The organism is Rhizobium sp. PP-F2F-G48 (assembly GCF_004342335.1).
GTDB lineage: Bacteria > Pseudomonadota > Alphaproteobacteria > Rhizobiales > Rhizobiaceae > Ferranicluibacter.
The window spans coordinates 1-112594 of the sequence record NZ_SLVH01000003.1; the positions used below are offsets into that span (position 1 = coordinate 1).

The window sequence follows — 112594 nt, forward strand, 5'->3', positions numbered from 1 at the left end:
TCGCGTTTCCGCCGGTTGCTCCCACCCCGCCATTTGGCGTATCAAAAACCGCCCAGGCTCTAATCGCAGCCGGATGAAACTTCAGTGGCAGGTCACCGACCATCAAACGATGAGCGTAGACACCAATTTCGGCAACAACTTAATCAGCTTTGTCGAGTACTGTGGACTCGAGCCTCCCGACGGTCAGGCGACATGGAAACTCACGTATCACATGCTTCGGAAAGGCTTCGTCGTTGCGACCTTCCACGGAAATCTTTGGAACAGCTTTGATGCCACCAATAGATCGTTGAGGCATTGGTCAGGCGACAGCAGCCGCCATTACATGGACGACGAGGAGACGGGAGCTCTGTCCTTTCTTCGCAGAGAGGTCGCTCTTCTAACAAAGGCCGAGCTTGCCAACCTCGACCCCGAACAAGAACGGTATCTTAGAGATGCCAAGCAAGCCCTCCTACACAATGACACTCGTCGCCGTGTCTACAATGAGGGTCGACAGGAATTTTTTGTCGAGATGCACATGGCCGTGTTCGATGGGCTGGAGACTCCTATTGGAAAAGGCGCAATCAATCTACTAGACTTTCTTAAGGATGCGACAGATCGCTCATATGCTAGGATGCGTGTGGCAGCGGCACCTAGTAACGGCCCGACTGATGTCCGAGCTGACGTGCTAACGCAGGTTAAGGCGGCAGCCGCCGATGGCTCCCTTTATCCGGTTCCCGGCCTCCCGCTGTATTGCAACTACCAGAAGAAATCAAAAGGAACGGCGAGACAGCCAGTTTGTCTTCGTCTTGAAGATGAAGATCGTGCGCCTTGGCGCCACACCGGCATTCTCAAATCTGCTCCTTCGCAGACTTGGCCGAATTACGCTTACACTTCACTTTTCGCGTGCCTCGATTGCGATTTCTGCATCCTTTTCAACGCCAATCAGAAGGAGGTGGATCTCACGATCGAGAACAGAAAAGCTCAGATCCCGATGGCGGCTACATCAGCATGCGCAGACGACGCGCAGCGATACGTCAACGATCTCGTCAATTTGGTGATAGACGCAAGGAAAGCGGTAGATGGCAAGCAGCGTCCGTAAGAGACGGTCGCGGAAGCACACTAAGCGTCCACCGATCACCCTGACGACGGTCGTGCCAATCCCATTTCCGTCGGGAGCCCTATGGGACAAACTCTTGACGAGCGAGCAGCTCCGCGAACTGGCTTGGGACGACAAGGAACGCCATGTCCTCGAATCGCTCCGTAGAAAGGTAGCGATCATCGTGAAATTTGCAGAGAATCCATCGATGGTAGTTGCTGGATTGTCGATACCAAGAGAGAGAAAGCAACTGCGTGAATGGGTGGATCCAGAGCGCGGACTATGGCCGTGGAAATGGCCGGCACTCGACAATCCCGACCACCCAAAAAACGGTGCTCTCATAGAATTATTTTGGGCAGCTCTCGACAAGATCGACGCTGGCCCTCAAGACAGCCGCACCAATCTCCAACAAGATCTTAGAGATCGCGAAGCGATCATCGCAAGACAGAAACAACAAATTGCGGAGCTCACGGCTGAGAACGTAGACTTAAGGAAAAAAGCGTACGGCCGTCGATGAACTACTCAACAAGCAACTTCGACCTCGAGTTCGCTCCTCTTGGCTTCAAGTGGGGTGGCACACAGGTTACAGGTTTACCACTGATCAGCGAGCCCGACGGCGGATTGAGTGAGCCGCTTCTGGCTTTTTTCGGGTATTCGGTCGTCAGTGACAGGGTCGCAATTAGCTCGCTAAGACCCGAGGCATTCACACTGAGGCAGTGGCTCGTTTTCCTTTACAACAAAGGGCTCACACTCTTCGACGGCACCGACGAGTTGCTGATTGAATTTAGGAACGAACTCGGATGGTCCGTCGAGGCTGAGGTAGGAGCGAAGAACGAGAGTGGGAAGAAACGGCAATCCAATGAGAAATTCGAGAAGCGAAAACGCATTTCAACGAAGCTCGGCACCATCTTCACATTTTACCGCGACTTGCCCTTTGCCCTCCCCTTCATGTACGGCGGAAAACGAACACCTACGTTCGTGGGACAGAACAAGGATGATCGAAATCACCCGATCACGTTGAAGCTTGGCTGGGACCGGAAAAAGAAGCTTCACGTCCAGAAGTGGTTCTATGCTGTTCGAGTCAGAGTGACGCCGCGGACGCCGCGAGCTGTGAAACCTAAGGAGTCCGAAAGGCTATACTCCTACCTTCGCGGCCATGCCTTCCGGGTTCAGAAAAAACGCAGGCTTGCGGCCGCTCCCATCAAGGATCAGATAGTCGCGGATCGAAACTGGCTGATTGCGGTAGCCATGGTCGGAGGGGGCCTACGGTGTGAGGAGGTCAGTCGACTCAGTGTATATCAGCTTGCAGCGGCGCTGTTCGACGCAGGCATTACCAGTTCACTTATTGACCTTGACTCCATTGCCGAAGACAAAGACGCGAAGAAGCGCATTATCTCGAAGGTGCTCTCTTTGAAGGATAGAAAGGAATACGCATTCCTGTCAGTAAGAATCACAGGTAAGGGCTTGAAGACAAGATATGTGCCATTCCAGATTGAGACAGTATGCGATCTGCTCGAGGTCGGCGTATGGGGCTGCAGGCACCAACAGATGAAACTATGGAACCGAGCAGATCAGGATAAGCTAAGTCCAGAAATATTACTATCATTTCAGACAAAGAAGGCACTCGATTCAGGAACTATCGGCGACATTATTGCGAAAGGCTTCAAAGCATGCAAAATCCCTAAGAGCGCGCATCAGCTAAGAGGATTATTCGCTACAGTGACTGCCGCCGCAATGTGGCGTGAATATTTCTCACAAAACCAGTATCGCTTTGACCAAGTGCTTATTAATATGGCGCTTACTGATCTCGCCGCTGCGCTAGGACATTCTTCTATCAACACAACAGTCAGGTACTACGTAGATAAAGAACTCCACGCTAATCTTACCAAAATAGACTCTAAGTCAGCGAATCTGTTCCGAAAAATTTGGGATATACTTGTCATGGGCCGGAGAGAGCTCTCTGACGTGAGGACAAATATACTTATTCAATTTGTAGACAGGTTATCCCTTTCCGAGGACAGCTCCTTTTTTACATTAGCTACCTCCATGATGCTCAACGACCCCAGACTGATTCTGGACCAAACTCATCACCCAAGTAGGCCAACGCTCGCCTACGATGCCTCGTAACGCCGGAACCTGGTTACCCGCAACACCGATCGAAGAGGAGGCGATGGCACCCAGCAGGGCCCGAGCACCTTCTGCCCGCCTGAGTATCCCCACGGCCTTGCATCTGGACCGCATATTTCAAACGGCTGTGCCGTCTCTAACCAAATTGCCACCTCAGCAGCGAAAATGCAGAGAGTGACGAGGAGTGCGGGCCTGAGCCAGAACTGAGACAAGCATTTCGAACCATGCAGCTATGCGGGCGTTCCCTACAATCCACGGACAGCTCGCTCTGAAGCTGTGCAGATCGAGACGAACTAGGCACTTGGCTGCGCCGGGGCGTGATGAGCCTCCACGCCATAGCGACAGGCTCCCTCATCCAAAGAATCGTCCTGATCATCTACCTTTAGTTCAGTGACGATGGGCTGAATTGCCCGGACGAGCCGGAACCGTCTGAAGCCCTTCAACCGTGTCATCTCCTTCTCGACCATGGATACGACTTCCTTTATCCAGGGTCGCTCGACCTCGAGAGCGTCGTTTTGAAACGACCGCTTATGACGCTCGGCCAGAGTGTTTCCGATCCAGTACCAGCCCTCCTTGGGGGAATTGAGCCACGTCCGGACGAACTCCTCGGGATCGAGCTTGGAAAGAACGGGTACATATGCGTAAGGATTCTTCCCTGTGTAGGTCGATACCAACTTCTCAAAGAATTCCTTACCGTTTACGAGCTCATCGAGCAGCGCAGGCGCATCCATGGCGAGCTGCGCATCCAAAGCCTTCTCCATGTTCTGCCTCAAATGATTCCTGAGTTCCTGAAACCGCGGCTTCATAGCCTTCGACACCCAGAACGCGACGCCGCCAAATGCGTCGTTGATTTGCTGCTACGGAAACATGCTTCCTGATTCCTTCTAGTTAAGACAACAAAGCGCTTTCTCTTATCCTCGTGCGAACCTGTATTGTCGGCCATGGCATGCAAGAGGACTTAGATCGTCTGGTTCCGCTTCACTTCGGCCGGCCTGTACGCCATCGATTACGCCTCCGGCCGAGTATCGACACGCAGACAGAGGCCGGCGCGGCTGTCGACCAGACCGTGATCAGCGGCGGGGCGGGCCAGCACGATCTGGTCTGACAGATCCTCGCCGATGCCTGCGGCAAGCCAGTTGTCGGCACCCGCTCTGAAGAACCGGTCCTGCTCGGCTCCGCAATCCTTGGCGGCGTGGCGAGCGTATCCTTCATGTACACCGCTTCGGCCATGAAGGCTCTCAGCCACCAGGATTCGATATACACTCCAGCGCAAAGCGAGATCCGTGCAACCCATGATCTCCGCTACGAGGTCTTCAAGACGGTTCATGAGCAGGCGCGCATCATGCCAAGGTGCTGAGCGGCTCTTTGGCTTGAACACAGACACCGTTTGATCTCTTGGACCGCATGTCATTCGGTCGCTTAGGATCCTTGGACTGACCTGATTCAGGCCACCAACTTTGTGTACTCCATGGCATCGAGATCAGCGATTAGCCCTGGCCCGATTGGATTCCATCCAAGGATTTGGCGGGTCTTCGCACTCGATGCCGGGAAATCCAATCCTGCAAACATGGCCATCCAGCCAAAATGCTCGGCCGCCCTGTCCGGCTCGATGGAAACCACGGGCAGGCTCAAACCGCGCCCAAGCGCCTCTGCGATCTCTCCAGCTTTTACGCCCTCTTCGCCGACGGCATTGTAGCGCGCGCCGGGTTCTGCTCGTTCGATGGCCAGCCTGTAGAGAAGCGCCACATCCCCCAGATGCCCGGCAGGAAAGCGGTTGCCTCCGTCGCCCACATAGGCGGAAACTCCCTTTGTGCGTGCGATCTCGATCATCGGAGATATCAAACCCTGCTTGACGGTGCTATGCACCTGCGGGAGCCGCATGACCGAGACGTTCACGCCGATGTCCAGCAAGTCATTTGCAGCCAACTCAGAAGCTATCCGCGGGATCGGATGCTCGAAATTGGTGACATCCTCAAGAGCAGGCTGGCCCAACACTGCGCTTCCAAGTCCCGTCGCAGAGGTGATCAGCAGTGGGCGGCTCGATCCCTTCAGAACATCACCCATGGCGCGGATCACGCGGCCGTCCTTCTCGCAGTTCTCTGCGTAACGGGAAAAATCATGATCGAATGCCGTATGAATGATGGCGTCCGCACGCTCGGCACCGCGGCGGATGCTATCCAGATCTTCCAACGTCCCGTGATGAACTTCGGCACCAGCCGCTTCCAGAAAGCGGGCGCCTTCATCCGAGCGGGTCATCCCGATGACCTGATGACCCGACTTGAGAAGTTCGGAAACAACAGCTGATCCGATAAAGCCGGTGGCACCGGTGACGAGAATGCGCATGGGTATCTCCTTGTTGATCGGCCTCCTGTATCCCGCTAAAACCATGCTGTTAAAGTAGTGACCTTTTCCTAGTATAATGATTGACAGGATGCCGATGACCGAAAGCAATCCTCTGGGTTCGTTTCTGCGAGACCGTCGCTCCCGGCTCGATCCCGCGACATTTGGTCTGTCAGGCCGCAGGCGAACCCCTGGACTCCGACGCGAGGAGGTGGCGCAACGCTCAAACATCAGCGCGACCTGGTACACATGGCTTGAGCAAGGGCGCGGAGGCGCTCCATCCGCCGACGTTCTGAACCGCATCGCGAAAGGTTTGATGCTGACCGAGCCGGAGCGGGAACATATGTTCATGCTTGCGCTCGGCCGACCACCGGAAGTTCGATTCCGTTCTGTAGAAGGCATCAGCCCCCGCCTCCAGCGGCTTCTGGATACACTGGAGGTGAGCCCTGCAGTGGTGCGCACCGCCGCTTGGGACATTGTGGCGTGGAACCGCGCTGCGACGATCGTCCTTACGGACTATGACCGCCTTGGCCCTCAAGACCGAAACATCCTACGACTGCTGTTCGGCAACCACGATATCCGAACGCGTCAACACGACTGGGAAGCGATGGCGCGTTTCGTTGTAGGGTCATTTCGCGCCGATGCCGCGCGCGCCGGAGCGACATCGGAGATTGCCGAGTTGGTCAATGACCTCTGTGCGATTAGCCCCGAGTTCAAAGCGCTCTGGCAAGAGAACGATGTGATTTCGCACGGTGAAGGAACCAAGCGAATAAAGCATCCGATCCTTGGCGACGTCGAACTGGAGTATTCCGGTTTCACCGTGGATGGCAGGCCTGACCTCAATCTGGTCATCTACAATCCGGTGGACCCCAAGGTTGCGGACCGCATTCGCCATCTGGTCCAGTCAGGATGCTAACCTGCATTAGCGGGTGCGCTTACAGCAGCATGATAAACTAGGTTCTCGGGCGTAGATCGATATTTGAAGCGGTGAACCTACGCCCGCTTGGCGCCCTCGTGTCGGACATGGAGACGCAATTATCGGATCCCTGAAAGCAGACGTTTCCGCCCACCACTATGGAGGTCATGGTTGCGCCAGTAGCAGACGATGCGGTAGGGCCACAAAGCGGACCCTCGGGGATAGTCTCCCGGTGCTGCACCCTTGCGGCCAGCGCGCTAGAGCGTAGGCCCGATATCGAGAATGGGGTGCTGTCCAAACCAGTCTGTGAGCGTCGCCATCGCCGAAGGGTCCAGCTTCTGCGTAAACAAGAGCGCCAGACGACGCTTCGGACGAGACACCGCAACATAGAACAGGTTGCGATAGCGCTCATATGCGGCAGCCTTGGCCGCTATCTGAGCAGGATTCTTGGCCATTCCGAGATAAGCGTTGAAGTCATACTCATTCCAACCGCGGCCAAATACGACGAGCACGTTCTCGAACTGATCTCCCTTCACCCCGTGCTTGGTTTGAAACGGCGAGTGGCCGTCGAGGTAAGTACAAAGGGCAATGACGTCCGCGTAGGCGACATTGTGCAGCTTGCTTAGTTCCTTCTGGCGGCTCGACAGCTCCCCTCCAGCGGCGATGGCATGGGCCAGATCCTTCTCCTGACGCTGGACCGCGTCCGACAAGATCGGCAGACCCGCCGCCTGCAGGTGAGCAATGACTTCGCCGACCGTGCCGGTATTACGCAGCTCGCAAAGGCGCTTGAGCGCGCCCGCCCATTTTGCCTTGTCCGCCGGGCCAGACATGATCGGCCGCCGGGCATCAATGGCCTCGAACATCGCGCCGTACTTCCCGTCGAGATACGCGCGCGCCGCCGGCTCGAGATGCTCGTGGAAGTACGCGATCACCTCGTTCGCCTTCCTCGTATAGGAGTCGGCGTAGCTGAAGACGTCTCGCATGGAGCTGTAGCCCATCTCCGTTGCGAGTGCCCGATGGGTGAGCATCAGGATCTTGGTGTCGCCTGCGAAGTCCCAGCCATAGTCAGCCGCCAGCGTCGCGCGCACCTTCGTCAGCGCGCTTGCGGCCTTCGGCCCTGGCAAGTCTTGCTGCCAGTGGTTTCTTGTTTCCCGCGCCCCGATCCAGCCGTTCGTGTGGAAGATATGCACCGAGCCAGGCGCAGAAGGGTCCTTCACCGCTTGGGCAAGCTCTGGCCGCATCAGGTTCAATGAATCGACTATGGGCTTCGCGCTTCGGAAGTTGGCCTTCTTTCCGATACGCTTCAGCGCTTCATGCTCGATGGCTCCGCAGGTCTCATCGTAGATGCGCTGCCAGTGGTCGCCGAAGAATCCAAACTGCGGTGACTTCGGCTGGCCCAGGAAGTGAGATGCTAGACACTCGATTAGAGCCTTGTTGCTATCTTGGTACTCGTCGACCAGCACAATCGGGAACCGCGACGTCACTGCATTCCGAAACTTCTTCGATTCCATCAGCTCGATGAACATCGGGAAGATATCGTCGTGGTGCAGATTGGCGGTACCGTCCTCGATCGTACGCCGCCCGAGGGCATAACCGACACCAGTGATGTTCGCTGCCTCCAACTCCTCAACGCGGTCGACCCACCCGGAAAGCGTACGGACGAGCTCGACGAGGCGCTTCTGGAAGCCACTGATGAGCATCCACGCGAAGGCGTGGGTGGTATCGCAGTAGATCGCCGGGTGGCCGTCCGTCTGAGCGACGATCATGTCGCGCGCTACGTTGGTGTAGGTGATGCAGGCAACTTGCTGGTGGGATCGTTGGAGCTCGCGGGAGCGCTCTTTCAAAATGTGACGCAGCGCTTTGACCAGCGAAAAGGTCTTCCCGGCCCCGGCTCCTGCTTCGAAGACGAAGCTCGACCCATCATCGAGATAGCTGCGAAGCTCCTTCCACGAGAGAACCGCCGCCGCTTCAGCAGGATTGAGTTCCGCCTCGTCATTCATTCGGCGGCTCCCGTGATCGTCTCTTCTACAAGATTTTCGATCGGGTTCGCCGCCTGTGCTTCAGCCGCCAGCGCCACGCCGGGATCGACAACAGCCGCGTTGCTGTCGGCAAGCCAAACGATGCCATCCTTGATGTACCGGGGCGTTGTCCAATTCGTTTTGTCTATGGCGTAGGTCAGAGCAAATTTGGACTTCTTCTGCTTGGCCGCCTTATCGGCGGCAGCTTTCGCGAGCGCGTCGTTCGTGGTGCCGGTGATGCCAAACAAGCCTTGGTTCGCGAGGATGAAAGCGTCTTCGAACGTGCGGCCACACGGCCCCCCGTCCGCTTCTGGCACCTGATAGGCAATGCGGAGCGTGCCGCGGGTCTTCTTCGCGGCATCAGCCGTCATGGCGACTGCAAGATCGAATAGGGTTGTGCCCTCCTTCACCTCCTCCTCATCGTCATCAGCGAGATCGACGACCGCTTCGGCTGCGGCTTCGACTGCCGGCTCCGCCTGTCGCTCTTCGACTTTTTCAGCTTCCGGAGGGGGCGCAACCTCAGCGAACCAGCTCTTGATGCAAGAGTTACTGGTGCTCTCTCCCTCATGGACGAGACACGCTTCGAGCTTGCTCTTCTCGTTCTTCTTGACCGCATCGAGGTCGGTCACGATCAGGCTTCGCAGTCCAAGGAACTCCAGCAGGGGTATGAAGAGTTGGGCGTACGCACCGCCGACTTCCATGATCGTCGTGTATTGACTGCCGAGCTTCAAGGTTGGATCGGCCTGCTCTAGTGCCCGCATCACCTGCGGCAGCATCAACCGCTCCGTCGTGCCCTCGATCAGGATCGCTTTGTCAGCGAAGAACAGGTCGCATCGCGTTAGCGTGAGATACTGGTGCAGGAAGTTGGCGACCGGTCCTTTGAGGCCCGCGAGATCGCTACTTAAATCCTTCACCTGCGTGCAACGGACGCCGACAGGTCGATCCTTCGACGTGATCGCAAAATAGCGGATGGCATCGAAGCGCGCTTCGTTCGCGACGTGCGGAGAGTGGGTTGAGACTATGAACTGCACTGGCCAGGTGACGTTCTCACCCTCCAGTGCGCAGAGCCTTTCGACGATCAATGGGAGCTGCCGAATGAAGACTTCCTGCATCTGAGGATGCAGGTGCGCCTCAGGTTCTTCGATGACGATGAGCTGAAGGCCGGGCGCTCGAGCGTGCGCGCGGAATTCGCGGAAGAACCCAACGATCTTGAGAAGAATGTAGAGGAGGTTCCGATAGCCGAGTCCGTTGTAGGACTCCGGAAGCTGCACGCCGTTATGACCCGCATACTGAACCTTGGTGAAATTGGTCAGGAGCTTGCCAATTTCGAGCTTCGTCTCGGGATAGAGCGGGCCATTATCGAGTCCCGGATAGCCGAAATATTCGATGGCCGGCAAGAGCTTGGCCAGTTGGCCTTTGAAGTCTTTATCGATCCCCGTCTGGATTTCCTCGACAGCCTTCTTAAGCCCTTCGGCGATATCCTTTTGCGAGCCGTCGGCTGTCGAAACCGAAGCACTTTGGAAGAGACCCTCAAGTACCTTCGCCAGAACGTCGGTGTCACGTCCGCCGGTCGCATCAAGCGCGCGCTGCGCGTTCACGAAGCCAAGCGACAAGAGCTTCGTGATGGCCGCCGGCGTCACCTCATGCGTGTTGGTCGGGTCGTTAGCGTCTTCAGCCCACATACGTGTGGTGAAATGGCTAGGAACGCGTTCGGCTAAGCTTCGGAACAGCGCGAGCTTGTCCACTTCGGTGTGGCGCGCAGGATCGCCTTCAAGGACGATCTCCCCAAGGCCGTCGAAGAGTGAATCAATGCGGCCGTCAGCCAGAGCGCGCCGACAAACGATGACGGCCTCGGTACATGTGTCGTCAGTGTCAATTACGAATTCCTGCAACGGCCCGAATTCCGGAATGGCCGGGTCATATTTTACGTGAATGCGAAGCTCGATGGTCGGGACCAAAGCGCGGACTTCTCGCGGGTCCGCGTTATTGAGGTAGGCCAGGTGCGCGGCACAAAAATTTTCGTAGGACGCGCTGGAGAAGTCCTCGATCTCGAAGCTGCTCTTTTCGGAGAGAAACTTTTTAATTACGTCAGACAATGACGTTTTGCCGCAGTTGTTCCGACCCACAACAACCGTCGTCTCCGTTTCAAGCTGAAGAGAAACGTCATGTAGCAGGCGGAAGTTTTGGACTTTCATTAGACTTATTTTCACGCGGCGAGCCCCCCGATATTTCATTCCCCTACAGGAAACTAAACCATCAGTGCAGCCAGCGGTAGTGTCGAAACGACGCTGATCGAACAGGCGGCTGGTCGCTTTTCAGCGGCCGCCATGCAGTCGCCGATTTCGAAATCTCAGCTTAGGGCAGATAGCGCAAATCATTTCCGCATTGCGTCTTCATCTCCGACATTGGAGCGGTGATGGCGCCTACCTGAAAGCAGTCATCCCGCCGGCGGGGGATCACGTCGCCTCTGCGCCGCCAACAGCGGCCATGTCGGCCTAAGCAGACATCCGATATCAGGGAAGGATGCTGGCCACTACGGCTGACAGCACAGCAGTGGCGCCAACGGCCTTAGAGTCGCGTAACATTCAGTGGAAGCACAAGCGCACTGATGATGAGGTAATATCGCTAACCGGATCACGACGATTGACAAGATCCATGTATCCAGCAATACAGATACATGGAATCAGAGAAAGCCATCGCGGCACTTGCCGCCCTTGCCCAATCCACCCGCCTCGACACCTTCCGGCTGCTGGTCCGCCATGAACCGGAGGGCGTGCCCGCCGGTGAACTCGCCCGCCTGCTCGGCGTGCCGCAGAACACCATGTCGGCCCACCTCGCGATCCTGTCGCGCGCTGGGCTGATCAAAGGCGAGCGCCACAGCCGCTCGATCATCTACCGCGCCGAGGTCGACACGCTGCGGGACCTGACCCTCTACCTGGTCAAGGATTGCTGCGGCGGCAGCGCCGAACTGTGCGCGCCCCTGATCACCGCTCTCACCCCCTGCTGCGACCCGTCCGCTCCGGAGAACCTGCAATGACCACCGACCGCGTCTACAACGTGCTGTTCCTGTGCACTGGCAATTCCGCCCGCTCGATCCTTGCCGAGTCCATTCTCAACGGCGAAGGGAAGGGGCGCTTCAAGGCCAATTCGGCCGGTAGCCAGCCCAAAGGGCAGGTGCACCCACTGGCCCTCGATACGCTGCGCGCCCTCGGCTACGAGTCCACCGGCTTCCGTTCCAAGACCTGGGACGAGTTCGCCGAACCCGGCGCGCCGCAGATGGATTTCATTTTCAACGTCTGCGACAACGCCGCTGGCGAAGCCTGCCCGGTGTGGCTCGGCCACCCGATGACCGCCCACTGGGGCGTCGAGGATCCGGCCGCCGTCGTAGGCACCGAGATCGAGAAGGGCCAGGCGTTCTCCAAGGCCGCGCGCTTCCTCAAGAACCGGATCTCCGCGTTTCTCAGTCTGCCACTGACCTCGATCGACAAGCTGGCGCTGGAAACCCGCCTGCGCGAGATCGGCGAACTTGAAGGCAGTACCCGTCCGCAGGGGCAGGTCGCCTGATGTCCACGTTCGAGCGTTACCTGACCCTGTGGGTCGCCCTCTGCATCATCGTTGGCATCGGCCTCGGGCACCTCATGCCCGGCGTGTTCCAGGCCATCGGCACGGCCGAGGTCGCTAAGGTCAACCTGCCGGTGGCGGTGCTGATCTGGATGATGATCATCCCCATGCTGCTGAAGATCGACTTTGCCTCTTTGGCGCAGGTCGGCCGCCACTGGCGGGGCATCGGCGTGACCCTGTTCATCAACTGGGCGGTCAAGCCGTTCTCCATGGCGCTGCTCGGCTGGCTGTTCATTGGCTGGCTGTTCCGGCCCTACCTGCCGGAAACCCAGATCGACAGCTATATCGCCGGCCTGATCATCCTTGCAGCCGCCCCCTGCACGGCCATGGTGTTCGTCTGGTCCAACCTCACCAAGGGTGAGCCGCATTTCACGCTGAGCCAGGTGGCGCTGAACGATGCGATCATGGTGGTGGCCTTCGCGCCGATCGTTGCCCTCCTGCTCGGTCTCTCCGCCATCACCGTGCCGTGGGATACGCTGATCCTCTCGGTGGTGCTCTATATCGTCCTGCCCGTGATCGTGGCCCAGGTTCTGCGCCGCAGCACGGATGTCGAACGCATGGCCGGTCGTCTGCAGCCGCTCTCGCTGGTGGCGCTGCTGACTACGCTCGTGCTGCTGTTCGGCTTCCAGGGCGAGCAGATCATCGCGCAACCGATGGTCATCGCGCTTCTCGCCGTGCCGATCCTGATCCAGGTCTATTTCAATTCCGGCCTTGCCTATCTCCTCAACCGCGTCAGCGGCGAGGAGCACTGCGTGGCCGGTCCCTCGGCTTTGATCGGTGCCTCGAACTTCTTCGAGCTCGCCGTCGCTGCCGCCATCAGCCTGTTCGGGTTCACCTCCGGCGCAGCGCTTGCCACCGTCGTCGGCGTGCTGGTCGAGGTGCCGGTGATGCTGTCGGTGGTCTGGATCGTCAACCGCAGCAAGGACTGGTACGAGCGCGGCGCCGCCGTCCGCACCAATGCCGCCATCATCAGAAAGGCCTGAGACCATGGTCGTCACCATCTACCACAACCCCGCCTGCGGCACCTCGCGCAACACGCTGGAGATGATCCGCAATGCGGGCATCGAGCCGACCGTCATCGAGTATCTGGCCTCTCCCCCGAGCCGCGATCAGCTTCAAAAGATGATCGCCGACGCAGGCCTGACCGTGCGGGACGCCATCCGCGAGAAGGGTACGCCCTATGCGGAACTCGGTCTCGACAACCCGGACCTCTCCGACGACCAGTTGCTCGACGCCATGCTCGAGAACCCGATCCTGATCAACCGCCCCTTCGTGGTCACACCTCTCGGCACGCGGCTGTCACGCCCGTCCGAGGTCGTGCTCGACATCCTGCCGGAGACGCACAAGGGTCCCTTTACCAAGGAAGACGGCGAGCAGGTTCTCGATGCCGAGGGCAAGCGCATTGGCTGATCTGCCTGCCCTTGACCATAACCACCTGCGCCAGCCGGACCTCGACGCGCTGCGGCCGGCGTTCTCGACCCACAAGCCGCGTATCCTGATCCTCTATGGCTCGCTGCGGACCGTATCGTACAGCCGTCTGCTGGCGTTCGAGGTAGGCAGGCTGCTGGAGGAGCTGGGCTGCGACGTGCGGATCTTCGATCCCACAGACCTGCCTTTGCCCGACGCCGCGCCGGTCACCCATCCCAAGGTGCAGGAGCTGCGCGACCTGACCCAGTGGTCGGAAGGCCATGTCTGGATCTCGCCGGAACGCCACGGCGCCATGACCGGCATCATGAAAGCGCAGATCGACTGGATCCCGCTTTCGGCCGGCTCGATTCGACCGACGCAGGGCAAGACCCTTGCCGTGATGCAGGTGTCGGGCGGCTCCCAGTCGTTCAACACGGTCAACCACCTGCGCGTGCTCGGCCGCTGGATGCGGATGATCACCATTCCCAACCAGTCCTCGGTCGCCAAGGCCTTCCAGGAGTTCGATGCAGACGGCCGCATGAAGCCTTCGTCCTATTACGAGCGTGTCGTCGACGTCTGCGAGGAGCTGGTCAAGTTCACGCTGCTGACGCGCGACGCGTCCGGCTACCTCACCGATCGCTACAGCGAACGGAAGGAGGACGCTGAAAAGCTGGAGCAGCGCGTGAGCCTCAAGTCCATATGACCGCAAGACTTCCAGTTGCGGCTATCCTGTCACTCGGTGTCACCCAGATCATCGGTTACGGCACCCTCTATTACAGCTTCAGCATCCTGGCGCTGGACATGGGTGCCAGTCTCGGCTGGTCGCAGGAGTGGATCTTCGCCGCGCTTTCGATCGCCCTTTTGATCGGCGGCTTCACCGCGCCGTGGCTCGGCAGCCTCATCGACCGGGTCGGCGCGGGCGTGGTGATGACCGTCGGCTCTGCCGTGGCCGCCGCCGCCTTGGTTGCCTGCGCCTACTCTCCCGGCAGAACCACCTATGTTGCCGCCCTGATCGGCATCGAGGTCGCCGCCAACCTCGTCCAGTACGGGGCCGCCTTTGCACTCCTGGTTCAGCTTCAGCCGACGGTGGCCCAGCGCAGCATCACCTATCTGACCCTGATCGCGGGTTTCGCCTCGACGCTTTTCTGGCCGCTCACGTCGAGCCTTCATACCCATCTCTCGTGGCAGAACGTCTATCTGGTCTTCGCAGGACTCAACCTGCTGGTCTGCCTGCCGCTGCATGCCTGGCTGGCAACGAGGGTTACCCACAGCCGCAAGCAGGCCGCATCATCCCAGACCCAGCCGGTGATCGGCACACTGCCTATGGAACGCAGGCGCTTGGGATTCATACTCATGACCACGGCCTTCGCCTTGCAATACCTCGCTGGCTCGGCGGTGCTGGTACACATGGTTCCACTGCTGGCCGGACTAGGGCTCGGCGCAAGCGCCGCCATCGTCGGCACTCTCTTCGGCCCGTCGCAGGTTGCAAGCCGCCTGATCAACATGGTGTTCGGCAAGCGTCTCAATGCCCTGCATCTCGCCCTGATCTCAGCCGCGCTGATACCGGTCAGCGCGGTGATCCTGATCGTGAGTGCTCCCTCAATACCCGGTGCCATGGTTTTTGCCGTCATCTTCGGCATGGGCAATGGCTTGCTGAGCATCGTGTCCGGCACCCTGCCGCTGGCGCTGTTCGGCAGTGAAGGCTACGGCAAGCTTCAGGGTAGGATGATGGCGGCCCGCCTGGTGGCTTCGGCACTTGCGCCCTTCGCACTTGCCCTCACGATGGAGTGGTTCGGCATCCGTGTTTCGGTGGGCGGGATCATTGTATTGGCGCTACTGGCAGTTGCCGCCTTTACAACTCTGTTCCGCTTCCAACGGCAAGCCTGATCGAACCGAAGCTGAATCCATCGTTTATGACGACCACAAGGTTCCGGTTTGCCCGGAGGCGGCGTCGGCTTCGCGCCCTCATTTCAGCCATCCACCGGGCCTCGGCCGAATACCGAAAGCAGATCTTCTTTTTTGGTCGGTGCTACTGCCGAAATGGGGTGGTTTTCCGCCTGTCCGCTTACTGCTGCTACTCGTAGATAGCTGACATTCAGTTGCTCCCGACGGGTTCGGCGACACCCAAATTTGAGTCCAATCATCGGCCCCAGAGACAGCGCCATACGCAGCGAACATGCCACCAAGCCAATTCGGCGCGGACTGTTGCTCGCGGCGAAAATGGCGATTTTGGACCCAGCCGTCTCTAGCGGCTGGCGAGGACCGGGGTAGCCTTGCCCTTCAGACCCTCGACCACAACCAGCCGCGGCTCCTTGCCCGCCGTCGGCTCCCTGGGGGCGCCGATCGTGCGCACCGGGCCGATGCTGGAGGCCATGCCGGCGCCCTTGTCGTTGGTCTTCAGCACCACGACGGGCTCGTCCTCACCTTCGAAGAACATGCCGTATTCGGTCATCGGCTTCAGCTTGGCGACGCTGACGTCGATCGCATCGACGAGCCCGAGATTGCGCGAGACGACCATGCCGGAACCGTCCGCGCCCTCAGGCGCCTTAAGCGATAGCGTCAGGTTCTCTGGACCCGCCTTCAACGGCATGAGGTTCTCGGTGCCCGCGCCCTCAGGCACCGCGCCCGGCACGAAGACAAGGGCCTGCGGGGCCTGACCGATCGGGATCTCGGCCACAACCTTCTGCTCGGCCGTGTCGATCACGTCGACCTTGTCGCCGTTCTCCAGCCCGACGAAGATGCGGCTGCCGTCTTCCGATCCCCAGATGCCGTGCGGTAATGCGCCGACGGGGATGGTCGCGACGAGCTGCGTTGTCTCGCCGGGCTTGTAGACCTTCACGACGTTCTCGCCGCCGATCGTCACGTAAACCAGCGTCTCGCCGTCCACCGTGCCGAAGCCGAGATGGTTAGAGATCGGTCCGCTGTCGATGACCTCCTTCACCTCGAGCGTCCTGGCATCGACGCGCGTGACCTTGCCGACGTCCTTGTGCGTCAGCCAGACGTCGCTGCCGTCAGGGCTCACCTGTACGAAGGGCACGAAGGGCGAGACGACCGGGATCCGCTTCACCAGCGCATGGCTCGCGACGTCGAAGACCTCGAGCACCGGGTTGAACGAGTTGGCGACGAAGGCGAGCTTGCCGTCTCGCGAGAACTTGGTCATGCCGGGGCCGCTTGTCGTCGGGATACGGCCCATCTCCTTGAAGGTCGTGGCATCGATCACCGAGAGGTAGTCCTCGCCGCGCACCGTCGCCCAGACTTCCCTCCCGTCCGGCGTGAAGAAGGCCTCGTGCGGGTTGCGCCCGACATAGGTCGTGCCCTTCACGGCATTGGTCGCCGTGTCGATGAAGGTGACGGAGTTCGTCACCGTCGAGACGACGACGAGCGTCTTGTGGTCCGGCGAAAATCCTAGGCCGTGGACGTTGACCTCGCCCTTGTAGAGGGGGCTCAGAACGTCCGGCCGCGGATTGCCGAGCCGGATCTGGCCCAGAAGCTTGTTTGAGACGGGGTCGATGACCGAGACCGTGTTGGAGTTCTGGTCGGCGGTGTAGACGCGGTCTGAGGCGGCGGGCAGCGCGAAGGCCGATGTCGAGACGAGGAGCGCGGCGGCGAGAATGGCGGTGCGGGTCATGGGGTTGTCTCCGGAACGGGCTTTGGTTTGTTGGCAGATGCGGCGAGCATCGAGCGCATCAGCGTAATCTCGTAGGTCTGTTCGGTGATGATGGACTGCGCGAGGTTGCGGATCGCCGGGTCCCAGGTCGAGCCGAGGACGGCCTTGGCCATGTCGATCGCGCCTTGGTGATGCGGGATCATCTGGGACAGGAAGTCGTGCTCGGGATCCCCGGTCACCGGGGCCGACATCATGCCGGCGTGCATCCTCTCCATCGCCTCCGCGGTCGCTTCGGCATAGTGTGGACCGTCGGGCGTGGCCGGCACCATCGGCGAGTGCTGATGGGCGTGCGCGTCCTGCGCCTCTGCCGAGGAGAGTGACACCCCGGCGAAGGCCAGGGTCAGGAAAAGCGTCTTCAGCATGGAATCACAAGGTCCTCAAAGTACGGGTTCGACAAAAAGACGCTTGCGGAAGCCTTTTATTCCCGTGGCGGCAAAATTTATTCGGGGCGAAGCGCCTGAAGGATTAATCGCCTCCATCGATCGAAATGACCAAAACAACGCGTTGGATCGAACGATTCCCGTTGTGTATGGTCCCCAGCAGGATAAGGACCCCGCCAATGACCTTCGAACAGATGCGTGCCGTCACCCTCGGCCTCCAACCGCTGTCGCGCCTCGACAGCCCGCGCGAGGTCGTGCGCCAGTTCACCCCGAACTGGTTCGCCGCCACGATGGGCACCGGGATCCTGGCAATCGCGCTCTCGCAGTTCCAGGCAGACATGCCGATGCTGCATCCGGTGGCCGAGGGCCTCTGGATGTTCAACATCGCGTTGTTCACACTCTTCGCCGGTCTCTACGCCGCCCGCTGGATCTTCTTCTTCGACGGGGCCAAGCGCATCTTTGGCCATTCCGTCGTGTCGATGTTCTTCGGCTGCATCCCGATGGGCCTCGCCACCATCGTCAACGGCTTCCTGATCTTCGGCCTGCCGCGCTATGGTGAGGTCGCAGTCAGGATCGCAGGGACGCTCTGGTGGATCGACATTGCGATGGCAGCAGCCTGCGGGGTTGCCATCCCCTTCATGATGTTCACCCGGCAGAGCCACTCGATCGACCAGATGACGGCGGTCTGGCTCCTGCCGGTGGTCGCGGCCGAAGTCGCCGCCGTCTCCGGCGGCTTGCTCGCGCCGCATCTCGTCGACCCGCATTCACAGCTCGTGGTGTTGACGCTCTGCTATGCGCTCTGGGCGCTGTCGGTGCCGATCGCGCTCAGCATCCTTGTCGTGCTCCTCCTGCGCATGGCCATCCACAAGCTGCCGCACGCCAACATGGCGGCGTCGAGCTGGCTGGCGCTCGGACCCATCGGCACTGGCGCGCTCGGGCTGATGACGCTGGGCGGCGCGGCACCCGCGATCCTTTCCGCCAACGGGCTGGAGCGTTTCGGCGCGTTTGCGGAAGGGCTCGGCTTCTTCGGCGGTCTGCTCCTTTGGGGTTACGGGCTTTGGTGGCTGGCGATGGCTGTGCTCGTGACGCTGCGCTACCTGCGCGATGGCCTTCCCTTCAACATCGGCTGGTGGGGCTACACGTTCCCGCTTGGTGTCTATGCCGTGACTACGCTGAAGCTCGGCACCCTTTTGCCGATCGCTGCCATCCACGTCTTCGGCACGTTGCTCGTCGCGGTGCTGGCGCTGCTTTGGCTGATCGTCGGCACGAGGACGGTGCGCGGCGCCTGGAGGGGAGATCTCTTTGTCTCGCCCTGCCTCAAGGCCGACTGAGAGAAGGAGGGGCATCCGCCGGCGGTCGGTCGTTGAGGAACGCGGCGACGCCAGCCCGGAACCGGACGGCGCCGCCCTGGGCGGGGTGGCGCACGTAGGTGGCGGGGATACCGAGCCCGTCCGCCGCACGCTGCGCCACCCGGCCGATGCAGAGGATTCGGCGCGGCGCGAAGATCGCGACGATTATCTCCAGCACCTTCCGATGTTCGGCGATCTCGGTCCAGGTGGGCGTCCGGTTGCGCAAGGGCAGAACGCCGCGATGGGGATGGAAGAGCACCGCGTTCCAGAACAGCGGCAGCGGGTCGGGTATCGCGTTCCAGATCTCCAGGGAGGTTCCAGACTCCGGTGTCGGCAGGGTCTCGCGGGTCGCCCGCGCCAGCGGCGGATCGAGGCCGAGCCGCTCCGACAGGTCGGCGAGCCGCCGGTCACCGGTGAACGGCACGCCCGTCCGACGCGCTCCGAAGCGCGAGGGCGCTTCGCCGAGCCAAAGGTCACGGACGCCGCGATCCGCCAACGCGGCGAGATAGCGTTGAAGATTGCGACGGCGAGTCACCGGCGCGTCAGCGTCCTCAATCTCCGCGTCGAACCCGGCATAGGGGTTGAACAGGTTGGCCTTGCCGGGCAGCGCCGCGAGACGCTCGACGATCGCGTCGACTGAATGTCGTCCGGACGTGGTCGATCCATCGATCACGCCGGCGGCACCTTGATCGTCGGCAGCTCGGCGAGAAAGGCGGCGACCGCGCGGCTCGAGTGACGGTCCCTCGCCAACACCGAATAGAACCCGCGCGACGGCAGGTCGAAGGGTAGCGCCACCAGTGTCCCCGTGCGAAGGGCGGCATCCGCTACCACGGCGGGGAGGATCCCGACGCCGGCGCCCGCCTCGATCGCCGCGCGCACGGCCTCGTTCGAGGGCAGTTCGAGTTCGACCGACAGCGCGGTGAGATCGACACCGAAGGCTTCGAGCGCACCTTCGAGGATCGCGCGGGTGCCCGAGCCTCGTTCGCGAAGCACCCAGCGCGCCGATGCAAGATCCCCGGCCGCGACGGGAGACCCAGAGCCTCTGTGCCCTGATGCCGCGACCAGCATCAGCCGATCATCGGCGACGCGTTGCGTGCCGAGCCGGACATCGCCGAGCTCGTCCTCCACGAAGCCGAGATCGGCCGTGCCATCCAGCACCGCCTCGGCCGTGCGCGCCGTGTTGGCGATGCTCAGCCGAAGTTCGATGCCGGGATGGCGGGCCTTGAAGCCCGCGAGCACCGGCGGCAACCAGTGGTTCGCCACCGTCTGGCTGGCGACGATGCAGAGACGACCCCGCTTCAGTCCGGCAAGTTCGGAAAGCATGAGGCCGGCATCCTCGGCCAGCGCAAGCACCGCGCGGGCCTCGGGCAAGAACAGGCGCCCCGCTTCGGTCAGTTCGATCCGTCGTCCGACGCGGTCGAACAGCCGGACATCGTGGCGCTCCTCCAGCGCAGCGATAGCGGCGCTCGTCGCCGACTGCGTGAGGTTCAGCGCCTTCGCCGCCTCCGTTACATGCTCGCGCTCGGCCACGGCGACGAATACGCGAAGCTGGTCGAGCGTCACAGCGTATCGCCGGAAAGGCTCGGCGCCGAGCGGTTCAGGCTGTCGTAGACGGCGGTCGCCACCTGCATCAGCCGCTCGCGCGGTGCCTCGGCCGAGACAACGTAGCCAAGGCCGGCGTCGCGCCAGAAGAAGGCGGAGATGCCGTCCTCCTCGACGAACTGGAACGACGTCTCGGCCTTCTCGTCGGTCTTCACGAAGAGCGTCAGACGCGTGCCCTGGTCGTCATCGTACATCAGCATCGCGGCAGGACCTGCGCCCGCAGGCAGCAGGCGCCCACCCATCAGCCGATATCCGAGCCCTGTCAGGTCCGGAGCCGACAGCCGCGTTCCAAGCCGCTTCGACAGCCATTGCAGGAGATGCGCCTCCTCGTCCGCGCGGACTTCGACGGGATGGACCACCTCGACCACGAAGGTGCGATGCGCCGCGATTGCCTCGTCGGCCATGACCGCCACGCGAGGCATCTGCGGCGGCACGCGCAGGACGTCGTTCGCCAGCCACCCGCCGGAGCTGCCGAGGATCAGCCAGCCCATGACAGCCGCGAGGCGCAGACGCGTGACAGCAAACCGACCGCGCCGGGCCTCGCGGATGTTGGCGATGCGTAACCGCGCCGGGATCGGCTCCCCGGCCTTGAAGGCAAGGCGTTCGCGCAGTGTCCGGGCGATCTCGCGGTCGCGATCGAGGGCCGCGGCGATCTCCGGTCGCTCCGTGAGATAGGCCTCGACTGCGGACAGCCGCTCGGCCTCGAGCCGTCCGTCCACATAGGCTTGCAGGTCGTCCTCGCCGACGGGCGTGTCCCTGCGGCTCATTTGACTCTCCTCAAGGGCGCGCGGATCCCGGTCTCCAGGATGGCGCGCAGCTTCTCACGCGCCCGCGACAGGCGCGACATGACCGTGCCGACCGGAAGCCCGATCACCCGTGCCGCCTCGTCGTAGCTCATGTCTTCGACGCTGACGAGAAGGAGGACGGTGCGGTGCTCTTCGCTGAGCGCATCGAGCCCAGCCAGGACGTCGCGGAGCCCGGCGCGACCGTCCTGGTCGCCGTCCACCGCCGGCGGCGAGGCCATCTCGTCGAGCGCCACGTGGGGCCCACGCCGCTTGTGCTGGCGCAGGCCTGAGATGTGGAGGTTGCGCAGGATGGCGAATAGCCAGGCGCGCAGGTCGCCGTCGGGCCGGCGCAGGTGCCAGCGCCCGACGGCGCGCTCCAGGCAGTCCTGGACGAGATCGTCGGCGGCGTCGCTGTCGCGCACCAGCGCATAGGCATAGCGCCTCAGGCCCGGAATGAGCGGTTCGATCCGCGCCGCGATCTCGTCGGTGGACATGCCTTACTTCTCCAGCGCGGGGTCGATCTGCCAGATCTCATCGGTGAGCGTGCCGTCCCGGAACATCATGACGTAGCGCACCGGGATCTTGTTGTCGTTGGCGAAGACGACATCGGCGACGACGGTGGCGCCCTTCGAGTTCACGCTCTCGCGCATCTCGACGATGGTGGCCTTGAGGCCCGTCTGCGCCTTGGCGAACTTTGCCCAGGTCGCGGCGATCTCGGGGCCCGTGTAGGTGCCATCGAGCGGCCCCCCGACCCAGTGAAGCGTTGCCGACGGGGCATAGGCGGCGGTGACCGCGGCGCTATCGCCCTTGGCGATCGCTTCGATATGCGCCTTCGCCATGTCGCCGGCGGGACCCGCAAGCGCGGTCGAAGCCGCGGCGGAAAGAATGGTGATGGCTGCGAAAAGGGTCTTCATGGCTCGGTGTCCTTCGGTTCGGCCGCGATTGGCCAACGGAAGACGTTCTGCAACGGCGCTTATTCCCAAAGGACTAAAAATTAGAGACGAGCAGGTTCAGTTCGGCGTTCAGACGCAACGTCCGCTAACGGCGGCAAGCTGAAAGGGCGCCAAACGACTCCGAGGCGTCGGAATCGGTCATGAAGGTCTCTCACGCTCTATGGCAGCTAATTCTTCCTTGAGCTCCAGAACCAGTCGGTCTGCTCACGGCTCCTAACCAGCCTTTTCTTTTAATCTCAACTCCTACGAAAAGCTCTTCCTAGGGCTCCGCGCACGACGACGCGGCTCACGCAGAGTGCTCGGCGATTGCTCGTCAAGAATTTTAGTGCCCGGCTTCAGCCCGCCTTCGCCCATGGCGGCGGCCAGCGTTTTGCGGATGCGACGCTGACACGTCGTCGCTGCTGGCATCGACCGTTGCCAAAAAGAATAGGCCGCCTTCGAGAGATCTCAATGTTGCTGTCTGGCGCGTTCGCGCGCCTCCCGCAAACCTTCCACAAGACGTTCCAGCCTTCGTAGCGAACCGCCTGTCCAAACGTCCGCTAACGCATCCAGCTCAAATTGTTCAAGCGGTGTTGCCCAGCGGGGATCGTGACCCGCTTCGATGTAAAGCCGCTCGAGGATACGCGCGGAAAAGACGGCTAACTGGTCAGCTTCCGGATCTGGGAAACGCAGGATCCGGCACCTGTCCCGCAAAGCGCTTGGGATTGGCTCGATCGAGTTTGCAGTCATCAACCAGGATACGTGGGACAAATCACAATTGGCCTGAAGATAGGGGTCGTGCCAGCGTTCAGACGTCTCTAGCTCCAAAAGTCCGATCAGTACATCGTGAACGTTGCCATTATGTCGACTGGTTCCGATCTTCTCGATCTCATCGAGAATGACAATCGGGTTGGCGCATCCATGTTGGCACACCGCCATGACTGGTAGGCTAGGTTCGCCCGAGGACCATCGCCGAGCCGTTCCGCCGATGGCGCTGTCACTGAGTCCGCCGCACGAAACGAGGTTGTAGGGAGCGCCCATCTCCTCAGACAATCGCCGGGCGAAGCGCGTCTTTCCGCATCCGGGTGATCCGAGAAGAATGACCGGCCGCATGTGGACGGTCGACCTACCGCTCAGGTCCTCTAACAATTTGTCAGTAACTGCCGCAGCATGTGGAAACTCCGTAACCAGTCGCGAACGGACGCCGTTCAGCTCTGGCGTAGCCGACAGCGGCAACGGACGTTGGCTCAACTTCGCGAATTCCCTTGCTACTCGCTTACCGTCAGCCGTCCCCTCATTTCCGATGCCGCCGAAAACGACCACACCGTCGCGAGGGCGCTCGAGACCTTCCAACGACTCCTTTTCACATTTAGCTACCCCAAGCACGTCCAATGCTGAATCCAGGGCTTCTAACTCGTTGCCGGTTGCTTTGACGATTGCATTAGTGAAGTGGACTTCGTACGTCCTGATCTCTGGAAAGAACCAATCTGAATATCCTTGGACAGAGATACCAAGTCGCTGTCGCCGATCGAGTGCACGGGATTGTAGCGCCCAGCCAAGAGACCGTGAGAGAAGTTCATTCCCCCTTCCCGACCCAATATCCTCAGACGCGAGATGCGCAATTTCGCCGGCAATGAGCGCTGTCGCTTGGCCGTTCCCAAACACCGCGCGATAGAAACGGCACCGGAGGCGACATTGATTGATGGGTAATCGCTCGACCTCATCACTGTGATCAAGAGCGGCCTCCACGGCGAGCACACCTTCCTCACTCGGATCGAAATTGAGCATGTCCAAGCTGGCAGCAAGAAGCTCGAGTCCTCCGCCGTTGCGCTTCTTCACGCTCGCGGAAAGTCGTCCGGAATATTCGCGGATATCCTCAATCAAGTCGTCACGGAAGAACGCCATCCCTCTCAGCAACTCCTCGGCAGTCGGCAAATGCAACCCAGCGACTGCTGCCTTCTGGCGGCGTTGAAAATGGCGATTCAATAATGGCGATTCATTCATTACAGGATGATCCCTTGAAAGCATTATTGAGCAATGCAGCGAAGCAGCCGCGACGATGCTTAGGCATGTGGTGCGGTGGCAGGTTCACGCATCGGAATGGCGCCTTCATCCAGCAGTGTGTGCCAAGCAAGTACGCGAACTTCATAAAGTCTCTTACTTTTGATTCGTCCAAACCGATCGGATAGTGATTAGCGACTGATTCGCGTTTTTTTGCGAACTGAACGTCTTTTTTTGCGATTCAGTCGCAATTGTCAACATTTGTTTGCAGAACAAGTCGTTTGATGACACCAAAGCGGCATGAGGCCGCCGTCACGAATGCTTGCTGTCGCTCGACTAGTCCTTGGTCAGACCCAGGCCGAGGTTGCCGACGATTCCGGCATCAGTCCACGCACGGTCTATATGATCGAAAAAGGTTCGGCCGGTATCGCAAGCGTGGAAAAACTGGTCCGCTATTACGCTAGGCGAGGCATAAGTTTTCTTGCACCTAATGCGGCGGACGGCTGGGGTGTGCGCACGAATTTCGTAACTGGATCTTACGATGACGAGCGACCAATCGACTGACGAACTATAGCCCTCACTATGACGCCGAAGGCACCTGTCCGTCTAATGGAAGCTTGTATCCTCAAATTCGACAGTTTCGTCATGGGCAGCAGCGGCAGGTATTCTCTATGTTCATCTTACGCGTGAACTCTTCGTCCCTCCACGCTCGCCACCGCTGCCTAAAAATCTGAAAGCGGCACCTCGGATTAAATATCGGCATCTCTTCATACGCCACCGAGAAAGCTAAAGCCGAGCGACCTAAAGGTCGAAGCAGACGGGCTACGCCCGACACTTTAGTTTTTCGAATTCGCAAGTCGGTACTCGACCTGCTGTTTGGATAAGCGCTCGTACCTCCTTGCATTCGAATATCAAACGGAATCCGCTTTCAGCGGATACTTTTTCCAAGTCTTTAGGCTGTTAGGGACACCCAAGGGCTACTCCTTAACCACCATAGTTTTCGTGAATAAGTGAAAACAGTTGCGGCCATCCGCCCAGGCATCGAGATCGCCCGGAAAGGCCGGCTGCGGCCGCGCATCCCAGGTCCAGACGAACATGTGGTCGGGATCGACGCCCGCCGGCGCGTCCGCGGCCTGCCAGAAGGCATGGCCTGCCTCCAGAAACCGGCGCTGCAGCGCGTCGCTGCGGCCGCCGCCCGAAAAATACGGCACCGCGCTCTCGGAGGATTTCGGATCGGAAAAGACGTTCGGCTGGTTGGCGCCCTTGTCGATCGCCGGGCATCCGGTCTCGGTAAACCAGACCGGCTTCATGCGCGGCACCCAGGCCGTCGGTGCGGCCTGCTCGATGCCGCCGATGCGCGGGTGATGCGCGTTCGCCCACCAGGCGCCGATGTCCTTGGCGCGAAACACCCAGGGCTTGCCGGCCTGCCCGTCGCTGATCGGCGTGCGCCGCCGGGCCTCGCGATCGGCAGCATTCGCATAATACCAGTCGAAGCCCTCGCCACCGGCATGCATCGCCTGCAGCGCGTCGCCGTCCTCCGGCGTCCGCTGACCGTCCGGATTGCCCCCGGCGATATCGCCGTCCCGCCAATCCGACAGCGGCAGGTAACTGTCGATGCCGACCGCGTCGATCGCGGGCGAGGCCCAGAGCGGATCGAGATGGAAGTGGACGTCGCCCGATCCGTCGTCCGGGTGATAGCCGAAATATTCGCTCCAGTCGGCGCCGTAGGTCAGCCGTGTTGCCGGTCCCACCACGCCGCGCACCTCCTGCGCCAGCGCCGTCAGCGCCTCGACGAAGGGAAAGCCGCCAGTCCCGTCGCGCAGCGTCGTCAGGCCGCGCAGCTCCGAGCCGATGATGAAGCCGTTAACGCCGCCCGCGTCCCGCGCCAGCCGCGCATGGTGCAGCACGAAGGCCCGGTACCGCTCGTCAGCCGTGCCGGTCCCGCAAAAGGCGGCGATCTCGCCCCGCACGGCCGGCGTGTTGTCGCTGCTGCCGGGCCGTCCGGGCGCCACCGCGGCCGTGATCCGCCCGCGCCAGGGATAGGCCGCCTGCCGCGCGCCGCCATAGGGGTCGGCCAGCGCATTGTCTGTGGGAATGTCCATCATCACGAAGGGATAGAGGAACACCTCCAGCCCCCGTGCCTTCAGATCGGCGATGGCGGCGGCCACGCTCGCGTCCGAGGGTGTGCCGCCATAGGCCGGTCCGCCCCCGTTGCGGCTGACCAGATGCGCCGCGCCCCGCGCCACGCCGGCCACGGACCAGATCCGCGTCTCCTGCCCGCGCGCGCGCGTCTCCACGCCGGGCACGATCCGGCAGGCCCCGGCGCGGAGATCCGTGCCGAACCAGGAGACGACCAGCGCCACGCGCTTGAGGTTCGGGCAGAGTGCCTGCAGCTCGTCGAGCGAGGCCTGCCAATCCGTCTCGCCATGGAAGACGTGACGGTTGAGGATGCGGGCCTCGCCCGGCCGCGTCTTTTCCTCGACCGGCGCCGGGTCGTAGCCATGCTCGGTCGCACCGGGAATGATCGTCACGGCGCGGATCTGCCTCTCGAGGCGTCCGACCGGGCGGACGACCTCGACATGCAGCAGCGGAATCCGGTTGCCGTAGCTGCCGAGCGGCAGCCGCTCGAAGACGAGATAGGCAAGGCCGCGATAGGCCGGGGTTTCGCCGGCGGCCTGCTTGGCCGCGATCAGCGGATCGGGCGCCTGGGTCTCGGTTCCGGTGTAGAGCCGCATTTCCACGGTGGAGAGATCGAGTTCGCGCCCGTCCGCCCAGACGCGGCGGATGCCGGCGATCGGCCCCTCGCAGAGGCCGAGCGCGACATTCGCGAAATAGCGGAACGTCTCGACGCGCGGCCCGCTCGCCTTGCCGCCCTGCCGCTCGCGATGCACCTCTTCCTCGAAACGCGTCGCCCAGATCAGCGTGCCGCCGATCCGCAGCGTGCCGTAGACGCGCGGAACGGCCGTGCCTTCCTCGGCGCCGGGCACGCGGGCGTCGCCCAGCCGCGCGCCGGTCACGGTCGTCATGCCGTTGAGGATGGAGCGGTCGATGGCGGAGCCCGCCAGCGCGCCTGCCGCCCGCCCGACGATCGCGCCCAGCGGCCCGAACACGCTGCCGATCGCAGCCCCCGCCGCCTGCAGAAGAATGGTCGCCATGGCTAAAAGACCTCGGGAAAGCGGAAGACGCCGGCAATCCGCCGTCGCCAGGCGGGCACCAGCGCCGATTCCACGACGCTTGCCTGTTCGTAGGCATGAATGAAACGCGCCCCGCCGGATGCCGGCGGCGCCTCGTCCCGGCTGAGGATGCCTGCGTGCTTGGCCGGCATGCCGAGCCGCCAGCGGAAGAGGAGAAGGTCGCCCGGCCGCATCGCGCCAAGGTCGATCGGCGCCCCCATCACGCGGGTCGCGGCGTCCCACAGCCGGTCCTCGCCGCTGCGCTCGGCCCAGTCCGGCCGGTAGGGCGGCGGCGTCTCGGGCTCCCGCCCGTGGATCTCGCGCCAGATGCCGCGGATGAGCCCGAGGCAGTCGCAGCCCACCCCCTTCAGGCTCGCCTGATGCCGGTAGGGCGTGCCGATCCAGTCCCGCGCCGAAGCCAGCACCCGAAGGCGCATCGGTTCCTCACGCAAACAGCGGTCGTCCGTCATGCACCGTCTCCCCATCCGCATAGCCATAGGAAAAGTCGCTGCCCGGCATATGCGGGAAGCCGCGAAAATTGCGCGTGTTGGCAAAGCGGTCGCGGCAGGTGGCAAAGCTCTTGTCGCAGCCCATCGTCACCGTGAAGGTCTCGCCCGCCGACAGGGCCACCGGCGGCGGCAGCCAGAGGCTGAGCACCGCCGAAGCGCCCCCCGTCCCGACGGCGTGGTCCTCGATATCGCAGCTCCAGCCGGCATTCGCCCCGCTCGTCATCCGCAGCAGACCGTAGCGATAGGCCCCGGCTGCGGCCGAAAGCCCGGAGACACGCAGTCCCACATCGCCGGTGACCGCGAGGATCACCGCCGCCTCGCTGCGCCCGGCAAGGCTCGCGCCGCAGCGCGCATCCCCGAAGGCCGCGTCGCAGCGGCGTCCATAGCTGCGGCCCTGCACCTCGGACAACCGATGCGTCAGGCTGCGCAGCTCGGCGCGAAAGGCCCCGCCCGCCTGCGTCACCTCGCCGATGTCCTGCACGGTCAGGAGCATATACTGCTCGGGCGCCTGCCAGTTGACCAGAAACTGCTCGACGCGGGCGCCGTCGTAGCGCCCCGCCGCCACATCCGTCTCGCTGATCGCGACGCTCGAAAAACCGCCCGCCACCTCGCCGGCATCCGCCGCCAGCCCTGCCGCCGCCTCCGTTTCGCTCGCCCGAAAGCCGCTCGCCGCCAGAAAGGTCGTGCCGGCAAAGACGAGGTCGCGGTCATGCTCGGTAAAGCCGATCACGATGCCGTCGCGCCGCGTCACCCGCCAGCCATGGCAGACCGTCGTCGCATCGCCGGAGAGATGTGCCGCCAGCGCTTCGGGAATGTCTCTCATGGCCGGATCTCCACCAGCGGAATGGTCGGAATGCGCCCGGCCCGGAACTGCGCCAGATCGACGTCGATCCGGTCGGTGTCGAAGCGCACCGGCACGTCGAAGTCGAAGCCCGCCCGCACCACGGCGCCGATGGCGGGCACATGTCCGGGCGCAAAGGTTACGATGCCCGTTGCCGTATCGAGCGTCACCTGCCCGGCTGTAACCGCGATGCCGTTGACGGAGACCAGCAGCGTTCCCGCCACCGGCTTGACGATCTCGCGCACCGTGGCGCCGCCTGCATCGCCATAGGTCTTGGTCAGCTGGAAGCGCGCCGTCTGCCCGTCGCCGGTTCCGATCGCCTGGTCGCCCGCCGTCGCCGCCCGGCCCGGCGGACCGGAGCGGAAATCGAGCGGATCGCGGAAGCGAAAGCCGTGCAACTGGCCGGAGCGCGCCTCGAAAAACGCGATCACCGCGTAGAGATCGTCGATCCCGCGGATGCCGGACCCGGCATCGTAATGCCGGCGCGCATCGCGCCAGCGGCTGTTGCGGGTCTCCCGCCCGTTCGACAGGCTGACGATATCGGTGCGCCGCACCGGCCCGCCGCTGGTGCCGAGCGCCAGCCGCATCGGAAACCGCACCTCGTGAAATCCCTGATCCATGGTGAAACCCTTCTAACCGCCCCTCGTCAGACGCCGCGCCGCCCGCGCCCGACGGTGCGGGTCAGCATGGCGGCGATCTGCCCTTCCGAGCGGCGAAAACTCTCGGCATCGCTCGCCGTCACGTTGAAAACGACGGTCGGGCCTGCGCCTGCCGTCCCGCCCGCGCCCGGCATGCCCCCGGCCGCGTTTCCGGCGCCAGCTGCGTCCCCGCCGCCCGCCGTCCCGCTCTCGGAAACCCCGGCGAGAAACCGCGGCGTCGCAAGGCGTCCATCGCCCGAGAACGGCGCAACGCCCGTTCCGGCCGACGCGCCGCCGATCCCGGCGACCCCTCCGCCGAACACCGCCCCGATCCCGGTCGAGACCGCGTCCTGCAGCGGCTTCAGCCCCGCCGACAGCGCGATATCGACCAGCCGCAGACCGGCGCTCTTCAGGATGTCGTCGAGCCCCTTTCCGCCGCGCACCGCGCTCGACAGCGCGCTCGTCATCGCCGCGCCGAAGCGCCCGGCGCTCTGCTCCAGATCGGAGAGCACCGTGTCCAGCGCCTTTCCCTGCGCGATCATCTCCGGAAAATCGCCGCCCTTGCCCGCCCCGTCCGCCCTATCCGCCCCATTCGTCATGCCTGCCTCCATCGGTTTCTTCGGCCGTCACGCCGCATCGTCGGGAAATTGCCGCATCATCCGGACGAGCCCCGCCCGGTCGGGCGCGCCTCCTCTGCCGGCCGAAAGGCCGAGCGCTGCCGCGAGCTCGCGCGGGGTCATCCGCCAGAAGTCGCGGGCCGGAAGCCGCAGGCGCGAAAGACCGGCCGCCATGACCGCCTCCCAGGGAAAGGGCGCCGGTGCCGCGCTTTCCTCGCCGCCTGCGGCCGTCAGGGGTCCGTTCCCGTCGGCGCCTCCGCCGCATCGCTGCCGAAGGCCGCGGACAGGAGGTCGCCCACCAGCCGCGCCAGTCCGCCCAGCCCGCCCTCGACGCTCATGCCGGCGACGTCCTCGTCGGAGACAAGGTTGCCGCCGCCGCGCAGGCCCGCACCGAGGAGGACGATCAGGTCCTCCGCCTTCAGCCCGCCCACTGAAAAGCGCCGCGCCAGCCCCATGAGGCTGTCGGCGGCAAAGGCCGTCTCAAGCTCGGCCAAGCTGCCGAGCGTCAGGCAGAGGATGCGGCGTTCGCCGTCGATGACGGCCTCGACCTCGCCCCGGTGCCGGTTCGCGCGCCCGGCAGCGCCCCTGTCGCGCGGCCGCATCAGGCGACCGTGAAGGTCAGGGGGCCGGCCGATTCCAGCGCCGCCTCGAATTGCACCTCGCCATTGTACTGGCCGGTATAGGCGAGCGTCGTCAGCTGGAAGAGGCCGCTGACCGTGCCGAAATCCGGGATGATCACCTGCCAGGTGACGATCGCGCCGGAAAAGAACGTCGCGCGCACCAGCGCGTCGGAGGCCTGGTCCTTGAACAGGCCGGCGCCGGCGATCGAGGCCCGCTGCACGCCCGCCCCGCCCAGAAGCTCGCGCCAGCGTCCGCTGGACTCCGCGTCGGTCACATCGACCGTTTCCGCATCGAATGCCAGCCGCTTGGACCGCAGCCCGGCCACGGTTACAAAGCCGCCGCCGGTCTCGATCTTCAACAGAATGTCCTTGCCCTTCTGCGCCACCATCGGCCGATCCCTTTCCCGTTCGTTCTCTCGGTTGTTTCCCGTCCCGCACGGCCCAGCCGCTTAAGCTCCAAGCTCAGGCCACCGGCTCCGTCACGGCACGAAACCGCATCGCCGCCACATGCCCGCGCGCCGCGCCGTCGCGCGCCGTGCGCGTGGCCTCGTGCCGCAGGTTCACCAGATGCTGGCCGGCCAGCGACAGGCCCGCATCGTGCAGCAGCGCCCGCACCCGCGCGGCGATCTCCTGCACCACGCGGTTGCCGCCCTCCGGCCCGCGCACCTCGATGGCAAGGTCGTGTTCCTCGCCCGGCTCGCTCGCCGTCGACCAGTCGCGGCTCTCGATACCGGCAAGGCGCAGATAAGGATGCGCCGGGCTCTCCAGCAGCCGGTCATGGATGCCGCCCGGCCCGAGCAGCGCCAAGAGCGCTGAATCCCCCGACAGCTTGGCGAAGACCGCCGTCTGCAAGGCATTGGCCGCGCTCATGACCGCGCCTCCCGGCAGCGGCAGACAAGGTAGCGCCGCGTCTCGTCGGGATCGAAGGCCGAGAGGATCGCAAACAGCCGCGTTCCCTTGCGAAAGCGCATGCCGGGCGCGATATCGGCGCGGTGGCGGATCCAGACGTCGTGCTCGACATCCACCACCGTCTCGTCGCGCCGCTCCGCGATCAGCGCCACCCGCGGCTCGATCAGCGTCCAGAGCGCGCCGGCCGCCGCAAACGCGCGCGACGTGCCGCCCTGCCCGTCCGGCGTGTCCACCGGCACTTCCAGTTCCATCCGCGCCGTCATGCGGCCGGGGTCGATCGTGTCCGTGCGCATGGTCAGAGCCTCATCCGGCGAAAGGGCGCGACCAGACGGTCGTAGCCGGCCGGCACGTCGGCCGGCTGGTCGCCCGGGGAAACCGCGCCGCGATAGGCGTGGAGCAGTGCCAGATGCAGCAGCAGCGCCCGCTTCAGCGAGGCCGGCACCTCCGCCCCCGTCGTGCCGAAGCCGGCGGTGAAATCGATCTCGATGCCATTCACCGCCCGCGCCGTCTCGGGTGCCGCCGGCAGGAACAGGCGCGGCGGAGACGCCCCGCCATCCAGCACGAAGCCGGTCATATCCGTCTCGAACGGCGCCCCCAGCGCGTCGTAACCCGTGATCGTCTCGATGCTGCGGATCGGCCCGCGCCCGATCTCCAGCACGCGGCCCTGCGGCCAGCGATCGAGATAGAGCCGGAAGCTGCGGGCGATCAGCACGAGCCCGGTCGTGCGCTCCAGATGTTCGCGCACGGTGGTGATGAGGTCGGCGATCACAGGATCGTCGGCGGTATCGTCGATGCGCAGATGCGCCCGCGCTTCGGCAAGCGTCAACGGCTCGCCCACCGGCGGCGCCAGTTCGGCAATGGTCATGGATGTCTCCGGTCTCAAAAGGAAATGGTGCCCAGAGCACGCCCCGACGAAGCCCCTTCGCTCCGCCTTCTGGGACAATGCTGCGATAAAAAGCCGTGCGTTCGAAGGGGTGCGCGCGACAGGCCCGTCGTCGCCACCCAGGCCCGCCGTCATTCCGGCATCGAGCCCCGAAAACGCCCGCCGACGGCCGGGCACGCACCCCGCCCGCCGCCGCAACGTTCAACCGGTCAGTTGACCGCGAACTTCACCAGCTTGATCGCCTCGAAGTTCTGCACCCCGCCGCCGACGCGCTTGGTGGTGTAGAACAGCACGTAGGGCTTGGCGGAATAGGGATCGCGCAGGATGCGCACGCCCGTGCGGTCCACCACGAGATAGCCCGCCTGGAAATCGCCGAAGGCGATGGCCGTGCTGCCGGCGACCACATCCGGCATGTCCTCGGCCTCGGCCACGGGGAAGCCGAGCAGCGAGGCGGCCTGGCCGACCGTGGCCGGCGGCTGCCAGAGATAGTTGCCGTCGGCATCCTTGAACTTGCGGATATCGGCCTGTGTCCTGCGGTTCATCACGAAGCTCGCCTTCTGCCGGTGGCCGGCCTTCAGCGCGTAGATCGTGTCGATCAGCACGTCGGCGGGGCCGCTCGAGCGGAAGCCGTTGGCCGCGCCGGTGGCGATATAGCCGAGGCTGCCCCAGGCCCAGCCGGCTTCGGCGACGGAGCCGTAGCTCAAAAATCCCCTCGGCTTGTTGATGCCGTCGCCGGTGACGAAGGCGGTGCCCTCCTGCTCGCTGAAGGCGATGTCCACCTCGTCGGCGATCCAGCCCTCGACGTCCACCGCCGCATCGTCCAGAAGCGCTGCGGTCGCCGCCGGCATGGCGTAGAGTTCCATGGTCGGAAAGGTGAGCTCGGAGAGCTGCGGCGTCGCGGTCTGCGGCCGCGCCGCGGTTTCAGAGACCCAGCCGGAGGCGAGACCCGAGACCGCGAACGGCTTCTTCAGCACGCTGCCCGAGACCTGCCGCACGGTCGACAGAGCGCGGACCGGCGAGATCACCTGCAGCCGGCGGCCGATTTCCGTGTCGGTCTGCGCCGGCACGAGGTAGCCGCCGTCGCTGGCCGAGCCGATCGAAAACGCCTTCTCCTCCAGCGCGCGCAGCGCGCCCTCGTCGCCCCGGCGGATATAGCTGTCGAAGGCCGCCTTGTGCTCGGCCGCCTCGAAGCTCATCGCCTCGGCCTTGCCGCCCAGCGCCGGGCGCGCCTTCGTCAGCAGCATCCGGTCGAGCGCCCGCTTCTGCTCGTCCATGCCGCGCGAGATCCGGTCCACCTTGTCGCGCGTGATCACGTCGGCGGAGAGCTTGCTCTCGATCTCGCCCAGCCGCTGGTCGTTGGCTTCCTTGAACACCTCGAAGGCGCCCATGAAGTCCTCGAAGGCCGAGGCCATCGTGTCCGGGATCGTCTTGATCTCGGGTGCCGTCTTCGACGGATTGGCTGTCTGTGTCTGGGTCATCTCAGGAAATCCTTTCGTTCCACCATCATCCGGGCCGCCCGCCGCATCGTGCGCACGAGCTCCGTTTCCCTGTCGCGGAAGAACCGCGCATGCTTGACGTTCGAGACCCGCGCCGATGGCAGCATCGGAAAGGTCACGACCGAAATTTCCCAAAGGTCGGCTTCGAGCACGCGGCGGATGCCGCTCTTGGCGTCGGTGCGCGCCTTCACCGTCTGGAAGCCGATGGACAGCCCGTCGAGCGCGCCGCCCTTCATCAGCTGATGCACCTCGCGGGCCCGCGCCACGCCCTGGGAGAGCCGCCCCTCGACGAACAGCCCGCGCCCGTCCTCCCGGATCGTCGTCCAGGTGCCGATCGGCTCGTTCGGATCATGCTGGAACAGCATCCGCACGCCGCCCGCGCCACGCTTTGCCAGCGAGTGCAGGAAGGCGCCGCGCTCGATCGTGTCCTTGCCGAGATCGATCTCGCCGAACACGCTGGCATAGCCCGAAAACCGCCCCTCTCCCGTCATCCCCGCCAGCGTCAACCCGGCAACCGCCGTCGTCCGCCGAACCGCATACCGGTCAGTCGCCATGGAATTCTCCCGATGCTGTGATGTGTTGAACCGACGTTCCGACCGGACCTCCGACCAGAAAACGACCGAAAATGCCCGCGTCCGCTATTTCTGCCCGTAGCGCCGCGAAATCCGCACGGCGGCGCCCAGGGCCCACCAGGCCAGAAGGCTCGCCGCCGCCGATCCGGTCAGGAGCACCTCGGCCCCGGAGACGCGCCCCGCAATCCCCAGCCGCTCGACCGCCCACAATCCCGTCGGCCCGCCGAACACCAGCCCGCAGACCGTCCCGGTCAGAAACCGCGACGCCGCCTCGTGCCGGCTTTTGGGCAGCAGATAGATGAGCGAAACGGCAGCCCCCGCCACCGCCCCGATCCCGCGCGCGATCCACAGTCCCGGATCTTCCGCCATCGCCATATCCTTCACCTCGTCCCGTTTCGCCCGCCAGCTTGCCCGCCTGCCGGCCTGCTAGCCCGTCCGCCGGTGCCCGACCGGCCGCCTCAATACCCCACCGCCGCCCGCTTTTCCGCGTCCGTCAGGAACCCGGCCGCCCCGACGCGGGACCAGAGTTCGCTGCGCTCGCCGGCCAGGCCGCTCACCTGGTCGAGATCGGCCGCCAGTTGCAGCGGCGTGTCGAAGCGGTCGGAGAGGAAGGCGGAGAGCGCCGTTGCGGTGCGGTTGATCAGCGGCAGAACCGTCAGGCGGTAGAAGGCCCGGTGGGCCTCCTGATAGTTCGCATAGGTGTTGTCGCCGGGAATGCCGAGCAGCATCGGCGGCACGCCGAAGGCGAGCGCGATGTCGCGCGCCGCGCCGTTCTTCGCCTCCACGAAATCCATGTCCTTCGGCGAAAGGCCCATCGCCTTCCAGTCGAGCCCGCCTTCCAGAAGCAGCGGCCGCCCGGCCCGCATCGGGCCGCTGTAGCCCTCGTCCAGCTCGCTTTTCAGCCGGTCGTACTGGTCGGGCGAAAGATTGCCGCCCTCTTTCGGCTGGTAGACCAGCGCGCCGGAGGGCCGGGCCGAATTGTCGAGCAGCGCCTTGTTCCAGGTCGCCGCCGCATTGGACAGGTCGAGCGCCGTCTGGGCGGCCGCCAGCGGCGGAAACCCCAGATGATCGTCGAGCGGGTGAAACAGCTTCAGGTGCAGCAGCCCGGATCCCGCGGGATAGCGCCGCACCGCGCCGCCGGCACGATATTCATAGCCCTCCGGCCATCCGTCCCGCCCTTCGAGCACGCGCACCCGGTCGGGCCGCAACAGATGCAGCTCGCGCGTTTCCGCGCCGATCGCCACCGCCTCGATATAGGCATTGCCCGAGAGCAGCAGGTGGCCGTAGAGCGTTTCGAGAAAATCCGCCGCCGCCATCTGGGCGTTCGGCCGCGCCAGCAGGTGCCGCACCGGATGGTCGGTCACCTCGCGCCCGTCGCGATAGACGAGCAGCGGCACGGCGGCGGACGCTTCCGCGATCATCCGCACGGTGCGATAGGCCACCGGATTGCGCAGAAACCCCTCCCGCGCCAGCGCGGCATAGGATCGCCCCGTCCAGTGCGCCCGCCCCTCCTGCGCGATCGCCACGAACCCGGCCGCCTTGTTTTCGCGCCCGGGCCCTCTCGTCTCAGGCCCTCCCGTCTCAGGTTTTCCCGTCTCCCGCTTTTCCAAGGGCGTCCCGGCGGCGAACCCGGGCATTTTCAGGCCAAACGGCATCTTCATGACAGGACGATCCTTCTGATGGAGGAGAAACCCGCGGCGTCCAGCGCCGCATGATAGGCCCGGCCATAGGCCGCGATCTCCACGGCCCGGTCCCGTCCGTTGATGATCTTTCGCGCCCCGACCCAGTCGGTGCGGCCGGTGCCGAACACATCGGCCAGCGACACGCCGGTAAAGGCGCCCGTCTCCATGCCGACGAACAGGATCTCGACGGCCGTCGCGCCGTCCATGGCGCGGTCGGGATCGCCGAGAAGGTCGATGCCGATGAGACCGGACAGGTTTTCGTAGTTGCGCCGGTGCGTCAGCTGCACCAGCCCGCGGCCGAGCCAGGACTTGCCCTCCGCATCGCGCCGCCAATAGGGCATGCGCACCGACGGCAGGTGCCCGCGGGCAAAGGCCCGGTCCAGCCGGGCAATGGCCTGCCCGTCGCTCATTGCCAGGGTCTCGCGCACAGGCTGCATTTTTTGCCCTGTTTCGTGGTGCGCGGTCGCCAGGAGATAGGCGAGCCAGCGCGGATCATACGGTGCGACACGCGCCTGCGCGCTCGTCCCGGCCCGCTCGGCCCGGTCGAGGATCGCGCCGATCCCGGCCACCTGCCCGCTCGTCAGCCGCCCGGCAAAGAGCGTCCTGCGAATCCTGTCGAAGACCATCGCCCGGTCCATGCGGTCACCTCCTCCTCCCGCGGCGCACACGGACGCCCGGTTGTCATAAAAATGTCGAGATTCAATCGATTTAGAAAAATTAAATCGTTTAAATCCCATAAACCACTGATTTACTTTTCGTTTAGCATCTGCCAGCGTAAGCCCATCGGGCGGGACCGGCCACTTATGGTCGCATTTTAAACAATCGAACCAGTTTCAAACCTTCGGGATGGAGAGACGGCATGACCTCGACAGAGAAGACGCAGACCACCGTTCGCGAAACCATCCCGCCGCATCTCTTCAGCCGGATCGAAAACGAGTGGCAGCAGATGCGCTCCGTCGCCGTGGCCACGCCGCGCACGGACGACCGCTCTGCCGCCGCAGAGGTCTCCATCGCGCGCGGCTGACGCATCCCCGCGCTGCAGATATCTGCGGAACCATTCCGTCCCATGTGCGTTTTTGTCGCACTCAACCGTCGCGTTAAGGAGAGACCATGACCGTGAAGACGATTTCCCAGAGCCTTTTCGAACGCTTCGAAAACGAATGGCGCCAGATCCGCACCTCCAGCACCACCCCCGCCAAGCCGGCACCGGCCAGCGCGAAGTAGGCGACCGAGGTCGATCCCAAGGTTTGAAGAAGGCGCACAGGTTGCGCCTTTTTTCATTGACGCACCTGTCACCTCCGGCCACCCCGCATCCGCCTGCCGGTACCTCCTCCCCGCACGCGGGACGAAAGGAGATGTGGCAAAGCGCTCGCTCCAGGTCCCTTCTCCCCGCCGGCGGGGCAAAAGGAGACGTGGCAAAGCGCTCGCTCCAAGTCCCTTCTCCCCGCCGGCGGGGAGAAGGTCGCGGCAGCGGGATGAGGGGCCGCCACAGAGAACGACAAAGCCGTCATCTCCATCACAATACCCACGAGCCACGCGTTACCACCCGCCTCGCCCGGCAAGCACCCGCACCCATCACACCATCCGCAGCCGCGGCTCTCCGCCGCCCTCCAGCATCAGGGCCGTCAGCGCCCAGACCAGTGCGTCCAGCCGGTCCGGCGAGCGGCCCGAGGACAGTCCGTCGGCGCCGAAATCGCACATCTGGTCCTCGAGTGCGGGAAAGGCCCCCGCATGCACCACGCGGCCCTGCTCGTAGAGTGCGGCCACCGGTTCGGCGCGCAGCCATTTGCCGCGGCTGGCGCGGACATTGGTGATCGGCAGGCGCGCGTCGATGCCGCGCAGAACGGCGGCCACCATGTCGCCGCCCTGGTTGATCTCGGCGACGATCCGGTCGGCATCGAAGCGGCGGAAGGCGCGCACCACGGCGGCGGCCCAGGTGGCGGGGCTTGCGCCCTCCACCGAGCAATCTGCCAGCACCACGGCCCGGCCGCGCCCGTCGAGGCCGGCCACTACGATGCCGCAGCAGCTGTCGGCACCTGCGCCGGCCGGCGGATCGACCGCCACGACGATGCGGCCGAGCGGCCCCGTCTCCCGGAGCGAACCGGTATCGCGCAGCGTCAGCGCCTCGATGGCCGCACGGTTCCACAGCGCGTCTTCCCGGTCGGCGATCATCTCGCCGTCCAGTTCCTGCCGCCCGAGCCGCGTGCCGCCATAGCGGCCGTCCATCGCCTTCAGGAAGCCCGGCGCCAGATTGCCGGCATTGTCGGCCGTGCGGATGCGGCGCAGCACCGTTGCCGGGTCGGCGGCCAGCGCCTTCAGCATGGGGATCGGCCGCGGCGTCGTCGTCACCAGAATGCGCGGGTCTGCCCCCAGCCGCAGCGCGAACTGCAGCATGTCGAAGGTCGCCTGGGCGTGCTTCCATTTTCCGAGCTCGTCGCACCAGGCATAGTCGAATTGCGGCCCGCGCAGGCTTTCGGGATCTTCCGAGGAGAAGATCTGGGCGATCGTGCCGTTCGGCCAGACCAGCCGCCGGCGCGAGACCTCGAACTCCGGGCGATGCCGCGTCGCCACCCGGCAGATGCCGGAGACGCCGTCGATCATCACCTCGCGCGCATCACCCAGCGTTTCCGCCACCAGCGCGATCCGGAGACCCGGCCGGGCGCCGGGTGCGGTCGCCAGATCGTGCACCCAGTGCGACCCCGCCCGCGTCTTGCCGGAGCCGCGGCCGCCCATCAGCAGCCACACCCGCCAGTCGCCGGGCGGCGGCCGCTGCTCGGCCCGTCCCGTCAGCCGCCAGTCGGAGGCGAGCCGGGCCAGAATGACCGGCGAGAGATCGCCGGCGGTGGCCGCGAGCCAGGCGGCAAACCCCTCTGGCTGCGGCCGGCCGTCGCCGTCCGTCCTCGTCTCCGTTCGCGCATCCGCCAGGGGACGCACGCTCCGCGCCGCGATATCCGCCCGCACCGCATCGCGCACGGCATCGCGCACCGCGTCGGCGGACCGGATAACCGAGACTGACATCGCTGGCTTGTCCTCCTCCGAAGCGGCAGCGCCGTGCGCCATTCTCTGCCCCATGCCGCCCAGTCGTCCCAGAGAGCCCGTCAATCGTTCGTCGACCCGCGCCACGCCCACCTCAAGATCCGAAACGATCATCTCAAACAGCGCTGCGTGCGCCGCGTCGATCCGACGCCGCCGCACGGCGGTAGCGACAGAACGCTCATCCGTAGGGTGCAAGCGGGTTGCCGGCTCGGCAGACGACGGGCACGGAACCGTCGCCAGCCAGAGCGGCAGCGCCTGCGACAGATCCGGCCCCAAGCCGCCCGTCTCGGCCAGTTCCGTTTCCGCCAGGCGCGTCTCCGGCCTGCGCCAAAACGCTGTCCCGCTCCCGGAAACGCTCGACAGCGCGCTGCTCGATGACAGCCTCCAGCTTGACGAGAAGAGAGTGATAGCCGGCATCGTCCAGTGTCTCCGCGTCCCGCCGTTCCCGGTCCTGCGCCAGCGTCCGCTGCAAGCTGTCGATCTTTTCGAGCGTGCGCACGATCAGCGACATCGCCTCGATCGAGGCCTTGGCATCGGCCTGGGCGACCTTGCGGTCGATCTCCTCGCCGGCTTCCGCCGTCTGGCGCTCGGCCTGCCGGCGCAGCATCTGGAACATCTGCATCTGCTCGCGCAGTTCCCGCGTCATGCCGTTCAGCATGTCCACCAGCGCCTCGCCGGCGGGAATATCGGCGGCCTTCCGGTCGAGAATCAGCCGGATCTCGTCGTCGGACGGGTCCGCATCCACGGTCAGCGCCCCGTCATAGACGCAGCGCGTCGGCCACGCGCCAAACAGCGCCGGATCTGCCTGTCCGTCGATCATCGCATCGTCCTGTCGTGAGATCGTTTGGAGAAGAGGGAGGTTCAAAAAAAGCAAAAGGCCGGCTGCGCCCCGGCGGCCCCGCCGCACCCGCACATCTCCGACCATACACAAAACCTACCCGAGGACCGTCACGGCGTCAAGGACTATTTTCCTACATCGGGAAAATAATCAGCTCTTCTCACCGGAATTGCCATCCGTCGGCCAGTCGGCCAGGTAATCCTCGAAATCGTCGATATCGACATCGTCCTCGCTGATCGTGCGGCCGCGGGCGGAGATGCCGGCGGCGTGCACGGTGTCCGGGTCGCCGGACACCAGCGGGTGCCACCAGTAGAGGTCCTCGCCGTCGCGCACGAGGCGATAGCCGCAGGTGGGCGGCAGCCAGGGAAGGTCGCGCACCTGCTGCGGCGTCAGCTGGATACAGTCCGGCACCGTCGCCTGCCGGTTGGGATAGTCGCGACAGCGGCAGGTGTCGCCGTCGAGCAGGGTGCAGCGGATCGAGGTCCAGGCGATCTCGCCCGTGTCCCAATCCTCCAGCTTGTTCAGACAACAGAGGCCGCAGCCGTCGCAGAGGCTTTCCCACTCCGCGCCGTCCATCGTCTCCAGTGTCTTGGTCTTCCAGAAAGGCACGTCGCCCATCGATCCGTCCTGCCGTTCTGTCCTGCCGTCATTACACCGTCCGTCTATACCCGGGGGCCTCCCGGCGCTAGGCCTGCCGGTGTCCACATGTAAGCGGACATTTCCAGATTTTTAAGGCTGTTCCGACATATCCTCATTTCCGTGAAGGCTGCCCCGTGGCAGTATGGCGCCATCCCGCGCGAAAAAAGCCTGCTTTGCCCGGCAGCCTGTGCGATATCGAAACATCGCGCGAGATTGAGGACGGTCCGAAGCGTTGACAAGCCCGAGCGACGACATTCCCGACACGGCCCCGCGCCCGGCCTCCCCGGACGACGCCCCGCCCGTTTCACCGTCAGAAGCCCTCTCCGGCGCTGCCGCGCCCTCTCCGCCGGACCGTCCGAAGAAGCGCCATATCCTGCTGCGCATCGATGCCTTCATCGATTCGACCGTCTGGCATGCCGGTTTCCGCCTTGCGGAATGGTGGGAGGACGTCACCATCTTCTTCCGCCGGTTCCGCGTGCGCGGCTGGAAGCGCGTCGTGTTCGAACTGATGGGCGAAGGCATGACCTGGGGCACGGTCGGGGCGGTCCTGCTTCTGGCGCTCGCCCTTCCCGCTTTCCAGGAAACGAAGGGCAACTGGCTGGCGCAGAGCGATTTCGCCGTCACCTTCCTCGATCGCTACGGCAACGAGATCGGCCATCGCGGCATCATCCACGAGGACAGCGTTCCCGTGGACGAGCTGCCGGATACGCTGGTCAAAGCCGTTCTGGCCACCGAGGACCGGCGCTTCTTCGATCATTGGGGCATCGATTTTCTCGGCCTCGCCCGGGCGATGACCGTGAACGCGCGCGCCGGCGGCGTCGTCCAGGGCGGCTCGACGCTGACGCAGCAGCTCGCCAAGAACCTGTTCCTTTCCAACGAGCGCACCTTCGAGCGCAAGATCAAGGAAGCCTTCCTGTCCGTCTGGCTGGAGTGCAACCTGTCGAAGAAGGAAATCCTGCGCCTCTATCTCGACCGCGCCTATATGGGCGGCGGCACGTTTGGCGCGGCGGCGGCGTCGCAATTCTATTTCGGCAAGGCCATCACCGACATCAATCTGGCGGAAAGCGCCATGCTCGCCGGCCTGTTCAAGGCCCCGGCCCGCTATGCGCCGCATGTCAACCTGCCCGCCGCCCGCGCGCGGGCCAACGAGGTGCTGACCAATCTCGTCCAGGGCGGGCTGATGACCGAGGGCCAGGTGGTCGCCGCCCGTCTGCACCCGGCGTCCGTGGTCGATCGCGCCGAGGTCACCGCGCCCGATTTCTTCCTCGACTGGGCCTTCGACGAGGTTCAGCGCATCGCCGCCCCCTTCGCGCAGCACTCGCTCATCGTGCGCACCACCATCGACATGAGCCTGCAGCAGGCGGCGGAAGACGCGATCGAATCGAGCCTGCGCCAGTATGGCGAGAGCTACCGCGTCGCCCAGGGCGCGCTGGTGATGATCGAAAACGGCGGCGCCGTGCGCGCCATGGTCGGCGGGCGCGACTACGGCGAGAGCCAGTTCAACCGCGCCACCAAGGCGCTCCGCCAGCCGGGCTCCTCCTTCAAGGCCTATACCTATGCCGCCGCCATGGAAAAGGGCATGACGCCGGAGACCGTGATCAGCGATGCGCCGATCACCTGGGGCCGCTGGTCGCCACAGAATTACGGCCGCAGCTATTCCGGCAAGGTCACGCTGCTCAATGCCATCGCCCGCTCCATCAACACGGTGCCGGTGCGGCTGGCCAAGGACACGCTCGGCATTCCCCGCATCGTCGCGCTCGCCAAGGCCTTCGGCGTGGAAACGCCGATCCGGCCCGACAAGACCATTCCGCTCGGCACCTCCGAACTCACCGTCATGGACCAGGCGACCGGCTATGCCGTCTTCCCGGCCGGCGGCCTGCAGGCGCGCCGCCACGGCCTCAGCCAGATCCTGAACTATGACGGCGACGTGCTCTATGATTTCAACCGCGATGCCCCGCCGGCAGAGCGTGTGCTCAGCGAAAAGGCCACGGCCTCGATGAACTACATGCTGACGCAGATCCCGATCATCGGCACGGCGCGCAAGGCCGCCCTCGACAACGGCGTCGTGGCCGGCGGCAAGACGGGCACCACCCAGTCCTATCGCGATGCCTGGTTCGTCGGCTTCACCGGCGATTATACCGCCGCCGTCTGGTTCGGAAACGACGACTATACCTCGACCAACAACATGACCGGCGGCTCCCTGCCCGCCATGGCCTTCAAGCGGCTGATGGATTACGCCGAACAGGGCATCGACCACCGCGCGATCCCCGGCATCGCCCCGCCGCCCGCCCCCTCCAAAAACGACAAGCCGGCCGCTGCCGTCGCCAAGACCGACGAAAACGCCCTGCCGCCCCTCGTGCGCCCCCGCATGCTCTCCGGCGACGTCACCCGCCTCCTGAAGGCGCTCGGCACCCGCTTCGAAACCACCCCGCCCCTCGACATACCCCCCGCCACCCCCGGAAAAGTCGCCAGCGCCACCCCCAAACCCGCCGCCGCCGCCAGCAATTGATGCCGTGATGCTTTCCCGTTTTCAGATGCATCCCATCCAGCCCATCCCGACCCTTCATATTGCCGCATACCCCCGCCCAAAGTCCCTTCTCCCCGTCAAAACGGGGAGAAGGTGGCGGCAGCCGGATGAGGGGCAACCCACTCGCACTCGTTTCGAAACCGCCCCACCCGCACCCCTTACGCCCGAAAGCCGCCAGTCCTGATGTTTCGCGTGCCCTTTCTCGTTGCGCTCACCCTCTGCGTCGCCTTTGGCGGCGGCATTGCCGTGAGCAATTTCGCGCTGAAGGCGTCCACCGGTTTCGGGTCGATCCAGCTCGGCCCCTGGGTCGCCTATCCCAATGCCCAGACCGCCGATACCGACCCCTATGCCAAGGCCCACCGGGCGCGCGCCGGGCGGCTGCTCTACGGCAAGGCTGAGGGCATGCGGTTTACCGCCGACACCGACGATGCCGGCCGGCCGCTGTCGGGCGCCTGCCGCTACGATATCGTCGGCAACACCCCGCCTGCCCGCTTTTGGACCCTGTTTGCGACCGACCGGTCCGACCGGCCGCTGACCGCGTCGGAGACGCTGCCGGTCGCGCTCAATGCCTGGACCGTGCTGCGCGAGGCCGATACGTCCTTCGTCATCCACGTCGCGCCGGATGCCCAGCCGGACAACTGGCTGGCGATCACGCCGCCGGACGATCCGCGCCGCGCCGCCGCCACCGCCGCCGCCTATGATGCCGCCAGCGCGCTGAACGGCACCCAGTCCAATACGCCCGCCAGCACGCCGGCCACCACGCCGGCTAGCCCGCCCGCCGTCCCGCCGGTCGGCCGGTTCCGCCTTGTGCTGACGCTTCTCGATGCGCCGACCGCCAATTCCTCGGGCGCCATCGAGCTGGTCATGCCGGCCATCGTCCAGCGGGGATGCGGCGATGCGTAGCCTTCTCTATGCGCTCCTCGTGGGTGTGATCGGTGCCGCCCTGCTGCACATCGTCATCATTCTGGCTCTGCCGCGCTTCACGGCGGAGGATGCCTATAGCCGGGTGCTCGGGCTCTATGAAATGGACAGCTTTTTCCCGCTCACCTCGGCGCCGGGGCCGACCGGCCTGTCGAACGACGACCCCTATCTGCGCGTCGCGGTCTGCGGTTTTTCTGTGCTGGGCGGGCCGGTGCGCTTCACCGCGGCGGGCGACGTGCCGTTCTGGTCGCTGGCGATCTATGATTCCGGCTCGAACGAGATCTTCAGCATGAGCAATGCCACCGCGGTCGACAACCGCGTCGATGTCGTCGCGGCAACGCCGCTGCAGCTCGTGGAGCTGCGCAAGCAGCCGGCCGACACGATCGGGCAGACCATCACGGTGGAGATGCCGGACGACGAAGGCTATGCCGTGCTGCGGGCGCTCGCCCCGCTCGGCAGCTACGAGGCCGCCGCCAGCCGCTTCCTCGCGGAAGCCGGGTGCGAACCCCTGTCGCGGTGAGGCAAATGTCGCGGTGCGGCAGATAGGACGATCAGGCGAGACCGTTCCGCGCGATGGTGACATCGACCGCGCAAACGCCAGCGCAAATCATCAATGTTTGCGGCCATCAATGTCTCTGGCCATCAATGTTTGTGGGTCGAACCGTTCAGCGGCTTGACGGCCGAGGCTTTGGGGTGGGGGCCGGTCGTGGCCGGGGCGCCGTCCATGCGCTCGTAGCGAATGCCGGTGAAGAGCAGGATCGTCGCGTCCTGCCGGGCCCCGTCCGGGGTCATCTTGCGGCCGCCGCGATGCTGGCGGTCCTGAAGTCTGATAACATCTGCCATTCTCGTCTCCAATGATCTGGATGAGACGGATGAACTTGAAACAGATCTCATCCTGCCCTCGTCGGGCTGACGCTTCACCACACCTTCGGGGTTCCCTTTCGGGACACCTTTTGGGGTGGACATGAGCGCCGTTCTCGTTGCTCCTTCTTCCGGATGATCCCGGATGTATTTCGGCTCGAATTGCAGGGCCGGCTCGGCATTTTCGACGCGTCGTCCCGCGTGATGATTGGGCCATAGCTTCGTTAACATGGCCTTAACCGCGGAAGCCCCAAACCTAGCGATGGAAAACATCAGAGAAACCTGCCGCTTACCCGTTGAAACCCGTGATTCGCATGAAATAAAATGAAAGCCTGTCGCCATTGCAGCGGAAAACTGCGCTGTTTTCCAGTCGCAGACAGCCGCAGCGCCCTTTCGGACGATGCGGCTGCAGGCGGTATACAATTGTGACGGACGATCGCGTCAGCGGCGGGCGAGAAGGCCCAGCACGAACGAGACGCCGGCGATGGTCAGAAGCGTGGTCACCGGCTCTTCGCGAACGCGGTCGCGCAGGCGCTCGGTCAGCACTTCGGCTTCCGACTGCACCACCGCCTTCGCGCCGCTGCCGATCGCCGAGACCGAGTCGGTCAGACGGGCGATTTCGGCGCGCAGATCGGAAATCTGGCTGTCGAGTTCGCTCTTGGCGACGCTGGCTTCGACTTCGGCTTCTGCGCTGGAAACGGTGGCGAATTTCTTATCGATCATTGTCCGGGGCTCCTGTTCGAACTGCCCCGTAAACGGCCGATCCGCGCTTTTGTTCCCGCCCGCCAGCACCGCCCCTATTTTGAGGGCCGATCCTTTTTCCCGTCCGGCATCGTTCAGGAACCGTTCAGGCCGGCGGACCTAGGAACAAAACAGGCGGAAAATCTTTTCTGCTTCGCCCGACGCTCGCGTGGCGGTGCGCATTCGTGACGTGATCTGGTTTGCAGGCGCAGGAGAAAACGCGTTTGGCGGTCTTTTCCGCGCGACGTTGCCCACCTGCTCTCCTTGGCCATTGCCGACGGAGAAGCGCGGGGCCAATGGAGAAGCGTGGGGCGAGACCGCCGCAAACCTTGGACCACGGGCGGAGCCGCCATCATACGGACGCGTTTCGAACGTGTTACTTGCCTATCGCCGCCGGCCTGATCTGCCCTTTTTCCGGTGCAGACCGCGCGCCGGAGAGCTCACTGGAGGACCCTGAAGTGTATTCCGTCAAATCCATCCTGTCCGGCATCGCGCTGGCCGCCACGCTGCTGACGCCGGTCGCGGCCAGCGCTGCGGAGGGCTTCGCCACCGCCAATGTCAACATGCGCTCCGGCCCGAGCACGCGTTACCCCGCCGTCGTGGTCATTCCCGTCGGCGCGCCCATCGAAATCCACGGCTGCCTGGCCGATGCCAACTGGTGCGACGTGTCCTTCGCCCGCGGCCGCGGCTGGGTCTCCGGCACCTATGTTCAGGCCGAGTATCAGAGCAACCGCGTCTATGTGGCGCCGCGCTACTACCGCCCGCTCGGCATCCCCACCGTCACCTTCGAGCTCGGCAATTACTGGGATCGCAACTACCGCAACCGCGACTTCTACCGCGACCGCGAATACTGGCGCGGCGGCCAGGGCCGCTACGATCGCGACCGGGATCGGGATCGGGATCGCAACCGGGACCAGGTCGAACGCGAACGCGACCGCGTCGAGCGGGATCGGTTCCGCATCGAGCAGGACCGCAACCAGATCGAGCGCGATCGGAACCGGGATCGCGACCGGGAACGTTTCGAGCGCCAGCGCGAACGCGACCGTCAGCGCTTCGACGACAACAACAACGGTGCCTCCGACCGGGATCGGGACCGGGACCGCGACCGTCGCCGCTTCGATCGGGATGGCGACGGCAACCGCGATCGCCCGCAGTTCGAGCGCCGCGACAATGATCGTCGCGACAATGAGCGTCGGGACAATGATCGGCGGGACAACGACCGTCGGGACAATGATCGCCGGGATAACCAGCGGCAGGAAAACCAGCGGCAGGACAACGACCGGCGCGACAACGACCGGCAGAACATGGAACGCCGGGACAACGACCGCCGCGGCACCAACGGCCTCAACGAGGACCGCCGCAACGATCGCCGCGAGCGTCGCGCCTGCGACGTCAACGATCCCAGCTGCGTGCTCTAAGCGCGCGGTCCGAGCGACCTGACAGAGACTTGGACCTGACAGAGACGTGAGAGAGACGGGCGGCGCCGGACCCAGGCGCCGCCCGAACTGTTTCGACGGTTCCCGGCAGGCGGACTCCGCCGACACAAGCCGCAACGCGCGTCGCCCGCCTCGTCTCCGCCTGCAACCGCCACGACAGGGCGGTCCCGCCTTGCGCGCGGCCTGCCCCGATCCGGGGCGCCCTTAAGCCGATGTTAACCACGTCGTCATAATCTCCCTCTCATGGCGCGCTCGTTGCCATCGCTGCGACACCTGCCTCCGTCATTCCGAGAGACTTCAACGCTTTGTTCGGAGACGTTCGGAAGATGCGTGAGCGGAAACCGGCGGCGGGAGGGTGCGATCGAGACGTCCGGCGGGGATTGCCCTGCTTCAGGATTGCGTCAGTGTTTTGCGTATGAGGTGGACGTGTGGCGGACCGTTTTCGTGAATTGGAAAGACCTCGGAATGGCCGCGTCAAAGACGCGGTGCTGATGGCCACGGTGTCGAGCTTCGAGGGGCTTCGCCAGCCGCGCGCCTCCGACCTCAAGCAGTTCTGCGAGCTGTTCGAGCCGCTGTTTGCCGCCTCCAGCGACGAGGCGCGCCGCCAGGCCGCTGCCGCGCTCGCCAGAAGCCCCAATGTCCCCCCGTCCGTCGCGCTGCAGATCGGCAGCGCCCCCATCGCCATCGCCGCGCTGTTCCTCACGCGCGCCATGGCGATCGACGAGCGCGTTCTCCTCGACATCATCCGCAACCAGAGCCCCGCCCATGCCAATACCATCGCGCGCCGCGACAAGCTGAGCGTGCGCGTCGTCGATGCCCTTGTCGAACGGCGCGACAGTGCGCCCGGCCGCGACGCGTCCGCCAGACCGGCCGAAACGCCGGAAACGGACGTCACGAGAACCGAAACCCTTCTGACCGAAACCCTTACAACAGAAGCTCGGGCCGAGGCTGCGGCCACCGCGACGCGGGAGCGCGAGGAGCGGCTGCGGGCCGAGCTGAAAGCGCTTACCCGGACCGTCGGCCAGCCCTTGCAGGCGCCGGCCGCCCCGCCCCGCCGTGCGCTCCTGTCGCTCGATGCCACGCATGAGGCGCTGCTCGTGCGCTTCTCGCGCTCGGGCGAGGTCAATCTTTTCGCCGCCACCCTGTCGCATGCGCTCGATTGCTCCGCCGTGTTCGGGGAGCGCCTCGTGCTCGACGTCTCCGGCTGGCAGCTGGCCGTCACCCTGTCGGCGCTCGGCACCGAGCGGGCGGAGATGGTGCGCATGCTGACCAGGCTCTATCCCTATCTGTCCGAAAGAAGCGGTGCGGCGACGCGCTGCGACGCGCTGCTCGACGGCATCGACCCGCTGGAGGCGCGCAACCGCGTCGAAGGCTGGATCGCCGCGGACGCCGCGCGCCGCGACGGTGGACAGCGCCATGCCCCGGTGCTCGGCCCGGAGCGCGCCGAAGATCCGCGCCAGCCCACGACCTACCCGTCCCCCGCCAACCAGACGCAGCAGGTCGTCTCCACCTTCTACCGCCGCACGCTCCATCGCGGCGCGCGCTGACGCAAGCGTCAGGGCTCAGGGATCGGCTTCAGGAATCGGGCTGGCTGGTTTCGAAGAGATCGGAGACATCGGACGTCTCCAGCTCCACCACCCAGCAGTCGGGATCGAACCGGATCTCGCGCGCGAGGGCCGCGTCGATGGCCTCCGGATCGGCCGAGGACAGCCGGCGCTCGAACAGCCGGCCGCCCTCCTCCTGCTCCGTCACGAGGCTTTGCGGGGCCGGGCCGAACAGGGTCTCGACCCCGTCGCGGGCGCGCTGGCGGAGGAAGATCGCGCCGGCCGCCTGGGCCCCCTTGCGCAGCACCGCCGCGGTGTCGCCACGCGAAAACACGCGGCGGGTGATGGCGGAAACGAAGATGTCGGAGCGAAGGCGCATGGCCCTTCCTACAGCGGTCGCGCAACGGCGTCTATCGCTGCCGTGTCAGGCGCTTGAGGCCGGTCTCTTCACCGGACACGCGAAATCCCTGCCGGGTTGAGTCCGGAAGCCCCGGCAAACCGCGGCAATCCCTGCCTTTTTCGAAAGAGTCCGAGGCTCAGATCGCCCCGATTTCCTTCATCTTCAGCAGAAGCGCCTGGCTCGGCTCGCCGGTCTCCGGCAGGCGATAGTGCTTTTCGAAATGTCGGATCGCGAGACGCGTCTGGTCGCCCACCACGCCGTCGATCGAGACGTCGGTATAAGCGAGATTGGCAAGCCCCCGCTGGATCGCCATGACCATGCCGGAGCCCTGCCCCGCGGTCGGCGCGGTGCGCACCGGCGCCGGCTCGGCGGAGGCCGTTTCGGTCGCTTTGACGGGGGCTTTGACGGGGGCCGGCTTCGGCTTCACTTCCGCGCCGCCTTCCGCCGCCCGGATCGCGGCGGCGATCGGGTCGATCTCGACCGTTCCGCCGTCTGCCGATTTTTGCGCGGGCGGAATGGCCGTCGGGCGCTGTGCCGGCGTGATGGTGGCGATATCCGATCCGGCTGATCCTGATCCGCGCAGCGCGGCCAGCAGGCTTGCGCTGACGACGCCGGTCTGTGGGCGGCCCTTGGCCTGTTCGAAGCGGCGGATGGCGGCCGTGGTCTTCGGGCCGAGACGACCGTCGGCCTCGCCGTCGTAAAAGCCGTGGCGGGCAAGCTCCGCCTGCACGGCACGCACGAGGCCCGCCGGGTCGAGGTCCGTCTCCGGCTGGGACTGGGCCTCCGGCTCGCCGGGCAAGGTCGCCAGCGTGTCGTGCGCGGGGACGCTCGCGGTGCGCTCGCCGGTCGGAGCCGTCTCGGACGGCATCTGCCCCGGTTCGGCCGCGGCCGTCTGCGGATCGCCCGCGCCACCCTCGCCTTCCCGCCGGATGACGAAGGTCGTGACCTTGCTCGGGTCCGGCACATCCTGCGGGTCGCTCAGCGAAACGCGCGCGGGGTCCGGATGGGTGAAGGGCAGCCGGGTGCGCAGCAGCGGCGACGGATGGTGGCTCGGCTGGTACCAGAGCGCATTGGCGGCGACGAAACCGAACACGACGGCAAAGGCCGCGCCGCCGCCGAAGATGGCGGGATTGCGCAGCGCAAGGCCGAGCAGGCCGGAGGCCGCCCGCAGCACGATGTTGGGCCGCGACGATCCCTTGCGCTTCAGCGCGGTCGCGCCTTTGGCGCCCGTCCTGGCCTTGGTGGTGGGGGTTTTGCGCCGGTCAGGCTGTTTTCGCGTAGGCTTCGCCATCGGTCGCACCTCCTTTCTCGACGCCGCGCGTCTCGGCATCGGTGGTCCCGGGCGTTGCGCCCGCCTCTGTCCGGCGCGGGTCCTGGGCCTTCAGGCGCGGCGGAAATTCGGCGATGGCCTCGCCACCGTCGGCCTGATCGACATCGCGGATGCCGGAGCCGTCGAGCGGCAGGCTGATCCGGATCGCCGTGCCTTCGCGCACGCGGCTCGAAATGTCGAAACCGCCGCCATGCAGCGCCACCAGCCCCTTGACGAGCGCCAGCCCGAGGCCGGTGCCCTCATAGGCGCGGGTATATTCGTTCTCGACCTGCATGAAGGCCTGGCCGAGATGCGCGAGCTTCTCGGCGGGAATGCCGATGCCGGTGTCGCTGACGGTCAGCCGCAGATCGGCGCCCACCACCTCGGCATCGATGGTGACGATGCCGCCGGCGTCGGTGAACTTGATGGCGTTGCCGACGAGGTTGATGAGGATCTGCTGCACGGCGCGGCGGTCGGCATGGACCTCGCCGACGCCGCGCAGGATGCGGCTTGCCAGCTTCACGCCCTTGGCCTCGGCCTGCAGGCCCAGCATCGCCTCGCAGGCGGAGACGGCATCGGCCACGACGAAGGGCTCGGCGATCAGCTCGTAACGGCCGGCCTCGATCTTGCTCATGTCCAGCATCGTGTTGACGACGGAGAGCAGATGCGCGCCCGACTGGTTGATCAGGGCGACATATTCGCGCTGGCGATCGTTTTCCAGCCGGCCGAAATATTCACCGGAAAGGATATCGGAAAAGCCGAGAATGGCATTGAGCGGCGTGCGCAGCTCGTGGCTGACGGCGGCAAGGAACCGGCTTTTCGCCTCGTTGGCGCTTTCCGCGGCCTGCGCCTTGGAGGCAGCATCGGCCTTCAGCGCGACTTCGGCCGAGATATCGCGCGACTGGACGAGAATGCCCGACAGGACGCCGTTGTCGACGATGGCCGCCAGTTCGCAGCGGACATGCAGCAGTTGTGCGCCGCCTTCGGTCATCGAGCCGCGCTCGAGCCGCAGCTCGACCGTTTCGCTGCCGGCGCCGAGCCGGATGGCGTCGATGGCGCGCAGGAAGGCGATGCGGTCGGAGACGTGGATCTGCTCGATGAAGCCGCGGCCCGTGGGGTCGCGCATCCAGGCGAGGAAGGCGGACGCATCGCGGCCGTGCACGGCAGTGACCGAGCCGCGCAGATCGTGCAGCGTCACGAGGCCGGCGAAGAGATCATAGGCGGGCGCGGCATCCGCCGTCGGCAGAGGTGCCGGCAAAACGGTCGCAGGGGCGCGGCCGGCAAGGCCGACGGCGCAGAGACCGCCGACCAGCGTCAGCGCGCCGACGAGACCGGCACCGACCGGCAGCGCCAGCGACAGCGGCAGAACGGCGGCCAGCGCCAGCGGCGCGACGGGAAAGGCGATGAGGGCGGAGGCGGCGACGGTGCGCAGCGCCGAGAGTTCGCGGGCCGTCGGTGCCGGACGCGGCAACCAGAGCCTGGCGGCATCGTCCACGCGGGACGCAAACCTTCCAGCGATGTTCCGCACAATTGTCACGCCCGACCCTGCATTTTTTGTTGCCCGGAACATCCTGCCCCGGTCTCATGAGGTGCCGCGGCGATCGTTTCGCGTCGCTCCCGAAGGGGCGCTGGCGATCGCTGTCGGCATGGGGCGAATGTCTCACCGGCGGCTTAATGAAACTCTAAGTGAGACGGCTCGACGTGTTGCAAAACGGCTTCACCGGCCTTCCGGAGCCCGAATCGGACGCCCTTCGTTTGTTGTGGTTAACGTCGCGTAACCGTTGAAATATTGGTGTTTTTCGAGTTAATTTAACGCCTGTGGCAGGAGACGCCGCTGCGGGAGGCCGCATTTGCAGGGGCTTTGGACCAAGCCCCGCCTTGACCCTTAACGGAATTGGCTCAAATGCCCCTCAAATGCGTGTCAAAAGCAGATCGATCGAATTTTATGAAACATCGCTTCAAATACAGGTCTCGTTTTCAAGGCCGTGTTGGAAGAGGCGCACTAGATTGATGTTCAGCCGCCCTGCACCCTGTCATTGGGCACCGCGTCATCGGGACCGTCGAGAGACACCAGTGAGGGAGATGCGAACAGGGCGCGCGGGACAGGTGCGTAAACGTCAAGAACGGGGTCGACCATGTGGTTTCTGATCAAGGCAGCATTCTGGTTTTCGCTGGTGCTCGTGCTGCTGCCGATCTTCGGCACGGAGGACGCGGCGCAGACGACGCCGCAGACGACCGCCGGCGTCGATATCGGCGACACGGTGTCGGCCGCGAGCCAGGCGATCGGCTATATCAGCGCCATCTGCTCCGAGAAGCCGGATGTCTGCGTCAAGGGTGCCGAGACCTTCAACGCGCTCGGCCACCGCGCCAAGGATGGCGCCCGCATCGCCTATCAGCTGCTCGAAACCCAGTTTGCCGATGAGACGACCGCGCAGGCCGGCGCCGCTTCGGGCGACGCCGTGACCACCGGAACCGTGCCGGCCGCCCGCAAGGGCGCGCTTGAACAGGCGCTTCCCGTTGCCACCGCGCCGGCTGCGTCCGCGCCGCAGACGCCGGAAGAGGTCATTCGCGCCAGCGAGCAGGCCAATGAGGATCTCGGCTTCACCCGCATTCCCGTTCCGGAAAAGCGCATCCCGCCGAAGCCGCATCGCGCGTCCTGAGCCGAGGCGCCAGGCCTGCAAAAGAGGCTTGCAAAGGAGGCCGCAAAGGCCGTTTCGCGCGCCGCGTCCCGGCTTCTCAAGCCGCTTGCGATCCCTTATAGAGACGGCATGACCGATGCCGCCGCCTTCACGCCGACGCCCCTTTCCGACATTCTCGAGAATTGCGCCTATCTCGACGACTGGCAGGACAGGATGAGCTATGTCATCGAACTCGGCCGCACCCTGCCCGTCCTGCCGGAGGACAAGCGCACGGCGGAGAACAAGGTGCAGGGCTGCGCGAGCCAGGTCTGGCTCGTGACCCACGCGGCAGACGGCGGCGATCCGGTGTTGACCTTCGAGGGGGAGTCCGACGCCCATATCGTGCGCGGCCTCGTCGCCATCGTGCTCTCGATCTTCTCCGGCAAGACGGCCTCCGAGATCGTCAGGACGGATGCGCTCGACCTCTTCGGAAAGATGGGCCTCATCGAATTCCTCACCGCCCAGCGCGCCAACGGCCTGCGCTCGATGGTCAAACGCATCCAGGACCAGGCGGCGCTTCGCCTGAGGGGTTGACCGGGGTCTGTCGCTGGTTTGTCGGTGGCCAGGTCTCTGGGCTGCGGACAGGTCACGTTTTCTAACCTGACGGACGGCCGGTCGCTGGCGCCCGGCGCAAGGCCGGAATGACGCAGGGGTGGGGCCTGTTCTCCGCCTTGCCGCTCCTGGCTCTCGGGTGTCGCCTCGCGCCTCACAGCGTCCGGCTCACCCCTCACGGCTCACGGCTCACAACTCACTCCTCACCCCTTCCCTCCATGTCCGGGCGAAACCCTTCCGCGCCCCAGGCGCGGGTGCGGCGGGTCGGCGGGGGCGGTGGGGCGTAGTGGCGGGCGAGGGCCATGAGGGCGGCGCGGAGCAGGAGTTTGGCCGAGCGCGCCGGCCACTGGCGTTCCCGCTCCACCGTTTCCAGCCCCTTTTCGAAGCCGCAGACGTCGATGGCGACGCCGCAGAGTTCCGGGCCGATGGCTTCCATGGCGCGGGCCACGCGGGTGCGCGCGGCGATCGCGCTGTCGGCGATCTCGCCGCCACCACTGCTGCCCTTCGTGCGCGTCGACAGGCGCGGCTCGTAGGCCATGGTCAGGCGTGGCTGGAGCTGCGCGCGGGTGAAGTCGCGGTGCAGGCGCTGCCCGGCCTCCAGCGCTTCCGGCGGCAAAAAGGGCCGGCCGGATTTGTCCCTCAGCCGACCGATGGGCGCGAGCGGCGATTCGGCGAGATTGATGTGCACCGTCTGCCGGCCGGCCGCGGTCTCCAGCGTGGCGGAAGCGATCTGCCGGTGCTGGCCGGCATAGGCGTCGTCCGGATCCGACAGAGCCCGCTTGAGGAAGCCAACGGCGGGGGGCAGGAGCCGGTAGAGGCCGGCCGCATCCGGGCCCGAGACGAGACCGAGGGACAGGGCGCTGCGCAAGACGGCCGACGGCACCGTGCGTTTCGCGCCGTCCGGCCGGGTGACGACGCGGTCTGCGCCCTCCTCCGCGACGGAGAAAGACGCGCTCGCCAGATCGGCCGCGTCCGGAGCGCCCGCCGGCTCCGGGCTGCCCCGACGGCCGCCGAGCAGATGTCGGACGAGCCGGACGAGGCCGGCGCGGGTGTCGGGAGTGGCGGGGGTGGCGGGGGCCTCGCGATCCTGCGCAGAGGCGGGATGGCCGCGCGTCATGGTGCGACACCCTGCTCGACGGCTGCGGCCGGCGGGAAGACGGCGCCGATGATGCGCTCGATGGCGGAGACGAAGTCGTCGAAATCGGCCGCGTCGCGCCGGTCCTCGACCACATGGCAGGAATAGCTGACGGTGGAGCGATCCCGACCGAAGGCGATGCCGATATCGGTGAGCGTCACCTGCAGCACGACATGGCTGACATACATGGCGATCTGGCGGACATGCACCATCATGCGCCGACGGTCTCGGCGCAATTGCGGACGGTCGCCGACCATCATGGTCAGCTCCTCGACCACCTCCGCCACCATGCGGCAGCGAGCCTGCGCCAGCGGATCGGGCGCGCCGAGATCGGGAACCTCGGAAATGCGGGAGGTCGGGACCGGAGGCTCCGACGTCCCCGGGGCAACATCCGGCGCGACATCCGGCCCACCGGCAAAGATCGACTTGCATTCGGGCGCGCGGGCCGGCGGGAGCGTGCGGCAAGAGACCGCGCGGAGCGACACGATCGGCGCGGGCGGGAGACTCGCTGGGAAGCCGGGCGGGAGGCCGAGGCCGAGCCCGAGCCCGGACCCGAAGGTGGGCGGGAGGCTCGCGAGGACGAACGGCTTGAAATCAAGGCCTTGGGCAGCATGAGGCATGGTCATCGCAGGTCTCCGTTATAGGAATAATTTCACATATCCTATGTCGAAGATGAAACGAGCGCTACAACCCGGCCGCAACTTTCTGTTGAATTACAGAGACTTTCCGATAGGTCTCTGAATCATATAGGCATTTTTTCCTTATTCAAGGACGCGAATATTCTTGACTTCGAATGAACATGAAAAAGCCGGGTCGGAAAGGATCCGGCCCGGCGTGCGTGAGAGACGTGACGGCAATTCCCGTCCGTCTTCCGGCCCTGAGGAAGGCCTTATTTGGCGGCGCGCTTGCGGCGCTGGCCGAGGCCCATTTCGCGGGCGAGGCGCGAGCGCGCTTCGGCATAGGCCGGGGCGACCATCGGATAATCCTGCGGCAGTTCCCACTTCTCGCGATAGTCTTCCGGCGACAGCGCGTGGTGGGTCATCAGGTGGCGCTTCAGCGACTTGAAGTTTCCACCGCATTCCAGGCAGGTGATCTGGCCGTCCTGCACCGACTTGCGCACGGAAACGGCCGGCTTCGGCTTTTCGACGGCAGCGGCGACCGGAGCCGGCGCGCCGGTGTTGTTCAGCGCATTGTGCACGTCGCCGATGAGGGTCGACAGTTCCGAAACCGGAACGACATGATTGCTGACATAGGCGGCGACGATTTCGGCGGTCAGTTCCACCAGCAGCTCGTTGCCGTGTCCTGCAGAGCCCTGACCGGCGTGGCTTGTGTGACTATGGCCGGCGTGGTTGTTTGCCGTCGCGCTCTGTCCTGCCATCTGTTCGCTCATTTTGTTCTCCTTTCGGGCGATATCTCGTTTCGCCCACGGATCCGCAGGCACTGGCTGAAAGCATCAATGCTCCATGGAGACGCCATCGATTCCGGCGCAAGCCGGGGCGATGGCATCAGAAGGGAACGACCGAGTTACTTGCTTGAAGCTTTTGCATTCCCCGTCGCGTAACTTGACAAAACCTCGGAATGACAACCCAATTCTGTCGATTTATTGTCGCGGCGGTACCGTGCAGTATTTTCAGTCTCAGACACTTTGCTGATACTCGAATAACATTCACCCCAAAAATGTCAAACACGTTTTTCAATAGTCGCAAGACTTGACGACAGAAATCCGTCCCGGCATCGCAGTTACCGGAAGCAATCACCGTATATCTGTACGCTTTTATCTATCAAGGCGGGCAAGCTGCGGTCAGTTCTGCCCGTCCACCTTGAGCAAGGGCGGAAATTTTCTGCAACCAGGGATTCCCGCAGCGATTCGTCGGCTGCATATAAGCAGCGGATACTATGCAGGGTCGTGGTCTGCCGTTGGAATCCCGGCTTTGTTTGGCCGATCGGCGTTCCTATATGAAGCGCAGTGTGAAGATGAGGAGCACGATATGAGCGAACATCACCCGAATGCCGCCGCCGAGCCTGCGAACCCCGGGCTGAAGGTCGTGAAGAGCGATGCGGAATGGCGCGAACAGCTGACGCCGGACCAGTATCGCGTCACGCGCCAGCACGGAACGGAGCGCGCCTTTTCCAGCCCGGACTTCGCGCTCGGCAAGCCCGGCACCTATCGCTGCGTGTGTTGCGGCAAGGCGCTTTACGATGCCCGCACGAAGTTCGATTCCGGCACCGGCTGGCCGAGCTTCTTCCAGCCGCTGGCGCCGGACGCTGTGACGCAGGTGACGGACCGCTCCTACGGCATGACGCGGACGGAGGTGAAATGCGCCGATTGCGACGCGCATCTCGGCCATGTCTTCCCCGACGGCCCGGCCCCGACCGGCCTGCGCTACTGCATGAACGGCGTGGCGCTGACCTTCGAGCCGGCCTGAGACACGGTCTGAGACCCGGCTAAGCGGAAAAACGGAGCGGCGCGTTACAGGGCGCCGTTGCCGATGACGGAAAAGACGGCCGAGAAATGCACCGCCGCCGCGGTGACGACGAAACCGTGCCAGATGGCGTTCTGGAAGCGCAGCCGCTCCCAGACATGGAAGATCACGCCGGCGGAATAGATCACGCCGCCTGCCAGGATGAGCAACATGGTGGCACCGTCGAGCGTGGCGAGCAGCGGCCCGACGGCGAGCACGCCGCTCCAGCCCATGGCAAGGTAGAGCACGATCGCCAGCCTGTCATAGCGGCCGGGGAAGACGCATTTCAGCGCGACGCCCAAGGCGGCGATCATCCAGATGCCGACGAGCATGACGGCCAGAAACGGATCGTTCCAGCCGCTCTGCAGGAAGGGGGTGTAGGTGGCGGCGATCAGGATGAAGATCGAGGAATGATCGAACCGGCGCAGCAGCCATTTGGTGCGCGAGACCGGCCACATATTGTAGACGAAGGAGATCGACAGGGTGGCGACGAGGCCGGCGCCGTAGATCGCCGCCGCCGCGATCTGTCCGGCCGTGCTCGCCGCACTGGCATGGACCAGCAGGATTGTGACGCCAATGAGCGCGCAGGCAAGACCGATGCCATGAACGATGCCGTCCGCGATCATCTCGCTGCGGTCGTAGTTCCACTTGATGCCTTGGATCTCCACGCGTGCTTCGTCTCCAGATCGTTTCGAGGATGAGGCTACGCAACCGCTGCCCGTTTGGCGAGCCCCTGCGCGGCGCGCGGCCGTCACTTTCGGTGACGGTTCGATTATCGGTGCCGATGCGGGCGGGAGCATGGCGGAGACCGTGTCCGATGGCGAGATCGGGGAGGACATTGTCAACGGAGCCTAGACGATCCATCGCCGTTCCCGAGGATTTCGCGCGGCGGGCAAGAGGTGCATAGTCGGCCCGACCGAACGGGAACCCTGCCATGGACACTCTGCGCCGACGCCGCCTGCTGCACATGACAGGGCTCGCGCTCACCCTGCCCGGCGCCTTTCCCTCCTTTCCCGCTGGAGCGACCGAGATGACCCCTTCCATGACTGCGCGCGGCTCTTCCGCCGACCATCCCCCTGGGCCCGAACATCCGCTCGCCATGCCGGCCTTCGTCGATCATGCCCGGCTGGTGGTGCGCGACCTGCCGCTCGTTTCCTCCTGGTATCAAAGGGTCATGGGGCTGAGCGTGATCGAGCGGCGGCCAAGCGGCGAGACGCTCGGCGTCGGCGGCCGGCCGCTGCTCACGCTCACCACGTCGAGCCAGGCGGCCATGGCGCCGCGCAATGCGCCGGGCCTGTTCCACACGGCCTTTCTCGTGCCGGACCGGGCAGCGCTCGCCCGCTGGCTCGCCCATGCCGCGGGCCATCAGGTGGCATTGCAGGGCGCGTCCGACCATCTGGTCTCCGAGGCGATCTATCTCGCCGATCCCGAGGGCAACGGCATCGAGGTCTATCGCGACCGGCCCCGTGCCGACTGGACCACCCTGCCCGACGGCATGGTGAAGATGGCGACGCTGCCGCTCGACCTGCAGGCGCTCTACGACGAGGGCGTGAGCCTTTCCCGGGGAGAGACCGCCTGGGGCGGAATGGATGCGGGAACGGCGCTCGGCCATCTCCATCTGCAGGTGTCGGATCTGCCGCAGGCGAACGGCTTCTTCCGCGATGTGCTGGGGCTCGACATCGTCTCGACCTATCCCGGCGCGAGCTTCTTTTCGACCGGCCGCTACCACCATCACCTCGCCGCCAATATCTGGAACACGCGCAACGCGCCGCGCCGCACCACGGATATGACCGGGCTCGGCACCTATGCGCTGCGCTTCAACGACGCCTCCGCGCTTCAGACGGCGCTTGGAGCCCTCGACCGGCTGGAAATCCCCACCCGCCGCGATGGCGACACCGTCTCCCTCACCGACCCCTTCGGCATCGGCCTGACTCTGGCGCTTTAAACCCCTGTCAGCCGGCGCGCCGGATGACGAGGCCTGTGAGGCGGAGCGCGATCGGGCGGACGAGGAGCACGCTGACGAAGGCGGCGGGCATGGCGATGGCGTAGGCTGCGAGAACGCGGCGCGGCAGACCGCCATCGATGCCGCTATTGGCGGCGACGATGATCCAGCACATGATGAAGGCCATGATGCCCGCCATGAAGAAGGCGAAGACATAGGGCGTGAGGGTCGGCGACAATCCAGCTCTTGGCCCGGCTTTTGGCCCGGCTCTTGGCCCGGCTGTTGGCGACGCGAGCTGTGATTTGGGGGGTGTCGCGGTGGGCATGATGGCTCCTGTCCTTGCGGTTGTCTGAAACGGTGCGACACCTTCCTACGCTTGAAGACGATCCTTGATTAGAGGCTTGCACGCACGAATAATCTGAAGCAAAACTTTCGAATGGCCGGGATCGAAGGAGCGCTCAGCTATGGATAGCCTTCGCGGCATCGAGAGTTTCGTGCGCAGCGTCGAGATGGGCAGCATTGCCGCCGCCGCCCGGCTGCTCGGCATCAGCCCTGCCGCCGCCAGCCAGAACATCGCCCGGCTGGAGCGCGATCTCGGCGTGCGCCTGCTGCAGCGCACGACCCGCCGGCTGGGGCTGACGGACAGCGGCGAGGTCTATTTCGAGCGGGTGCGCCATGTGGTGCACGAACTGGAGGCGGCCGCCACCGCCGTCTCCGCGCTCAACGACCTGCCGCGCGGCCGGCTCACCATCTCCGCCTCCGTCGCCTTCGGGCGCCATGTCATCGCGCCGCTCATTCCCGGCTTTGCCAGCCTTTATCCGCAGCTCTCCGTCGAGCTCGTCATCACCGACCGGGCCATCGATCACATTGCGGAAGGCATCGACATCAGCGTGCGGTTCGCCGAACAGCTGGAGCCGTCGCTGATCGCCCGCCGGCTCGTCACCGTGCCGATGATCATCTGTGCCGCGCCCGACTATCTCGCCCGGAGCGGCCATCCGCAGAGGCCGGAGGATCTGGTGCATCATGATTGCCTGCTCTACCGGCTGGCGACCGATGGCCGCCTGTTCCGCTGGACGTTCCTGCGCGACGGCACGCTCTACGAGCCCGACATCCAGGCGCGGATCATCAGCAACGATATCGACACGCTGACCACGATGGTGCTGGCCGGCGCCGGCATCGCCCGCCTCGGCGCCTTCATCGCCGACGATCTCATCGACAAGGGGCTGGTGGTGCCGCTGTTCGGAAACGACGCGGCGCATACGCCGTTCACCTTCCATGCCTGCATGCTCGACCGCCACAGCGCCACACCGAAAATCCGCGCCTTCATCGATTATGCGGTGGCGGCCCTGTCGTCGCGCTGGCGCGCTGCTGATTGAGGCGACGTGTCCCGCGCTTTGCCGCTTGAATGCACCGGCTGCGGCATCTATGTCCGGAGCACCCCCGAGCCTGTTCGGGTGAGCATGTCCGGGGCGGAGCCTGTCGCTTTGCCACGGACGATGCGGCCAATCGAAACGATGGCGCTGGTCCCCGAACCGGACAGCGCTCTGCCCCCCGGAGATCGCATTGTCCGACAAGACCCCCGTCTTTTCCGCCCTGCCCGCCGCACCCGTCGCGGCCAGAAAGCCGCTGAGCGACACCCGCCACGGCATCACGCGCACCGACGACTATGCCTGGCTGCGCGCCGACAACTGGCAGCAGATGTTCCGGGACACGTCCATTCTCGATCCCGAAATCCGCGCGCATCTGGAGGCCGAGAACGCCTATATGAAGGCGGCGATGGCGGATACCGAGGCGCTGCAGAAGACGCTGTTTGCCGAGATGAAGGGCCGCATCAAGGAGGACGACAGTTCCGTGCCGATGAAGGACGGACCGTTCGCCTATGGCACGTCCTTCGTCACCGGCGGCGAGCAGCCGCGCTATTTCCGCGAACCGCGCGCGGGCGGCGACCGCGTCGTGCTGCTCGACGGCGACAGGGAGGCCGCCGGCAAGGATTATTTCCGCCTGTCCGGCATCGACCACTGCACCGACCATTCGCTCGGCATCTGGGGCTATGACGACAAGGGGTCGGAATATTTCACGCTGCGCATCCGCGATCTCTCGACCGGGGCCGACCTCGAAGACGTGATCGACAACACCGGCGGCGGCGGCGCCTGGGCGCCGGACGGCCGCAGCTTCTTCTACACCGTGCTCGACGAGAACCATCGTCCGTCAAAAATCTTCCACCATGTCATCGGCACGCCGCAGGCGGACGACCGGCTGGTCTACGAGGAAGAGGATGCCGGCTTCTTCATGGGCGTCGGCGCCTCGATGCTGGACGACGTCATCTATATCGACATCCACGACCACGAGACGAGCGAATATCTGCTGATCCCGACCTCGGACCTGCAGGCCGAACCCAAGCTGGTCGCCGCGCGCGAGACCGGGCTCGAATATTCCCTGACCGAAGGCGGCGACGTCTTCTACATCCTGACGAATGCCGACGGCGCCAAGGATTTCAAGATCATGGAAACGCCGTTCGACAGGCCGGAGCGGGAAAACTGGCGCGAGGTGGTGCCGCATACGCCGGGCCGGCTGATCCTCAACCACATGGCCTTTGCCCGCCACCTCGTCTGGCTGGAGCGCGAAAACGGCCTGCCGCAGATCAAGATCCGCGACCGGCGCACAGGCGAGGAACACGCGATCGCCTTTGCCGAAGAGGCCTTCTCGCTCGGCCTGTCCGGTGCCGGCGAATACGACACCGACGTCATCCGCTTTTCCTATTCCTCGATGACGACGCCGAGCCAGCTTTACGACTACGACATGACGACGCGCGAGCGCACGCTTCTGAAGACGCAGGAGGTGCCCTCGGGTCACGATCCGGACGACTATGTGACGCGCCGGGTGTTTGCGCCCTCGCATGACGGCGCCTCCGTGCCGGTGACGCTGCTCTACCGCCGCGATACCCCGCTCGACGGCTCCGCGCCCTGCCTGCTCTATGGCTACGGCGCCTATGGCATTTCCATTCCCGCCTCGTTCAACACCAATTGCCTGTCGCTGGTCGATCGCGGCTTCGTCTATGCCATCGCCCATATCCGCGGCGGCAAGGACAAGGGCTTTGCCTGGTACGAAGACGGCAAGATGGAGAAGAAGACCAACACGTTCAAGGACTTCATCGCCGCGGCCGATTATCTGAATCAGGAACGCTTCACGTCTTACGCAAACATCGTCGCCGAGGGCGGATCGGCCGGCGGCATGCTGATGGGCGCGATCGCCAACATGGCGCCGGAAAAGTTCGGCGGCATCATCGCGGCCGTGCCCTTCGTGGACGTGCTCAACACCATGCTCGACGACACCCTGCCGCTGACCCCGCCGGAATGGCCGGAATGGGGCAACCCGATCGACGACGAAGCGGCCTACCACCACATCGCCGGCTATTCGCCCTATGACAATGTGGACGCGAAGCCCTATCCCGCGCTGCTGGCCCTCTCCGGCCTCACCGACCCGCGCGTGACCTATTGGGAACCGACCAAATGGGTGGCGAAGCTGCGCGAAAAGGCCACCGGCGACCAGCCGATCCTGCTGAAGACCAATATGGGCGCCGGCCACGGCGGCGCCTCCGGCCGCTTCCAGCGACTGGAGGAGATCGCCTTCGAATATGCCTTCGCGATCAAGGTGGCCCGGAAGATGTGACGGGACGCGGAAGACGGGACCTCGTCCCGCCTTCTGACGCCTGCCTCCCGAATCTCGCCTTCTCATGAACATGGGCTGTCTCGAAAACAGGCCGTCGCGCCCTATCATTAGGGCTGTGGCGGCGATCATTCCGGTCGGTCCGGTTCGGGGGGTCTCATGCTCAGGTCGAAACGTCTCTGGCAGGTGGTGCGGCTGTCGCGGCGGCTTTGGGTGCGGGCGACGCTCTATTGCCTGGCCGGGGTCGCGACCGCGCTCGTCGCCATCCTGCTCGGGCCGTTCATTCCGGAAGAGATGACGAAGGCCTTCGGGGCGGATGCGGTCGATCCGATCCTCAGCATCATCGCCTCCAGCATGCTTGCCGTCACCACCTTCTCGCTCTCGACGCTGGTGGCCGCGACCTCGGCGGCCGCGAGCAGCGCGACGCCGCGGGCGACCAGCCTGCTGCTCGAGGACACCACCGCGCAGCGGGCCCTCTCGACCTTTCTCGGCACCTTCCTGTTTTCGCTGGTCGGGCTGATCGCGCTGCATGCCGGGCTCTATGGCGGCGGCGGGCGGCTGGTGCTGTTCATCGTCACGCTCGGCGTCATCGCCGTGATCGTGCTGACGCTGCTGCGCTGGATCGACCATCTCTCGACGCTCGGCCGGGTCGGCGAGACCATCGACCGGGTAAAGACGGCGGCGATGACCGGCATGCGCGACCATCTGGAAGATCCGCTTCTCGGCGGCGCGCCCGCAGGCGTCACGCCGCCCGGCGCCGTGCCGGTCTCGCCCGACAAGGTCGGCTATCTCCAGCATATCGACATGCCGCACTTGCAGGCGCTCTGCGAGGCGCGCGATCTCGACCTCTATCTCACCGCGCGGGCCGGCGCCTTCTGCGCGCCGGGCACGCCGATGCTGTTCGTGCGGGCCCGCGCGGGCGCCAATCCGGACGAGACGGCGAAGCAGGCCATTCTCGACGCGCTGACCATCGGCCCGCGCCGCACCTTCGAGCAGGATCCGCGCTTCGGCCTGATCGTGCTGGCCGAGATCGCCTCGCGCGCCCTCTCGCCGGCCGTCAACGATCCGGGAACGGCGATCGACGTGATGACGACGATGGTCGAGGTGCTGGCCGTGGAACCGCGCGCCGACCATCTGCGCGCGGCGCCGGACTTTCCGCGCGTACACGTCTCTCCGGTCACGCTTCGGGACATGTTCGAGGATGCCTTCCTGCCGATTGCCCGCGACGGCGCCGAGAACCCCGACATCGCCATCCGCCTGCAGAAGAGCCTGCGCGCGCTCGCCAACCTGCCCGGCGGACGCCTGCACACCATTGCCCGCGAGATGGCGGAGGCATGCCTGGCGCGCGCACTGGAAAGCCTCGCCTTCGAGCCGGATCGCGCACGGCTGAAGCGGGAGGCGTTCGCGGCGGTCTGACCCGCGTTCCCGCCCGGCCATAGCGCCGGACCCGGTCCGCCTCTGCAAGCCTCGCGCAGGTCCTGTCCTTTAGGCCATCCTCATACACAGGAAGGATCGCGCCATGAAGATCGCCGACAGCCCCATCACGCCCTACAGGACCCCTTTGAACCGGCCGAGCGCGGGTTTCGACCCGAGCCAGATCGACGCCGCCTTTTCCGGCGGGCAACCGGGTGCGATGAACCGCGATGCGGCCGGCGGCGCGGGCCGCTCCGGCGCCGGCGACGACATCGCGGCCGTTATTGCGACCGATCCCACGGTCAGCCTCTCCGCCGCCTTCTGGGCGATCAATGCGGAGAAGCGGACGGCGCGGGCCGAAGACGACAGGAAGGCCGTGCAGGCGGTTGCCGATCGCGCTGCGGACAAGGCCGAAACGCGAAACGCCTTTCTGGACTGGGCGGGAAAATCGCTTGCCGAGACGATCCGGGCGCAGGTCCTGGAAAAGCACGGACAGACGGAGGGGAGCCTCGCCCAGATGGATCCCGAGGCGCGCAAGGCGATCGAGCAGGAGATTGCGGATGCGATCAAGCGGCAGGCCGGTCTTGACGTCGACGAGACGAGCGCGTTGGCGCAGGTGGCATTGCCGGCCCAATCCCAGGCTGCAGCCATACCTGTAACCCGGCCTGACCGCGCGGACTGACCGCCCTTTCATGCCGCCGCCCCGCACCCTATCTAGAGGGCCCGGTCCTGCGACCGGACGATCAGGATTGCGGAACACAGCGGAGGCGACGATGGAGGCGATGATGAGGACCGAGGCCGGCACGCCGCCCATACCCTTCGACAACAGCTATGCCCGGCTGCCGGAGAGTTTCTTCACCGCCGTCGATCCGACGCCGGTCGAGGCCCCGGTGCTGATCCGTTTCAACCGGGCGCTGGCGCAGGAGCTCGGGCTCGATGTCGCGGCGCTGGAGGCCGAGGGTGCGGCGATCTTTTCGGGAAATGCGCATCTGCCCGGCGCGCAGCCGCTGGCCATGGCCTATTCCGGCCACCAGTTCGGCGGCTTCAACCCGCAGCTCGGCGATGGCCGGGCCATTCTGCTCGGCGAGGTCGTGGACATCCACGGCCGGCGCCGCGATATCCAGCTGAAAGGGGCGGGCCCCACCCCCTATTCGCGCCGGGGCGATGGGCGCGCGGCACTCGGGCCGGTGCTGCGGGAATATATCGTCAGCGAGGCCATGCATGCGCTCGGCCTGCCGACCACGCGGGCACTGGCCGCCGTCGTCACCGGCGAGCCGGTCTATCGCGAGACCGTGCAGCCCGGCGCCGTGCTGACGCGGGTGGCGGCCAGCCATATCCGGGTGGGAACCTTCCAGTTCCACGCCGCGCGCGACGACCAGGCCGGGGTGAAGCGGCTCGCCGACTACGCCATTGCGCGGCACTATCCGGACAGTGCGGACACGCCGCAGCCCTATCTCGCCTTTCTCACCGCCTTTGCCGACCGTCAGGCCCTGCTCATCGCCCGCTGGCTGTCGATCGGCTTCATCCATGGCGTGATGAACACCGACAATGTCGCGATCTCCGGCGAGACGATCGATTTCGGCCCCTGCGCCTTTCTCGACGCCTATGATCCGGCCAAGGTGTTCTCCTCCATCGACCGCAACGGCCGCTACGCCTATGCCGCCCAGCCCGGCATCGGCCAGTGGAACCTCGCGCGGCTGGCCGAAACCCTGCTGCCGCTGCTCGACACCGACGCGGAGGCCGCCGTAACCGCCGCAAACGGCGTGCTGAAGCTCTATGGCGAGCGGTTCCAGCACCACTGGCTCGCCGCCATGCGCGCCAAGCTCGGGCTTTCCGCCAGCGCAGACGGCGATCTCGATCTCGTGCAGGACCTGCTGACGCTGATGCATCAGGAAGAGGCCGATTTCACGCTGACCTTCCGAAGGCTGGCGGATGTCGCGGCCGACCCGTCGGCGGAGGACGGGTTCACCGCGCTGTTCCGCACCCCCGCCAGCACCAGCCTCTGGCTCGACCGCTGGCGCCGCCGCGTGGAGACGGAAGCACGCAGCGCAGCCGACACCGCCGCCGCCATGCGCAGCGTCAACCCCGCCTTCATCCCCCGCAACCACCGGATCGAACAGGCGATCACGGCCGCCCGGACGGACGCCGATTTCTCCACCTTCGACGCCCTGATGCAGGTCCTCGCCCGCCCCTATGACGACCAGCCCGCCCTCGCCCCCTTCGCCGCCCCCCCGGCGCCGGGCGAAGAGGTGCTGCGGACGTTCTGCGGGACGTGAGGGATGCGGACGCTCGCTGCGAACAGCCGAATAGGGTCCGCTTCTTCGCGTATCCTGACCCGGTTGAGGAAATGCGGCGAACGTTGACGTGACGGGTGCGAGCGTGCTGCTTTCAGGGCCACCGCCGAGCCTGCGGCTGCCCCTCTCCCTCTCCCCGCTTGCGGGGCCCCTCACCCTAACCCTCTCCCCGCTTGCGGGGCGAGGGGACGCGGCCTGCGCGGCGTTTCGATGTGGGGCGAAAGCGGTGCCACACGTCCCTTCGCCCCGCTTGGCGGGGAGAAGGTCGCGGCAGCGGGATGAGGGGCGGACGGGGGCGCCAGCGTTCGCGGCGATCACCACGCGCCTCCCCGCCCTTTGTGCATTGCGGCATTGACCCCGCATCACCTCGCCCTAATTTCGCCATGACGGGGTCCGGATCGCCACGAGGCCCCCGCTGTCGAAATTGACGAGGTGCCCGATGCGGTGCCGGAGGTCCCTTCCATGATCATGTTTACGTCTGTCCTCTTTGCGCTGATAGGACTGGGGCTTGCCGGCTTCGGGGCCTGGCTCGCCGTTCTCGGCGGCAGCTGGTATTATGTGCTGGCGGGTCTCGCCTTTCTCGTGACCGCCATCCTGCTCTCGCGCCACAGATCCTCGGCGCTCACCGTCTATGCCGTGTTCATCGTCGCCACGCTCGGCTGGGCGCTGTGGGAGGTCGGTTTCGACTGGTGGCAGCTCGGCCCGCGCGGCGGCGTCGTCATCCTGCTCGGGCTCTGGCTGCTGCTGCCGTCGATCCGCAAGCCGCTCGGCTTTACGAGCCCCACGGGCCACGTCTACCGCGCCAGCGGCTGGCCGCTCGGGATCGCCGTCGTGCTGTCGATCGCGGTCGCGCTCTATTCGATGACGCAGGACCCGCTGGATATGGCCGGCACGCTGCCGACCACGGTCGCCAATGCGACGCCGGCGCTCGGCGGCAACGTGCCGGACGGCGAATGGCACCAGTATGGCCGCACGCAATATGGCCAGCGCTATTCGCCGCTCGCGCAGATCACCACCGCCAACGTGTCCGACCTGAAGGAAGCCTGGCGCTACCAGACCGGCGATGTGAAGCTGCCGGACGACGTGGGCGAGACGACCTATCAGGTGACGCCGCTCAAGATCGGCGAGACGCTCTATGTCTGCACGCCGCACAACTGGGCGATCGCCATCGATGCCGCAACCGGCAAGGAAAAGTGGAAGTTCGACAGCAATTCCGGCATGAACCCGGACCGGCAGCACCAGACCTGCCGCGGCGTCAGCTATTACAAGGACGCGGCCGCCGCACCGGGCAGCGCCTGCGCCTCCCGCGTCTACCTGCCGACCTCGGACGCCCGGCTGATCGCGCTCGACGCCGAGAACGGCCAGGTCTGCACCGGCTTTGCCGATCAGGGCACGCTGCATCTGGAAAGCGGCATGCGCTACCAGCCGGCCGGCTACTACTATTCGACCTCGCCGCCGGTCATCACCGGCAACAAGATCATCATCGGCGGCGCCGTCAACGACAACTATTCGACGCAGGAACAGTCGGGCGTCATCCGCGCCTTCGACGTCAACACCGGCGCGCTGATCTGGAACTGGGACAGCGGCAATCCCGACGTCACCACGCCGCTGCCGGAGGGCCAGCACTATACGACCAACTCGCCGAACAGCTGGTCGGTGTTCTCCTATGACGAAGCCCTCGGCCTCGTCTACATCCCGCTCGGCAACCAGGTGCCCGACCAGCTCGGCATGGGCCGCAGCGAGAACGTGGAAAAGTTCTCCTCCTCCATCGTCGCGCTCGACATCAACAGCGGACAGCTGCGCTGGGTGCGCCAGACCGTGCATCACGACCTCTGGGACATGGACGTTCCCGCCCAGCCCGTGCTGCTCGACATCGAGGGCCGTCCGGCGCTGGTCGGCCCGACCAAGCAGGGCGATCTCTACGTGCTCGACCGGCGCACCGGCGAGCCGATCATCCCCGTGAAGGAAATTCCCGCGCCCTCCGGCGCGATCCCGGAAGACTTTACCGCGCCGACCCAGCCGATCTCCGACCTCACCTTCTCGCCGCCGCCTTTGACGGACAAGAACATGTGGGGGGTCAGCATGTTCGACCAGCTCGCCTGCCGCATCGCCTTCGAGCGGCTGCGCTATGAAGGCCGCTACACGCCGCCCTCGCTCGAGGGCTCGCTGATCTATCCCGGCAATTTCGGCACCTTCAACTGGGGCTCCGTCGCGGTCGATCCGGAAAAGCAGCTGATGTTCGGCATGCCGACCTATCTCGCCTTCACCTCGCAGCTCGTGCCGCGCGACCAGATCCCGCCGAAGGGGCAGGACGAGAAGGGCAGCGAACAGGGCCTGAACCGCAATGACGGCGCACCCTATGGCGTGCTGATGGGGCCGTTCCTCGGCCCGCTCGGCATTCCCTGCCAGGCACCGCCCTGGGGCTATGTCGCGGGCGTGGACCTGAAGACCGGCGAGACCGCCTACAAGCACCGCAACGGCACGGTCTACGACATGACGCCGCTGCCGCTGCCCTTCAAGGTCGGCGTTCCCGGCATCGGCGGCCCGATGATCACCAAGGGCGGCGTCGCCTTCCTGGGCGCGGCGGTCGACAACTACCTGCGCGCCTACGATCTCGCCACCGGCCGCGAACTCTGGAAGGGTCGCCTGCCCGCCGGCGGCCAGTCCACGCCGATGACCTACAGCACGCAGGACGGCACCCAATACGTCGTCATCGTCGCCGGCGGCCACGGCTCGGTCGGCACGAAACCCGGCGACTCCATCATCGCCTACACGCTGCCGAAATAAGGCGGAGGGAACGGACAGGACGAAGCCCGGCCGCGAAAGCGCGCCGGGCTTTTTCGTGTCGGGGGTGTGGGGGGACCTATGGCTCAGCCCCCTCAAGACAGCCAGTGCGCGATCTGGGGGTCGGTGAGATTGCCGCCGCAGAGGGGGGTGGCGATGCGCTGGCCGGCGAGGCTTTCGGCCTCTGCCAGGATGGCGGCGAGGCCGGCGGCGCCGGCGGGTTCGATGCGGCGGCCCCAGGTGCGGTGTGCGAAGCGCATCGCATCGATGATCTGCGCGTCGTCGACGAGAACGACATCGTCGATCGTGCCCTGCAGCCAGTCGACGGCCAAGGGCACGGGGATGCGCACGGCGATGCCGTCGGCGATCGTGTTGCCGTCCGGGCTGGAGATCGGCCGGCCTGCTAGAAACGACAACGCCATGCAGGGTGCGCCCTTTGCGGCGACCGCGACGACGCGGGTTTGCGGCGACCGCGCCTTGAACCAGCACCCCATTCCGGCGGCAAGAGCGCCATTGCCGAGGGGGATGTAGACGGCGTCGAGCGCCGCGACCGCCTCGGTGAGTTCGGCGGCGATGGTGCCCGCGCCTTCGGCGATGGCGGCACTTGCGCCGTCCTCCACGAAGGTGAGCGCGCTCTCATGGGCGTAAAACCGCGCCGCATCCTTGGCCGCGTCAAAGTCCTCTCCGGCGAGATGAACCTCCGCGCCCAGCCGGCGCATGGCCGCAATCTTCAACGGATTGGCGTTGACGCTGGCAAAGACGACGAGCGATTGCCCGCGCCGCGCGGCATGATAGGCAAGGCCCTGCCCGAAGTTGCCGGCGGATGCCGTGACGAGCGGGTTCCGGCCGGCAGTGCCGCCTTCGCCGGTGTCCTGCGCGAGAAAATACCCGGTGCCGCGGCCCTTGAAGCTGCGGATCGGATTGTCGGTTTCGTCCTTGGCAAAGAGCGACAGGCCCGCCGTCTCCGAGACAAGCACGGGGCTGTCCAGAAAGACCGGATCGATGATCCGTCGTGCGGCGACGATATTCTGGTGCGAAAGCGCGGGTTCTTTTGTCATGGGCTTATGATACTGCTTTGAGATGCGGCAAAGCGGCAGACTTCGATGTTTTGGCGCCGCTTTTTCGCTTGATCTGGAGGTTTGACGCCATGGATGATGTGGACAGAGTGCTTCTGGCGGCCCTGCAGGAGAATGCCGACATGCCGGCGAAACGGCTGGCGGAGCGGGTCGCTCTCTCGACCTCGGCCGTCGAGCGGCGGATCGCCCGGCTGAAGCAGGATGGCGTCATCGAGAAAATCGTCGCCGTGGTCGATCCCAAGGCGATCGGCCGGCCGCTTTCGATCCTGGTGGAGCTGGAGATCCAGAACGAGCATCGCCACACGCTCGACCAGTTCCAGAGATGGCTCGACCGCGCGCCGGAAATCCAGTCCTGCTGGTACGTCACGGGCGATATGGACTATGTCCTCCTCGTCGCCGTGCGCGACCTTGCCGAGTACAACGCCTTCATCGAGCGGCTGATGACCGAGCAGCAGGCGCTCGTGCGGAAATACAAGAGCATCATCGCCCTGAAGACGATCAAGCACGGACTGGCGCTTTCGGTCGAGGCTTGAGGCTTGAGGCTTGAGGCGGGGATCGCCCGGGCGAGATCCGGATATCGGCGGAGCCGCCCGGTCTTCGCCCTGCGCTCGGCGCTGGACGGCCAGATTCCCGCGGATTGCGTTTGCGAGGATCGAGCGCTTTCAAGCGGCCGCGGGAGCACCTATCTTGACCGGACAGGCGGCCGTCTTTGCCGCGCGGAGAACGGGCCCATGTATTCGATCGGCGATCTGTCGCGGCGCACCGGCGTGAAGGTGCCGACCATCCGCTATTATGAGCAGGCGGGGCTGATCGTGCCGGCCGAGCGGACGGAGGGCAATCAGCGGCGCTATGAGCGAAAGGCGCTCGACCGGCTGGCCTTCATTCGCCACGGGCGCGACCTCGGCCTGTCGATCGAGGCGATCCGCGACCTGATCGAGCTCAGCGACCACCCGGAAAAGCCCTGCGCCCGGGCGGATGGCATCGCGATCGAGCATCTGGCCGCCGTGCGCGCGAAGATCGCGCAGCTGCAGCGGCTGGAGCACGAGCTGGAGCGGATCGTCTCGCATTGCGCCGGCCATACGGTGGAGGATTGCTATGTCCTGCGCGCGCTGTCCGACCACGGGCTCTGCGACGGCGAGCATGCCGAGCTGCCGGCCAAGGCAGTCGGGCGGGAGGGTGTCTGAGAGGCCGTCTGAGAGGCCGGACGGGATGCTGGACCCGCGCGCGCGGCGCCCGTTGACATGGCGGGGAAAAGGGCTCATGACGGATGCATGATCACGACCGCAACCCGTGCCCGCTGGTATTTTACGCTGCATTCATAGATGCGGCTGTGTGATCACGTTCAACAAGCCGCCGCCAGGCGGCTTTTGTTTTGACGGGTGCCTGGGGCGGATCAGCTTCAGGAAACCACGATGCCGACCCTGTCTTCCCCACCTCTGTTAAATACGTCTCTGCCAAATCCGCCTCTGTTAAATCCGCATGCCCATGCCCATCCGGCCGCCCACCTGACTGCCGTGCCGAACGGGCTGGACCTGCAGGCTGCCGCCGCGCCACAGCGCGCGCCGCTGGTGACCATCCGGTGCGCGCGCGCCGAGGATATCCCCGCGCTCTGCGCGATGATCGCCGAGCTGGCCGCGCATCATGGCGACACGGCCCCGCTCGATGCGGAGACGCTGGAGCGCGACCTGTTCGGCCCGGTGCCGTGGATCACCGCGCTCGTGGCCGAGGCGGCCGGCACGCTGATCGGCTACGCCATTCTCGTGCCGCTCTACCGGGCGCAGCTCGGCGTGCGCGGCATGGACCTGCACCATCTCTTCGTGCGCGACGCCCATCGCGGCACCGGCATCGGCCGCCATCTCGTGGCCAAGGCCCGCGAACAGGCCCGCCGCGCCGGCTGCACCTACCTCTCGGTCAGCGCCGCCACCGGCAACTTTCAGGCGCACCGGTTCTACGAGAGCCAGGATTTCACGCCCGGCCCGGTGACCGGGATGCGGTATGTGCAGGCTTTGCGGTAGGCGTCTTCAGAGCGCGGGACGCACGGCGCAGGCGTCGCGTCGTTCCAGCGTGCCGCTCCGCGGAGCGTGATGCTCCGTCCCGTTAAGACGGCTGGCATCCTTTCGGAGATCGGAAGCGTCTTCAGGAAGGATGCAGCCGTCGCATCTGGTCCGGCAAAACAGAAGGGGGCAAAGCGGAAATCGTCAATCGTCGTCGCGCGCGTCGGCCGCAGCTTCGGCCCGGCGTTAGGAGATCCGTTCGTCGGAGACCAGGCCGGGGCCCGGATTGAGCCCCCTGCACGCTTCCTGCAACGCCCGAACAGCCTCCCTTTGGGACAGGCCGGGCGCTGCGTCCCGGTCGGGAGCAGCCGTCCGTTCGACGTCATCGGTTCCTGTCAGCGTTTTCCCCTCACGCCACTTCCGTCGCGGCTTCCGCCAGAACCTCGGCCGCCCATTGGTTGAGGCTCTTGCCGGCGAGCGCTGCCGCGCGGGCGGCCTTGGCGTGGATTTCCGGATCGACGCGGAACATCATCCGGCCGGAATAGGGTTTCTGCGGATCCTTGCCGGCCTTGGCGCAGGTCTCGATATAGTCGTCCACCGCCTCGTGAAAGGCGGTCTTCAGGTCCGATACCGTGTCCGCGTGGAAGCCGACGCCGTCCGTGATGCCGGCGAGACGGCCGAAGAAGATCTCGTCCTCGGCATCATAGTCTATCCGGGCGAAATAGCCTTTGTACGACATGACGTTCACGGTTGACCTCCCATACGCCTGATAAAATCCCGTGCGGCGCGAACCTGATAGCGCTTGGCGTCTTTCGCCGGATGCGGGCGGTGGAAGCTTTCGATCTCCGACCCGTTGACGAACCGCACGCGCGACCCCGAGCCTTCGACAACGTCGCATCCCAGCGCGATCAGAAGCGCCTCGATATCCGCCCAGGCGATGGTGCCGGAGACGGGGTCCGCGAAAATGGCCATCAGGATCTTGCGATGCCGATTGTTCATGGCCGATCCTACGGCATGCTTGCAGTTTCTGCAAGCATTACCGCGCCGGCACCGCCTTCAGATAGGCCGCAATCGCTTCCCGGTCTTCGGCGGGGAGTTTGGCGATGTTCTGCTGGACCTCGACCATGGAGCCGCCGGCGCTGTCGAAATCGGGGGTGAAGCCGGTTTCGAGGTAGTTGGCGATGTCGGCTTCGCTCCAGCTGCCGATGGATTTGGAGCCGGGGGTGATGTTGGGGATCTGGCCCTCGCCTTCCGGGTTCGGCGCGCCGGCAAGCCAGAGGTCGGCCTTGAAGCCGCCCAGCGCGTTGCGCGGCGTGTGGCATTCGCCGCAATGGCCGGGGCCTTCGACCAGATACTGGCCGCGCACCAGCTTGGCATTCGCCTGGTCGATCGGCACGCGCGGCTTGTCGCTGTAGAACAGCAGCTTCCAGCCGCCGAGCGATGCCCGGATGTCGAAGGGGAACGGCAGTTCGTGCGGCGGCGCGACATTGGCGCTCTTCGGCAGAGTCTTGATGTAGCCGAAGAGGTCGTTGACGTCCTTCTGGGTCAGCCGGGCATAAGAGCCATAGGGGAAAGAGGGGTAGAGGTACTCGCCATCCGGGCCGACGCCGCGCGTCATGGCATCGCCGAACTGGGCGAACGTCCAGCCGCCGATGCCGGCGGTCTCGTCGGGCGAGATATTGGGCACGTGGAAGGTGCCGAACGGGCTTTTCAGCGGCAGCCCGCCGGTCAGCACCAGCTTGGCATCGCCTTCCGATCCCGGCGCCGCGTGACAGCTCGTGCACCCCCCGGCCCAGAACACCTGCTCGCCATGGCCGAGGTCCGGTTCGCCGAGGCCGTCCCAATGCGCGGCGGGCCAGGGCTCCGGCTTGGTGACGAACCAGGCGCCGCCGGCGACCACCACACCCAGAAACAGCATGGTCGAGACGAATTTCCGAGCGCGACGGGCCATGCGGCAGATCCTTGTTGTCGGGGCGCCGGGGTTTCAAGAGGGAACCGCGGCGCCGTTACGGTCGGACGATGATCCGCAGGGAGATAGGGCGGGCGGTCTTTGGGGAAAGCCGTCCGCCGGGGGGAAAGCCGTCCGCCGGCGCGCGTTGGCGGGCATCGGATGCGGCAGCGACGGGCCGCACGGTCCTCGCGCGGCACGCCGGCACGCGGGCGGGATGCCACGCGCGTGGGACGGCACGCGGGCGGGACGGCACGGCCAGAGCCGCGCCGCCTCGATGGCGATCGGGGAAAAACCCGTCTCCGGTCTACCGCTTATTTCTTGACGCGGTAGACCTGGTGACAGTCGCCGCAATGGGGGCCGAGCTTGCCGATGGCAAGGCTGAGGGCGGCCGGGTCGGCGGGCAGCTGCGCCAGAACCAGGTCGGCATCCTTGGCGAGGCTCGCAGCCTTGGCGTCGAAATCGGACTTGTTTTCCCAGATCTTCGGGCTTGCCTCGGAGTTGGCTTCCGATCCCGCCGGGAACTGATCCGGGAAGGCCTTGATGCTGGTGCTGATCGTTGTCAGCGACGTCTTGACCACCTCGGCATCATAGGGCTTCTGGCCCTTGGCGATGGCCGACAGCGCGCCCATGGAGCCGCCGATCTTCTTCATCAGGCCTTCGCGCACCTCTTGCGGCTCTGCTGCCGTGACCGCGCCTGCAGCAAGCCCCGTCAGGGCCGCGGCGAGAAACATGGTTCTCAGTTTCATGGGAGTCCTCTCTGGTATCGACGCGCGTTGCGGGCGTCTCTCCGTCATTCATGGCCGAGCGAGACGACCGAATCCTGCCCGCAGGCACGGTCATTTCGTCGCAGGCATCTTGGCATCTTCTGATCGCGTTGAAAGTAAAATCTTTGCGACATCGCAGATGCATAACGGCGGACCGACAGGCGGCAAGGCGTGTCCGGCGTCAACGGCCGAACGTGCGCGACAGGTGCGGCCATTCCGCCAGAAGCGCGTCGCGCGTCAGCACGCCGGGCGAGGTCTCGGTCTTTTCGCGCGTGCGGATCAGCCGGGCGAAGACCACGGGCCGGTCGTTTGCCGCTTTCTCTTCGGCCCAGCCGACATACCAGCCCCAGCCATGGGCATAATCGAAGCTGCGATCCGCCCGGCGCGGAAAGGCCGCTCCCGTCTTGCCGTGCAGCGTCCAGTCGCCGACCGCGCGCGTTTCCACGATCCGCCGGGTCTTCTCGATCGCCTCGGCACCGACCGGGAGGGTGCCGTTGACGAGGCCGCGCAGGAAGGCGACCTGCTCGCGCGGCGAGATCTGCAGCGAGGAGGCGATCCAGGCGCGCTCCAGGCCGTTGTCGAAACCGGGATCGCCGGAAAAATCGGCATTGCCGTATGTCAGGTCGCGCGCGTAGCGCTCCAGCCTGTCGCGGCCGAGATCGCGGGTGATGCGCTGGGAATACCAGACGACGGAATAGCGCAGCCAGTCGGTCGGGTTGGTGTCGCGCAGCCAGTTGGCCCCGCCCCAGTCCGGGTCGCCCTTCTGGTAGGACAGCACCGGCGTCGTCTCGTCTTTCAGGATATGCGTGTCGTAGCCGATCAGCGCCAGCGGGATCTTGAAAGTGGAGGCCGGCGTGGTGCGCGTGGCGCAGTCGCCCTCCTCGATTAGCACCCTGCCCGTGGCGGCATCGAGCATGATCGTGCAGGTGACGTCGATGTCATCGGCAGCCAGAGCGGTGGAGGCGAAAGCTGCGAACAGGGCGAAGGCGAGAGCGGGACGATGCAAGCGGAATGTCCTTTCGGGAGAGGAGGATGCCCCGGCAGGATGCGGCAAAAGGCGGCATGAATGCGGCGCATGCCGCACGGGCTCCGGCCGTTCTTCGAGACTCAAAACTTACACACAGCTTTGCAGAACGCGGCTCTCCTCCCGGCCGAACCCTTCGATTTCCAGTCGGTCTTCGTAGAGGCTGAGAACGGCGAAGGCATTGCGGTCCGGCGTGTCGACCATGCCGCGGAACGTGACGAAATGGGTGCCGTCCCGCGTGACGGCATTGCCGGCGTGATTGTGGCCGCAGAGATAGGCGCGGACATTCTCATAGGGCGCGAGGAGATCGAGCAGGCGCTGCGCGTCCCAGAGATCATGCGCGTTTTCGGGCGCGACCGGATAATGGCAGAGAAGGACGACCGGCTCGTCCTCCTCGCGGGCCTGCTCCAGCACCTCGGCGAGCCAGGCGAACTGCGCTTCGCCGAGGCCGCCGTTCCAGCGCTGCGCATTGGCGGCGCCCGCGGCCGTCAGCGCTTTCAGCCGGGCTTTCGCCTGTTCGCGCCGCGGATGGCCGTCCGGCACGGCAAACAGGCTGACCTCGCTGCCGTCGAGCACGACGATCCGGTGGCCGGCGATCAGCAGATCATAATAATGCGCGGGCATGCCGAGGCGCCGGTGCACGTCGCCCAGATGCTCCGGCGCGACCGCGAAATCATGATTGCCGGGCAGGAAGATCGCCCGGTGCCGCAGACGCCGATAGACCGCCAGCGCCGGATCGAAGCTCGCCCAGTCGCGATCGATCAGATCGCCGAGCGTGACCACGGCATCGAGCGTGCGCTCGTTGAACAGCGCGATCGCCTCCTCCAGCCTGCCGAGGGACTGGCGAAAATGCCGGTCGAGCGCAGGATTGGGGTCGAGATCGGCATATTGCGGATCGGCGATGATGCCGAGGCGCAGGAGGGGCGTTTCACGTCTGCTGTGTTCCATGGCGCGCGACGTAGCGATGATGGGTGACGGGAGCATGACAGGGTGTGGACAAGGCCGGATCGGCCAGGCTGCGGACATGAACGGTGCTGGCATGAAAAAAGCGGGACCCGAGGGCCCCGCTTTTCGATTCTCAGGCCTGATCAGGCGGCCTTTTCGTAAAGCTCCAGGACGTAGTCCCAGTTGATCAGGTTGTCGATGAAGGCTTCCAGGTACTTCGGGCGGGCGTTGCGGTAGTCGATGTAATAGGAATGTTCCCAGACATCGACGCCGAGCACCGGGGTTGCGCCGTGGACCAGCGGGTTTTCGCCGTTCGGGGTCTTGGCGATCTGCAGCTTGCCGTCCTTGACGGCGAGCCAGGCCCAGCCCGAGCCGAACTGGCCGACGCCGGCCGCGATGAAATCGGCCTTGAACTTGTCGTAGCCGCCGAGGTCGGACTTGATCGCCGCATCGAGCTTGCCCGGCAGCGAGGTGCCGCCGCCGCCCTTCTTCATCCACTTCCAGAAGTGCAGATGGTTGTAGTGCTGGCCGGCATTGTTGAACAGCGGCTGGTTGGTGCCGTAGGATTTCTTGACGATCTCCTCGAGCGAGAGATCGGCAAGGCCGGCCTCTTCCGCCAGCTTGTTGCCGGCCGTCACATAGGCCTGGTGGTGCTTGTCGTGATGATATTCCAGCGTCTCGCGCGACATGTAGGGCGCAAGTGCGTCGTAATCATAGGGCAGCGGGGGAAGTTCGAAAGCCATGGCGGTTCTCCTCTTGGCATCGGAATTCATTCGCGAAATCGTCAGGGGAACATAGGCACCCCCCTCGCCGGAGGCAACCGGCGCCGCCGCTAAATTCACCGCACCGCGCGGAATGGTTTTCTCCGGGCGAGGCTGGGCGGCGGCGGCGGCGCGTGTTCGGGGTGGCGACGGCCGTGATGGAACGGGCCTCCCCCTTGCGTCCTTCCGGGCTCGACCCGGATTTTCGTGACCCGACGTCTGTCAGCTTGGAAAGCCTGCCCTTCCCTCCCGCAGTTGTGACCGGCGGGCCTTCATTTCGCCCGTTTCTTAAGCCTCTGTTAAGACTTTCGAAACCCGGGGGAATGCTCCATGGCGCTAGGCGCTTCGCATCGATTGCAGGACGGCATCGAGGCCGTCGAGACCATGACGCGGTTTGCGCTGGCCGTGCTGGCGCTCGCCTCGGGCGTCTATACCTATCTCGGCGTCCGCTCGATCCTCGACGGGTCGGCCACCGCCGTGTTCTTCGCCGCGCTCATCTATTCCTCCGCCGTCTCCGTCGCGATCTATGCGTTCTGGAGCTACATGGCGCGGTTCTATCCGCATGTCACCGGCACCGCCGGGCGGGGCGCGATGATCGGCGTGATGGCGCTCGGCTGCGCCATGATCATCGCCATGTCGAGCTGGCTGAACGCGGCAGCGCTTGCCGGATCGGCCGCCCTCGAGCAGCATCTGGCCGAAACGCTGGAGGACTACACGGCCGATCTCGACAAGGCGCACCAGAATGCGCTGGCCGCCCAGAGCCTGCTGCCGGACATCCAGCGGACGCAGGAGCGCTTCCAGAGGCTGGCCGACCAGGAGCGCGAGACCGGCGCCCTGACCGGCACCACCGGCGCGGGCAGCGTCGTGCAGCTCCTGTCGCAGATGGCCGCGCAGCTGACCGAGCTCGAAAACGGCATCACCGCCTCGCGCGAGCGCGTCACCACCCTGTTCGACGACGGTCGCAAGCGTCTGGAGACGATGCGCACGCTGGTCTCGGCCCCGGGCGCGATCGACCCGCGCGCCGACCAGTTCTCGGCCGAAGTCGTGGCGCTGTCGGGCGTCATCACGTCGCTGCAGCAGACCTCCATCGCGCCCTCCGTCAAGCGCGCGGCGGAAGACCTTTCCCTCGGCTTCATCGCGCCGATCGCGGATGGCGATGCGCCGGACCTTGCCAACCGGCAGGACCGGGTGATGGAGACGATCCGCTCCTCCGTGGCTGCGCAATCCAAAGTGTTGTCGACGGCGGCGGACGAGATTCTCGCGCGCGAGCCCGTGGCCGACCGGCGCTTCGTGCCGCTGTCCTCCGCCGAGGCGGTGCTGCGCTACGCCTCGGACTTCATTCCGAGCTGGGCCGGCGCGATCTCGATCGACCTGCTCCCCGCCGTCCTCGTCTTCATGCTGTCCATCGTCCATGCGGCGCTGCGCCGGCAGGAAGAGACCCTGCCGTTCGCGCAGCGCATCACCGCGGCCGAGCTTCTCGACGCCATGGCGGTGCAGCAGGCGCTGGCCCGCAGCGGGGTCGATATCGAGGCGATCGTGCGGGCCGAGGTTTTGGCGGACCGCAGCGGCGACGCTGTGGATCTCGACGGGGCGGAAACAGCGGAGCCGACCAATATCACGAGCCTCGACATCGCCTCGAAGGGCCCGCCCCGGGCGCCGCGCGCCGGAACGCCCGCATGAGCCTGACCGCGGACGACGGCACACCCGCCGGCGGCGAGAGACCGGCACGCCCGGAGAGAGCGAGCGTGCTGCAGGATCGGCGCAGGCCCGCCGGCCAATCCTTCGCCGCCACCGCGCGGCGGACGCTGCGACGTCTCGCCCGGCTGGACGACGGGCAGATGATGCGCGCCTTCTTCTACGGACTGCTGGCAACCGCGGTCGTCTTCGTGCTGATCGACTGGCGCACGATCAGCACGCAGGCCGCTCTCGTGCCCGCCACCGATCCGGCGAGCCCGGCCAGCGAACCGGTGCTGCCGCCGGCGCTCACCACCGGCGAGCCGGAGGATGCGCCCGGCGAGGTGAAAACCGATCCGGACGTCCTCCGGCAGGAGATCCGCTTCGAGCTGCAGCCGGGCGGCGTGCTGCTCGCCAAGGGCGCGATCGACCCCGGCGCGGCGGCGCGGTTCGCCACGGAAATCGAGGCGCGCGGCGAATATGTGAAAGTGGTGAGCCTCGATTCGCCCGGCGGCTCCGTCGGCGATGCGCTCGCCATGTCGAAGCTGATCCGCGAGCGGCAGTTGAACACGCTGGTCGACATCGGCGCGCTCTGCGCCTCCTCCTGCCCGATCGTGCTGTCGGGCGGGGTGGAGCGGACCGCGGCGGAGGGCGCCGTCGTCGGCGTGCACCAGGTCTTCAACGGCTCGCGCGAAAAGCTCTCGCCGGAAATGGCCATGTCCGAAGCGCAGCGCACCACCGCCACCGTCACCCGCCACCTCGACGCCATGGGCATCAAGCCCGGCCTTTGGCAACGCGCCATGGAAACGGCGCCCGACCGGCTGGCCTATCTCAGCGTCAAGGAGATGCGGGACTTTGCCTTGACGACCGGTGCGGAGGCTGCAGCGGCGGCGCCCTGAGCGGGGTGTTTTGGGCGGAGCAGCCCCTCATCCCGCTGCCGCGACCTTCTCCCCGCCTGCGGGGCGAAGGGAGATGTGGCCAACGCCCGCTCCACGTCCCCCCACAAGAACGGGGCTGAGAGAGATGGGGCGGCCGTTCGGGGGTCCTTCTCCCCGTGAGAACGGGGAGAAGGTCGCGGCAGCGGGATGAGGGGCCGCCTCCCCGCTCTCTTGACCGCTCAGAAATCCGACCCGTTGCCATGGGCCCAGTCCATGTAGACTTCGAGCGCCTTTTTCCCCACGGGGCCCTCCTGGAAATGCCGGTCGTCGAGCCTGACGACGGGGACGATCTTGGAGAAATTGCCGGAGGTGAAGATCTCGTCGGCGGCGAGGAAATCCTCGACCGTCAGCGTCGTCTCGCGCACGTCGAGACCGGCGCGGCGCAGCAGGGTGAGGACGCGGGAGCGGGTGATGCCGGCGAGGAAGGTGCCGTTGGCGAGCGGGGTGAAGACGATGCCGTCCTTGACCATGAAGATGTTGGACGAGGCGGTTTCCGCGACATTGCCGTTCATGTCCTTTGCCAGCGCGTTGTCGAAGCCGCGCGCGCGGGCCTCCAGGATCATGCGGCCGGAATTGGGGTAGAGGCTGCCGGTCTTGGCCGTGGTCACCGCGACTTCGGGGCTCGGGCGGCGGAAGGGCGAGACGGTGAGCGAGGACGGCTGGGCCGTGTTCATCGGCGCTTCGAACAGGCAGAGCGCGAAGCGCGTCGATGCGGGATTGGCCGCCACCACCGAGCCCGGCATGCCGTGTTCGGCCCAGTACATCGGCTTGATGTAGATCGCGGTGCGGCCGTCGAACTTCTTGACGCCCTCCCAGGCGAGGCCTTCGATATCCTCGGCGGCGACGAGCGCATCGAGGCCGAGCGCCAGCGCCGAACGGTTGACGCGCTGGCAGTGGAGATCGAGATCCGGCGCGATGCCGTCGAACCAGCGGGCGCCGTCGAACACGGTCGAGCCAAGCCACATGGCATGCGAGGTCGGCCCGATCAGCGGCGGGTTGCCCGTCACCCATTCGCCATCGACGAAGGTCCAGGTGGTGCTGCGCGGTGACGTGTCGACGGCCATGATGGTCTCCTTAATCTCGTTCTCGTTCTCGTTGTCGTTCTCGAATGCTCGCGTCGGGATCGATGCCGGGCCGGCACGGGTCGCTCGCCCTGCACTCTCGATCCGTCTTGTCGCATAGCCCGAAATCGGAGAACAGGGGTGAATGGATCGATCAAAACTTCTGATCGTCCGGACTTACCGGCTTTGCCCGCCGGCGTCGTTTGCGCTAGGCACGTGCAACGCTCTGAAACCTCAAGCACCCCCAAACCTGCGGAGACCGCCATGCGCGCCATGTATTTCGACACGTTCGGCAAGACGCCGGAGATCCGCGACGTGCCGGACCCGACGCCCACGGACGGTGGCGTGGTCATCCAGGTGGAGGCGACGGGCCTCTGCCGCAGCGACTGGCACGGCTGGATGGGCCATGATCCCGATATCCGCCTGCCGCACGTGCCCGGCCACGAGCTTGCCGGCACGGTCGTCGCCACCGGCCGCGGCGTGATGCGCTACACGGTCGGCGACCGGGTGACGGTGCCGTTCGTGTCCGGCTGCGGCCGCTGCGCGGAGTGCCATTCCGGCAACCAGCAGGTCTGCCCCGACCAGTTCCAGCCGGGCTTCACCCATTGGGGCTCGTTCGCCGAATCTGTCGCGATCGACTTTGCCGACGAGAACCTCGTGCGGCTGCCCGACGACATCGATGCGGCGACGGCGGCAAGCCTCGGCTGCCGGTTTGCCACCGCCTTCCGGGCGATCGTCGACCAGGGCCGGGTGCGCGGCGGCGAATGGGTGGCCGTGCACGGCGCCGGCGGCGTCGGGCTGTCGGCCGTCATGATCGCCTCGGCCATGGGCGCGAACGTGATCGCCATCGACATTGCCGACACGAAACTGTCCTTTGCCCGCGAGATCGGGGCGGTGCAGACCATCAATGCCACGCAGACCGGCGATATCGCCGAGGCCGTGCGCGAGATCACCGGCGGCGGCGCGCATCTGTCGATCGACGCGCTCGGCTCGCCCGTCACCTGCTTCAATTCCATCCGCAACCTGCGCCGGCGCGGCCGGCATGTGCAGGTGGGGCTGATGCTCGGCGACCACGCGGCGCCGCAGATCCCGATGGCGCAGGTGATCGGCCAGGAGCTGGAGATCTATGGCAGCCACGGCATGCAGGCCTGGCGCTACGAGGCGATGCTGGCGCTGGTGGCGTCGGGCAAGCTCGCGCCGCAGAAGCTGATCGGCCGGCATCTCTCGCTGGACGAGGCCGTGCCCGCGCTCGTCACGATGGACACGTCCACCGATCTCGGCATCAGCGTCATCACGACGTTCTGACGCGCGCGCGCCGGAGCGCCGACCGGAATTTCCGCCCGGGACCCTTGGCTCGGTCCCGTTCCCGCTGCTAATTTACCCGCCGGGGCAGGCAGAGAATCACGAGGTGGATCATGGCACGCGCAGCGCAGACACCGGATGAGGACGTTCTTTTTTCGCCGGTGCTGCTTCCCAATCCCCATCACCGGAACGGCTGGCCGCTGTCGATGATGGTGAGTTCGCAGACCGAGGCGCGGCACAATCGCGCGCTCTGGGCGCCAACGCATCTCATCTCCATCCGCGCGCCGGACACCAAGCTCCTGTCGATGATCGACCTTCCCGAAGACCGGCATCTGCAGCTGATCTTCGGCGACACGATGGACCCGGAGGAGCGGGACGCGGCGCGACTGCCCGCCATCACGCAGGCCTTCGCCTTCATCGACGGACTGCCGGCGGATGCGCGGCTGCTGATCCACTGCCTGCGCGGGATCGGCCGATCGACGGCGCTGACGCTCGGCATTCTCGCGCGCTACATGGACCCCGAATCGGCCGCCGCCGCGCTGCATGCGCTGCGGCCGGATGCCAAGCCGAACCGGCATGTCGTCGGCCTCTGCGATACCGCGCTCGGGCTGAAGGGCAAGCTCGCCCGGCAGGCGCTGCGCTTTCCGGCAAAAGCCTGGAAACCGGCAAAGGGGTGAGCATGGCCTGGTCGGCGGCGCAATATCTGGCTTTCGAGGACGAGCGGACGCGGCCGGCGCGGGATCTGCTGGCGCAGGTTCCGGACCTGCCGGACGGTCCGATCTTCGACATCGGCTGCGGGCCGGGCAATTCGACGGCGCTGGTCGCCGCACGGTTTCCGGCCGCGCCCCTCACCGGCATCGACAGCGACGCGGACATGCTGGCCGCCGCGCGGCAACGGCTGGCCGAGATCCCGTTCGAGCACGCAGACCTCAACGACTGGCAGGCGCCCGCCCCGCCGGCGCTGATCTTCGCCAATGCCGTGCTGCAATGGCTGCCGGACCCTCTCGTCGCCATCGACCGGCTCGCCCGGATGCTCGCGCCGGGCGGGGTGCTTGCGGTGCAGATGCCCGACAATCTGGAGGAGCCGACGCACCGGGCCATGCGCGAGATCGCCGCTGAGCCGCTCTTTGCCGAGGCCTATGGCGCGGCGCAGCCGAACCGGAGCGGCCTGCCTGCGCCGGGACGGCTGGTCGATCTTCTGTCGCCCGTCTGCGGCCGCGTCGATGTGTGGCACACGATCTATTATCACCGGCTGGCGGGGCCGGAGGCGATCGTGGACTGGGTGAAGGGCACCGGCCTGCGCCCCTATCTCGCGCCGCTTTCCGAGGATCTCCGCCCGACATTCCTCGCGCGCTACCTCCAGCGCGTGGCCGCCGACTATCCGCCGCTTGCCGACGGGCGCGTGCTTCTGCGCTTCCCCCGGTTGTTTCTGATCGCGCAGCGCAACGGCCACGCGCCGGCGTGATGCGGGGCGGAACCAGCGGTCGTTCCGGTGCGTTTTGCCGGCTTCATACAGAGCCATGATGTGAAAAACGCCGTTCATCTGCGAAATTGCTTGCCTGCCTCGCCGCCCCGCTTCAAAACAGAGCATTCGCTTTCCGCTCAAGACATCGTGATCCATGATCGCACGCTTCGATTTTCCCCTCGTCCCGCACGGTGCCACCGCACCGCTCGCGCCCGTGTGCCGGGGGGTTTGAGATCATGGGACAGTCCAAGGCGCCGATGCCGGTCGTGCTGGTGGTGGAAGACGAGCCCCTGCTGCGGATGATGGCGGTGGACCTGATCGAGGAGGCCGGATTCTCCGTCGTGGAAGCCAGCAATGCCGACGAGGCCGTGCATCTGCTGGAAACCCGGCTCGACATCCGCATCGTCTTTACCGATATCGACATGCCCGGCAGCATGGACGGGCTGAAGCTCGCCGCCGCCATTCGCGACCGCTGGCCGCCGATCGAGATCATCATCACCTCCGGCGCCGTCACCAATGCCGCGGCGCAACTGCCGGACCGGGCCGTGTTCTTCCCGAAACCCTACGACCACACCCGCCTGCTCTCCACCCTCCAGGGCTTCGCCGCGCTGCCGCCGCTGCCGGGGCTTTAAAAAGCTTCGTCGTCTTCGGGACGTCGGCTCAGACCGGATCGCAGGCCTTTTCGGCACCGACCTTGATGGCGGGCGTTGCCTCCAGCGCGGCTTTCGCCTGTTCCGTCAGGGGTGTCAAAGCACCGTCCTGCGCGTAGAGGCTGCGGATCTCCTCGGCGACCAGGGTGTCGTTTGGCACTGAATGGTAAGAATGCGGCCCTTCATCCAAGGTGACCCCACTCGTTATGATGACGCTATAGACCAGATGATGCGTTACGCATTGTGCTTGAGAGAAAACGGTCTGATTCAACAGAGAGACGTTGGAGACGAACTTGGATCAAGAATGGACGCTTGTACCCAAAGATGGGCTGACGCAGCTAAAATTCGGGATGTCGGTGAGCGACGTTGCCAAATTAAGCGAAATCTATGGCGCTGTTGAAGCCGCATCCACGAACCGGATAACTCCCGGCGTGGCTGATGACAACGATGATTTTCTTAGCAAGTATTTTTCAGATGATGAGCTCGCCAAGGATAAAGATCACGTTGATGAATCTGCAGATGACGCCACGGTTATTACGCAAACGCTGGCGGGACGTTCTCTTGTACTCGATTATTTGAATGGCAGACTTCAATCGATTATTGCGTCGGAGCAGGCTGATCAAATCAATTTGAGCGGTGAACGTATATTTCAGATGGAAAGCGATAAATTGCTGAGGCTTTTGGAGTCAGCAAACGGTTCGCCAGGGCGATATGACTCTACAGGCGCTGCGTTCGACAATATCGCACTTTACCTGGATGGCTTTACGGAAACCAATTCCGACGGAAAAATTATCATCCTGACGAGATCAGATGATCGATTTGAGTCTCGAACCATAACCGCTCGGCATGAACGGTACCAGATCAACGATTTTCTACCTGAGGGAAAGATACATTCTTTCCTTTGATTATTATGAGGTTGCTACACTGCGTCAGACAATTTGGAGATAGATGATCGATGGGACCTTTTTTTTATTGAAACTGTTGAAGCGGAATCTCACGATTAAGTGCAAAACGACATGGTGAGATATTCCGCGCCTGAGCCGACATGGCCGCAGGCGCGGTCGAGGATGCGGGCGACCTCCTCCAGCGGCAGGCGGGCGATGGCGTTGTGGCCGCTGCCGGGGCTTTAAAAAGCGTCGTCGTCTTCGGGACGTCGGCTCAGACCGGATCGCAGGCCTTTTCGGCACCGACCTTGATGGCGGGCGTTGCCTGCAGCGCGGCTTTCGCCTCTCCCGTCAGGGGTGTCGATGCACCATCCTGCGCGTAGAGGCTGCGGATCTCCTCGGCGACCAGGGCCTGCAGGCGCCAGAGGTTGCGGTCGTGGATGCCGGCGGCTTCGAGGTGGAGCACGGTGTTGTAGAGATATTCCGCGCCTGAGCCGACATGGCCGCAGGCGCGGGCGAGGATGCGGGCGACCTCCTCCAGCGGCAGGCGGGCGACGGCGTCGTGGCCGGTCGATCCAAGCCAGAAGCCGAGCACGAGCACATTCACATTCGTATTCGTATTCGTATTCGTATTCGCCGGGCCTTCGGACACTGGGCCTTCGGGCGTGCGGACCGGCATCCAGCGGACGGTGGAGATCGTTTCGCGCGAGGAGAGTTCGCGGCGCAGCAGGCGCTCGATCTGGGCGATGCGGTCGCCATCCGCAAGCCGGTAGATCACGCCGTCGCAGCGCCCGCCCCGCTCCAGCGCCATCATCAGCCCGGGTGCGGCGCGCGAGCCGCGCCAGCGGTCGATCTTCAGCGAAAAGGCGCGGTGCCAGCCATAGGCGGTGGCGCGGCGGCTTTCGACCGGGTCGAATTCCGGCTTCCAGATCAGCGAGCCATAGGCAAAGACCCAGAGCGGCGCGCCGCCCGACTGCGCGTCGAGATCGCGCGCCAGCGCCCGGTAGTCCTCGTCCTCCATCGGCGTCAGCCGCGCATCGAGACCGGGATCGGGCTCGTCGCGATAGCAGAGCGCGACCAGTTCCGGCGTCAGCGACATCTGCCGTTGCCTGGCGCCCGAGCGAGTCTGAAGAGATGGCGGCGCGGCGGCGGGGGTTTCGGACATGGAAGCACGTTTCCTTGCGGACATCGGGGCCTCCTCGTCGCCCTATCGGAGGGGGAAGCGGCGGTTTTGTCAAGTTGGCTCGTACGGTTGGCCTTTCAAGGTGTCGTTCACGATGACGACTGGGCGGGGTCGATGCGGGCAACGAGGAAATCGATGAAGGCGCGGATGCGGGCGGCGAGATGCTCGTGGCTGGCAAAGACGGCATGGATGGTCTCCCGGTCGGCCGGGCGGTGCGCCTGCAACAGCGGCACGAGACGCCCGGCATCGACATCCCGCTGGATGTGGAAGGCGCCGATGCGGCCGATGCCGACGCCGTCGAGACAGAGCGTGCGCATGACGAAGCCGGCATTGACGAGGACGACCGGCTCGAACGGCCGCTGGATCGTCGCGCCGCTGAGCGGATCGAGAAACGGCCATTCGCTGCGCATGCCGGGAATGTTGAAGCCGAGGCAGGCATGGCGCGCGAGATCCGCCGGCACCTGCGGCGTCCCGTGGCGGGCGAGATAGGCCGGCGATGCCACCAGCAGGCGGTGGCTGTCGAGCAGCTTTCGCGTCTTCAGCGAGCTGTCGCGGAGCGCGCCGGACGACCGGATGGCGATGTCCGTGCGGTCGCCCACAAGATCCACCACGTCGTCGCTCAGCGACAGATCGATCAGCACATGCGGGTAGAGACTGCGGAACTCGCCGATCAGCGGCAGGATATGGCGCTCGGCAAAGGCCATCAGCGCGCTGACCCGCAACACGCCGCGCGGCACGGCCTGCGTGCCGCTGGCGATCAGGCGTTCCGTCTCGTTGATCTCGGCAAGGATGGCGCGGGCGCGGGCGAGATAGAGCTCGCCTTCCGGCGTCGGCTGCAGCGTGCGGGTGGTGCGCACCAGAAGCCGCGCGCCCAGCCGGTCCTCCAGCCGCGCGACGAGCTTGCTGACGGCCGACGGCGACAGGCCGAGCCTGCGACCCGCCGCCGAAAAGCCGCCGCCGTCCACGGCCGCCACGAAAACCTCCATCTCGCCGGCCCGGTTGTCCATTCTCGTTCGCCCCTCTCGTGAACTGAAATCACAGGTGATTGTCCAATATACCGGATTATCGCACAAGCGGGCACCGGCTATATCTCCTCCATCCGCGCACGGGCCCATCCCGACGCGGCTGCCGCGCAACCCTTTTTGACCATCCCGGAGGCTGCCATGCCCCTTGCCCTGCTTGCTCTGACGATCGCCGCCTATGCGATCGGAACCACCGAATTCGTCATCGTCGGCCTCTTGCCGACGGTCGCCCGCGATCTCGACATCACGCTGCCGATGGCGGGCCTGATCGTGTCGATCTATGCGCTCGGCGTCACCTTCGGCGCCCCCATCCTCACCGCGCTCACGGGCCGCATCGCGCGCAAGCCGCTGCTTCTCGGGCTGATGGCGCTGTTCATCCTCGGCAATACGCTCGCGGCACTCTCGCCCGGCTATGGTCTGCTGCTCGTCGCCCGCGTGCTCTCGGCCTTTGCCCATGGCGTGTTCTTCTCGGTCGGCGCGACGATCGCGGCGGGGCTGGTGCCCGAGAACCGGCGGGCGTCGGCCATTGCGATGATGTTCATGGGCCTGACGGTCGCCATCGTCACCGGCGTTCCCCTCGGCACGCTGATCGGCCAGACCTTTGGCTGGCGGGCCACTTTCGCCGCCGTGGCCGGGCTCGGTGCCGTCGCCTTCGCCGCCCTCGCGCTGCTGCTGCCGGCCGATCTGCCGTCGAGCCCGCCCGCCCGGCTCTTCGACCAGGTCAAGGTTCTCGGCAGCGGCCGGCTGCTCCTCGTCTTCGGCATGACCGCGCTCGGCTATGGCGGCACCTTCGTCACCTTCACCTATCTGGCGCCGCTTCTGGAAGAGATCACCGGCCTCTCCGCCTCGGCCGTCAGCCTCGTGCTGGTGCTCTACGGGCTGGCGATCGCGGCCGGAAACCTCGTCGGCGGGCGTCTCGCCAACCGCAATCCGGTGCGGGCGCTCGCCGCCCTGTTCACGGCGCAGGCGCTCGTTCTCTTCCTGCTCACCTTTACGGCGAGTGCTACCATCCCTGCGCTCGTCACGCTGACCGCGCTCGGCTTTCTCTCCTTCGCCACGGTGCCGGGCCTGCAGCTCTATGTCGTGGAACTCGCAAAACAGCATCGCCCGGCGGCCGTCGATGTCGCCTCGGCGCTCAACATCGCCGCCTTCAACCTCGGCATCGCCGCCGGCGCCTGGATCGGCGGCCTCACCGTCGCCTCCTCGCTCGGCCTCGGCGCCACGCCCTGGGTGGGCGCGCTGATCGTGCTCGGCGCGCTGGGGCTGACGCTGATCAGCGGCCATCTCGATCGCCGGCCGGCAGCCGCAGCGCCGGTCTGCGCCTGACCGGTTTTGCGGAACCTCCATGGCTCCGAGACATTACGTTCTCTTCGGTGCAGCGCGTTTGCTTGCAGGCCGGAAAAACAGTCTCTTGAATCCCTTACCGGCATTTCAGCATCCTCTTGTGGAGGATCAGTGCCGCCCCTTCCTGCCCCTGCCGACCCATGGCCGGGGCCATTCGACTGAGGAAACATCGTCATGCAACATGTCAAAGCCAATGGTGCCGAGATCCCCGCTCTCGGCTTCGGAACCTTCCGCATGCCCGGACCCGAGGTTCTCGAGATCGTGCCGAAAGCCATCCAGCGCGGTTTCCGCCACGTGGATACGGCGCAGATCTACGGCAACGAGGCGGAGGTGGGGACGGCGATCCAGCAATCCGGCGTCTCCCGCAACGAGATCTTCCTGACCACCAAGGTCTGGCCGGAGCGCTATGCCCGGTCGAGCTTTGCGCAGTCGGTGGACGAGAGCCTGCGCAAGCTGAAGACCGACCATGTCGACCTGCTGCTCCTGCACTGGCCGCGCGGAAGCACCGTGCCGCTCGAAGAGCAGATCGAAGGCCTGAACGCCGCCGTGAAGGCCGGCAAGACGCGGCATATCGGCATCAGCAATTTCAACACGGAGGCGATGCGCGCGGCGAGCCGCCTGTCGGACGCGCCGATGTCGACCAACCAGATCGAGTATCATCCCTATATCGATCAAAGGACGGTGCTGGAGACGGCGCGCGACCTCGGACAGTCGATCACCGCCTATTACGCCATGGCCGACGGGCAGGTGCCGAAGGACCCCGTGCTCAACGACATCGGCAGCCGCCACGGCAAGACGGCGGCGCAGGTCGTGCTGCGCTGGCTGATCCAGCAGGACGGCGTCGTCGCGCTGTCCAAAACCTCGACGGAGGCGCGGCTGACCGAAAATCTCGGAATCTTCGAATTCGCGCTTTCGCCCGAGGAGATGCAGGCCATCCACGCCCTTGCCCGCACCGACGGCCGCATCGTCAACCCCGGCCACCTCGCGCCGAAATGGGACGAGGCAGCGTAAAAGGGCGGTACTAGAGATGGCGCCGCGGGTCTTTCGATCCGCGGCTACGCCGTCAGCCTCAGACGAACTGGCGCAGGCCCGGGACCGAGTTGATGACCGCGTCGACCGTTTCGTCGCCGGCGTGCTCGCGGGCATAGGCGAGAATTTCCTTGGCGAGGCCGGTGATCTCGCCCATGGAGAGGCCTTCGCCCATCAATTGCTGGCCGAGCGCCATGACGCCGCCACCGACCGCGCCCATGACCTTGCCGAGCAGACCGGGCTTCGCGCCTTCGCCGTTAAAGCGGGCGACGAGTTCCGGCGCGCCGGGCACGGCCTCGATCATGCGGGCGACGGGACCGGCATCGGCTTCGCGCTGCAGGAAGCCCAGCATCATGCCGATCGCCTTTTCCGCCTTGTCCGGCTCGATGCCGACATTGTCGGATACGCGGGTGACCAGTTCGCTCATGCTCTTCTCCTCGGCAAGAGATTTTACGTTCACGTCTACGTAAAGATCCCGGCGGAGAAATCAAGCCGTCCGGCGGGGTTTTCCGGGATGCCTCGCCCGACGCGAAGCGAGCATCCGGTACCGGGCAAACAGCGTGCTTGTCTGCTTGCGGACAACGTATAGTATCCCGGCCAAACAAGCGAATGGATCCCGACATGGCACTGCTGCAGCCCGGAATGCTCTACCTCGGCACGAGCCGCAAGCCGGACGACACGTTGAACAAGCCCGAATATCTCACGCTCAAATACGGCAACCGCCACGGGCTGGTGACGGGCGCGACGGGCACGGGCAAGACCGTGACGCTGCAGGTGCTGGCCGAAGGCTTTGCGGCCGCCGGCGTGCCGGTGTTCTGCGCCGACATCAAGGGCGACCTTTCGGGCATCGCCGCCCGGGGCGAGCCGAAGGATTTCCTTCTCAAGCGCGCCGCCGAGATCGGGCTCGATCCCTATGACTTCACCCAGTTTCCGGTGATCTTCTGGGATCTCTACGGCGAAAAGGGCCACCGCGTGCGCACCACCATGTCGGAGATGGGGCCGCTGCTGCTCTCCCGCCTGATGAATGCGACGGACGCGCAGGAAGGCGTACTCAACATCGCCTTCAAGATCGCCGACGAAGGCGGCCTGCCGCTGCTCGACCTCAAGGATCTGCGGGCGCTGCTGACCTATATGAGCGAGAATGCGAGCGCGCTTTCGGCCACCGTCGGGCTGATCTCCAAGGCCTCCGTCGGCTCGATCCAGCGTGAGCTTCTCATTCTCGAGCAGCAGGGCGCCGAGCAATTCTTCGGCGAGCCGGCGCTGAAGGTGACCGACATCATGCGGGTGACGCCCGAGGGGCGCGGCACGATCTCCGTGCTGGCCGCCGACAAGCTGATGATGAACCCGCGGCTCTACGGCACCTTTCTTCTCTGGCTGCTGTCGGAGCTGTTCGAGGAACTGCCGGAAGTGGGCGACCCGGACAAGCCGCGACTGGTGTTCTTCTTCGACGAGGCGCACCTCTTGTTCAAGGACGCGCCAAAAGTGCTTCTGGAGCGGATCGAACAGGTGGTCCGCCTGATCCGGTCCAAGGGCGTCGGCGTCTATTTCGTGACGCAGAACCCGCTCGACGTGCCGGAAACCGTGCTGGCGCAGCTCGGCAACCGGGTGCAGCATGCGCTGCGCGCCTATACGCCGCGCGAGCAGAAGGCGGTGAAGACGGCCGCCGACACGTTCCGCCCCAATCCGGCCTTCGACTGCGCCGCAGTAATCACCCAGCTTTCGACCGGCGAGGCGCTGGTCTCGACGCTGGAGGGCAAGGGCTCGCCCGCCATGGTGGAGCGCACGCTGGTCCGCCCGCCTTCGGCCCGGGTCGGCCCGCTCACCGATGCGGAACGGGCGCAGGTGATGGCCCAGAGCCCGGTTGCCGGCCTCTACGACCGGGATATCGATCGCGAATCAGCCTATGAGATCCTCGCCGCCCGCGCCGCCAAGGCCGCGCAGGCCGACGCTGCGCGCGAGGCGGAGACCTCCGACGGGCAGGAGCCCGCCACAGGCGGCAGCCGCTGGACGCTGCCGGGCTTCGGCGACGATGCCGCACCGGCCCCCAAGCCGACGCGCGCGGGCACGGCCGACAGACCGCGCGCCACGGGCTACCAGCGGGAAACCGTGGTGGAGGCCGCCATGAAGACGGTGGCGCGAACCGTCGCCTCCTCGCTCGGCCGGGCGCTGGTGCGCGGCATTCTCGGCAGTTTGAAGCGCTAGGCGCGACTTGGCGGGTCGCATCAAAGTCGTTGCGGCCGGCAGTGCCCCGGTTTTCCCCATGGTTCCAAGACTTTGCCACATGGGGGTCGCTGGCCGGCGTGGCCGGGCGCTTCCGCAAATTATTGCCGACGTCTTGCAATTGTCGGGGGGATCGTCTATCTCATGTCTATCGATCTTGCATTTTGAGCTTTGCTCCCGCGCAACGCGCCGTTCAATCTTCTCTTTCAACGTCGATCTATCACCGCCCGCACACTGCGAGCGAAACTTCATCACGATTGAAAAGGAATCACGTCGTGGCAACAGGTACCGTAAAGTTCTTCAACGCAACCAAGGGCTTCGGCTTCATCGCTCCGGACAACGGCGCAAGCGACGTTTTCGTACACATCTCGGCCGTTGAGCGCGCCGGCATGCGTTCGCTGAACGAAGGCCAGAAGGTCAACTTCGAAATCGTTCAGGACCGTCGCAGCGGCAAGAGCGCTGCCGACAACCTGTCCGCAGCCTAATACATAGAATTTCGTTTCCGGCGCCTGACCACGGATGTACTGGCAGAAACCGTCGAGACGATATCGAGAAGGTCGGGAATTTCCCGGCCTTTTTTTGTGCCTTTCGGTGTCTGCCGGCGTGGTCGGGCGGTCCTGATGCGCGGCATGACGCCTGGCCGTGATCTCTGGCCTATGGCAAGGCTGTCTGGCGATCCTGTATCTCGGGGTGTATGTCGGGACGGGTGCTTCCGGTTTGGCCCGGAATGCGGTAAGCTCCTCATAACATTGCGGATGCCGCGCCTGCCGCAGAGACGCGCACCCGCTTCCTTAAGCCCTGCACGACCCGCTGCCCCGCCAGCCGCGCCAGAGAAAGAGCGGCGACTGTGAGGCGCGACGACACGCCCGACACCGACGACAGACTGCGCGATCGTGGCCGACCGGCCTTCGACGCCCCCCGATCCTTTCAAAGGAGAACGCCTTGGTTCCCGCCGATCGCCTGTTCAAGACCGAAGCCCGTCCCGCCAACGCCAAGGCGACGCAGACCGATTCGGCCTCCCGCTCCATCATCGAGGTCGAGGCCGCCCAGCGCCGCGCCAAGACCGAGCGCCTCAAGCAGGCCCGCATCGCGCAGGAAGCCAGCCAGCCCGCGCCCGAAGCGCCGGTGAAGAAGGCCGCCAAGTCCCGCAAGAAGGACTGACGCCGCTTCGAGCCGGCTCTGGCCTTTAGGCTCCCTCCGCACCCTCCCTGTTTCCCGTCGCGGGACATGCGCGCGGATCGTTCCGTGCGGTCGCAGAGGCGCGTCCGGCGAGATGGGCCCTGTTAGATGGGCCCGGTAAGATGGGCCCTGCGAGAGGCCACTGGCGCGCCGATCGGACGCCCGTGCCTTGTATCCGCGTCATGTCTAACCATCTATGATCTCCAGACAGGAGACCAGGATTGTCCGACTTCATTAGCACCCTCTTTGCCATTTTCGTCGTCACGCCGCTGCAGGCGGATTTGACGGACCGCCTGCAAGGCCTGCCCTCGGCGGACCTCCTCCAGGCCGGCCGCGCCTGCATCGCGGCGGAAGGCCCTCGCCTTCTGCAGATGGCACAGGAAAACTGGGGCTGGGCCGCCGCCCAGGCCATCGGCGTCAGCACCGGCTTCGTCGATCCGGTGACGTTGCTCTCGACCCAGAACGGCGATTGCGGCGTGGTCCGCAACGCCCTGCTCAACCGCTCCGGCGAAGACGCGTAAACGCGCCGTCGCGACACGGGGCATCCCCCCGGATTGCGGGGCTTTGTCCCGAGAATGAGACGCCATTCCGCCACCGCTTCGCCCGCTGGCAGGCGCCGACGCGCCGGGCCGGCCGTCCGGCAGAACCACATCGTCGGCGTTGACAGGCTCGGAGGTTTTACGCCGCCACCGCCCGCATCCTCTCCGCCGTCTCGAACATGCGGTCCAGATTGAGACGACAGATCCTTCCCTCCGGCTGGGCGATGATGCCGTCGGCATCGTTCATGCCGGGGGATATGCTGATCTCGGGAACCGGCTGCGGCAGGGTTTCCGGGACCGTCCGGATGTCGGAGACGCCGTCGACGAGGAGGCCGATCGTCCTGTCGTCGATCTCGGCCACGACGATGGCGCTGCGCGGGGTCGGCGTCGTGCTGTCCCTGCCGAGCCGGGTGGCCATGCCGAGCCTGGTGGCCAGATCGATGATCGGATCACCGTGCCGCGCAGGTTCATCCCGCCGGACACATCTGCCGGGGCAAGCGGGATCGGGGTGGCCGGACCCCATCCGCGACTATCGCGGATGGGGTCGTGCGGAGGCAGAACGCCTGGCCGTGCCGCCTGAAGGCGACGATCTCGAGCGTGCCGCCGGTCCCGGCTGTCGACGGGTTTGGACCGCTCGTCAGAACTCCTCCCAGCTTTCCTTCACCGCAGCATTGCCGGAGAAGGCCTTCGCGACCTTGCCCGCCAGTCGCTTCGCCGGCGAGGCGACCGGGCGATGGGCCGGGCTTGCGGCCATGGCTGCGCTCTGGCGCGGGGCTCCGCCCAGCTGGAACTGCGCAATCAGCTCGCGCAGGCGTTGGGCTTCCGAGGCCAGCGTGGCGCTGGCGGCATTGCTTTCCTCGACCATGGCGGCATTCTGCTGGGTCACCTGGTCCATCTGGTTGACGGCCGTGTTGACTTCGGCAAGGCCGACGGACTGTTCCCGGGCGGAGGTGGCGATCGCGTCCATATGCTGGTTGACGGTGACGATATAGCCCTCGATCGTCTTCAGCGCATCGCCGGTCTCGCTGACCAGCCGGACCCCGTTCTGCACCTCGACCGAGGAATTGCGGATCAGCTCCTTGATCTCCTTGGCGGCCTTGGCCGAACGCTGGGCCAGCTCGCGAACCTCCTGCGCGACGACGGCGAAGCCTTTGCCGGCATCGCCCGCACGGGCCGCCTCGACACCGGCGTTCAGCGCCAGCAGATTGGTCTGGAAGGCGATTTCGTCGATGACGCCGATGATGTTGGAGATTTCATTGGAGGACTGCTCGATCTTCTGCATGGCATCCACCGCATTGGCAACGACCGCGCCGGACTGGGCCGCGCTTTCATTGGCAAGCAGGGCCGTCTTGCGGGCTTCCTCGGCGCGCTTGGAGGAGTTGGTGACGTTGACCGTGATCTCGTCGAGCGCGGCGGCCGTCTCTTCCAGCGATGCGGCCTGCTGTTCGGTCCGCTTGGAGAGATCCTCGGTGCTGGCGCTGATCTCCCGCGTGCCGGTGTCGATCTGGGTGCTGGCACCCGCCACGGCGCGCATGGTTTCGGCAAGCTGTGCGATCGCCCCGTTCAGATCGTGGCGCAGAGCCTCGAAATCGGACGAAAAGGCCTCGTTGAGCTGGAAGCCGAGATCGCCCGACGCAAGCCGGCGAAGACCGGTGGCGAGGCCCGACGTCGCGTCCTGGAGGAGCGACCTTGCAGCGGCTTCCGCATCGGTGGTCATGCGCAGGCGATCCTGTTCCGCCTGAATGCGCGCCGCTTCGGATTCCTGCTCGAGACGCTTGTTGTTGATCGCCGCCTGGCGAAACACCTCGACGGCACCGGCCATCTCGCCGATCTCGTCCTTCCTGCCCGTCTGGGCGAGATCGATATCGGTATCGCCGTCGGCGAGCTTTCGCATGGCCGTCGTCATGGCGCGAATGGGCTGACCGACACTTTTGATCAGAACGAAGGCGGAGAGAACCAGAACCAGCACGATCGCAAGACCGATGCCGAGCGCGACCGAATCCGCCCGTGCGACCGTGGCGCCGAGCGCTTCCTTCGCGCCGGCGGTGAAGCGGGTGGCGTTCTTCTTCGCCGTGTCGATGGCGGTCGCCGTGGTCTCGGCAACCTTTCCGCTATCGGCGGCCGACCCGACGAGCGCCTGGCTCAGCTCCTCCGCCGTGATCTGACCGTCCGCCTTTTTCTGGAACGAGGCCACGACGAAGGCCGCCCGTTTTTCCGACGTGTCCGTGTAGTCCTTCAGGCCGTTCCGGATCTGAACCAGCACGTCCGGGATCATCGCCAGCGCGATGGGTTGCTCAAGACCGTTCCAGCCGGCTTCGAAGTGCGATCTGACCGTCGCAAGGGCCGTGTCCGCATCCTCTTTGGTCTGTGCAAGGTTCATGCGGGTCGCCGCGTAGCGCATCCGGGCGAGCGCGAGCTCTGCGTTGACGACGCCGTTGAGGATCGTCTGTTCGCGTCCGACGACGGCGTTTGCCTCGTCGACCTGACGACTGCTGATCTGCTGGTTGGCGATCATTCCGGCGATCAGCAGGATGGCGATCCCCGACGAGACGAGCAGCTTGGTTCCGACCTTGGCATTCTGGAATAGTGACATGAACCTCTCCAATGAGATGCGAGTTTGGCGTGGTGTCCGATGGAGGACGGCCGGAAGCAAAGTCATTCTGCCGCAGGCTTGGGGAGGAAGACGGAGATCATCTCCGTGGCGGGCTTTGAGGCCAGAAAGGCGCTCGTCCGTCGGCCGGGGCTGCCGAGGGTTGCGTTGAAAACGCGGTTTCCCCCGGACGTTCGGCATCGACGGCCATTCGGAACGGTCCCGCGACATCTCCCGCGACGTCTCCCGCACGGGGGGAGATGCGAGACAGACGGTTGCGCGCTCGATTCTGATCTCGGATGCGACCGCTGAGCTGAAAGGTTTCAGGGCCGCGCGATCACCGACCGACTATCGGCTACATTCATTGTCGTTTAGATAATAACTCGCTTAATTATGATCTTCGCGGTAATCTTTTCGCGTGTAAAAAGCGATCATATCCGGGAAGGCGTTCTGGGCTTGCGCAAAGGGTGAGCGAAAATCGTTCAGGCCCCGCGCGTTCGGATCGCATGCAAGGAGAGGGAAGAGATGCCGAAACGGCGCCTTTCGGGGCATGACGCGACCGGCCAGGCCCCGCACGAGGAGATGGCCGGAAACCCTCGCATGATGGGCATTTCATCGCGGCATTTCCTGAAGCTGGTCGAAGACCGGGGCGTGATCGGTTTCTGGTCGATGGATTTCGAGACGGGCCACATCAATGGGTCCGTGGGCATGTACAGGCTCCTCGGCCTGCCGCCGTCGACCCGGCTGACCTTCACGGAACTGCTGACGATGATGCATCCCGGAGATCGGACGCTGAACGGCGATATGCTCGCGGTCATCCGCTCCGGCCAACCGCTCGACCGGGACTTCAGGCTGATCCGGCACGACAGGACCCTGCGCTGGATCGAGAGCAAGGCGGAGGTTCTGGTCGACAGCGAGGGCATTCCCAGACGCGCGCTCGGGCTCTTCATCGACGTCACCGAGCGCCACGAGGCCCGCGTCATCGTCGAGGAAGGGTGGCGGAGCTATCGCAGCCTCGTCTCGGCGATTGCCGCCGTGGAATGGCGGATGTCGCCGGAAGGCCGGATCACGTCCCTCAAGACATGGGACGCGCTGACCGGGCAGACGCTGGCCGAAGCCGACAACTGGGGATGGGCGGAGATGGTCCATCCGGACGAGCGCGACGCCGCCCTTTCCCTCTGGGCAGAATGCGCGGCAGCACGCCGCCCTTACGCCCTCGACCTCCGCATCCGGTGCGTGGACGGACCCTATCGGACCTATCTCGTCCGTGGCGCCCCGCTCTACAATGCGGACGAGACGTTGCGGGAATGGATTTGCGTCCTCGTCGAACCGGCGGCGATCGGCGGCGCGAACGAGGCGCCGCCTTTGGAGGATTTCGAGGGCCTGGGTGTCGCGCATATCCGCGCCGCACGGGCGATCCTGAACTGGAGCATCGAAAATCTGTCGACCGAGTCCGGCGTATCCGTCTCGACGATCCGGCGCATCGAACAGAGCGCCGGGATGAAGACGCGACTGCCGCATATGAGGGCGCTGCTGAAGGCGCTGGAAAACGGCGGCGTGCGGTTCGGACACGGCCCGAACCGCGAACTGACCATCAGCTGCTGATCCCGCGACGGTCGCCGCCTGACTCCCGAGTGTGACCGGAGGACGGCTTCGCTCCGACCGGAGTGACCGATTATCATGCCTCGACCTTTGCTGATGCCGAACGGATAACCGTTTTCGCAGATTCCGAGAGTGTCTCTGCGCAGCGGGGCACTGATCGTGTGATTGGCACTCCTGGCCTGAAACAGAGCGGCTGGCTGGGGCGCCAGGATTCGAACCTGGGAATGCCGGTACCAAAAACCGGTGCCTTACCGCTTGGCGACGCCCCATTGCCGGCCCGGGTGCGGTGATGTCCGGGTGTTGGGCTGATAGCAAAGCGTGAGGGCGGGGACAACGGGTAAGTTCGTCGGGTCTCAAGATTATCGGGGCGCTGGTTTCGCGGTTCCATGGTTCGGGTCCCGTGATTCGGGTTCTGCGTTTTGGGTTCTGTGTTTCGGGGTTCTGCGTTTCGGCACCGTCGTTTCGGTTGGCGGCGAATTGGGCTAGGGTCGGTTTTCGGGCGCGCTCTTGCAGCGGGCGGGATGCGGGCCGGGTCGGCGCGGTGTGAGGAGACGGGAATGGCGGGATATCGGGCTCGGATGCCGGCGCGGCCGACGGTGGTCAGCGACGATGGTTTCATGCGCGTTACGCAATGGGATTTCGCGCCGGGGGCCGAAACCGGGCATCATGTCCACGGGCTTTCCTATATCGTCGTGCCGATGACGGATTGCCGCTTCCGGATCGAGGATGGCGAAGGCGCGCGGGAATTCGATGTCGCCAAGGGTGCGGTCTATCGGCGGGACGCCGGCGTGGAGCACAATGTGGTCAATGCCGGGGACGCGCCCATGTGCTTCATCGAGATCGAGCTGAAATGAGCGGCACGTCCCTTGCAAGCGAGGAGGAGCCGCAGTTCGAGCGGGCCTTCGCGCCGGCCTATGGGCAGGCGGTTCCGGTCGCGGACGGCGTGCGGCGGGTGACGGTCGAAAATCCCTCGCCGTTCACCTTTCACGGCACCAACACCTATCTCGTCGGGGAGGAGACGCTGGCGGTCATCGATCCCGGTCCGCTCGACGATGCGCATCTGGCCGCGCTGCTGCGCGCGATCGACGGGCGGCCGGTCAGCCATATTCTCGTCAGCCATACGCACCGCGATCATGCGCCGCTGGCGCGCGTTCTCCAGGCCCGTGTGGGCGGGGTGATCGCGGCGGAGGGGCCGCACCGGCCCTCCCGGCCGCTGCATGCGGGCGAGGTCAACCCGTTTTCGGAAAGCGCCGACCTGGATTTCGTCCCCGATCTCGCGCTCGGCCATGGCGCGACGATCGCCGGCGACGGCTGGGCGCTGACGGCACTTTCGACGCCCGGCCATACGGCGAACCATCTGTCGTTCGCGCTGGAGGAGACGGGCATCGTCTTCTCGGCCGATCACGTGATGGCCTGGGCGACCAGCATCGTCGCGCCGCCGGATGGGTCGATGCGCGACTATATGGCCTCGCTCGAGACCATGCTCGCGCGCGACGACCGGCTCTATCTGCCCGGGCATGGCGGGCCAGTGACCGAGCCCCACAAGTTTCTGCGCGGGCTGCGGGCGCATCGGCGCATGCGCGAGCGCGGCGTGGTGGAGCGCATCCGCCGCGGCGACGGTGCGATTTCCGAGATCGTGGCGGCGCTCTACGCCTCGACGGACCCGCGGCTGCATGGTGCCGCCGCCCTCTCCGTGCTCGCCCATCTGGAAGATCTGGTGGAGCGCGGGATCGTCGTGACCGAGGGGCCGCCGGCGCTCAACGGACGCTACCGGCTGGCCTGAGCCGGCGGTGTGTCGCGGCGACCGGGTCCGGCCGTCCGACATGCCCGGCAAGGCCGGTGCGAGGTCAGCCTCGGTATCCGGCCTCAGTATCAAGCCTCAGTCGCCGGCCTCAGTCGCCGGCGATGCCCAGAAGCTCGGCGTCCAGCGCGTGCAGGAAGCGTTCGGCCACCGCGGCATCGAGGCCGAGATCGTGATGGCCGAGCCTGGAGGCGACGCGGATATCGACGAAGGTGGTTTCGGACTCTTCGCGAAGACGGATGACGAGATCGAAACGGAAACCGGCCAGGAAACTGCGGCTTTCCCCCTGCAGCAGGATATCGCCGGCCTTTCGGCCGGGCGGCAAAGGACCGAGATCCGGCTTCGGGCGCGAGAGCGGAATGGGCACCGGGCCCGGATCGTCGCCCAAGGGGTCGCCGCGGCCGGCTTTTGCCGCTTTGCCCTTGGTCTTTGCCTTGGCGCCGCTTTGGCCGTCGGTGGGCGGCGGCTCGGTTTTCTGGGCGAGATCCTCGAAATCGGGCTCGGCGTTTTCGAGGCCCTCTTCCGCGACGATGGCGATGCCGGATTGTTCGGCCACTATGCGCACGCCGGTCAGCACGCGGTCGAGCGCGCCGTCGTAGCGACGCCCGGTGAGAGCGGGAAACGCCTGCGCCTGCGCCTGCCGGTCGGCCGCGGCGGGCGGCGTCGGGGTCAGCCAGCCGGCCTCGACCGGGCGTTCGCGGATGAAGGGCGGCGGCGTGACGAGATCGGTGGACACATCGGTGAGCGCCGGCTTTTCGACCACCTGAAAGAGCGCGAGGCCGGCGACGCCGAGCGGCAGGGCCGCATAGACCAGCGCCATGGTGGAGGCGATGCCGCCGACGGCGGCCACCTGCCACAGCCGCACGAAGCCGACGACCGACAGGAGAACGGCCACCAGCGCCAGCGCCGCACTGGCGAGCGCCAGCGTGACGAACAGCGTGCTCGACAGGGAGCCGAAGCGGTGGGCGGCAAGCGACAGGACGAAGATGGCGAAGGCGAGCCGCGCGACATGGCGCGCCGCGCGGGCGGCGTAGGATATCGGGCGCTCATAGGTGATCATTGCCGGCCGAACCTCCTTTCCGTCCCACGTCTGCGCTCTCACCCGGCGCTTGGCCCGGGGATCGCACGTCGCCCTGTCCTTACACCATCCTGCGCTTCATCCAAGGCGGCAATCGCAAGGCGCCTGCGGGTGTTGCCGAACGGCATCGACGGTCGATCCTGTCCGGGTGCGACAGGAGCGTCCGTTGTCCGGACCTGCGGGCCTTGCCTGAGAGCCGACGCTGGAACCTTTGCGCGGCTGCGACGTTGATCAGCGCTTCACGATCTTCCGCAACCGGGAGACGCGTTGCCACGGAATTGCCATTCTTGTTAACGATTTTATCGAAGATCTTTGGCCTGCTGCCCCGCAGTCGGCTATCCTGACCGGGTCGGACCGGTTGCAAAAGGGGGATGACGACCATGCGTTCTGCCGAAATCGAAACCCCGGCCATCCAGAGCGGCGCTCCAGAGGGTGGCGACTTTGAATTCACGATGGAAATGCTGGAGCTCGAGCTGTCGCTGGACGGCATCGTGCTCGACGGCATGATGGGCGACGGGCTGGTTGGCAGCGGCGACGCGTTCGCCGAGCGTGTGCGCGCGGCGGCGACCGACCTCAAGGGCGCCTTCCTGTTCGACCTCCCCGCCTCCGGTCTCGTCGAAAACTGCCTGCGGATCGCCGTGCTGCGCATCCCGCGCGACAGTGGGACGGGCGCCGAGACGATCTTTGCCTGCCTGGAGGCCGACGGCACCTCGATCCGTATCGAGAAGCCAGATGAGCGCACGCTTGGCCTTGCGAGTTTCGCCCAGGCTTTCGTGGATGTTTTTCAGCGGATCTAGACGCGCCGGCAAACGCTGGCCGGCACCAGACCCTAGCCGGCCCAAGACTCTAGCCCGACACTGGCCCTAGCCAGCGAGAGCGCGCAGCGGGGGCACCTCGACCGGAGCGGTGCGCTTCGTGTTCGTCTCGCCGAACAGGCGCCAGGTGTTGCGGCCGCTGCGCTTTGCCTCGTAGAGGGCGATGTCGGCCTCTCCGCAGAGCTTAGCGAAGCTCTCCGTCTCCCCTGCGTCTCCTCCGCCTGCCATCAGGGCCATGCCGATGCTCGCGCCCACGCGGATCGGCAGGCCGCCGATCTCGGTCGGCTTGTTGAACTGGAGAAGCACGCGGCCTGCAAAGGCTTCGAGCCCGGCGGCGTCCAGGCCGCTGGTGCAGATGGCGAATTCGTCGCCGCCGAGGCGCGCGAGCAGGCCGTCGGCGCCGGCAACGCCCCCTCCCACGACATTCGAGAGACGGGAGGCGATCTCCCGCAGCAGCTGGTCGCCGGCGAAATGGCCATGCGTGTCGTTCACGGCCTTGAAGCCGTCGAGATCGATATAGAGCACGCCGACGCGGTTTTCCGACGTCTTTCCGTCCGACCTTTGGCCCTCCCGACCGGCCGTCTCCGTCCCGGTCCGCAGGGCGGCGGCGAACCGGTCGTCGCCGAGGCTTGCGAAACGGGTGCGGTTCAAAAGGCCGGTCAGAGGATCGGTTTCCGCCTGGAAGCGCAGCCGCTCGGTCAGGTCGCGGCGTTCCGACAGTTGCCGTTCCAGCCGGGCGATGGCCTCGAAGAGATCGTCGAGTTCGCGCGTGTCGGCCTTGGTCGCCACGCGCTCGACCGGTCTTTCCTCCGCCAGCCCGACGATCATTTCGTGCGCCATCAAGAGCGGGCGCAGGACCGAGAGGAACAGGCGCCGCAGGACGACGACCAGCAGCCCGAGGAGAAGCGCCGTCGCCGCGGCCATGCCGACGAGCTTCAGCAGAGCGAGATCGCGGCCGCGGCCGATATCGGTCACCATCTGGTGGATCGCGGCCTTGCGCAGGTTTTCGAGCGGCAGGAGCGTCGGAACGTAGAGGCCGGTGAGGTCGGCGGGGGCGACGCTGTAAGGTGCGCCGCTGCGCCCTTCCTGCGTCAGCCTTTCGATCAGCCGGACGCCCTCGCCGATGAAGAGCCGGCGCACCTCGCCCATCTGCTGGCGCAGGCCTGCGTCGGAGGCGTCGATGCGCGCGCCGAGTATCCACACGAGCTGCTCGATCTTGCCCGCCGTGCGGTTGACCTTGTCGATGGCCTGCGGCGAGAGCGCCAGGCCGCGCGAGACGCTCGGGACGACATAGCTTCCGAGCCGCCCCGCCTGCTCGCGCAGATCCGTGGCGATCAGCGCCGTGAAGACGCTGCGGGACAGACCGGGATGGCGCATCTGCAGCGTTGCGGCGGCGCGGGCGACGGAGGGCTGGATCGCATCGGCGATCGCAAACATCCGGGCGATCGCCTCCGTCAGCATGTCGACGGACCGTTCCGCCTGCGGCAGCAGCGCGATGGCGTCGATGCTGGCACGGGCGTTCTTCAGATCGTCCTCGAGACTGCGCAGGATGCCCGGCGCCAGCGGCAGGGTCCTGGTCCGGTCGACCACGGACAAGGCCGCATCCGTCAGGCGGCGGGCCTCCCGCAGCTTGGCGACGGCCGCGGGATCGGCGCCGACCTCGATCGACATCAGGACGTTGGAGGGTCCGCGTTCGGCCGACAGCGCGCGCGTCGCCACCAGCAGCGCCTCGTATTCGTGGACGCCGGCAAGGCTTCGTTCGGCGTCGAGGAAGGCCCTGGCCGACGGTGCGACGATCCAGAGTGCCATGCCGAGGACGGCTGCCGACAGGAGAAGGCAGGCGCTGCGCCATTGGCCATACAAGGATCGCGCATGCCGCTTCGCCTGTTTCATCTGGGTCGTCCTTAAGCCTCGTCTCCTCAAACCGATACTGATGAACCTTTAAGCGGGGGTGAATACCCTAAAATTCAGGCCCCCGAAATCTTGCCGTTGATGGCCGCCTGGGCGGCGGCCAGACGGGCGATCGGCACGCGGAACGGCGAGCAGGAGACATAATCGAGGCCGGTCTCCTCGCAGAAGCGGATCGAGGCGGGATCGCCGCCATGTTCGCCGCAAATGCCGAGCTTCAGGCCGTTCTTGGTCCGCCGGCCGCGCTCGGCGGCAATCTGGATCAGCTCGCCGACGCCGTCATAGTCGATGGAGACGAAGGGATCGCGGTCGATGATGCCCTTCATGCGGTAGGTGTTGAGAAACTGCGCGGCATCGTCGCGCGAGATGCCGAAGGTGGTCTGCGTCAGGTCGTTGGTGCCGAAGGAGAAGAAATCGGCGGATTCGGCGATGACATGGGCCCGGAGGGCGGCGCGCGGCAGCTCGATCATGGTGCCCACGAGATAATCGATGCCGACGCCGGCTTCGGCAAGGATCTCCGCGGCGACCGCGTCGATGCGCGCCTTGACGTAGTCGAGCTCGGCCTTGAGACCGACCAGCGGCACCATGATTTCCGGCACGACCGGCGCGCCCGTCTCGCGGGCGGCGATGACGGCCGCCTCGAAGATGGCGCGGGCCTGCATTTCCACGATTTCGGGATAGGAGATGGCCAGGCGGCAGCCGCGATGGCCAAGCATGGGGTTGAACTCGTGCAGCGCATCCACCCGCTGGCGCAGTTCCAACGGCCTCATGCCGAGCGCCGTGGCGACGTCGGCGATCTCCTCGTCGCTTTTCGGCAGGAACTCGTGCAGCGGCGGATCGAGCAGGCGGATCGTCACCGGCAGGCCGTGCATGATGGAGAAGAGCTCGGTGAAATCGGCCCGCTGCATCGGCAGGAGCTTGGAGAGAGCCGCGCGCCGTCCGGCCTCGTCGGCGGCGAGGATCATCTCGCGCATGACGTTGATGCGCTCGCCCTCGAAGAACATGTGCTCGGTGCGGCAGAGGCCGATGCCCTCGGCCCCGAAGGAGCGCGCGGCCCGCGCATCGGCCGGCGTATCCGCATTGGTGCGCACGGTCATGCGGCGGCTCGCATCCGCCCATTCCATGATGCGGCCGAAATCGCCGGAAAGCTCCGGCTGGACCATGGAGACGCGGCCCTTGAGCACCTGTCCCGAGGAGCCGTCGATGGTGATGATATCGCCCCGGACAAAGGTCGCGCCGGCGGCCGTCAGCCGTTCGTTGCGCAGGTCGACCCTGATGGAGCCGGCGCCGGAGACGCAGGGGATGCCCATGCCGCGGGCGACCACGGCGGCGTGGCTGGTCATGCCGCCGCGCGTCGTCAGGATGCCTTCGGCCGCATGCATGCCGTGAATGTCTTCCGGGCTCGTCTCGACCCGCACCAGAATGACGGAGCGGCCCTCCTTCTTGGCCGAAACCGCCTCCTCCGAGGTGAAGACGATCTCTCCGGTCGCCGCCCCCGGCGAGGCGGGCAGGCCGGCGCCGATGATGTCGCGGCGGGCGGCGGGATCGATGGTCGGGTGCAGCAGCTGGTCGAGCGCGGCGGGATCGATGCGGGCCACCGCCTCCTCGCGCGAGATCAGCCGTTCGTCGGCCATGTCCACCGCGACCTTCATCGCCGCGCGTGCCGTGCGCTTGGCCGAGCGGGTCTGCAGCATCCAGAGCTTGCCCTGCTCGATGGTGAACTCGATGTCCTGCATGTCGCGATAATGGGCTTCCAGCCGGTCGCAGATGGCGCAGAGATCGGCGAAGGCTTCCGGCATGACCTTTTCGAGCGAGGGCCGGTCGGAACCGGAGGCGATGCGGGCGCTCTCGGTGATGTTCTGCGGCGTGCGGATGCCGGCCACGACATCCTCGCCCTGCGCATTGACCAGGAACTCGCCATAAAGCGCCTTTTCGCCGGTCGAGGGATTGCGCGTGAAGGCGACGCCGGTGGCGGAGTCATTGCCGAGATTGCCGAACACCATGGTCTGGACGTTGACGGCGGTGCCCCAGTCGGCGGGAATATCGTGGAGATGGCGATAGGTCACGGCCCGCGGGTTCATCCAGCTGGCAAAGACCGCGCCGATGGCGCCCCAGAGCTGCACGGCCGGATCCTGCGGGAACCCCTCGCCCGTCTCCTCCTCGATCACGTCCTTGTAGCGGGTGACGAGGCGGCGCCATTCGCCGACGGTGAAATCGGTCTCCTGCTCCTTGCCGATCCGGCCCTTCTCATCCTCCAGAAGCTCGGCGAAGACCTCGTGGTCGATGCCCATGACGACGTCGCCATACATCTGGATGAAGCGGCGATAGCTGTCCCAGGCAAAGCGGGCGTCGCCGCTGTCGCGCGACAGCGCCTCGACCGTCTCGTCGTTGAGGCCGAGATTGAGGACCGTATCCATCATGCCGGGCATGGAGGCGCGGGCGCCGGAGCGCACCGACAGGAGCAGCGGCCGTTCCCCGTCGCCAAACCGCCGGCCGGCCATGTCCTCGACGAGGGCGATGCCGGCGAGCACCTCGGTCTTCAGGCTGTCGGGAAGGGCGCGGCCGTTTTCGGAATAGAGCGCGCAGGCGCGCGTGACGATGGTAAGGCCCGGCGGCACCGGCAGGCCGAGGCTGCACATCTCCGCGAGGTTGGCACCCTTGCCGCCCAGGAGGTCGTGATCCAGCGCCCGCCCCTCGGCCTTGCCTCCGCCGAAGGTGTATACCCACTTCACCATGTCCGTCTCCACCCTGAGACGCCCGCGCCAGGCGTCGCATTCCCGCAACCCCGGCCCGTCCCGCCTCTTCTCCCATTTCACGCTACAGCATCCGCAACCGATTAGGAATGCTGCAAGTGCGGCTATAGTGTTGCATTGCAGCAAAATTGTTGCGGGGCGCGGGTGCGGTGGCCTCCGGACATCGTGTGGCCTTCAGTCTTTTTTGATTTTTCCACCCTGTGCCGATAGAGTTGGGACAGGCCGCAGCGTTTTGCACATCAGATCATACCGGCGCAATTTCCCGAGCTGCGAAACCTCGTCTGGAACAGGGACCCCGCGCGCCCGATCGATGCGGACGACGTCTTTGCTCTTTACGAGCGCAACTGGCGATTTGTCGATCGCGAACGCCTGTCGGACGAGGAAGCGCTGCTGATCCGCGAACTGACCGAGACCTTCGGTCACGGCCATATACTGGCGTGATGGGATATCTCCGCGCCGAGCACCGGGCCTCGCCGAGGTGCTGTCTTCGATGAACCATGATGCTCTTCGTTCTGCCGAATGCTGGTTCGGCAGGGGAACGGCGATCGGCCGGTGTTCGGGCATTTCCGCAGGCTGGCATTCGGGCGGACGGCGGCGCCTTCGACTGATCGCTCCCTCCCGCCCTCACACCGCCTCGCGCAATTGCTCCGCCGTCTGCAGATCCACCGAGACCAGCTGGCTCACGCCCTGCTCGGCCATGGTGACGCCGAAGAGGCGGTTCATGCGGGCCATGGTGATGGGGTTGTGGGTGATGATGACGAAGCGGGTTTCGGTGGAGGCGGCCATTTCGTCCATGAGGTTGCAGTAGCGCTCGACATTGTGGTCGTCGAGCGGCGCGTCGACCTCGTCCAGCACGCAGATGGGCGCGGGATTGGTGAGGAAGACGGCGAAGATCAGGGCCATGGCGGTCAAAGCCTGCTCGCCGCCGGACAGCAGCGTCATGGTCTGCGGCTTCTTGCCCGGCGGGCGGGCGAGGATTTCGAGGCCGGCATCGAGCGGGTCCTCGCTTTCGATCAGTTGCAGCTCCGCCGTTCCCCCGCCGAAGAGATGGCTGAACAGGCGCTGGAACTGGGCGTTGACGATGTCGAAGGCGGCGAGCAGCCGTTCGCGGCCCTCGCGGTTGAGGTTCTGGATGGCGCTGCGCAGCTTGCGGATCGCGTCGATCACGTCCTCGCGCTCCTTGAGCAGCGCCGCGAGCCGGCCCGCCAGTTCCGCCTGCTCCTCCTCGGCGCGCAGGTTGACGGCGCCGAGGCGCTCGCGCTCGATCTTCAGGCGTTCGAGGTCGCGCTCCACGCCGCGCGGATCGGCCGGCAGGGCATCGGCTGTGCGGCCGGTCAGGCGCAGCACGTCGTGCGGGGCGACGGACAGGGCCTGGCGGATCGCCGCTTCCACCTCGATGCGTTTTTCGCGCGCCGACATCAGCCGCTCCTCGGCGCGGCCGCGCTTTTCGCGGGTCTCGGCCAGATCGGAGAGGGCAGTCGTGGCAAGGCGATCGGCGTCGCGCTGGCGGGTTTCCGCCTCGACCAGCCGGTCGGCCGCCGCGCGCCGGGCCGCTTCCATGTTGGACAGTGCGCTCATCAGGGCGCGCCGCTTCTCGTCGAATTCGTCGGGCGCATCGAGGATGGCCTCGATCTCGTCGCGGGCTTCCGCCTCGCGGTCGCGCAGCGTGGCGATATGGTCGTCGGCGCTCACGGCGCGGGCGGCCCATGTCGCGCGCTCGGTATCGATCGCCCGGAGCCGCCGCGCGCGCGCATCCGTCTCGCGCGTGAGGCCATCGGACAAAGCGCGGGCTTCGGCGAGCGCCGAGCGGTCGGCGGCGACCTCCGTGCCCTGCACGGCGAGGCGCTGGTCGAGGCCGGCCATGTCGGGAGCGTCCTCGAGCGCCGCGATGGCGTCCTCGAGCGCGGTCGCCACCTCCTCGCGCTGCGCCTCGATGCGGGCGGCGGCTTCGGCCAGAACCGCACGGCGGCGGGCGAGATCGCCCTGGGCGCGCTCGGCGGCCGTCAGCGCGTCGCGCGCCTCCGACAGGCGGCGGATCGCCTGCCGCTCGGCTTCGCGCGTCATCCGCACCGCCTCGTCGGCCGCGCGGACCGCGTCCGTCGCTCGGCTCAGAGCGCGCTCGCACCGCTCCAGAGCATCGGAGGCTTCGCCGATCTCGGCGTCCAGTTCGCCCAGCCGATTGCGGTTTTCGAGCCGCAGGGTGGCCGCACTCGGCGCGTCGGCACCGGTGACATGGCCATCCCAGCGCCAGAGCGCGCCGGACCGCGTCACGAGGCGCTGGCCGGGGTGGAGCGCGGGCAGCAGCCGTTCGGCCGCGGCATCGTCCGCGACGATGCCGACCTGCGACAGGCCGCGCCGCAGGGCGTCCGGCGCGGTGACATGATCGATCAGCGGGGCAGCGCCCGGCGGCAAAGCCGGATCGGCATCGCCGCGGCCGGGATCGCGCCAGTGGACGGGCGCAGACGCATCGAGCGGGGATTCGAGATCGTCGCCGAGGGCAGCGCCCAGCAGCGCCTCGAAACCGCGCTCGACGGCGATGGCATCGACCACGGGGCTTGCGCCGCCCGACAGGGTTGCAGCTTCCAGAAGGCGGCGCAGGGTGCGCGCCTCGGTGTCCGCCGCACTCAGCCGCGCCCGCGCGGCCTCCAGCGGGCCGCGCGCCTCCGCTTCGCGGGCGCGGGCGTCGCCGAGCGCGTCTTCAGCCTCGATGATCGCCTCGGTCCGCGCCTCGATCTCGGCGTCCGCCATCTCCACGGCTTCGCGGTGCGTTTCCGGGTCTTCGAGGCCTGCGATATCTAGGTCGAGCGTGGCGATCTCGCCGGCCTGATCGGATATCTGGCGCTCAAGGCGCATCTGCCGGTCGCCGAAGTCGCGGATGACGCGTTCCAGCTGGCCCCGCACGGCGGAGGCTTCGGCGCGTTCGGCGGTCAGCGCCGCCAGCGCCCGCTCGCTGGTCTCCAGCCGGTCCTGCGCCTCGACCAGACGCTCGCGCGCCTCTTCCGCCCGCTCTCCGGCCTCCTCGGCATCGGCCTGCAGCGCCTCGGCCTCCTCTTCCAGACGGGCGACGGCACCGGCATTTTCGAGCGCCAGCCGGTCCTCGCGGGCGATGTCCTCGCCGAGCTGGGTCAGGCGGCGCTGCAGTTCGTCGCGCCGGCGCAGCGTGCGGCTCATATCCTCGTCGAGCTGGGTGCGGGCGATCTGCAGCCGCTGGAGACCGGCGGCCGCGCGGGCCTCCGCCTCGCGCAGCTCGGGCAGCTTGAGGCTCGAGATCGCCTGGTTTTTCGCCGCCTCCATCTGGGCCTGCGCCTTCTCGGCCACCAGCGAGGTCGCCTGGTTGAGCAGGCTGTCCGCCTCGCCCTCGGCCTCCTTGGCCTGCACCCAGCGGATGTGGAACAGCATGGCTTCGTGGGCGCGGATCTCGGCCGAGAGCATCTTGAAACGGTTGGCCTGCCGCGACTGGCGCTTGAGGCTTTCGATGCGGCTTTCGAGCTCGGCCGTGACCTCGTCCAGCCGGTCGAGATTGGTTTCGGCGCCGCGCAGGCGAAGCTCCGCCTCGTGGCGGCGGGAATGGAGACCGGAAATGCCGGCGGCCTCTTCCAGCAATTGCCGGCGGGCCTGGGGTTTGGCGGCGATCAGCTCGCCGATGCGGCCCTGCCCGACCATGGAGGGCGAGCGGGCGCCGGTCGAGGCATCCGCAAACAGCAGCTGGACGTCCTTGGCGCGCGCCTCACGGCCGTTGATGCGGTAGACCGAGCCGTTCTCGCGCTCGATGCGGCGCGTCACCTGGATCTCGTCGCTGTCGTTGAAGGCGGCGGGTGCGGTGCGGTCGCTGTTGTCGAGATAGAGGCCGACTTCGGCCGTGTTGCGGGCCGGGCGCTTGCCCGAGCCGGAGAAGATGACGTCGTCCATGCCGGACGCGCGCATGTTCTTGTAGGAATTCTCGCCCATCACCCAGCGCAGGGCCTCGACGAGGTTCGACTTGCCGCAGCCGTTCGGGCCGACCACGCCGGTCAGCCCGCGCTCGATGACGAATTCGGACGGCTCCACGAAGGACTTGAAGCCGACCAGACGCAGCTTGGTGAACTTCATGACGGCCCGCCCGTCTCAAACGGAAACGCGGTCATGATGACCGGACACGGGACGGACGGGAAAAACGGCACGGTTTCCCGTGCCGCATCGGAGCGCGACTTAAAGCAGTGGGTCGATAAGGGCCGACATGGTGTCAACCGACATGTCTCCGGAATAGCGCTTGCCGTTGATGAAGAAGGTCGGCGTCGAAGCAACCTGGTACTCCTTCATGCCCTTCTGCATCACGGCATTCACATCATCCAGAAGCTTCTGGTTCGTCAAGCAGGCCTCGAAGCTCTCCTGTGAAAAACCGGCGAGCTTGGACATCTGCAGCAGGGCATCGCGGCCGTTCTGCGCTGCGGCCCACTGTTCCTGCTGCTTGAAGAGCATGGAGACCATCGGGAAATACTGGCCTTCCGGGGCGCAACGCGCCAGCATGAAGGCGGCCGCCGCGCGCGGATCGAACGGGAATTCGCGCAGCACGAAGCGCACTTTGCCGGTCTCGACATACTTCGTCTTGATGGTGTCGAAGGTCTGGTTGTGGAAGTTGGCGCAATGCGGGCAGGTCATCGACATGTATTCGACGATCGTGACCGGGGCATCGGCCTTGCCGATCGCCATTTCCGGCAGAGCACCCGGTTCCATCAGCTTGGAAACTTCGACCTCGCCATCGGCCTGGGGCAGTTCCGGTGCCGCCGTGGGCGCTGCGGCCGGGGCGGCCGCCTGGGCCATCTGGGTCTGCGATGTCGCGGGCGTTGCCGCGGTGGACGATGTCGTCATCGTATCCGCGGGCTTCATCTCGGTCTTGGTCGCGGTATCCACGGTTTCGACCGGAGCAGCCGCATTCGCCGTCTCCTTCTTCTCGTCGCTGCAGGCGACGAGCGCGAGCGCCAGCGTGGCGACGGCCACACCGCTCGAAAGGCGTTTCAGCAAGGTCATTTCGGAAAGGGACATGGTTCACCTGTTCAAGCGGAGACGGGCCTTTGCGATATCGCGCCGGCCGGGACCGGACAAGGGGTCCCCTTAGCGCATCGTTCAAAGAATTGTGAGGCATTTGTGGCGCGAGGGCCTTCCTTTGCCGATATCGCACGCGCGATGTCACGCCGTTTGCCGCGAGCGGCCTGACCGTGATCGATCCCTGGAGGGACTGAGGCCCCTTACCGCGTCTTCCCCAGCACCGCCGTGCCCAGCCGCGTCAGCGCCGCCTTCAGGCCTTCGTCCTCGATCTCGGCGGTGAGCGCCGCGAGGTGGCGGGCGGGTTGGCCGGTGAGCGGGCGCGGCGGACGGCGGGTGCGGTTCTGCGGCGTGACGGGCTTCTGGACGATGCGGACGCGGTCGATGGCGGGGAAGCCGAAGAAGCCGTTGATGCGCTGGACGAGTTCGCCCTCGGCATGGGCGAGGAACAGCGCCCGGCCACCGTCGCAGGCGATGGTGAGCACGCCCGGCTGGTGGCGGCTTTCGCCGGTCATTTCCGAGACGCGCCGCGGCCAGGCGATCTTTTCCGGCCGGGTGCAATCGGCAAAGGCCTCGCCGGCGATCTCGTCCCAGGAGCCGAGCAGCAGCGTGCTGATGCCAGCGCGTTTCGCCAGAACCGGATCGAGAAGACCGTTGGCGACCTCGCTGATCTGGCGGACGC

Annotated in this window: 108 protein-coding genes, 1 tRNA gene and 5 pseudogenes (1 of these 114 cut by a window edge); 48 read left to right on the plus strand and 66 right to left on the minus strand. The window is 65.7% G+C overall.

The annotated features are described in order from the left end of the window. The 3 genes and pseudogenes from C8J36_RS07880 to C8J36_RS07890 form a co-directional block, all read left to right on the plus strand. A pseudogene (locus tag C8J36_RS07880) lies at positions 1-1078 on the plus strand (hypothetical protein); the annotation flags it as partial. A gap of 94 nt (positions 1079-1172) precedes the next feature. Further along, on the plus strand, positions 1173-1592 hold the full coding sequence (locus tag C8J36_RS07885; RefSeq protein ID WP_132533988.1) for a hypothetical protein: 420 nt from the start codon (positions 1173-1175) through the stop codon (positions 1590-1592). Beyond that, positions 1589-3202, plus strand: a complete 1614-nt coding sequence (locus C8J36_RS07890; RefSeq protein ID WP_132533990.1) for a site-specific integrase — start codon at positions 1589-1591, stop codon at positions 3200-3202. The genes C8J36_RS07885 and C8J36_RS07890 overlap by 4 nt, the downstream gene beginning before the upstream one ends. Positions 3203-3495: 293 nt before the next feature. On the opposite strand, the gene C8J36_RS07895 is transcribed toward C8J36_RS07890, so the two are convergent. Then, positions 3496-3963, minus strand: coding sequence for a hypothetical protein (locus tag C8J36_RS07895; protein WP_132533992.1), 468 nt, complete (start codon positions 3961-3963; stop codon positions 3496-3498). Between the two features lie 347 nt (positions 3964-4310). On the opposite strand from C8J36_RS07895, the gene C8J36_RS07900 reads away from it, so the two are divergent. Then, the gene (locus C8J36_RS07900) at positions 4311-4559 is read left to right on the plus strand and encodes an FGGY-family carbohydrate kinase (protein WP_132534874.1); all 249 of its coding nucleotides are present in this window, start codon (positions 4311-4313) and stop codon (positions 4557-4559) included. A gap of 86 nt (positions 4560-4645) precedes the next feature. Here the strand turns inward: C8J36_RS07900 and C8J36_RS07905 are convergent, their stop codons facing one another. Beyond that, on the minus strand, positions 4646-5545 hold the full coding sequence (locus tag C8J36_RS07905) for an SDR family oxidoreductase (RefSeq protein WP_132533994.1): 900 nt from the start codon (positions 5543-5545) through the stop codon (positions 4646-4648). Positions 5546-5633: 88 nt separating this feature from the next. On the opposite strand from C8J36_RS07905, the gene C8J36_RS07910 reads away from it, so the two are divergent. Then, the gene (locus C8J36_RS07910) at positions 5634-6458 is read left to right on the plus strand and encodes a helix-turn-helix transcriptional regulator (RefSeq protein WP_165914997.1); all 825 of its coding nucleotides are present in this window, start codon (positions 5634-5636) and stop codon (positions 6456-6458) included. A gap of 257 nt (positions 6459-6715) precedes the next feature. Here C8J36_RS07910 and C8J36_RS07915 read toward each other — a convergent pair whose 3' ends face one another. After that, positions 6716-8458, minus strand: a complete 1743-nt coding sequence (locus C8J36_RS07915; protein ID WP_132533998.1) for a UvrD-helicase domain-containing protein — start codon at positions 8456-8458, stop codon at positions 6716-6718. Then, positions 8455-10671, minus strand: a complete 2217-nt coding sequence (locus C8J36_RS07920) for an AAA family ATPase (protein ID WP_207897473.1) — start codon at positions 10669-10671, stop codon at positions 8455-8457. Before C8J36_RS07920 ends, C8J36_RS07915 begins: the two co-directional genes overlap by 4 nt. Positions 10672-11153: 482 nt before the next feature. Between C8J36_RS07920 and C8J36_RS07925 the strand changes: the two genes are divergently transcribed. Genes C8J36_RS07925 through arsK form a run of 6 tightly spaced genes read left to right on the plus strand, consistent with a single transcriptional unit; the run spans position 11154 to position 15391 of the window. Then, positions 11154-11513: a metalloregulator ArsR/SmtB family transcription factor gene (locus C8J36_RS07925; protein ID WP_132534002.1), complete on the plus strand. Its 360-nt coding sequence runs from the start codon at positions 11154-11156 to the stop codon at positions 11511-11513. Beyond that, complete coding sequence (locus tag C8J36_RS07930; protein ID WP_132534004.1) at positions 11510-12040, plus strand: arsenate reductase ArsC; 531 nt, start codon at positions 11510-11512, stop codon at positions 12038-12040. The genes C8J36_RS07925 and C8J36_RS07930 overlap by 4 nt, the downstream gene beginning before the upstream one ends. After that, positions 12040-13080: an ACR3 family arsenite efflux transporter gene (gene arsB / locus C8J36_RS07935; protein WP_132534006.1), complete on the plus strand. Its 1041-nt coding sequence runs from the start codon at positions 12040-12042 to the stop codon at positions 13078-13080. Before C8J36_RS07930 ends, arsB begins: the two co-directional genes overlap by 1 nt. A gap of 4 nt (positions 13081-13084) precedes the next feature. Then, on the plus strand, positions 13085-13507 hold the full coding sequence (arsC, locus tag C8J36_RS07940; protein ID WP_132534008.1) for an arsenate reductase (glutaredoxin): 423 nt from the start codon (positions 13085-13087) through the stop codon (positions 13505-13507). After that, positions 13482-14207 (plus strand): arsenical resistance protein ArsH, encoded by a 726-nt coding sequence (gene arsH / locus C8J36_RS07945; protein ID WP_165914998.1) that lies wholly within the window; start codon positions 13482-13484, stop codon positions 14205-14207. Before arsC ends, arsH begins: the two co-directional genes overlap by 26 nt. Beyond that, the gene (gene arsK / locus C8J36_RS07950; protein ID WP_132534012.1) at positions 14204-15391 is read left to right on the plus strand and encodes an arsenite efflux MFS transporter ArsK; all 1188 of its coding nucleotides are present in this window, start codon (positions 14204-14206) and stop codon (positions 15389-15391) included. Before arsH ends, arsK begins: the two co-directional genes overlap by 4 nt. A 358-nt stretch (positions 15392-15749) precedes the next feature. Here arsK and C8J36_RS07955 read toward each other — a convergent pair whose 3' ends face one another. Together C8J36_RS07955 and C8J36_RS07960 are read right to left on the minus strand one after the other, a co-directional pair. Continuing rightward, complete coding sequence (locus C8J36_RS07955; protein ID WP_062595831.1) at positions 15750-17132, minus strand: hypothetical protein; 1383 nt, start codon at positions 17130-17132, stop codon at positions 15750-15752. Continuing rightward, positions 17129-17533 (minus strand): DUF305 domain-containing protein, encoded by a 405-nt coding sequence (locus tag C8J36_RS07960; RefSeq protein ID WP_062595832.1) that lies wholly within the window; start codon positions 17531-17533, stop codon positions 17129-17131. The genes C8J36_RS07955 and C8J36_RS07960 overlap by 4 nt, the downstream gene beginning before the upstream one ends. A 197-nt stretch (positions 17534-17730) precedes the next feature. Here C8J36_RS07960 and C8J36_RS07965 point away from each other — a divergent pair, with 197 nt between their 5' ends. Next, positions 17731-18882 carry a TDT family transporter gene (locus C8J36_RS07965; RefSeq protein ID WP_062595833.1) on the plus strand — a complete coding sequence of 384 codons (1152 nt, stop codon included), beginning with the start codon at positions 17731-17733 and terminating at the stop codon, positions 18880-18882. On the opposite strand, the gene C8J36_RS07970 is transcribed toward C8J36_RS07965, so the two are convergent. From C8J36_RS07970 to C8J36_RS08085, 23 genes and pseudogenes are all read right to left on the minus strand, one after another. Beyond that, the gene (locus tag C8J36_RS07970; protein WP_062595834.1) at positions 18869-19573 is read right to left on the minus strand and encodes a uracil-DNA glycosylase family protein; all 705 of its coding nucleotides are present in this window, start codon (positions 19571-19573) and stop codon (positions 18869-18871) included. The genes C8J36_RS07965 and C8J36_RS07970 overlap by 14 nt on opposite strands. Beyond that, positions 19570-20463, minus strand: coding sequence for a LysR substrate-binding domain-containing protein (locus tag C8J36_RS07975; protein ID WP_132534014.1), 894 nt, complete (start codon positions 20461-20463; stop codon positions 19570-19572). Before C8J36_RS07975 ends, C8J36_RS07970 begins: the two co-directional genes overlap by 4 nt. Further along, positions 20460-21269, minus strand: a complete 810-nt coding sequence (locus C8J36_RS07980; protein WP_062595836.1) for an anti-sigma factor — start codon at positions 21267-21269, stop codon at positions 20460-20462. Before C8J36_RS07980 ends, C8J36_RS07975 begins: the two co-directional genes overlap by 4 nt. Next, positions 21266-21781, minus strand: coding sequence for a sigma-70 family RNA polymerase sigma factor (locus tag C8J36_RS07985; protein ID WP_062595837.1), 516 nt, complete (start codon positions 21779-21781; stop codon positions 21266-21268). Before C8J36_RS07985 ends, C8J36_RS07980 begins: the two co-directional genes overlap by 4 nt. 3 nt (positions 21782-21784) lie before the next feature. Further along, positions 21785-22201, minus strand: coding sequence for a nuclear transport factor 2 family protein (locus tag C8J36_RS07990; RefSeq protein WP_062595838.1), 417 nt, complete (start codon positions 22199-22201; stop codon positions 21785-21787). Between the two features lie 296 nt (positions 22202-22497). Beyond that, positions 22498-22621, minus strand: a pseudogene (locus C8J36_RS25270) (GntR family transcriptional regulator); the annotation flags it as partial. Positions 22622-22687: 66 nt separating this feature from the next. Continuing rightward, positions 22688-24223 (minus strand): AAA family ATPase, encoded by a 1536-nt coding sequence (locus C8J36_RS08000; protein WP_165914999.1) that lies wholly within the window; start codon positions 24221-24223, stop codon positions 22688-22690. 1016 nt (positions 24224-25239) lie between these two features. After that, positions 25240-27375 (minus strand): annotated as a pseudogene (locus tag C8J36_RS08010) (glycoside hydrolase TIM-barrel-like domain-containing protein); the annotation flags it as partial. Positions 27376-27377: 2 nt separating this feature from the next. Further along, positions 27378-27830, minus strand: coding sequence for an NlpC/P60 family protein (locus C8J36_RS08015; RefSeq protein ID WP_062594943.1), 453 nt, complete (start codon positions 27828-27830; stop codon positions 27378-27380). 7 nt (positions 27831-27837) lie between these two features. Next, entirely contained in the window at positions 27838-28725 is an 888-nt protein-coding gene (locus tag C8J36_RS08020) for a DUF2163 domain-containing protein (protein ID WP_132534022.1), read from the minus strand. Further along, positions 28722-29363, minus strand: coding sequence for a DUF2460 domain-containing protein (locus C8J36_RS08025; protein ID WP_132534024.1), 642 nt, complete (start codon positions 29361-29363; stop codon positions 28722-28724). Before C8J36_RS08025 ends, C8J36_RS08020 begins: the two co-directional genes overlap by 4 nt. 26 nt (positions 29364-29389) lie before the next feature. Further along, a complete protein-coding gene (locus C8J36_RS08030) occupies positions 29390-29980 on the minus strand; it encodes a phage tail tape measure protein (protein WP_245506492.1) in 591 nt (196 codons plus the stop codon). 27 nt (positions 29981-30007) lie between these two features. Next, positions 30008-30232 carry a rcc01693 family protein gene (locus C8J36_RS08035; RefSeq protein ID WP_132534026.1) on the minus strand — a complete coding sequence of 75 codons (225 nt, stop codon included), beginning with the start codon at positions 30230-30232 and terminating at the stop codon, positions 30008-30010. Continuing rightward, a complete protein-coding gene (locus C8J36_RS08040; RefSeq protein ID WP_132534028.1) occupies positions 30229-30600 on the minus strand; it encodes a gene transfer agent family protein in 372 nt (123 codons plus the stop codon). The genes C8J36_RS08035 and C8J36_RS08040 overlap by 4 nt, the downstream gene beginning before the upstream one ends. Then, positions 30600-31007 (minus strand): phage major tail protein, TP901-1 family, encoded by a 408-nt coding sequence (locus C8J36_RS08045; RefSeq protein ID WP_132534030.1) that lies wholly within the window; start codon positions 31005-31007, stop codon positions 30600-30602. The genes C8J36_RS08040 and C8J36_RS08045 overlap by 1 nt, the downstream gene beginning before the upstream one ends. Positions 31008-31080: 73 nt before the next feature. Continuing rightward, a complete protein-coding gene (locus tag C8J36_RS08050) occupies positions 31081-31488 on the minus strand; it encodes a DUF3168 domain-containing protein (protein WP_132534032.1) in 408 nt (135 codons plus the stop codon). Next, a complete protein-coding gene (locus C8J36_RS08055) occupies positions 31485-31820 on the minus strand; it encodes a phage head closure protein (protein WP_132534034.1) in 336 nt (111 codons plus the stop codon). The genes C8J36_RS08050 and C8J36_RS08055 overlap by 4 nt, the downstream gene beginning before the upstream one ends. Positions 31821-31822: 2 nt before the next feature. Further along, entirely contained in the window at positions 31823-32392 is a 570-nt protein-coding gene (locus C8J36_RS08060) for a phage head-tail connector protein (protein ID WP_132534036.1), read from the minus strand. A gap of 227 nt (positions 32393-32619) precedes the next feature. Beyond that, a complete protein-coding gene (locus C8J36_RS08065; protein ID WP_132534038.1) occupies positions 32620-33888 on the minus strand; it encodes a phage major capsid protein in 1269 nt (422 codons plus the stop codon). Continuing rightward, positions 33885-34460 (minus strand): HK97 family phage prohead protease, encoded by a 576-nt coding sequence (locus C8J36_RS08070; RefSeq protein ID WP_062594714.1) that lies wholly within the window; start codon positions 34458-34460, stop codon positions 33885-33887. Before C8J36_RS08070 ends, C8J36_RS08065 begins: the two co-directional genes overlap by 4 nt. 84 nt (positions 34461-34544) lie before the next feature. Continuing rightward, a complete protein-coding gene (locus tag C8J36_RS08075) occupies positions 34545-34853 on the minus strand; it encodes a DUF6107 family protein (RefSeq protein ID WP_062594713.1) in 309 nt (102 codons plus the stop codon). Positions 34854-34936: 83 nt separating this feature from the next. Continuing rightward, complete coding sequence (locus C8J36_RS08080) at positions 34937-36139, minus strand: phage portal protein (protein ID WP_245506493.1); 1203 nt, start codon at positions 36137-36139, stop codon at positions 34937-34939. Then, on the minus strand, positions 36136-36798 hold the full coding sequence (locus C8J36_RS08085) for a glycoside hydrolase family 19 protein (protein ID WP_132534040.1): 663 nt from the start codon (positions 36796-36798) through the stop codon (positions 36136-36138). The genes C8J36_RS08080 and C8J36_RS08085 overlap by 4 nt, the downstream gene beginning before the upstream one ends. Positions 36799-37019: 221 nt before the next feature. On the opposite strand from C8J36_RS08085, the gene C8J36_RS24830 reads away from it, so the two are divergent. Beyond that, a complete protein-coding gene (locus tag C8J36_RS24830) occupies positions 37020-37184 on the plus strand; it encodes a hypothetical protein (RefSeq protein WP_156468088.1) in 165 nt (54 codons plus the stop codon). Positions 37185-37735: 551 nt separating this feature from the next. Here C8J36_RS24830 and C8J36_RS08090 read toward each other — a convergent pair. The 3 genes from C8J36_RS08090 to C8J36_RS08100 all read right to left on the minus strand — a co-directional run bounded on the left by C8J36_RS08090 (position 37736) and on the right by C8J36_RS08100 (position 40652). Continuing rightward, the gene (locus tag C8J36_RS08090; RefSeq protein WP_245506494.1) at positions 37736-39178 is read right to left on the minus strand and encodes a terminase family protein; all 1443 of its coding nucleotides are present in this window, start codon (positions 39176-39178) and stop codon (positions 37736-37738) included. A gap of 196 nt (positions 39179-39374) precedes the next feature. Further along, the gene (locus tag C8J36_RS08095; RefSeq protein WP_132534042.1) at positions 39375-40016 is read right to left on the minus strand and encodes a hypothetical protein; all 642 of its coding nucleotides are present in this window, start codon (positions 40014-40016) and stop codon (positions 39375-39377) included. Positions 40017-40184: 168 nt separating this feature from the next. Beyond that, on the minus strand, positions 40185-40652 hold the full coding sequence (locus C8J36_RS08100; protein WP_132534044.1) for a YcgN family cysteine cluster protein: 468 nt from the start codon (positions 40650-40652) through the stop codon (positions 40185-40187). 391 nt (positions 40653-41043) lie between these two features. On the opposite strand from C8J36_RS08100, the gene C8J36_RS08105 reads away from it, so the two are divergent. From C8J36_RS08105 to C8J36_RS08115, 3 genes are all read left to right on the plus strand, one after another. Further along, on the plus strand, positions 41044-43182 hold the full coding sequence (locus C8J36_RS08105) for a PBP1A family penicillin-binding protein (protein ID WP_245506525.1): 2139 nt from the start codon (positions 41044-41046) through the stop codon (positions 43180-43182). 210 nt (positions 43183-43392) lie between these two features. Beyond that, positions 43393-44103: a DUF1214 domain-containing protein gene (locus tag C8J36_RS25275; protein ID WP_245506495.1), complete on the plus strand. Its 711-nt coding sequence runs from the start codon at positions 43393-43395 to the stop codon at positions 44101-44103. Beyond that, a complete protein-coding gene (locus C8J36_RS08115; RefSeq protein ID WP_062594706.1) occupies positions 44096-44641 on the plus strand; it encodes a hypothetical protein in 546 nt (181 codons plus the stop codon). The genes C8J36_RS25275 and C8J36_RS08115 overlap by 8 nt, the downstream gene beginning before the upstream one ends. 122 nt (positions 44642-44763) lie before the next feature. On the opposite strand, the gene C8J36_RS08120 is transcribed toward C8J36_RS08115, so the two are convergent. After that, positions 44764-44964: a hypothetical protein gene (locus C8J36_RS08120; protein ID WP_132534048.1), complete on the minus strand. Its 201-nt coding sequence runs from the start codon at positions 44962-44964 to the stop codon at positions 44764-44766. A gap of 459 nt (positions 44965-45423) precedes the next feature. Further along, on the minus strand, positions 45424-45705 hold the full coding sequence (locus C8J36_RS08125; RefSeq protein WP_062594704.1) for a hypothetical protein: 282 nt from the start codon (positions 45703-45705) through the stop codon (positions 45424-45426). A 476-nt stretch (positions 45706-46181) separates the two neighbouring features. Here C8J36_RS08125 and C8J36_RS08130 point away from each other — a divergent pair, with 476 nt between their 5' ends. Both C8J36_RS08130 and C8J36_RS08135 read left to right on the plus strand, forming a co-directional pair. After that, positions 46182-47141 carry an SH3 domain-containing protein gene (locus C8J36_RS08130; protein WP_245506496.1) on the plus strand — a complete coding sequence of 320 codons (960 nt, stop codon included), beginning with the start codon at positions 46182-46184 and terminating at the stop codon, positions 47139-47141. A 509-nt stretch (positions 47142-47650) separates the two neighbouring features. Further along, on the plus strand, positions 47651-48706 hold the full coding sequence (locus tag C8J36_RS08135) for a DUF2336 domain-containing protein (protein WP_132534052.1): 1056 nt from the start codon (positions 47651-47653) through the stop codon (positions 48704-48706). A gap of 28 nt (positions 48707-48734) precedes the next feature. Here the strand turns inward: C8J36_RS08135 and C8J36_RS08140 are convergent, their stop codons facing one another. From C8J36_RS08140 to C8J36_RS08150, 3 genes are all read right to left on the minus strand, one after another. After that, complete coding sequence (locus tag C8J36_RS08140) at positions 48735-49082, minus strand: DUF1491 family protein (protein ID WP_132534054.1); 348 nt, start codon at positions 49080-49082, stop codon at positions 48735-48737. Between the two features lie 157 nt (positions 49083-49239). Beyond that, positions 49240-50394, minus strand: coding sequence for a peptidoglycan-binding protein (locus tag C8J36_RS08145; protein ID WP_132534056.1), 1155 nt, complete (start codon positions 50392-50394; stop codon positions 49240-49242). Then, positions 50366-51982 carry a HAMP domain-containing sensor histidine kinase gene (locus C8J36_RS08150; RefSeq protein WP_132534058.1) on the minus strand — a complete coding sequence of 539 codons (1617 nt, stop codon included), beginning with the start codon at positions 51980-51982 and terminating at the stop codon, positions 50366-50368. The genes C8J36_RS08145 and C8J36_RS08150 overlap by 29 nt, the downstream gene beginning before the upstream one ends. Before the next feature lie 565 nt (positions 51983-52547). Between C8J36_RS08150 and C8J36_RS08155 the strand changes: the two genes are divergently transcribed. Then, on the plus strand, positions 52548-53072 hold the full coding sequence (locus C8J36_RS08155; RefSeq protein WP_132534060.1) for a DUF5330 domain-containing protein: 525 nt from the start codon (positions 52548-52550) through the stop codon (positions 53070-53072). Positions 53073-53180: 108 nt separating this feature from the next. Continuing rightward, positions 53181-53624, plus strand: a complete 444-nt coding sequence (locus C8J36_RS08160) for a SufE family protein (RefSeq protein WP_062594700.1) — start codon at positions 53181-53183, stop codon at positions 53622-53624. Positions 53625-53838: 214 nt separating this feature from the next. Here C8J36_RS08160 and C8J36_RS08165 read toward each other — a convergent pair whose 3' ends face one another. The 3 genes from C8J36_RS08165 to C8J36_RS08175 all read right to left on the minus strand — a co-directional run bounded on the left by C8J36_RS08165 (position 53839) and on the right by C8J36_RS08175 (position 56167). Beyond that, positions 53839-54759 carry a DUF6456 domain-containing protein gene (locus C8J36_RS08165; RefSeq protein ID WP_207897475.1) on the minus strand — a complete coding sequence of 307 codons (921 nt, stop codon included), beginning with the start codon at positions 54757-54759 and terminating at the stop codon, positions 53839-53841. Continuing rightward, on the minus strand, positions 54756-55403 hold the full coding sequence (locus C8J36_RS25280; RefSeq protein WP_245506497.1) for a helix-turn-helix domain-containing protein: 648 nt from the start codon (positions 55401-55403) through the stop codon (positions 54756-54758). The genes C8J36_RS08165 and C8J36_RS25280 overlap by 4 nt, the downstream gene beginning before the upstream one ends. Before the next feature lie 263 nt (positions 55404-55666). Further along, positions 55667-56167, minus strand: a complete 501-nt coding sequence (locus C8J36_RS08175) for a MucR family transcriptional regulator (protein ID WP_245506498.1) — start codon at positions 56165-56167, stop codon at positions 55667-55669. 598 nt (positions 56168-56765) lie between these two features. On the opposite strand from C8J36_RS08175, the gene msrB reads away from it, so the two are divergent. After that, positions 56766-57203 (plus strand): peptide-methionine (R)-S-oxide reductase MsrB, encoded by a 438-nt coding sequence (gene msrB / locus C8J36_RS08180; protein ID WP_132534062.1) that lies wholly within the window; start codon positions 56766-56768, stop codon positions 57201-57203. A gap of 44 nt (positions 57204-57247) precedes the next feature. Here msrB and C8J36_RS08185 read toward each other — a convergent pair whose 3' ends face one another. Further along, on the minus strand, positions 57248-57907 hold the full coding sequence (locus C8J36_RS08185; protein WP_132534064.1) for a hemolysin III family protein: 660 nt from the start codon (positions 57905-57907) through the stop codon (positions 57248-57250). Between the two features lie 374 nt (positions 57908-58281). On the opposite strand from C8J36_RS08185, the gene C8J36_RS08190 reads away from it, so the two are divergent. Beyond that, the gene (locus C8J36_RS08190) at positions 58282-59184 is read left to right on the plus strand and encodes a VOC family protein (protein WP_132534888.1); all 903 of its coding nucleotides are present in this window, start codon (positions 58282-58284) and stop codon (positions 59182-59184) included. Positions 59185-59191: 7 nt separating this feature from the next. Here C8J36_RS08190 and C8J36_RS08195 read toward each other — a convergent pair whose 3' ends face one another. Beyond that, positions 59192-59419 carry a DUF2798 domain-containing protein gene (locus tag C8J36_RS08195; RefSeq protein WP_245506499.1) on the minus strand — a complete coding sequence of 76 codons (228 nt, stop codon included), beginning with the start codon at positions 59417-59419 and terminating at the stop codon, positions 59192-59194. Positions 59420-59645: 226 nt separating this feature from the next. Between C8J36_RS08195 and C8J36_RS08200 the strand changes: the two genes are divergently transcribed. The 6 genes from C8J36_RS08200 to C8J36_RS08230 all read left to right on the plus strand — a co-directional run bounded on the left by C8J36_RS08200 (position 59646) and on the right by C8J36_RS08230 (position 69341). Further along, a complete protein-coding gene (locus tag C8J36_RS08200; RefSeq protein WP_132534068.1) occupies positions 59646-60557 on the plus strand; it encodes a LysR family transcriptional regulator in 912 nt (303 codons plus the stop codon). A 187-nt stretch (positions 60558-60744) separates the two neighbouring features. Next, positions 60745-62850: a S9 family peptidase gene (locus tag C8J36_RS08205; protein WP_132534070.1), complete on the plus strand. Its 2106-nt coding sequence runs from the start codon at positions 60745-60747 to the stop codon at positions 62848-62850. A 156-nt stretch (positions 62851-63006) separates the two neighbouring features. Continuing rightward, complete coding sequence (locus tag C8J36_RS08210) at positions 63007-64263, plus strand: DUF2254 domain-containing protein (protein ID WP_132534072.1); 1257 nt, start codon at positions 63007-63009, stop codon at positions 64261-64263. 103 nt (positions 64264-64366) lie between these two features. Next, on the plus strand, positions 64367-64942 hold the full coding sequence (locus C8J36_RS08215) for a hypothetical protein (protein WP_132534074.1): 576 nt from the start codon (positions 64367-64369) through the stop codon (positions 64940-64942). Between the two features lie 91 nt (positions 64943-65033). Further along, a complete protein-coding gene (locus C8J36_RS08220) occupies positions 65034-66536 on the plus strand; it encodes a protein adenylyltransferase SelO (protein ID WP_132534890.1) in 1503 nt (500 codons plus the stop codon). Between the two features lie 480 nt (positions 66537-67016). Beyond that, positions 67017-69341 carry a glucose/quinate/shikimate family membrane-bound PQQ-dependent dehydrogenase gene (locus tag C8J36_RS08230; protein ID WP_132534076.1) on the plus strand — a complete coding sequence of 775 codons (2325 nt, stop codon included), beginning with the start codon at positions 67017-67019 and terminating at the stop codon, positions 69339-69341. 92 nt (positions 69342-69433) lie between these two features. On the opposite strand, the gene C8J36_RS08235 is transcribed toward C8J36_RS08230, so the two are convergent. Then, positions 69434-70396, minus strand: coding sequence for a pyridoxal-phosphate dependent enzyme (locus C8J36_RS08235; protein ID WP_132534078.1), 963 nt, complete (start codon positions 70394-70396; stop codon positions 69434-69436). Positions 70397-70485: 89 nt separating this feature from the next. Here C8J36_RS08235 and C8J36_RS08240 point away from each other — a divergent pair, with 89 nt between their 5' ends. From C8J36_RS08240 to C8J36_RS08250, 3 genes are all read left to right on the plus strand, one after another. Next, positions 70486-70947, plus strand: coding sequence for an Lrp/AsnC family transcriptional regulator (locus tag C8J36_RS08240; protein WP_062594933.1), 462 nt, complete (start codon positions 70486-70488; stop codon positions 70945-70947). A gap of 198 nt (positions 70948-71145) precedes the next feature. Further along, positions 71146-71598, plus strand: a complete 453-nt coding sequence (locus C8J36_RS08245) for a helix-turn-helix domain-containing protein (protein ID WP_132534079.1) — start codon at positions 71146-71148, stop codon at positions 71596-71598. 228 nt (positions 71599-71826) lie between these two features. Further along, positions 71827-72429, plus strand: coding sequence for a GNAT family N-acetyltransferase (locus C8J36_RS08250; RefSeq protein ID WP_132534081.1), 603 nt, complete (start codon positions 71827-71829; stop codon positions 72427-72429). A gap of 388 nt (positions 72430-72817) precedes the next feature. Here C8J36_RS08250 and C8J36_RS08255 read toward each other — a convergent pair whose 3' ends face one another. From C8J36_RS08255 to C8J36_RS08285, 7 genes are all read right to left on the minus strand, one after another. After that, the gene (locus C8J36_RS08255; RefSeq protein WP_207897477.1) at positions 72818-73156 is read right to left on the minus strand and encodes a type II toxin-antitoxin system HicB family antitoxin; all 339 of its coding nucleotides are present in this window, start codon (positions 73154-73156) and stop codon (positions 72818-72820) included. Beyond that, positions 73153-73407 carry a type II toxin-antitoxin system HicA family toxin gene (locus C8J36_RS08260; RefSeq protein ID WP_132534083.1) on the minus strand — a complete coding sequence of 85 codons (255 nt, stop codon included), beginning with the start codon at positions 73405-73407 and terminating at the stop codon, positions 73153-73155. Before C8J36_RS08260 ends, C8J36_RS08255 begins: the two co-directional genes overlap by 4 nt. 37 nt (positions 73408-73444) lie before the next feature. After that, a complete protein-coding gene (locus C8J36_RS08265) occupies positions 73445-74359 on the minus strand; it encodes a cytochrome c (protein ID WP_132534085.1) in 915 nt (304 codons plus the stop codon). Positions 74360-74670: 311 nt separating this feature from the next. Next, the gene (locus tag C8J36_RS08270) at positions 74671-75105 is read right to left on the minus strand and encodes a cytochrome c (protein ID WP_132534087.1); all 435 of its coding nucleotides are present in this window, start codon (positions 75103-75105) and stop codon (positions 74671-74673) included. A 199-nt stretch (positions 75106-75304) separates the two neighbouring features. After that, a complete protein-coding gene (gene blaOXA / locus C8J36_RS08275; protein WP_245506500.1) occupies positions 75305-76129 on the minus strand; it encodes a class D beta-lactamase in 825 nt (274 codons plus the stop codon). A 108-nt stretch (positions 76130-76237) separates the two neighbouring features. After that, a complete protein-coding gene (locus tag C8J36_RS08280) occupies positions 76238-77095 on the minus strand; it encodes a metallophosphoesterase (protein ID WP_132534089.1) in 858 nt (285 codons plus the stop codon). A 140-nt stretch (positions 77096-77235) separates the two neighbouring features. Further along, complete coding sequence (locus C8J36_RS08285) at positions 77236-77835, minus strand: superoxide dismutase (protein WP_062469353.1); 600 nt, start codon at positions 77833-77835, stop codon at positions 77236-77238. A gap of 348 nt (positions 77836-78183) precedes the next feature. Here C8J36_RS08285 and C8J36_RS08290 point away from each other — a divergent pair, with 348 nt between their 5' ends. Further along, positions 78184-79533: a hypothetical protein gene (locus tag C8J36_RS08290; RefSeq protein ID WP_132534091.1), complete on the plus strand. Its 1350-nt coding sequence runs from the start codon at positions 78184-78186 to the stop codon at positions 79531-79533. Between the two features lie 158 nt (positions 79534-79691). After that, positions 79692-80426, plus strand: a complete 735-nt coding sequence (locus C8J36_RS08295; protein WP_165915029.1) for a hypothetical protein — start codon at positions 79692-79694, stop codon at positions 80424-80426. A gap of 218 nt (positions 80427-80644) precedes the next feature. Here the strand turns inward: C8J36_RS08295 and C8J36_RS08305 are convergent, their stop codons facing one another. Beyond that, positions 80645-81529 carry a branched-chain amino acid aminotransferase gene (locus C8J36_RS08305; protein WP_132534095.1) on the minus strand — a complete coding sequence of 295 codons (885 nt, stop codon included), beginning with the start codon at positions 81527-81529 and terminating at the stop codon, positions 80645-80647. A 261-nt stretch (positions 81530-81790) separates the two neighbouring features. Here C8J36_RS08305 and C8J36_RS08310 point away from each other — a divergent pair, with 261 nt between their 5' ends. The 4 genes from C8J36_RS08310 to C8J36_RS08325 all read left to right on the plus strand — a co-directional run bounded on the left by C8J36_RS08310 (position 81791) and on the right by C8J36_RS08325 (position 84925). Further along, entirely contained in the window at positions 81791-82831 is a 1041-nt protein-coding gene (locus C8J36_RS08310; RefSeq protein ID WP_132534097.1) for a zinc-dependent alcohol dehydrogenase family protein, read from the plus strand. 110 nt (positions 82832-82941) lie between these two features. After that, positions 82942-83505, plus strand: coding sequence for a phosphatase (locus C8J36_RS08315; protein WP_132534099.1), 564 nt, complete (start codon positions 82942-82944; stop codon positions 83503-83505). A gap of 2 nt (positions 83506-83507) precedes the next feature. Beyond that, positions 83508-84293 carry a trans-aconitate 2-methyltransferase gene (tam, locus tag C8J36_RS08320; protein WP_132534101.1) on the plus strand — a complete coding sequence of 262 codons (786 nt, stop codon included), beginning with the start codon at positions 83508-83510 and terminating at the stop codon, positions 84291-84293. Between the two features lie 236 nt (positions 84294-84529). Continuing rightward, the gene (locus C8J36_RS08325) at positions 84530-84925 is read left to right on the plus strand and encodes a response regulator (protein ID WP_132534103.1); all 396 of its coding nucleotides are present in this window, start codon (positions 84530-84532) and stop codon (positions 84923-84925) included. A 28-nt stretch (positions 84926-84953) separates the two neighbouring features. On the opposite strand, the gene C8J36_RS24835 is transcribed toward C8J36_RS08325, so the two are convergent. Continuing rightward, positions 84954-85103 (minus strand): hypothetical protein, encoded by a 150-nt coding sequence (locus C8J36_RS24835; RefSeq protein ID WP_165915002.1) that lies wholly within the window; start codon positions 85101-85103, stop codon positions 84954-84956. Positions 85104-85236: 133 nt separating this feature from the next. Between C8J36_RS24835 and C8J36_RS08330 the strand changes: the two genes are divergently transcribed. After that, a complete protein-coding gene (locus tag C8J36_RS08330; RefSeq protein ID WP_132534105.1) occupies positions 85237-85848 on the plus strand; it encodes a hypothetical protein in 612 nt (203 codons plus the stop codon). A 116-nt stretch (positions 85849-85964) separates the two neighbouring features. Here C8J36_RS08330 and C8J36_RS25285 read toward each other — a convergent pair. The 3 genes and pseudogenes from C8J36_RS25285 to C8J36_RS08345 form a co-directional block, all read right to left on the minus strand. Beyond that, a pseudogene (locus C8J36_RS25285) lies at positions 85965-86039 on the minus strand (gamma-glutamylcyclotransferase); the annotation flags it as partial. 62 nt (positions 86040-86101) lie between these two features. Continuing rightward, positions 86102-86992, minus strand: coding sequence for a gamma-glutamylcyclotransferase (locus C8J36_RS08340; protein WP_245506501.1), 891 nt, complete (start codon positions 86990-86992; stop codon positions 86102-86104). 107 nt (positions 86993-87099) lie between these two features. Then, positions 87100-88017 (minus strand): LysR family transcriptional regulator, encoded by a 918-nt coding sequence (locus C8J36_RS08345; protein ID WP_132534107.1) that lies wholly within the window; start codon positions 88015-88017, stop codon positions 87100-87102. Positions 88018-88173: 156 nt separating this feature from the next. Here C8J36_RS08345 and C8J36_RS08350 point away from each other — a divergent pair, with 156 nt between their 5' ends. Together C8J36_RS08350 and C8J36_RS08355 are read left to right on the plus strand one after the other, a co-directional pair. After that, the gene (locus tag C8J36_RS08350) at positions 88174-89358 is read left to right on the plus strand and encodes an MFS transporter (RefSeq protein ID WP_132534109.1); all 1185 of its coding nucleotides are present in this window, start codon (positions 88174-88176) and stop codon (positions 89356-89358) included. 192 nt (positions 89359-89550) lie between these two features. After that, positions 89551-90387 carry an aldo/keto reductase gene (locus C8J36_RS08355; protein ID WP_132534111.1) on the plus strand — a complete coding sequence of 279 codons (837 nt, stop codon included), beginning with the start codon at positions 89551-89553 and terminating at the stop codon, positions 90385-90387. Positions 90388-90445: 58 nt separating this feature from the next. Here C8J36_RS08355 and C8J36_RS08360 read toward each other — a convergent pair whose 3' ends face one another. Then, positions 90446-90865: a DUF2780 domain-containing protein gene (locus C8J36_RS08360; protein ID WP_347360157.1), complete on the minus strand. Its 420-nt coding sequence runs from the start codon at positions 90863-90865 to the stop codon at positions 90446-90448. Between the two features lie 167 nt (positions 90866-91032). Here C8J36_RS08360 and C8J36_RS08365 point away from each other — a divergent pair, with 167 nt between their 5' ends. From C8J36_RS08365 to C8J36_RS08380, 4 genes are all read left to right on the plus strand, one after another. Beyond that, complete coding sequence (locus C8J36_RS08365) at positions 91033-92607, plus strand: helicase HerA-like C-terminal domain-containing protein (protein WP_132534902.1); 1575 nt, start codon at positions 91033-91035, stop codon at positions 92605-92607. 293 nt (positions 92608-92900) lie between these two features. Continuing rightward, the gene (locus C8J36_RS08370; RefSeq protein ID WP_062469383.1) at positions 92901-93110 is read left to right on the plus strand and encodes a cold-shock protein; all 210 of its coding nucleotides are present in this window, start codon (positions 92901-92903) and stop codon (positions 93108-93110) included. A gap of 457 nt (positions 93111-93567) precedes the next feature. After that, complete coding sequence (locus tag C8J36_RS08375; RefSeq protein WP_062594671.1) at positions 93568-93786, plus strand: hypothetical protein; 219 nt, start codon at positions 93568-93570, stop codon at positions 93784-93786. Between the two features lie 239 nt (positions 93787-94025). Continuing rightward, entirely contained in the window at positions 94026-94325 is a 300-nt protein-coding gene (locus C8J36_RS08380) for a hypothetical protein (RefSeq protein WP_062594670.1), read from the plus strand. 157 nt (positions 94326-94482) lie between these two features. Here the strand turns inward: C8J36_RS08380 and C8J36_RS08385 are convergent. After that, positions 94483-94984, minus strand: a pseudogene (locus tag C8J36_RS08385) (chemotaxis protein CheW). Then, positions 94981-96936 (minus strand): methyl-accepting chemotaxis protein, encoded by a 1956-nt coding sequence (locus C8J36_RS08390; RefSeq protein WP_245506502.1) that lies wholly within the window; start codon positions 96934-96936, stop codon positions 94981-94983. The pseudogene C8J36_RS08385 and the gene C8J36_RS08390 overlap by 4 nt, the downstream one beginning before the upstream one ends. 522 nt (positions 96937-97458) lie before the next feature. Between C8J36_RS08390 and C8J36_RS08395 the strand changes: the two genes are divergently transcribed. After that, positions 97459-98538, plus strand: a complete 1080-nt coding sequence (locus tag C8J36_RS08395) for a PAS domain-containing protein (RefSeq protein WP_132534113.1) — start codon at positions 97459-97461, stop codon at positions 98536-98538. Positions 98539-98729: 191 nt separating this feature from the next. Here the strand turns inward: C8J36_RS08395 and C8J36_RS08400 are convergent. After that, positions 98730-98804: transfer RNA gene (locus C8J36_RS08400), tRNA-Gln, on the minus strand. A 288-nt stretch (positions 98805-99092) separates the two neighbouring features. On the opposite strand from C8J36_RS08400, the gene C8J36_RS25290 reads away from it, so the two are divergent. Further along, positions 99093-99389, plus strand: coding sequence for a cupin domain-containing protein (locus C8J36_RS25290; RefSeq protein ID WP_165915003.1), 297 nt, complete (start codon positions 99093-99095; stop codon positions 99387-99389). Beyond that, positions 99386-100318 (plus strand): MBL fold metallo-hydrolase, encoded by a 933-nt coding sequence (locus C8J36_RS08405; protein ID WP_165915004.1) that lies wholly within the window; start codon positions 99386-99388, stop codon positions 100316-100318. The genes C8J36_RS25290 and C8J36_RS08405 overlap by 4 nt, the downstream gene beginning before the upstream one ends. Before the next feature lie 109 nt (positions 100319-100427). Here the strand turns inward: C8J36_RS08405 and C8J36_RS08410 are convergent, their stop codons facing one another. After that, complete coding sequence (locus C8J36_RS08410; RefSeq protein WP_132534117.1) at positions 100428-101396, minus strand: DUF1499 domain-containing protein; 969 nt, start codon at positions 101394-101396, stop codon at positions 100428-100430. 398 nt (positions 101397-101794) lie between these two features. Here C8J36_RS08410 and C8J36_RS08415 point away from each other — a divergent pair, with 398 nt between their 5' ends. Next, positions 101795-102211: a hypothetical protein gene (locus C8J36_RS08415; protein WP_132534119.1), complete on the plus strand. Its 417-nt coding sequence runs from the start codon at positions 101795-101797 to the stop codon at positions 102209-102211. A 66-nt stretch (positions 102212-102277) separates the two neighbouring features. Here C8J36_RS08415 and C8J36_RS25610 read toward each other — a convergent pair whose 3' ends face one another. The 6 genes from C8J36_RS25610 to C8J36_RS08445 all read right to left on the minus strand — a co-directional run. Further along, positions 102278-104122 (minus strand): GGDEF domain-containing protein, encoded by a 1845-nt coding sequence (locus C8J36_RS25610; protein ID WP_132534121.1) that lies wholly within the window; start codon positions 104120-104122, stop codon positions 102278-102280. 74 nt (positions 104123-104196) lie between these two features. Further along, positions 104197-106872 (minus strand): pyruvate, phosphate dikinase, encoded by a 2676-nt coding sequence (ppdK, locus tag C8J36_RS08425; RefSeq protein ID WP_062594658.1) that lies wholly within the window; start codon positions 106870-106872, stop codon positions 104197-104199. Between the two features lie 192 nt (positions 106873-107064). Further along, entirely contained in the window at positions 107065-107313 is a 249-nt protein-coding gene (locus tag C8J36_RS25715) for a hypothetical protein (RefSeq protein ID WP_207897479.1), read from the minus strand. 201 nt (positions 107314-107514) lie between these two features. Continuing rightward, positions 107515-110979 (minus strand): chromosome segregation SMC family protein, encoded by a 3465-nt coding sequence (locus C8J36_RS08435; protein WP_132534123.1) that lies wholly within the window; start codon positions 110977-110979, stop codon positions 107515-107517. Positions 110980-111078: 99 nt separating this feature from the next. Then, the gene (locus tag C8J36_RS08440; protein ID WP_132534125.1) at positions 111079-111912 is read right to left on the minus strand and encodes a DsbA family protein; all 834 of its coding nucleotides are present in this window, start codon (positions 111910-111912) and stop codon (positions 111079-111081) included. A gap of 203 nt (positions 111913-112115) precedes the next feature. Continuing rightward, positions 112116-112594, minus strand: partial view of a DUF721 domain-containing protein gene (locus tag C8J36_RS08445; protein WP_062594652.1) — the 3' portion only. It continues 31 nt past the right edge of the window; only the last 479 of its 510 coding nucleotides appear in the window; its start codon lies off the right edge, out of view — the gene reads right to left on this strand; the stop codon is at positions 112116-112118.

Bases quoted from the DNA above. Each gene is read 5' to 3' on its own strand.
- C8J36_RS07890 (WP_132533990.1), top strand. From the start codon at position 1,589: ATGAACTACTCAACAAGCAACTTCGACCTCGAGTTCGCTCCTCTTGGC.
- C8J36_RS07895 (WP_132533992.1), bottom strand. From the start codon at position 3,963: ATGGAGAAGGCTTTGGATGCGCAGCTCGCCATGGATGCGCCTGCGCTG.
- C8J36_RS07905 (WP_132533994.1), bottom strand. From the start codon at position 5,545: ATGCGCATTCTCGTCACCGGTGCCACCGGCTTTATCGGATCAGCTGTT.
- C8J36_RS07910 (WP_165914997.1), top strand. From the start codon at position 5,634: ATGCCGATGACCGAAAGCAATCCTCTGGGTTCGTTTCTGCGAGACCGT.
- C8J36_RS07915 (WP_132533998.1), bottom strand. From the start codon at position 8,458: ATGAATGACGAGGCGGAACTCAATCCTGCTGAAGCGGCGGCGGTTCTC.
- C8J36_RS07920 (WP_207897473.1), bottom strand. From the start codon at position 10,671: ATGAAAGTCCAAAACTTCCGCCTGCTACATGACGTTTCTCTTCAGCTT.
- C8J36_RS07925 (WP_132534002.1), top strand. From the start codon at position 11,154: ATGGAATCAGAGAAAGCCATCGCGGCACTTGCCGCCCTTGCCCAATCC.
- C8J36_RS07930 (WP_132534004.1), top strand. From the start codon at position 11,510: ATGACCACCGACCGCGTCTACAACGTGCTGTTCCTGTGCACTGGCAAT.
- arsB (WP_132534006.1), top strand. From the start codon at position 12,040: ATGTCCACGTTCGAGCGTTACCTGACCCTGTGGGTCGCCCTCTGCATC.
- arsC (WP_132534008.1), top strand. From the start codon at position 13,085: ATGGTCGTCACCATCTACCACAACCCCGCCTGCGGCACCTCGCGCAAC.
- arsH (WP_165914998.1), top strand. From the start codon at position 13,482: ATGCCGAGGGCAAGCGCATTGGCTGATCTGCCTGCCCTTGACCATAAC.
- arsK (WP_132534012.1), top strand. From the start codon at position 14,204: ATGACCGCAAGACTTCCAGTTGCGGCTATCCTGTCACTCGGTGTCACC.
- C8J36_RS07955 (WP_062595831.1), bottom strand. From the start codon at position 17,132: ATGACCCGCACCGCCATTCTCGCCGCCGCGCTCCTCGTCTCGACATCG.
- C8J36_RS07960 (WP_062595832.1), bottom strand. From the start codon at position 17,533: ATGCTGAAGACGCTTTTCCTGACCCTGGCCTTCGCCGGGGTGTCACTC.
- C8J36_RS07965 (WP_062595833.1), top strand. From the start codon at position 17,731: ATGACCTTCGAACAGATGCGTGCCGTCACCCTCGGCCTCCAACCGCTG.
- C8J36_RS07980 (WP_062595836.1), bottom strand. From the start codon at position 21,269: ATGAGCCGCAGGGACACGCCCGTCGGCGAGGACGACCTGCAAGCCTAT.
- C8J36_RS07985 (WP_062595837.1), bottom strand. From the start codon at position 21,781: ATGTCCACCGACGAGATCGCGGCGCGGATCGAACCGCTCATTCCGGGC.
- C8J36_RS07990 (WP_062595838.1), bottom strand. From the start codon at position 22,201: ATGAAGACCCTTTTCGCAGCCATCACCATTCTTTCCGCCGCGGCTTCG.
- C8J36_RS08000 (WP_165914999.1), bottom strand. From the start codon at position 24,223: ATGAATGAATCGCCATTATTGAATCGCCATTTTCAACGCCGCCAGAAG.
- C8J36_RS08015 (WP_062594943.1), bottom strand. From the start codon at position 27,830: ATGCGCCTTCGGGTGCTGGCTTCGGCGCGGGACTGGATCGGCACGCCC.
- C8J36_RS08020 (WP_132534022.1), bottom strand. From the start codon at position 28,725: ATGAGAGACATTCCCGAAGCGCTGGCGGCACATCTCTCCGGCGATGCG.
- C8J36_RS08025 (WP_132534024.1), bottom strand. From the start codon at position 29,363: ATGGATCAGGGATTTCACGAGGTGCGGTTTCCGATGCGGCTGGCGCTC.
- C8J36_RS08030 (WP_245506492.1), bottom strand. From the start codon at position 29,980: ATGACGAATGGGGCGGATAGGGCGGACGGGGCGGGCAAGGGCGGCGAT.
- C8J36_RS08040 (WP_132534028.1), bottom strand. From the start codon at position 30,600: ATGCGGCCGCGCGACAGGGGCGCTGCCGGGCGCGCGAACCGGCACCGG.
- C8J36_RS08045 (WP_132534030.1), bottom strand. From the start codon at position 31,007: ATGGTGGCGCAGAAGGGCAAGGACATTCTGTTGAAGATCGAGACCGGC.
- C8J36_RS08050 (WP_132534032.1), bottom strand. From the start codon at position 31,488: ATGAGCGCGGCCAATGCCTTGCAGACGGCGGTCTTCGCCAAGCTGTCG.
- C8J36_RS08055 (WP_132534034.1), bottom strand. From the start codon at position 31,820: ATGCGCACGGACACGATCGACCCCGGCCGCATGACGGCGCGGATGGAA.
- C8J36_RS08060 (WP_132534036.1), bottom strand. From the start codon at position 32,392: ATGACCATTGCCGAACTGGCGCCGCCGGTGGGCGAGCCGTTGACGCTT.
- C8J36_RS08065 (WP_132534038.1), bottom strand. From the start codon at position 33,888: ATGACCCAGACACAGACAGCCAATCCGTCGAAGACGGCACCCGAGATC.
- C8J36_RS08070 (WP_062594714.1), bottom strand. From the start codon at position 34,460: ATGGCGACTGACCGGTATGCGGTTCGGCGGACGACGGCGGTTGCCGGG.
- C8J36_RS08075 (WP_062594713.1), bottom strand. From the start codon at position 34,853: ATGGCGATGGCGGAAGATCCGGGACTGTGGATCGCGCGCGGGATCGGG.
- C8J36_RS08080 (WP_245506493.1), bottom strand. From the start codon at position 36,139: ATGAAGATGCCGTTTGGCCTGAAAATGCCCGGGTTCGCCGCCGGGACG.
- C8J36_RS08085 (WP_132534040.1), bottom strand. From the start codon at position 36,798: ATGGACCGGGCGATGGTCTTCGACAGGATTCGCAGGACGCTCTTTGCC.
- C8J36_RS24830 (WP_156468088.1), top strand. From the start codon at position 37,020: ATGACCTCGACAGAGAAGACGCAGACCACCGTTCGCGAAACCATCCCG.
- C8J36_RS08090 (WP_245506494.1), bottom strand. From the start codon at position 39,178: ATGTCAGTCTCGGTTATCCGGTCCGCCGACGCGGTGCGCGATGCCGTG.
- C8J36_RS08095 (WP_132534042.1), bottom strand. From the start codon at position 40,016: ATGATCGACGGACAGGCAGATCCGGCGCTGTTTGGCGCGTGGCCGACG.
- C8J36_RS08100 (WP_132534044.1), bottom strand. From the start codon at position 40,652: ATGGGCGACGTGCCTTTCTGGAAGACCAAGACACTGGAGACGATGGAC.
- C8J36_RS08115 (WP_062594706.1), top strand. From the start codon at position 44,096: ATGCGTAGCCTTCTCTATGCGCTCCTCGTGGGTGTGATCGGTGCCGCC.
- C8J36_RS08120 (WP_132534048.1), bottom strand. From the start codon at position 44,964: ATGGCAGATGTTATCAGACTTCAGGACCGCCAGCATCGCGGCGGCCGC.
- C8J36_RS08125 (WP_062594704.1), bottom strand. From the start codon at position 45,705: ATGATCGATAAGAAATTCGCCACCGTTTCCAGCGCAGAAGCCGAAGTC.
- C8J36_RS08135 (WP_132534052.1), top strand. From the start codon at position 47,651: ATGGCCACGGTGTCGAGCTTCGAGGGGCTTCGCCAGCCGCGCGCCTCC.
- C8J36_RS08140 (WP_132534054.1), bottom strand. From the start codon at position 49,082: ATGCGCCTTCGCTCCGACATCTTCGTTTCCGCCATCACCCGCCGCGTG.
- C8J36_RS08145 (WP_132534056.1), bottom strand. From the start codon at position 50,394: ATGGCGAAGCCTACGCGAAAACAGCCTGACCGGCGCAAAACCCCCACC.
- C8J36_RS08150 (WP_132534058.1), bottom strand. From the start codon at position 51,982: ATGTTCCGGGCAACAAAAAATGCAGGGTCGGGCGTGACAATTGTGCGG.
- C8J36_RS08155 (WP_132534060.1), top strand. From the start codon at position 52,548: ATGTGGTTTCTGATCAAGGCAGCATTCTGGTTTTCGCTGGTGCTCGTG.
- C8J36_RS08160 (WP_062594700.1), top strand. From the start codon at position 53,181: ATGACCGATGCCGCCGCCTTCACGCCGACGCCCCTTTCCGACATTCTC.
- C8J36_RS08165 (WP_207897475.1), bottom strand. From the start codon at position 54,759: ATGACGCGCGGCCATCCCGCCTCTGCGCAGGATCGCGAGGCCCCCGCC.
- C8J36_RS25280 (WP_245506497.1), bottom strand. From the start codon at position 55,403: ATGACCATGCCTCATGCTGCCCAAGGCCTTGATTTCAAGCCGTTCGTC.
- C8J36_RS08175 (WP_245506498.1), bottom strand. From the start codon at position 56,167: ATGAGCGAACAGATGGCAGGACAGAGCGCGACGGCAAACAACCACGCC.
- msrB (WP_132534062.1), top strand. From the start codon at position 56,766: ATGAGCGAACATCACCCGAATGCCGCCGCCGAGCCTGCGAACCCCGGG.
- C8J36_RS08190 (WP_132534888.1), top strand. From the start codon at position 58,282: ATGACTGCGCGCGGCTCTTCCGCCGACCATCCCCCTGGGCCCGAACAT.
- C8J36_RS08200 (WP_132534068.1), top strand. From the start codon at position 59,646: ATGGATAGCCTTCGCGGCATCGAGAGTTTCGTGCGCAGCGTCGAGATG.
- C8J36_RS08210 (WP_132534072.1), top strand. From the start codon at position 63,007: ATGCTCAGGTCGAAACGTCTCTGGCAGGTGGTGCGGCTGTCGCGGCGG.
- C8J36_RS08215 (WP_132534074.1), top strand. From the start codon at position 64,367: ATGAAGATCGCCGACAGCCCCATCACGCCCTACAGGACCCCTTTGAAC.
- C8J36_RS08220 (WP_132534890.1), top strand. From the start codon at position 65,034: ATGGAGGCGATGATGAGGACCGAGGCCGGCACGCCGCCCATACCCTTC.
- C8J36_RS08230 (WP_132534076.1), top strand. From the start codon at position 67,017: ATGATCATGTTTACGTCTGTCCTCTTTGCGCTGATAGGACTGGGGCTT.
- C8J36_RS08235 (WP_132534078.1), bottom strand. From the start codon at position 70,396: ATGACAAAAGAACCCGCGCTTTCGCACCAGAATATCGTCGCCGCACGA.
- C8J36_RS08240 (WP_062594933.1), top strand. From the start codon at position 70,486: ATGGATGATGTGGACAGAGTGCTTCTGGCGGCCCTGCAGGAGAATGCC.
- C8J36_RS08245 (WP_132534079.1), top strand. From the start codon at position 71,146: ATGTATTCGATCGGCGATCTGTCGCGGCGCACCGGCGTGAAGGTGCCG.
- C8J36_RS08250 (WP_132534081.1), top strand. From the start codon at position 71,827: ATGCCGACCCTGTCTTCCCCACCTCTGTTAAATACGTCTCTGCCAAAT.
- C8J36_RS08260 (WP_132534083.1), bottom strand. From the start codon at position 73,407: ATGAACAATCGGCATCGCAAGATCCTGATGGCCATTTTCGCGGACCCC.
- C8J36_RS08265 (WP_132534085.1), bottom strand. From the start codon at position 74,359: ATGGCCCGTCGCGCTCGGAAATTCGTCTCGACCATGCTGTTTCTGGGT.
- C8J36_RS08270 (WP_132534087.1), bottom strand. From the start codon at position 75,105: ATGAAACTGAGAACCATGTTTCTCGCCGCGGCCCTGACGGGGCTTGCT.
- C8J36_RS08280 (WP_132534089.1), bottom strand. From the start codon at position 77,095: ATGGAACACAGCAGACGTGAAACGCCCCTCCTGCGCCTCGGCATCATC.
- C8J36_RS08285 (WP_062469353.1), bottom strand. From the start codon at position 77,835: ATGGCTTTCGAACTTCCCCCGCTGCCCTATGATTACGACGCACTTGCG.
- C8J36_RS08290 (WP_132534091.1), top strand. From the start codon at position 78,184: ATGGCGCTAGGCGCTTCGCATCGATTGCAGGACGGCATCGAGGCCGTC.
- C8J36_RS08295 (WP_165915029.1), top strand. From the start codon at position 79,692: ATGATGCGCGCCTTCTTCTACGGACTGCTGGCAACCGCGGTCGTCTTC.
- C8J36_RS08305 (WP_132534095.1), bottom strand. From the start codon at position 81,529: ATGGCCGTCGACACGTCACCGCGCAGCACCACCTGGACCTTCGTCGAT.
- C8J36_RS08310 (WP_132534097.1), top strand. From the start codon at position 81,791: ATGCGCGCCATGTATTTCGACACGTTCGGCAAGACGCCGGAGATCCGC.
- C8J36_RS08315 (WP_132534099.1), top strand. From the start codon at position 82,942: ATGGCACGCGCAGCGCAGACACCGGATGAGGACGTTCTTTTTTCGCCG.
- tam (WP_132534101.1), top strand. From the start codon at position 83,508: ATGGCCTGGTCGGCGGCGCAATATCTGGCTTTCGAGGACGAGCGGACG.
- C8J36_RS08325 (WP_132534103.1), top strand. From the start codon at position 84,530: ATGGGACAGTCCAAGGCGCCGATGCCGGTCGTGCTGGTGGTGGAAGAC.
- C8J36_RS08340 (WP_245506501.1), bottom strand. From the start codon at position 86,992: ATGTCCGAAACCCCCGCCGCCGCGCCGCCATCTCTTCAGACTCGCTCG.
- C8J36_RS08345 (WP_132534107.1), bottom strand. From the start codon at position 88,017: ATGGACAACCGGGCCGGCGAGATGGAGGTTTTCGTGGCGGCCGTGGAC.
- C8J36_RS08350 (WP_132534109.1), top strand. From the start codon at position 88,174: ATGCCCCTTGCCCTGCTTGCTCTGACGATCGCCGCCTATGCGATCGGA.
- C8J36_RS08355 (WP_132534111.1), top strand. From the start codon at position 89,551: ATGCAACATGTCAAAGCCAATGGTGCCGAGATCCCCGCTCTCGGCTTC.
- C8J36_RS08390 (WP_245506502.1), bottom strand. From the start codon at position 96,936: ATGTCACTATTCCAGAATGCCAAGGTCGGAACCAAGCTGCTCGTCTCG.
- C8J36_RS08395 (WP_132534113.1), top strand. From the start codon at position 97,459: ATGCCGAAACGGCGCCTTTCGGGGCATGACGCGACCGGCCAGGCCCCG.
- C8J36_RS25290 (WP_165915003.1), top strand. From the start codon at position 99,093: ATGGCGGGATATCGGGCTCGGATGCCGGCGCGGCCGACGGTGGTCAGC.
- C8J36_RS08405 (WP_165915004.1), top strand. From the start codon at position 99,386: ATGAGCGGCACGTCCCTTGCAAGCGAGGAGGAGCCGCAGTTCGAGCGG.
- C8J36_RS08410 (WP_132534117.1), bottom strand. From the start codon at position 101,396: ATGATCACCTATGAGCGCCCGATATCCTACGCCGCCCGCGCGGCGCGC.
- C8J36_RS08415 (WP_132534119.1), top strand. From the start codon at position 101,795: ATGCGTTCTGCCGAAATCGAAACCCCGGCCATCCAGAGCGGCGCTCCA.
- C8J36_RS25610 (WP_132534121.1), bottom strand. From the start codon at position 104,122: ATGAAACAGGCGAAGCGGCATGCGCGATCCTTGTATGGCCAATGGCGC.
- ppdK (WP_062594658.1), bottom strand. From the start codon at position 106,872: ATGGTGAAGTGGGTATACACCTTCGGCGGAGGCAAGGCCGAGGGGCGG.
- C8J36_RS08435 (WP_132534123.1), bottom strand. From the start codon at position 110,979: ATGAAGTTCACCAAGCTGCGTCTGGTCGGCTTCAAGTCCTTCGTGGAG.
- C8J36_RS08440 (WP_132534125.1), bottom strand. From the start codon at position 111,912: ATGTCCCTTTCCGAAATGACCTTGCTGAAACGCCTTTCGAGCGGTGTG.